103 protein-coding genes, 4 tRNA genes and 1 pseudogene (1 of these 108 running past the window's edge) are annotated in these 115,343 nt (G+C 58.4%); 25 read left to right on the forward strand and 83 right to left on the reverse strand.

Annotated features, from left to right (window positions below; translation table 11 throughout):
- From V5S80_RS05095 to V5S80_RS05215, 25 genes and pseudogenes are all read right to left on the reverse strand, one after another.
- Positions 1–510, reverse strand: a pseudogene (locus tag V5S80_RS05095) (hypothetical protein); the annotation flags it as partial.
- A gap of 73 nt (positions 511–583) precedes the next feature.
- On the reverse strand, positions 584–1,201 hold the full coding sequence (locus V5S80_RS05100) for a hypothetical protein (RefSeq protein ID WP_395169697.1): 618 nt from the start codon (positions 1,199–1,201) through the stop codon (positions 584–586).
- A gap of 69 nt (positions 1,202–1,270) precedes the next feature.
- A complete protein-coding gene (locus V5S80_RS05105) occupies positions 1,271–1,804 on the reverse strand; it encodes a hypothetical protein (protein WP_395169698.1) in 534 nt (177 codons plus the stop codon).
- A 195-nt stretch (positions 1,805–1,999) separates the two neighbouring features.
- Positions 2,000–3,061, reverse strand: coding sequence for an ABC transporter substrate-binding protein (locus tag V5S80_RS05110; RefSeq protein ID WP_395169699.1), 1,062 nt, complete (start codon positions 3,059–3,061; stop codon positions 2,000–2,002).
- An 82-nt stretch (positions 3,062–3,143) separates the two neighbouring features.
- Positions 3,144–4,901 carry an ABC transporter ATP-binding protein gene (locus V5S80_RS05115; protein ID WP_395169700.1) on the reverse strand — a complete coding sequence of 586 codons (1,758 nt, stop codon included), beginning with the start codon at positions 4,899–4,901 and terminating at the stop codon, positions 3,144–3,146.
- A complete protein-coding gene (locus V5S80_RS05120; RefSeq protein ID WP_395169701.1) occupies positions 4,898–6,838 on the reverse strand; it encodes an ABC transporter ATP-binding protein in 1,941 nt (646 codons plus the stop codon). The genes V5S80_RS05115 and V5S80_RS05120 overlap by 4 nt, the downstream gene beginning before the upstream one ends.
- Positions 6,835–7,662, reverse strand: a complete 828-nt coding sequence (locus tag V5S80_RS05125) for a thioesterase II family protein (protein WP_395169702.1) — start codon at positions 7,660–7,662, stop codon at positions 6,835–6,837. The genes V5S80_RS05120 and V5S80_RS05125 overlap by 4 nt, the downstream gene beginning before the upstream one ends.
- Positions 7,659–10,067 (reverse strand): Gfo/Idh/MocA family oxidoreductase, encoded by a 2,409-nt coding sequence (locus tag V5S80_RS05130; protein ID WP_395169703.1) that lies wholly within the window; start codon positions 10,065–10,067, stop codon positions 7,659–7,661. The genes V5S80_RS05125 and V5S80_RS05130 overlap by 4 nt, the downstream gene beginning before the upstream one ends.
- Complete coding sequence (locus V5S80_RS05135) at positions 10,064–23,623, reverse strand: amino acid adenylation domain-containing protein (RefSeq protein WP_395169704.1); 13,560 nt, start codon at positions 23,621–23,623, stop codon at positions 10,064–10,066. Before V5S80_RS05135 ends, V5S80_RS05130 begins: the two co-directional genes overlap by 4 nt.
- Positions 23,624–24,034: 411 nt before the next feature.
- Entirely contained in the window at positions 24,035–25,039 is a 1,005-nt protein-coding gene (locus V5S80_RS05140; protein ID WP_395169705.1) for a hypothetical protein, read from the reverse strand.
- A gap of 7 nt (positions 25,040–25,046) precedes the next feature.
- The gene (locus V5S80_RS05145; protein WP_395169706.1) at positions 25,047–25,646 is read right to left on the reverse strand and encodes a hypothetical protein; all 600 of its coding nucleotides are present in this window, start codon (positions 25,644–25,646) and stop codon (positions 25,047–25,049) included.
- Positions 25,643–26,320, reverse strand: coding sequence for an ATP-binding cassette domain-containing protein (locus V5S80_RS05150; RefSeq protein ID WP_395169707.1), 678 nt, complete (start codon positions 26,318–26,320; stop codon positions 25,643–25,645). The genes V5S80_RS05145 and V5S80_RS05150 overlap by 4 nt, the downstream gene beginning before the upstream one ends.
- 182 nt (positions 26,321–26,502) lie before the next feature.
- Positions 26,503–27,342 (reverse strand): type I methionyl aminopeptidase, encoded by an 840-nt coding sequence (map, locus tag V5S80_RS05155; RefSeq protein ID WP_395169708.1) that lies wholly within the window; start codon positions 27,340–27,342, stop codon positions 26,503–26,505.
- 97 nt (positions 27,343–27,439) lie between these two features.
- Complete coding sequence (locus tag V5S80_RS05160; RefSeq protein WP_395169709.1) at positions 27,440–27,994, reverse strand: adenylate kinase; 555 nt, start codon at positions 27,992–27,994, stop codon at positions 27,440–27,442.
- Position 27,995: 1 nt separating this feature from the next.
- The gene (gene secY / locus V5S80_RS05165) at positions 27,996–29,324 is read right to left on the reverse strand and encodes a preprotein translocase subunit SecY (protein WP_395169710.1); all 1,329 of its coding nucleotides are present in this window, start codon (positions 29,322–29,324) and stop codon (positions 27,996–27,998) included.
- A 176-nt stretch (positions 29,325–29,500) separates the two neighbouring features.
- The gene (gene rplO, locus V5S80_RS05170) at positions 29,501–29,950 is read right to left on the reverse strand and encodes a 50S ribosomal protein L15 (RefSeq protein WP_395169711.1); all 450 of its coding nucleotides are present in this window, start codon (positions 29,948–29,950) and stop codon (positions 29,501–29,503) included.
- 6 nt (positions 29,951–29,956) lie between these two features.
- A complete protein-coding gene (rpmD, locus tag V5S80_RS05175) occupies positions 29,957–30,142 on the reverse strand; it encodes a 50S ribosomal protein L30 (protein WP_395169712.1) in 186 nt (61 codons plus the stop codon).
- Positions 30,143–30,145: 3 nt separating this feature from the next.
- The gene (gene rpsE / locus V5S80_RS05180) at positions 30,146–30,793 is read right to left on the reverse strand and encodes a 30S ribosomal protein S5 (protein ID WP_395169713.1); all 648 of its coding nucleotides are present in this window, start codon (positions 30,791–30,793) and stop codon (positions 30,146–30,148) included.
- A gap of 43 nt (positions 30,794–30,836) precedes the next feature.
- Complete coding sequence (rplR, locus tag V5S80_RS05185; protein ID WP_395169714.1) at positions 30,837–31,232, reverse strand: 50S ribosomal protein L18; 396 nt, start codon at positions 31,230–31,232, stop codon at positions 30,837–30,839.
- Positions 31,232–31,768, reverse strand: a complete 537-nt coding sequence (gene rplF, locus V5S80_RS05190) for a 50S ribosomal protein L6 (protein ID WP_395169715.1) — start codon at positions 31,766–31,768, stop codon at positions 31,232–31,234. Before rplF ends, rplR begins: the two co-directional genes overlap by 1 nt.
- A gap of 17 nt (positions 31,769–31,785) precedes the next feature.
- Complete coding sequence (rpsH, locus tag V5S80_RS05195) at positions 31,786–32,184, reverse strand: 30S ribosomal protein S8 (RefSeq protein ID WP_395169716.1); 399 nt, start codon at positions 32,182–32,184, stop codon at positions 31,786–31,788.
- 431 nt (positions 32,185–32,615) lie between these two features.
- Positions 32,616–33,587 (reverse strand): ABC transporter substrate-binding protein, encoded by a 972-nt coding sequence (locus V5S80_RS05200; protein ID WP_395169717.1) that lies wholly within the window; start codon positions 33,585–33,587, stop codon positions 32,616–32,618.
- Positions 33,588–33,764: 177 nt separating this feature from the next.
- Complete coding sequence (locus tag V5S80_RS05205; protein ID WP_395169718.1) at positions 33,765–35,603, reverse strand: alkaline phosphatase D family protein; 1,839 nt, start codon at positions 35,601–35,603, stop codon at positions 33,765–33,767.
- A 57-nt stretch (positions 35,604–35,660) separates the two neighbouring features.
- A complete protein-coding gene (locus tag V5S80_RS05210) occupies positions 35,661–36,944 on the reverse strand; it encodes a phosphatase PAP2 family protein (protein WP_395169719.1) in 1,284 nt (427 codons plus the stop codon).
- Positions 36,945–37,078: 134 nt separating this feature from the next.
- Positions 37,079–37,336, reverse strand: coding sequence for a hypothetical protein (locus tag V5S80_RS05215; RefSeq protein WP_395169720.1), 258 nt, complete (start codon positions 37,334–37,336; stop codon positions 37,079–37,081).
- Here V5S80_RS05215 and V5S80_RS05220 point away from each other — a divergent pair.
- The gene (locus V5S80_RS05220) at positions 37,335–38,612 is read left to right on the forward strand and encodes a multidrug effflux MFS transporter (RefSeq protein ID WP_395169721.1); all 1,278 of its coding nucleotides are present in this window, start codon (positions 37,335–37,337) and stop codon (positions 38,610–38,612) included. The genes V5S80_RS05215 and V5S80_RS05220 overlap by 2 nt on opposite strands.
- An 80-nt stretch (positions 38,613–38,692) precedes the next feature.
- On the opposite strand, the gene rplE is transcribed toward V5S80_RS05220, so the two are convergent.
- The 4 genes from rplE to V5S80_RS05240 form a co-directional block, all read right to left on the reverse strand.
- On the reverse strand, positions 38,693–39,262 hold the full coding sequence (rplE, locus tag V5S80_RS05225; protein WP_395169722.1) for a 50S ribosomal protein L5: 570 nt from the start codon (positions 39,260–39,262) through the stop codon (positions 38,693–38,695).
- 2 nt (positions 39,263–39,264) lie between these two features.
- Positions 39,265–39,579, reverse strand: a complete 315-nt coding sequence (gene rplX / locus V5S80_RS05230) for a 50S ribosomal protein L24 (RefSeq protein WP_012732417.1) — start codon at positions 39,577–39,579, stop codon at positions 39,265–39,267.
- Positions 39,580–39,948 (reverse strand): 50S ribosomal protein L14, encoded by a 369-nt coding sequence (gene rplN, locus V5S80_RS05235; RefSeq protein WP_395169723.1) that lies wholly within the window; start codon positions 39,946–39,948, stop codon positions 39,580–39,582.
- 191 nt (positions 39,949–40,139) lie between these two features.
- Positions 40,140–42,095: a siderophore-interacting protein gene (locus V5S80_RS05240; protein ID WP_395169724.1), complete on the reverse strand. Its 1,956-nt coding sequence runs from the start codon at positions 42,093–42,095 to the stop codon at positions 40,140–40,142.
- A 217-nt stretch (positions 42,096–42,312) separates the two neighbouring features.
- On the opposite strand from V5S80_RS05240, the gene V5S80_RS05245 reads away from it, so the two are divergent.
- Positions 42,313–42,960, forward strand: coding sequence for an isochorismatase family protein (locus V5S80_RS05245; protein WP_395169725.1), 648 nt, complete (start codon positions 42,313–42,315; stop codon positions 42,958–42,960).
- 121 nt (positions 42,961–43,081) lie between these two features.
- On the opposite strand, the gene V5S80_RS05250 is transcribed toward V5S80_RS05245, so the two are convergent.
- The 10 genes from V5S80_RS05250 to V5S80_RS05295 form a co-directional block, all read right to left on the reverse strand.
- The gene (locus V5S80_RS05250) at positions 43,082–43,855 is read right to left on the reverse strand and encodes a TSUP family transporter (protein WP_395169726.1); all 774 of its coding nucleotides are present in this window, start codon (positions 43,853–43,855) and stop codon (positions 43,082–43,084) included.
- 16 nt (positions 43,856–43,871) lie between these two features.
- On the reverse strand, positions 43,872–44,717 hold the full coding sequence (locus V5S80_RS05255) for a TrmH family RNA methyltransferase (protein WP_395169727.1): 846 nt from the start codon (positions 44,715–44,717) through the stop codon (positions 43,872–43,874).
- A gap of 101 nt (positions 44,718–44,818) precedes the next feature.
- The gene (locus V5S80_RS05260; protein ID WP_395169728.1) at positions 44,819–46,228 is read right to left on the reverse strand and encodes an MFS transporter; all 1,410 of its coding nucleotides are present in this window, start codon (positions 46,226–46,228) and stop codon (positions 44,819–44,821) included.
- Positions 46,221–46,925 (reverse strand): TetR/AcrR family transcriptional regulator, encoded by a 705-nt coding sequence (locus V5S80_RS05265; protein WP_395169729.1) that lies wholly within the window; start codon positions 46,923–46,925, stop codon positions 46,221–46,223. Before V5S80_RS05265 ends, V5S80_RS05260 begins: the two co-directional genes overlap by 8 nt.
- Positions 46,926–47,295: 370 nt before the next feature.
- Positions 47,296–48,489: an MFS transporter gene (locus V5S80_RS05270; RefSeq protein WP_395169730.1), complete on the reverse strand. Its 1,194-nt coding sequence runs from the start codon at positions 48,487–48,489 to the stop codon at positions 47,296–47,298.
- Between the two features lie 61 nt (positions 48,490–48,550).
- Positions 48,551–49,930: a lyase family protein gene (locus V5S80_RS05275; protein ID WP_395169731.1), complete on the reverse strand. Its 1,380-nt coding sequence runs from the start codon at positions 49,928–49,930 to the stop codon at positions 48,551–48,553.
- 19 nt (positions 49,931–49,949) lie between these two features.
- On the reverse strand, positions 49,950–50,558 hold the full coding sequence (locus V5S80_RS05280) for a GNAT family N-acetyltransferase (RefSeq protein WP_395169732.1): 609 nt from the start codon (positions 50,556–50,558) through the stop codon (positions 49,950–49,952).
- Positions 50,559–50,577: 19 nt separating this feature from the next.
- Complete coding sequence (locus V5S80_RS05285; RefSeq protein ID WP_395169733.1) at positions 50,578–52,035, reverse strand: FAD/NAD(P)-binding protein; 1,458 nt, start codon at positions 52,033–52,035, stop codon at positions 50,578–50,580.
- A 212-nt stretch (positions 52,036–52,247) separates the two neighbouring features.
- The gene (locus V5S80_RS05290; RefSeq protein WP_395169734.1) at positions 52,248–52,436 is read right to left on the reverse strand and encodes a helix-turn-helix transcriptional regulator; all 189 of its coding nucleotides are present in this window, start codon (positions 52,434–52,436) and stop codon (positions 52,248–52,250) included.
- Between the two features lie 16 nt (positions 52,437–52,452).
- Positions 52,453–52,911, reverse strand: a complete 459-nt coding sequence (locus V5S80_RS05295) for a hypothetical protein (RefSeq protein ID WP_395169735.1) — start codon at positions 52,909–52,911, stop codon at positions 52,453–52,455.
- Positions 52,912–53,436: 525 nt separating this feature from the next.
- Between V5S80_RS05295 and V5S80_RS05300 the strand changes: the two genes are divergently transcribed.
- The gene (locus V5S80_RS05300; protein WP_395169736.1) at positions 53,437–54,204 is read left to right on the forward strand and encodes an SDR family oxidoreductase; all 768 of its coding nucleotides are present in this window, start codon (positions 53,437–53,439) and stop codon (positions 54,202–54,204) included.
- Positions 54,205–54,277: 73 nt separating this feature from the next.
- Here V5S80_RS05300 and V5S80_RS05305 read toward each other — a convergent pair whose 3' ends face one another.
- Positions 54,278–55,633, reverse strand: a complete 1,356-nt coding sequence (locus V5S80_RS05305) for a SidA/IucD/PvdA family monooxygenase (RefSeq protein WP_395169737.1) — start codon at positions 55,631–55,633, stop codon at positions 54,278–54,280.
- Between the two features lie 93 nt (positions 55,634–55,726).
- On the opposite strand from V5S80_RS05305, the gene V5S80_RS05310 reads away from it, so the two are divergent.
- From V5S80_RS05310 to V5S80_RS05325, 4 genes are all read left to right on the forward strand, one after another.
- On the forward strand, positions 55,727–56,476 hold the full coding sequence (locus tag V5S80_RS05310; RefSeq protein ID WP_395169884.1) for a GNAT family N-acetyltransferase: 750 nt from the start codon (positions 55,727–55,729) through the stop codon (positions 56,474–56,476).
- A gap of 151 nt (positions 56,477–56,627) precedes the next feature.
- Positions 56,628–57,671, forward strand: a complete 1,044-nt coding sequence (locus tag V5S80_RS05315) for an ATP-binding cassette domain-containing protein (RefSeq protein WP_395169738.1) — start codon at positions 56,628–56,630, stop codon at positions 57,669–57,671.
- On the forward strand, positions 57,668–58,459 hold the full coding sequence (locus V5S80_RS05320) for an ABC transporter permease (protein ID WP_395169739.1): 792 nt from the start codon (positions 57,668–57,670) through the stop codon (positions 58,457–58,459). Before V5S80_RS05315 ends, V5S80_RS05320 begins: the two co-directional genes overlap by 4 nt.
- Complete coding sequence (locus V5S80_RS05325) at positions 58,452–59,339, forward strand: ABC transporter permease (protein ID WP_395169740.1); 888 nt, start codon at positions 58,452–58,454, stop codon at positions 59,337–59,339. The genes V5S80_RS05320 and V5S80_RS05325 overlap by 8 nt, the downstream gene beginning before the upstream one ends.
- A 426-nt stretch (positions 59,340–59,765) precedes the next feature.
- Here V5S80_RS05325 and rpsQ read toward each other — a convergent pair whose 3' ends face one another.
- The 13 genes from rpsQ to V5S80_RS05390 form a co-directional block, all read right to left on the reverse strand.
- A complete protein-coding gene (gene rpsQ, locus V5S80_RS05330; protein ID WP_012732435.1) occupies positions 59,766–60,047 on the reverse strand; it encodes a 30S ribosomal protein S17 in 282 nt (93 codons plus the stop codon).
- On the reverse strand, positions 60,047–60,277 hold the full coding sequence (rpmC, locus tag V5S80_RS05335) for a 50S ribosomal protein L29 (RefSeq protein ID WP_395169741.1): 231 nt from the start codon (positions 60,275–60,277) through the stop codon (positions 60,047–60,049). Before rpmC ends, rpsQ begins: the two co-directional genes overlap by 1 nt.
- The gene (rplP, locus tag V5S80_RS05340) at positions 60,277–60,693 is read right to left on the reverse strand and encodes a 50S ribosomal protein L16 (RefSeq protein WP_395169742.1); all 417 of its coding nucleotides are present in this window, start codon (positions 60,691–60,693) and stop codon (positions 60,277–60,279) included. The genes rpmC and rplP overlap by 1 nt, the downstream gene beginning before the upstream one ends.
- A gap of 2 nt (positions 60,694–60,695) precedes the next feature.
- The gene (gene rpsC / locus V5S80_RS05345; protein WP_395169743.1) at positions 60,696–61,451 is read right to left on the reverse strand and encodes a 30S ribosomal protein S3; all 756 of its coding nucleotides are present in this window, start codon (positions 61,449–61,451) and stop codon (positions 60,696–60,698) included.
- The gene (gene rplV / locus V5S80_RS05350) at positions 61,451–61,813 is read right to left on the reverse strand and encodes a 50S ribosomal protein L22 (RefSeq protein ID WP_395169744.1); all 363 of its coding nucleotides are present in this window, start codon (positions 61,811–61,813) and stop codon (positions 61,451–61,453) included. The genes rpsC and rplV overlap by 1 nt, the downstream gene beginning before the upstream one ends.
- 3 nt (positions 61,814–61,816) lie before the next feature.
- Positions 61,817–62,095, reverse strand: a complete 279-nt coding sequence (rpsS, locus tag V5S80_RS05355) for a 30S ribosomal protein S19 (RefSeq protein WP_012732440.1) — start codon at positions 62,093–62,095, stop codon at positions 61,817–61,819.
- 15 nt (positions 62,096–62,110) lie between these two features.
- A complete protein-coding gene (gene rplB, locus V5S80_RS05360) occupies positions 62,111–62,953 on the reverse strand; it encodes a 50S ribosomal protein L2 (RefSeq protein ID WP_395169745.1) in 843 nt (280 codons plus the stop codon).
- A 22-nt stretch (positions 62,954–62,975) separates the two neighbouring features.
- Positions 62,976–63,281, reverse strand: coding sequence for a 50S ribosomal protein L23 (gene rplW, locus V5S80_RS05365; protein ID WP_395169746.1), 306 nt, complete (start codon positions 63,279–63,281; stop codon positions 62,976–62,978).
- A complete protein-coding gene (gene rplD / locus V5S80_RS05370; RefSeq protein ID WP_395169747.1) occupies positions 63,278–63,937 on the reverse strand; it encodes a 50S ribosomal protein L4 in 660 nt (219 codons plus the stop codon). The genes rplW and rplD overlap by 4 nt, the downstream gene beginning before the upstream one ends.
- The gene (gene rplC / locus V5S80_RS05375; protein ID WP_395169748.1) at positions 63,934–64,590 is read right to left on the reverse strand and encodes a 50S ribosomal protein L3; all 657 of its coding nucleotides are present in this window, start codon (positions 64,588–64,590) and stop codon (positions 63,934–63,936) included. The genes rplD and rplC overlap by 4 nt, the downstream gene beginning before the upstream one ends.
- A 26-nt stretch (positions 64,591–64,616) precedes the next feature.
- Positions 64,617–64,922, reverse strand: a complete 306-nt coding sequence (gene rpsJ, locus V5S80_RS05380; RefSeq protein ID WP_046202865.1) for a 30S ribosomal protein S10 — start codon at positions 64,920–64,922, stop codon at positions 64,617–64,619.
- Positions 64,897–65,040 carry a hypothetical protein gene (locus tag V5S80_RS05385; RefSeq protein ID WP_395169749.1) on the reverse strand — a complete coding sequence of 48 codons (144 nt, stop codon included), beginning with the start codon at positions 65,038–65,040 and terminating at the stop codon, positions 64,897–64,899. Before V5S80_RS05385 ends, rpsJ begins: the two co-directional genes overlap by 26 nt.
- A gap of 79 nt (positions 65,041–65,119) precedes the next feature.
- On the reverse strand, positions 65,120–65,299 hold the full coding sequence (locus tag V5S80_RS05390) for a hypothetical protein (protein WP_395169750.1): 180 nt from the start codon (positions 65,297–65,299) through the stop codon (positions 65,120–65,122).
- Between the two features lie 584 nt (positions 65,300–65,883).
- Between V5S80_RS05390 and V5S80_RS05395 the strand changes: the two genes are divergently transcribed.
- The 6 genes from V5S80_RS05395 to V5S80_RS05420 all read left to right on the forward strand — a co-directional run bounded on the left by V5S80_RS05395 (position 65,884) and on the right by V5S80_RS05420 (position 69,720).
- On the forward strand, positions 65,884–66,390 hold the full coding sequence (locus V5S80_RS05395) for an Asp23/Gls24 family envelope stress response protein (protein WP_395169751.1): 507 nt from the start codon (positions 65,884–65,886) through the stop codon (positions 66,388–66,390).
- Between the two features lie 111 nt (positions 66,391–66,501).
- Positions 66,502–66,978, forward strand: a complete 477-nt coding sequence (locus tag V5S80_RS05400; RefSeq protein WP_395169752.1) for a hypothetical protein — start codon at positions 66,502–66,504, stop codon at positions 66,976–66,978.
- Between the two features lie 63 nt (positions 66,979–67,041).
- Positions 67,042–67,230, forward strand: coding sequence for a DUF2273 domain-containing protein (locus tag V5S80_RS05405; protein WP_395169753.1), 189 nt, complete (start codon positions 67,042–67,044; stop codon positions 67,228–67,230).
- Positions 67,231–67,232: 2 nt separating this feature from the next.
- Entirely contained in the window at positions 67,233–68,474 is a 1,242-nt protein-coding gene (locus V5S80_RS05410; protein ID WP_395169754.1) for a hypothetical protein, read from the forward strand.
- Positions 68,474–69,169 carry a hypothetical protein gene (locus V5S80_RS05415; RefSeq protein ID WP_395169755.1) on the forward strand — a complete coding sequence of 232 codons (696 nt, stop codon included), beginning with the start codon at positions 68,474–68,476 and terminating at the stop codon, positions 69,167–69,169. Before V5S80_RS05410 ends, V5S80_RS05415 begins: the two co-directional genes overlap by 1 nt.
- Positions 69,166–69,720 (forward strand): hypothetical protein, encoded by a 555-nt coding sequence (locus V5S80_RS05420; protein WP_395169756.1) that lies wholly within the window; start codon positions 69,166–69,168, stop codon positions 69,718–69,720. Before V5S80_RS05415 ends, V5S80_RS05420 begins: the two co-directional genes overlap by 4 nt.
- 93 nt (positions 69,721–69,813) lie before the next feature.
- Here the strand turns inward: V5S80_RS05420 and V5S80_RS05425 are convergent, their stop codons facing one another.
- From V5S80_RS05425 to V5S80_RS05450, 6 genes are all read right to left on the reverse strand, one after another.
- Positions 69,814–70,899 carry a hypothetical protein gene (locus V5S80_RS05425; protein WP_395169757.1) on the reverse strand — a complete coding sequence of 362 codons (1,086 nt, stop codon included), beginning with the start codon at positions 70,897–70,899 and terminating at the stop codon, positions 69,814–69,816.
- 728 nt (positions 70,900–71,627) lie between these two features.
- Positions 71,628–72,818: an elongation factor Tu gene (tuf, locus tag V5S80_RS05430; RefSeq protein ID WP_395169758.1), complete on the reverse strand. Its 1,191-nt coding sequence runs from the start codon at positions 72,816–72,818 to the stop codon at positions 71,628–71,630.
- A 500-nt stretch (positions 72,819–73,318) separates the two neighbouring features.
- On the reverse strand, positions 73,319–75,445 hold the full coding sequence (gene fusA, locus V5S80_RS05435; RefSeq protein WP_395169759.1) for an elongation factor G: 2,127 nt from the start codon (positions 75,443–75,445) through the stop codon (positions 73,319–73,321).
- A 100-nt stretch (positions 75,446–75,545) separates the two neighbouring features.
- Positions 75,546–76,016, reverse strand: a complete 471-nt coding sequence (gene rpsG, locus V5S80_RS05440; protein ID WP_395169760.1) for a 30S ribosomal protein S7 — start codon at positions 76,014–76,016, stop codon at positions 75,546–75,548.
- A 3-nt stretch (positions 76,017–76,019) separates the two neighbouring features.
- A complete protein-coding gene (rpsL, locus tag V5S80_RS05445; protein WP_012732458.1) occupies positions 76,020–76,391 on the reverse strand; it encodes a 30S ribosomal protein S12 in 372 nt (123 codons plus the stop codon).
- A 370-nt stretch (positions 76,392–76,761) separates the two neighbouring features.
- On the reverse strand, positions 76,762–77,892 hold the full coding sequence (locus tag V5S80_RS05450; RefSeq protein WP_395169761.1) for a ribokinase: 1,131 nt from the start codon (positions 77,890–77,892) through the stop codon (positions 76,762–76,764).
- A gap of 203 nt (positions 77,893–78,095) precedes the next feature.
- Here V5S80_RS05450 and V5S80_RS05455 point away from each other — a divergent pair, with 203 nt between their 5' ends.
- Positions 78,096–79,091 (forward strand): alpha/beta hydrolase family esterase, encoded by a 996-nt coding sequence (locus V5S80_RS05455; RefSeq protein ID WP_395169762.1) that lies wholly within the window; start codon positions 78,096–78,098, stop codon positions 79,089–79,091.
- A gap of 75 nt (positions 79,092–79,166) precedes the next feature.
- On the opposite strand, the gene V5S80_RS05460 is transcribed toward V5S80_RS05455, so the two are convergent.
- From V5S80_RS05460 to rplJ, 5 genes are all read right to left on the reverse strand, one after another.
- The gene (locus V5S80_RS05460; protein WP_395169763.1) at positions 79,167–79,517 is read right to left on the reverse strand and encodes a hypothetical protein; all 351 of its coding nucleotides are present in this window, start codon (positions 79,515–79,517) and stop codon (positions 79,167–79,169) included.
- A gap of 498 nt (positions 79,518–80,015) precedes the next feature.
- Positions 80,016–84,014 (reverse strand): DNA-directed RNA polymerase subunit beta', encoded by a 3,999-nt coding sequence (locus V5S80_RS05465; RefSeq protein ID WP_395169764.1) that lies wholly within the window; start codon positions 84,012–84,014, stop codon positions 80,016–80,018.
- 66 nt (positions 84,015–84,080) lie between these two features.
- Positions 84,081–87,587, reverse strand: a complete 3,507-nt coding sequence (locus V5S80_RS05470) for a DNA-directed RNA polymerase subunit beta (protein ID WP_395169765.1) — start codon at positions 87,585–87,587, stop codon at positions 84,081–84,083.
- 411 nt (positions 87,588–87,998) lie between these two features.
- Positions 87,999–88,385, reverse strand: a complete 387-nt coding sequence (rplL, locus tag V5S80_RS05475; protein WP_395169766.1) for a 50S ribosomal protein L7/L12 — start codon at positions 88,383–88,385, stop codon at positions 87,999–88,001.
- Positions 88,386–88,455: 70 nt separating this feature from the next.
- Positions 88,456–88,968 carry a 50S ribosomal protein L10 gene (gene rplJ, locus V5S80_RS05480; protein WP_395169767.1) on the reverse strand — a complete coding sequence of 171 codons (513 nt, stop codon included), beginning with the start codon at positions 88,966–88,968 and terminating at the stop codon, positions 88,456–88,458.
- 551 nt (positions 88,969–89,519) lie between these two features.
- On the opposite strand from rplJ, the gene V5S80_RS05485 reads away from it, so the two are divergent.
- The gene (locus tag V5S80_RS05485; RefSeq protein WP_395169768.1) at positions 89,520–89,810 is read left to right on the forward strand and encodes a hypothetical protein; all 291 of its coding nucleotides are present in this window, start codon (positions 89,520–89,522) and stop codon (positions 89,808–89,810) included.
- A gap of 94 nt (positions 89,811–89,904) precedes the next feature.
- Entirely contained in the window at positions 89,905–90,726 is an 822-nt protein-coding gene (locus tag V5S80_RS05490) for a FadR/GntR family transcriptional regulator (RefSeq protein WP_395169769.1), read from the forward strand.
- Between the two features lie 14 nt (positions 90,727–90,740).
- Here V5S80_RS05490 and V5S80_RS05495 read toward each other — a convergent pair whose 3' ends face one another.
- Both V5S80_RS05495 and V5S80_RS05500 read right to left on the reverse strand, forming a co-directional pair.
- Complete coding sequence (locus V5S80_RS05495) at positions 90,741–91,466, reverse strand: N-acetylmannosamine-6-phosphate 2-epimerase (RefSeq protein ID WP_395169770.1); 726 nt, start codon at positions 91,464–91,466, stop codon at positions 90,741–90,743.
- A gap of 53 nt (positions 91,467–91,519) precedes the next feature.
- Positions 91,520–92,467, reverse strand: a complete 948-nt coding sequence (locus V5S80_RS05500) for an ROK family protein (protein WP_395169771.1) — start codon at positions 92,465–92,467, stop codon at positions 91,520–91,522.
- 232 nt (positions 92,468–92,699) lie between these two features.
- Here V5S80_RS05500 and V5S80_RS05505 point away from each other — a divergent pair, with 232 nt between their 5' ends.
- Together V5S80_RS05505 and nagB are read left to right on the forward strand one after the other, a co-directional pair.
- Positions 92,700–93,893 (forward strand): N-acetylglucosamine-6-phosphate deacetylase, encoded by a 1,194-nt coding sequence (locus V5S80_RS05505; RefSeq protein ID WP_395169772.1) that lies wholly within the window; start codon positions 92,700–92,702, stop codon positions 93,891–93,893.
- 124 nt (positions 93,894–94,017) lie between these two features.
- On the forward strand, positions 94,018–94,794 hold the full coding sequence (nagB, locus tag V5S80_RS05510) for a glucosamine-6-phosphate deaminase (RefSeq protein WP_395169773.1): 777 nt from the start codon (positions 94,018–94,020) through the stop codon (positions 94,792–94,794).
- A gap of 135 nt (positions 94,795–94,929) precedes the next feature.
- Here the strand turns inward: nagB and V5S80_RS05515 are convergent, their stop codons facing one another.
- The 16 genes from V5S80_RS05515 to V5S80_RS05590 all read right to left on the reverse strand — a co-directional run bounded on the left by V5S80_RS05515 (position 94,930) and on the right by V5S80_RS05590 (position 108,718).
- Positions 94,930–95,847 carry a dihydrodipicolinate synthase family protein gene (locus V5S80_RS05515; protein WP_395169774.1) on the reverse strand — a complete coding sequence of 306 codons (918 nt, stop codon included), beginning with the start codon at positions 95,845–95,847 and terminating at the stop codon, positions 94,930–94,932.
- Positions 95,848–95,904: 57 nt separating this feature from the next.
- The gene (locus tag V5S80_RS05520; protein WP_395169775.1) at positions 95,905–97,437 is read right to left on the reverse strand and encodes a sodium:solute symporter; all 1,533 of its coding nucleotides are present in this window, start codon (positions 97,435–97,437) and stop codon (positions 95,905–95,907) included.
- Positions 97,438–97,712: 275 nt separating this feature from the next.
- Positions 97,713–98,426 (reverse strand): 50S ribosomal protein L1, encoded by a 714-nt coding sequence (gene rplA, locus V5S80_RS05525; protein WP_395169776.1) that lies wholly within the window; start codon positions 98,424–98,426, stop codon positions 97,713–97,715.
- 99 nt (positions 98,427–98,525) lie between these two features.
- Complete coding sequence (rplK, locus tag V5S80_RS05530) at positions 98,526–98,966, reverse strand: 50S ribosomal protein L11 (RefSeq protein ID WP_395169777.1); 441 nt, start codon at positions 98,964–98,966, stop codon at positions 98,526–98,528.
- Between the two features lie 244 nt (positions 98,967–99,210).
- On the reverse strand, positions 99,211–100,257 hold the full coding sequence (nusG, locus tag V5S80_RS05535) for a transcription termination/antitermination protein NusG (RefSeq protein WP_395169778.1): 1,047 nt from the start codon (positions 100,255–100,257) through the stop codon (positions 99,211–99,213).
- Between the two features lie 219 nt (positions 100,258–100,476).
- Entirely contained in the window at positions 100,477–100,800 is a 324-nt protein-coding gene (secE, locus tag V5S80_RS05540; protein ID WP_395169779.1) for a preprotein translocase subunit SecE, read from the reverse strand.
- 74 nt (positions 100,801–100,874) lie between these two features.
- Positions 100,875–100,947 (reverse strand) — tRNA-Trp (locus tag V5S80_RS05545).
- Positions 100,948–101,156: 209 nt separating this feature from the next.
- Positions 101,157–101,230 (reverse strand) — tRNA-Met (locus V5S80_RS05550).
- Between the two features lie 69 nt (positions 101,231–101,299).
- A tRNA-Thr gene (locus tag V5S80_RS05555) sits at positions 101,300–101,372 on the reverse strand.
- A 214-nt stretch (positions 101,373–101,586) separates the two neighbouring features.
- A tRNA-Tyr gene (locus tag V5S80_RS05560) sits at positions 101,587–101,668 on the reverse strand.
- Between the two features lie 95 nt (positions 101,669–101,763).
- On the reverse strand, positions 101,764–102,786 hold the full coding sequence (locus V5S80_RS05565) for a polyprenyl synthetase family protein (protein WP_395169885.1): 1,023 nt from the start codon (positions 102,784–102,786) through the stop codon (positions 101,764–101,766).
- A 220-nt stretch (positions 102,787–103,006) separates the two neighbouring features.
- A complete protein-coding gene (locus V5S80_RS05570; protein WP_395169780.1) occupies positions 103,007–103,693 on the reverse strand; it encodes a demethylmenaquinone methyltransferase in 687 nt (228 codons plus the stop codon).
- Between the two features lie 46 nt (positions 103,694–103,739).
- The gene (locus V5S80_RS05575) at positions 103,740–104,921 is read right to left on the reverse strand and encodes a glycosyltransferase family 4 protein (RefSeq protein WP_395169781.1); all 1,182 of its coding nucleotides are present in this window, start codon (positions 104,919–104,921) and stop codon (positions 103,740–103,742) included.
- A 79-nt stretch (positions 104,922–105,000) separates the two neighbouring features.
- Entirely contained in the window at positions 105,001–105,519 is a 519-nt protein-coding gene (locus tag V5S80_RS05580; RefSeq protein WP_395169782.1) for a DUF3592 domain-containing protein, read from the reverse strand.
- Positions 105,520–105,589: 70 nt separating this feature from the next.
- Positions 105,590–107,578 (reverse strand): thiamine pyrophosphate-binding protein, encoded by a 1,989-nt coding sequence (locus tag V5S80_RS05585; RefSeq protein ID WP_395169783.1) that lies wholly within the window; start codon positions 107,576–107,578, stop codon positions 105,590–105,592.
- Positions 107,579–107,644: 66 nt separating this feature from the next.
- Positions 107,645–108,718: an o-succinylbenzoate synthase gene (locus V5S80_RS05590; protein WP_395169886.1), complete on the reverse strand. Its 1,074-nt coding sequence runs from the start codon at positions 108,716–108,718 to the stop codon at positions 107,645–107,647.
- 97 nt (positions 108,719–108,815) lie between these two features.
- Between V5S80_RS05590 and V5S80_RS05595 the strand changes: the two genes are divergently transcribed.
- From V5S80_RS05595 to menE, 6 genes are all read left to right on the forward strand, one after another.
- Positions 108,816–109,790 carry a 1,4-dihydroxy-2-naphthoyl-CoA synthase gene (locus V5S80_RS05595; protein ID WP_395169784.1) on the forward strand — a complete coding sequence of 325 codons (975 nt, stop codon included), beginning with the start codon at positions 108,816–108,818 and terminating at the stop codon, positions 109,788–109,790.
- Between the two features lie 99 nt (positions 109,791–109,889).
- Positions 109,890–111,089, forward strand: a complete 1,200-nt coding sequence (locus V5S80_RS05600; protein ID WP_395169785.1) for an anion permease — start codon at positions 109,890–109,892, stop codon at positions 111,087–111,089.
- Positions 111,089–111,355, forward strand: a complete 267-nt coding sequence (locus V5S80_RS05605; protein ID WP_395169786.1) for a hypothetical protein — start codon at positions 111,089–111,091, stop codon at positions 111,353–111,355. The genes V5S80_RS05600 and V5S80_RS05605 overlap by 1 nt, the downstream gene beginning before the upstream one ends.
- 12 nt (positions 111,356–111,367) lie before the next feature.
- The gene (locus V5S80_RS05610; protein WP_395169787.1) at positions 111,368–111,790 is read left to right on the forward strand and encodes a DUF3349 domain-containing protein; all 423 of its coding nucleotides are present in this window, start codon (positions 111,368–111,370) and stop codon (positions 111,788–111,790) included.
- Between the two features lie 391 nt (positions 111,791–112,181).
- Positions 112,182–112,487 carry a hypothetical protein gene (locus V5S80_RS05615; RefSeq protein ID WP_395169788.1) on the forward strand — a complete coding sequence of 102 codons (306 nt, stop codon included), beginning with the start codon at positions 112,182–112,184 and terminating at the stop codon, positions 112,485–112,487.
- A 72-nt stretch (positions 112,488–112,559) separates the two neighbouring features.
- The gene (gene menE / locus V5S80_RS05620; RefSeq protein ID WP_395169789.1) at positions 112,560–113,909 is read left to right on the forward strand and encodes an o-succinylbenzoate--CoA ligase; all 1,350 of its coding nucleotides are present in this window, start codon (positions 112,560–112,562) and stop codon (positions 113,907–113,909) included.
- Positions 113,910–113,914: 5 nt separating this feature from the next.
- Here the strand turns inward: menE and V5S80_RS05625 are convergent, their stop codons facing one another.
- The gene (locus tag V5S80_RS05625) at positions 113,915–114,832 is read right to left on the reverse strand and encodes a glycosyltransferase (protein WP_395169790.1); all 918 of its coding nucleotides are present in this window, start codon (positions 114,830–114,832) and stop codon (positions 113,915–113,917) included.
- Positions 114,833–114,926: 94 nt separating this feature from the next.
- Here V5S80_RS05625 and V5S80_RS05630 point away from each other — a divergent pair, with 94 nt between their 5' ends.
- Positions 114,927–115,343, forward strand: the start of a protein-coding gene (locus tag V5S80_RS05630) for a 1,4-dihydroxy-2-naphthoate polyprenyltransferase (protein ID WP_395169791.1). Its footprint extends 513 nt past the window's final position; 417 of the gene's 930 nt are visible here — the first part of the coding sequence; the start codon lies at positions 114,927–114,929; the stop codon falls past the right edge of the window.

Here is a 115,343-nt window from a genome sequence, read left to right on the forward strand (position 1 = left end):
ACACTCCGCCGCCCCCACAGCCGCCTGCCCAGAATTAGCCTCAATACAGGCACGCGCACGACCCAACTCACCAACCATCTCATTGAGGGTGCTCGCAAGGTTATGCCAATAATCAGCAAGCTCATGGATATGCCCATCATCCCCAGCATCAAGTAGGGCAAGCACCGCTTCGGGATCATCACTATCACCATGAGCGGGGGCGATGAAATCAAACGGGTCGAATCCGCCTTCAGGGGCGGTGGGGAACGTAAACGAGGTGGGTGTGTCAAAGGTTTGTTGTCCGCATAGCGCGGCTGCTGAGGCATTGTCTTGGCCGGCGAACGCGCCTCGCATTGCTGTGGTACCTTCAGCCAACCACCGCACTCGTTTCCGAAGGGCTTTAAGGGTGGCCACTGCACTGCCGACCCCACCGTTAATCACCAGAGCATGCTGCCGCCCCAACTCCCGCAACCCAGGCTCCTCAGTAAACTCACCACTAAGTGGTTTTGCACTCGTGAAACTCTGCTGCATTCCCTGATTTACACTGTGCCGCAGTATTTTGATGGCTCGGTCAAGCTCACAGGGGTCGATAGTAATACTCATTTTATTTGCTCACTTTCTTTAGGTTCTCACGTGCTTTTTCACATAACTGAGCTTCAGACATTTTCTCTTCGTCATCCATATATCCAAAACCAATTCGACCTATTGGGGTCTCAATAAATGCTATACATCCCGTTGGTGAATACCCTTTAATAATCTTATCGAATCGGCCAGGGTGATACTGTTTAAATAGTGAACCTCCAACCTTTCTCTTCTCATTTTTATCAGTTCCGATTGATATAGCTTTAGAAAGATCTCTTGCGTGGTCAGATAACCAGCAGTCTTTGAGGGTTGCACTCTCGATATTTTTTGATCCTTCTATCCGATATCCTCTTTTTTCCCAGTAGTGTGGTGGAAGGTCTTTACAAAGATCGGCGTTTTCAAATTTGGGGTCGGAGTAGTCATAGGATCCGTCCGGGTTTTTCTTCGCCCGCACCGGGTACTTAGCAAGCAGCTCAGGCTGCTCCCACAGTGGCAGGCCATCAGGACTCCGCGATGCACCCGCCCCCGTAGCAGACCCAGATGCTGAGGTGCTGTGTGCACTATCACCACCGCCATGGTGACACCCCGCCAACACACCCACCACCACAACAACCGACACAACATGAACAAAACCCCTCATTACAACCCCACATCTCCCCGTCGACACACAATCACACACGCAGACACCTACGAGAAAGAACCTGCCCCACTAGCTCACTTTCTCTAGATTCTCACGCGCCTTGTGACACAGTTGTCCTTCAGATGCTTGTTGGCTCATATCCGTATAAGAAAAGCCAACTCGCCCGATGCTGGATTCCATATAAGCAATGCAGGTAGGAAAACCGAAATTATTCCCTATCTGGTCAAATCGCCCCGGCCGATACTGCTTAAAAAGCCGGCCAACAACATCTTTTCTCTTCTTTTTATCAGTCGCAATGGCAATAGCTGTAGAAAAATTTTCACTACCATCATCCAACCAGCAGTCTTTGAGGCCAGCCAACTTAGAATTCACAGAATTGTCAACCATATATCCTCTTTTTTCCCAGTAGTGTGGTGGAAGGTCTTTACAAAGGTCGGCGTTTTCAAATTTGGGGTCGGAGTAGTCATAAGACCCGTCCGGGTTTTTCTTCGCCCGCACCGGGTACTTAGCAAGCAGCTCAGGCTGCTCCCACAGGGGCAGATCATCAGGACTCTGCGATGCCCTCGCCCCCGTAGCAGACCCAGAGGTCGAAACATCCTTCACACCCTCACCACCGTGGTGACACCCCGCCACTAGGCCCATAACCATGGCTATCGAAAACAACCACGCACTCCCTGCTCTCACTGGAACCCCCTGTTGTGCCTGACGCTTCCCCCACCAGGCGACCCCCACATATACACCCTGGGCCCCCGGTCTCATCCTCCCCAGGCAGCTAACCGCCTGCGGATGTGAACAGGGTTACTTATACAGCTGCTCCACATCGTCGAGCACTCGGTTCGCCCCAAGGGGTCCGAGACCGAGGAACCAGGTGTCGTCAGACACTTTCTCCGCACGCCCCTTCCCCACTGCCGGCACGCGACCCCACAAGGGCCCATCGACAACTTTCCGCAGCTGCGCATTACCCGGGTCACCATAGCCGCTGTAGAGAACGCGATCCCCACTGACCTTATCGATATTCTCATCAGAAAGGTTGACCTTCAGGGCAGGCACATTCTCTTGTGCCGGTCGCGTCACTCCGAGATCCTTAAGGATCACACCAGGGAAGCTTCCATTGGCATACAGACGTATCTCTTTACCCATGAAACGGACAAGGGAAACAGTCTCACCAACGGGAATCCGCCCGCGCAACGCGGCAACACGATCATCATATCGGCCGATAACCTGCTTGTATTCTTTCTCACGCCCCATAGCCTGGGCGAAGAGATGAGCATCATCCTTCCACGCCACACCAGGCCGGGTGGAGAGCACCGTGGGCGCAATCTGCGCAAGCCGATCGTAGAGTTCACCCACGCGCAACGCGCTGCCAATAATAAGGTCCGGCCGCAAGGATGCGATCTTCTCAAGATTGGGTTCTTTCCACGTACCTGCCGTCGTGATAGCGCCCATGCGGTCAGCCAGATACGAAGGAATATCACCGCCGCTGGACGTAACGATGCCAACCGGTGTCACACCATAGGCCAGTGCAACATCGAGTTCCCCACCATCAATGACGACGACGCGTTCCGGCCGGTGACGAACAGTGGTTTCCCCTCGGGCATGGCGGATAGTGCGTGGCCACTGGCCCTCGTTCGCGTCTGTGCCGAACGTGTCGGGGCTCGTTGAGGAGCCACCTGCGTGTGAGGTCGGCGGTGAAGGCTTGTCGGAACCACACGCCACCATCCCCAGGCTCAAGGCGGAGGTGAGGACAAGTGACAATACGACGCGAGGCATACTTCCTGTCCGCCCCGTTGGGTGTGTTATTCCCCGTGGGACGAGTACAGCCGCGCGATGGAAGAAGGACCGTGTCCGGCTCGTGTTCATGCCGGCAAACATAGCACAGTAAGGTTCACCTCATTTTTCATCTCCAGGGCATCCCACCCCACCGGGCCTCCCCTCGAAAGCATCAACGCGCATGATCCCTCCGGTCAGCCGCAAGGTTCCACCGGCCTGCAGCTGACCGGAGAGACCAGAACGCGCGGTAACGATCATCTGTGCGGGCGAGGTCCTCGTGGGTTCCCTGGGCGACAATACGTCCACCATCGAGAAGAAGAATCTGGTCAGCGTTGCGGATGGTTTCTAACTGGTGAGCAACAACCATGACGGTCGCATCGCGTGAGAGATCCGCAAGAGCCTCGGTGACAGCGCGGCGCGTAGTGGGGTCAAGGGCGCTGCTGGGTTCATCACAAAGGACAAGTGGAGCGTGGCGGAGCAGCGCACGAGCAATGGATACACGCTGACGTTCCCCACCAGACAGAAGGCTTCCTCCTTCGCCAACGCGGGTGTCCCAGCCATCGGGAAGACGATCGGCAATCTCTGCAACATGCGCACGTTGGGCAGCAGCGCGGATAGCTTCAGGGGATGCCGAGGGGTCGCCGAGGGCGATATTGGCCCAGAGGGTGTCGTCGAAAAGGTAAACATCCTGGAAGATCATGGAGACATGGCCATACAGGTCGGCGGTGGTGATGGTCCGCAGGTCAACACCACCAATCTCGACAGCTCCGGATTCGACATCCCACAGGCGAGCAATGAGCCGAACAATGGTTGTCTTACCTGAGCCAGACGGGCCAACAAGTGCGGTGTATGAACGGTCGGGGACGGTAAAACTCACCCCATCGAGCACAGTATGCCTCGTGGAACTGTCACCGTAACTGAAGTGAACATCACGAAGGCGAATATCAGCACGTGCGGGGAACGGTGTGGGCACATCGGGTTCAGGCAAGCCGGGTGTGTTGAGGAGCGCTCGGACATCGTCGATTTCTTCTTTCGACTGGTGCAAAGCAGTGGACATGGAAGAGACGATCCGAAGTGGCCCGGCGGCGAGCGTGACCAGGCCGATAAGGGCCACCGCGGTGACCGGGTCACCGTTGCCTCCAGCGACAGCCCATACGGCGAGTGCCGCGACAGCGCCGAGGATGGACTGGATGACGAAGCCTTGGAGAACCATTCCGCCGACAGACAACCAGAGCGCTCGACGGGCTAGAGCCCGCTGCCGGTCAATAGCCTGGTGCAGTGGCGGGTAGGTGGAAGCGATACCCGCGGAGCGCAGGACGTGCTGGGCACGGCCGAATTCAAGGAGGCGTGCATCCGTGTCCGCGCGAACGTCACGGACACGCTCTTCACCGGCAGATTCCCACCGGGACGCGACCCGTGAAGACACATAGATGATCGGACCGGAGACAACAAGTGCCAGGCCGATCCGCCAATCCAGCAGCACTGCGCCCACAGCGATGGTTGCTGGGGCGGTGATGTTGACAGTGAGGGGAACAAGAACGTCCATCGCTGCGGTGGCAACGAAGAGTGTTCCGCGGACAGCAGAGTGGGATGCGCGACCTTGAGATTCATGCCCGAACCAGCTCAAAGGCAGGCGAAGAAGCGTCCTCCCGAGGCCACGGTGCATGGATCGGATGACGCCAAGGGAGCCGGTAAATCCCGCGTTCGTCGCCACAGCCATCATGACCGAGTGAACAACGACGGCCACGGCGAGGACGATGAGCTGCTGGTTCATCGCGTGCCAATCAGCATGGAAGAGTGCAGTGAGAACAGGGACCATGAGCACGACGGCAATGCCCTGTGTGATTCCCGCGGCGATGGCGAGGGCGAGGACGCGGCGCATCCGCCGGGTGTCCTGGCCGTCGGTGAGGGCGAGGAGTGAGCGGATCACCGGGTGGCCTCCTGTTCGCTGGTGTGGGTGGTCGTCTCGGTGGCCTGTCTGGTGCCACGGTGGGCGCGGCCAGTGGCGTGGTCGGTGGTGTGTTCCATGTCGTCCCACATGCGGGCGTAGAGGCCACCGTGGGCCAGGAGTTCGGTGTGGGTTCCTGATTCCACGACGGCGCCTTTGTTCATGACGAGGATGCGGTCAGCGTCGGCGATGGTGGTCAAGCGGTGAGCAATGACGACGACGGTGCGTCCGCGTGTGAGTCGCGTGAGGCCCTCTTGGACTGCGGTTTCAGATTCGGGGTCTGTCGCGGAGGTGGCTTCGTCGAGGATGAGGATGGGTGTGTCGGCGAGGAGTGCGCGGGCAATGCCAATGCGTTGTGCTTCGCCACCGGAGAGGCGGGCGTCGTCGCCGATGACCGAGTCATAGCCGCGGGGCAGGGTGAGGATGCGATCGTGGATATTTGCTGCACGGGCGGCGTCGATGACCTGTTCGTCTGTGGCTTCTGGTGATCCCAGTCGAATATTGTCGATGATGGAGAGGGACAACAAGACGGTGTCTTGGAAGACAGTGCCGACGGTGCGGCGGAGGACGTCGGGGTCGATGTGGCGGACGTCAACCCCGCCGACGGAGACCACTCCAGTGTCGGTGTCGCGGAATCGGGCGATGAGGGCGGCGAGAGTGGTTTTTCCGGAGCCCGAGGGGCCAACGAGTGCGGTGACGCCGCCGGCGGGGATGTCGGCGGTGACGTTGTTCACGGCGGGGGTGGTGGTGCCGTAGGAGAAGGTGACGTCGCGCAGTGCGATGCTGTAGCGCGGGGTGGTTCTGGTCGTTTGTGTGTGTGGTTCTGGGCTGCTGTCGGTGTTCTCTGGGTGGGGGTGGTGTGGTGTGGTGGTGATGGGGAGTTCGGGTTCGTCGAGGATGTCGATGATGCGTGTGGCGGCGTCGATGGCGTGGGTGCGTGCTTGGTTTCCGAGTGCGAGTGTGTGGAGGCTGGCGGGGAGGAGCATGGCGATGATGGTGGTGACGAGGAGGTCGGCGGGGCGGGTCCAGCCGGCGTGGACGAACCATGCTCCGAGGGTGAGTTCGCTGGCGCCGGCGAATGCTGCGGAGAGGAAGACGATGGCGATGGATTGTGCCCGCATTTGTGGCGCTACCATGGCTGCGAAGTTCCGTAGGAAGGTGTCTGAGCGTTCGGTGAATCGGCGGGATTCGTCGTCTCCGTGGTTGAAGATTTTGAGGACGGCGATGCCGTTGACGTAGTCGACGACGGCGTCGGAGACGCCGGCTAGTCCCTCGTGGATGCGGTCCATGACGTCGCGGTTGGAGCCGCTGGCTAACAGGCTGAACGTGATGGCGTAGAGGGCGCCGGGGAGGAGGGTGATGAGTCCGAGTCGCCAGTCGAGGGTGAAGCAGACGATGATGCCCACCAGTGGGGTGAGTGCGCCGGCGACGATGTCGACGACGGTGTGGGCGACGAGTTGGTGGAGGGCGTCGACGTCGTTGTGGATGGCTTGGCGTACTCGCCCGGAGGAGCGGTCGTCGAACCAGCCGAGGGGTAGGCGCGATAGTGTCGCCGCGAGTGTGTGGCGCAGGTGGGCTTGGAGTTCGACGTCGGCAAAGTGGGTGATGAGGAGGGCGAGTGCGCTGAGGAGGGCGTTGAATCCGAGTCCGGTGAGGAACCATAGGAGTGGGGTGGTGACTGTGGTGTCTCCCCGGAGGAGGTGTTCAGCGAGGGAGACGAGGGCCACGTAGGTGATCACAGTGGCTGCCGATCCGAGTATTTGGAGGATGATACCTGCGGTGAGTGAGGGCAGCACTGGCCGGAGGATGCGGAGTGTGGCGCGGGGGTGTGATGAGGCGCCGGGTGTCTTGACAGGTGGGGTGTCCCGGGTGGTGGGGTCGGGGTGGTCTGGTGTGTGTGGTTGGGCATGTTCGGTCACGATCGTGCCTTTCTCTGCGGGGTGCGGGCGGCATCGCGGAGAAGCCCGCCACAGCACAGCTGTGCCAGTTCCGGGCGACGGATGTGGTGCATGTGATCCCCGGGTACGGTGACGGGCCCGATGACGTCCGGGGATAGATGTCGCCATCCTGTAGTGGAAACGGCACTCAGTTCTTTATCACCGTACCCTTTGGCAATAACGATTGTCGACGAAGTCCAGCCTGATACCCGCGGGTGTGGGGAGTAGGTCTCGATGAGGCGGTAGTCTTCACGGATCGCTGGGAGGTACAGTGCGGCCAGCTCGGGGTCAGCGAGGGCGCGGGCGGTTTCTGGGCCGCTCCGGGATACTTCCTCGATAATGTGCTGGTCCGCGGCGAGGTGTACTGTTCCGCCACCTGCATAGTGTGGTGAGGTTTGTCCACTGATGACGAGTAGTACTCCTAGTCCCCCGCCTGTGTGTTGCCATGCGAGGAGGGTTTCGTAGGCAAGTATCGCTCCGAGTGAGTGTCCGGCGAGGATGATGGGTGGGGAATCTGGGTGGTCTGTGGATGGGAATTCGGTGGCGAGTGCTGCGGCAATGTCGTCGGCAAGGTCCTGCATTCGTGCAGGGTGGGGTTCGCCGAGTCTGTGGTCACGGCCGGGGTAAGTGACGCCTAGTACTCGGGCCCGGTCCCCTGCTGTTTGTGCCCACGATGCGTATTGGCGTGGGCTTCCCCCTGCGTGGGGGAAGACGACGATGGTCGGGTGGTGGGTGGTCGTGGTGGGTGCGGTGGTTGTTCCAGGGGTGGGGACAAGGAGGCGGTGGGTGGTCGTCGGGGGTGTCACGATGGTGTTCCCTCCCCTGGCGGGTTCATTCGTACTGGTGGTGTGGACTGGATGTCGACGGGGGCGGGGAGGGCGGAGGAGACCCGCAGCCACCACCGCAGGACGAGTTGGGTGCGTTGATGGTGGCGGGTGGTGGTCGTGGTGGTGTCGGTGCCGGTGGCTTCGGCGATGAGACCAGCGACGGCGCGGTGAATGCCTTCCGGCCATGCGGTCTCGGCAACTGCACCCCAGGTGGATGGGAGGTCAGATGGTGTGATGCTGTGACCCCACGTTTGTGAGACGGCGCCGTCGGGGTCGGTGAGGGCCCCGTCGACGACGTGTGGGCGTTGTGACCAGCGTGGAAGGCTGCCTACACCGTCCCACGTGAGTTCACCGTCAGCGGTCTCGACGACGGCGGAGGCGACCGGTTGTGCGTGGTTGTCAGGGTCACGTGGATCCATGCGGTGATCGACCACGACGTCGACGGGGACGCGACCCCACATTCCAGAGATGAACCACCTGCCTGGTCCGGCACCCGGGAGGATACGGACGTCTCCGAGTGGGACAGCGCCGAGTGCTTCGGCGAGGAGTATGGCTGCTCGGTCGAGGACCTGATGGCTGGTGCGGAGGAGAACGTGGGTGATTGTTGAGCGTCGTGCGAGGGAGTGCACGGCGTTGATGAATGCGCGCCCGGGGCCCAGGTGTTCGTAGAAGCCGGTGACTCGATACGTGGTGCCGTGGGTGCGGGCGAGGGAGGTGAGCGTGGTGACGGTCTCTGGGTCTACCGGTAATTCTTGAAGGACGGGAATCCCGGCGCGGAGGAGGCTGGCGGCGAGGTCGTCGCCTTGTCCGCCGATCATTCCGCTGCGTACTGCGACGATGGCTGCCGCTGTGTTCGTGGGGAATTCGGGGATGTGTGGGAGGTCGGTGGTGTCGGTGGGTGAGGTGGTCGTGAGGTAGCGCACTCCTAGGTCGCGGGCGAGTTGTCGGCCTGTGTGTCCGCCGGTGCCGACGAGTGCGGTGAGTGGTGCTGGTGAGCCGGGTTGTGTGAGTGCGTGTGCGTAGCGGGCTCCGAAGCCTGCGCCGATGACGATGGCGCCCCGGGGTGGGGTGTCGGTGGGGTCGGTGGTGAGGTCATAGGTGATGGTCACGCCGATGGTGTTGTTGTTGCTGGTGGTCCATTGGTGTGCGGCTTTGCTGGTGTATGCCCAGCGGGCCCCTGTGGGTTCGTTGCCGGCGAGGAGTGTGAGTGCGGCGTCAACGGCGAGGTCACCGGTGACGCGGTAGGAGTCTGTGCATCTGTAGTTGGCGGTGATGGTCTCGGTGGAGGTTGGTGGTGTCTGGGGTGTGGTTGGTGGTGTCTGGGGTGTGGTTGGTGGTGTGGGGATGTGGGAGTCAATGCGGACTGCGATGCGGAAGTATCGGTCGGTGTCGGTGGTGGTTTCGTGTTCTGAGGCGGCGGCGACGTCGTCGATTGTTGCTTCCCCGGCGATGACGCGGTGGAGTTCCCGGACTGTGTGAGGGGCGTCCATGACGTTAATGCCGCGCAGTGAGGCGATGTCATGTGCGCGGGCGAGGTCTACATATTCTTCGTCGAGATGCACACTGAGTGAGGCTGTGTCGGGGGTGTTCCATCCTGCTGGTGCGTAGCTGTCGCCGAGTGGGGAGCCCGCGTTTTTGATGATGGTTCCTTCGTGCCATATCGCTCCTGGCCAGCCGCCATCGGCGGAGAGGGAATCCATGTATTCGCGGAGGGTGGCGGCAGTGAGGGGTTGGCGGCCGCCGACGGCGATTTCAGCGGTCGCGCGTGTCGGATCTGTGACGAGGCGTAGTGCTGCGGTGAGCATTGCCCCGGTCAAGCCTGGTTGGACGCCGGCGCCGAGAAGGACAGTTCGCTGGGTGTGGTGTGCGAGGTCGTCGAGTTCGGTGATGAGTCGTTCGGATCCGCCGGGGTCGACGACGTGCATGCCGAGGTGTAGTGCTGCTGTGGCCAGGGGGCCGGTTACGGTGGATGAGGGGCCGACTGCATTGATGAGGACAGTGGATGTCGCTGTGTCCTCTGGGGTGCCGAGTGCGGTGGCGAGTTGCGTGGCTAGGTGGGATGCGGTGTGTGCGGTGTCATTGTCGTTGGTGTCGGGTGTGGTGGTGAGGGTGAGTACTGCTGTGTCGACGATGGGGTCGCCGGTGGTTGCTCCTGGTGTGGGGTCAGGTTTACTGCTAATGAGTGCGGTGGCGGTGTCGTCGAGTCGGGTGGCGTTGCGGCCGAGGAGTATGACCCGGTCGCCGTCACCGAGAACCTGGAGTAGGCGTGCTGCTGCTGCGGAGCCCACTGCCCCGGTTGCGCCGCTGACGAGTACTGTTCGCCGTGGTGGGGTCGTCGCCGCTGTCGTGGCTGCCACTGTCCGTGCTGTGGTTGAGTGTGTCACCGTTTTCCCTTCGGGTCTGTGCCAGTTTTCGACGTGGGGTTATCCGCCGGGTGTGGTGTGTGCGCTGGCGGCGTTGGTGTCCGTGTCATTGGTGAGTGGCCAGGGGACCATGGGGATTGGGAGGCCACCAGGTCTGCTACGGCTGGGGCGTGTGCGGTGTCGAGGCAGGTGAAGTGGTCGCCATCGACATCGATGATGTCAAGGCCGCCGCGGCATGTGTCGGCCCAGAAGGCGGTCATGTCGTCACCGAGGTCGGGAAGGAAGGACAGCGGGTCGCGTTGCCGGAGGAAGGTGACAGGGGCGGTGATTGGCGGTTCGGCCCAGGCTGCGACTGCGGCGAGGCTGTGCAGGTACACCTCACGCAGGGCGTCGAGGGTGTCCCGCGACCATGGTGCTCCGGCGTCGGTGTGGAGGAAGTGGTCGATGCGGTCGGCGGATGTTGGGGGCACGTCGGTGAGTTGTGCACGGAGGTTCTCATCGGCGTAGTGGTGGAGAACTTCGGTTGTGATGTCATCGTGCCCATCGTGACGGGCTGCGCGTAGTGCGCGGCCAAGGGCCTCTTCGTTGAGGTCGATCCCCATGTCTTGGGGGGTGCTTCCCAGGAGGCGGGCGAAGGAGAAGTCCAGGATGGTTTCATCGTGCACGGTGAAAGGGATGCGGTAGGAGCTCAGCACTGTGGCGGAGGTGTCCACTCCGCATGCGGCGAGGCGGTCGGCAATGCCGGCGGCGAGGAGGCCGCCCATGCAGTACCCGACGACGTGGACGCGGTGCGCTCCTGTCTCAAGGATGCTCAGGGTGTAGCGCTCGATGAGGTCGTGGAATAACTCCTCGGGCGGGGTGGTGAGGTAATTGTCACCGGCTGAGCGTTCTATGCCCACGACTGGTCCGACGTTGCGCGCGGCCAGTTCGGGGAGGAGCGCGGTGTAGGGGCCGGTGCCGCCGGAGCCATCGTGCACCATCACGGTGAGATCGTGGATGCCACTGCCCTCCCCTGTGGTGGTTTGGGAGTCGTGTTCGTCGCCTGGTGGTGGTAGGAGTGGGGTGAGGCGTGGGCCGTTGGCTGGTCGTGTGATTGTGCCGGAGGGTGAGGGTGGTGTGGTGTCGACCAGGGTTACGGTCGGCCCGGTGCTCGGGGCGGGGGTTGGTGTGGCCTGTCCCCTACCCGGTGAGTTCTCTGCCTGTGGGGTTTCTTCCGGTGGGGTTGTGAGTCCAAGGGCACGCCGGCAGCCGTCAACGGTGGGATTGGCGACGATGGCGCGTAGCGTTTCATCCCAGCTGGGGAGGTCGTCGCGGTGGGTGGCGCGGCGCATCTGGCCGATGCATCGCGCGAGGAGCAAGCTGTCGCCGCCGAGGTCGTGGAAGTTAGCGTCTTCGTGTACGGGTTGTGTTGGGTCGAGGTCGAGGACGTCACGCCATGCGTCGATAACGGGGTCTGTTGTCGCTGCTGGTGGCACGGTGGGTTGTGATGGTTGTGATGGTTGTGGTGTCGTCGGAGGGGTATCGGTTGTCACGAGGCGTGCCACCGCGGTGCGGTCCCGTTTTCCGTTGGTGGTCAGGGGTAGCGTGTCGACAATCTGTATGCGCCGGGGGTTCATGTGGACGGGGAGGGCGTCGATAGCGTCGGCACGGATACGGTCAAGGTCAAGGCCTCTACCAGCAAGCACCGTGGATGCAGGCTGTGGTTTGCGCACAATGAAGACGTGTTGCGCTCCGAGTTCCAGCACAGTTCCCGGCTCGGGAAGCACAGCGATGGATTCGAGTGGGGAGGCAGAGATGGCGTCCTGCCATTGTGTGAATGTGAGGAACGGTGATCCCGTGGTGACTCGTGCGTCTGTCGTATTGCCCAGTCCTTCTTTGAATTCCATCGATGCCATGAGTGGGGCGTTGGTGGCTGTCGAGTCGATGATGACGAGCAATCCTCCGGGGGCGAGCAGGCGTTCGATCTGGAGGAGGGTGTCGTCAATATTCTGGGCGTTGTGCAATACGTTCGCGCAGAGTACGACGTCGAGCGAACCGGGTTGTATTCCCTGTTCTTCGGGTGGAGTGTTGATGTCGAATAGTGCAGTGCGCACCTGGGGCCATTCGTGTGCGGCGGCGTCGATGAAGTACCGGGAGACGTCGGTGAAGAGATAGTCCACGCCGGTGTCGGGTAGTTCGGCGATGACGTCGGCGGTTGTTCCGCCCACGCCGGCGCCGATTTCCAGGATTCGGCAGGTCCGCCCGGCCGCAGTGAGGGTGCGTGCGTGATGTGTGATCGCGGATGCGCACATTCGGTTGAGGTAGGTGGAGAGGCGGTTCTGCCCGTAGGATGCGCGGGCGATGGCCATGTCCCCTTCGGGGAATAGCAGTGAGAGCGGATCGACGCGGCCGTCCAAGAGCCCTGGCAACTCGGTGAGACAGGAGTGCACGTAGTCCAGTTGGCGTCGGCCGTATCCTGCGCGTTCGTCGAGTCGGTAGATTTCTGACCATTGGTCGTGGTCGGGGGTGCTTGTGGTGTTGTCACCGGTGAGGGTGGTGGTGTCGACGACAGAGACGCGGTCATCGATGAGGCGGATCCTCCCGACACGTTCTAGTTCGTTGATCCATCTGTTCACCAGTGCGCTGTGATGGTAGGCGCCTGTGCCTGCAATGATGTCGTCCCGTGTGGCGGTTGTGGTGGGGTCAGCTTCGGTGATGCGGGCGATTTGGGCGGTCATGGCGTCCAGTGCTGCCTCTGTTACTAGGCTGTGGATCCGGCGGAAGTCGCGGCTTTGCGCGTCGGTGAGGGCTTCGGCCTGGTTTCGCGCCATGATGGCGTCTATTAACGGGGCGATGTCACGCTCGGTGGATGTGAGTGCGCTGGTGGTCGTGGTCTGGTCGTCTGACACGGTGTCACTGGTGGTCTCAGGGACGATGACAGCGACGAGTTCACGCCGCTCCCCTTCCCCTGTGACTGCGGCGAGTGCGTCGGCGACGCCGTCGATGGATCGGAGTCCAGCCTCCACGTCGCCAAGTTCGATGCGGTGGCCCCGTATTTTCACTTGGTTGTCGTCAGCGCGGCCACAGAACTCGATTTCCCCGTCTGGTAGGTATCGGCCAACGTCACCAGTGCGGTAGCACCTCTCCCCTGTGGCCTGGTGTCGGCCAAATGCGGCTGCCGTACGTTCTGGGTCGCCGAGGTATCCGTGGGCGACTCCGTCACCAGCAATGACGATGTCGCCGCGCTGGCCGATGGCGGCTTGGCCGCCGTCACGGTTGAGGACCCATACTGCCTGGTGGCCGAGTGCGCGACCGTACGGTATTGACGTGCGGGATGCGCCGTCAGTGGGGTCGTCGTCCCGGGTGCAGCGGTGGACAATGGACCAGATGGATCCCTCCGTCGCGCCGCCTAGGGCGTCGATGACGACTCCGGGTGCGAGTGTACGCACGCGGGCTGGTTGGTTGGTGGGTACGCGGTCGCCGGAGACGAGGATGACCCGCAGTGGTAGTGGCTCGACTCCGAAGACGCCGTCTTTCTGTGCGTCGTCGAGGTAATCAAGGAGAATGGTGAGTTGTGCTGGTACGGAATTCCATATGGTGACGCCGTGTCGGTGGAGGTCTCGTGACCAGGTCTCTGGGTCTGGAACTGTTCCGCATGATGGCAGGACCGCAGCGCCGCCAGCGCCTAGGACTCCGAAGACGTTGAACACGGCGAGATCAAATGAGGGGCGGGATACTGCCAGTACGCGGTCGGCTGAGGTGAGTTCTAGGCGTCCTTCCATTTCGTCGAGCGTTGTGCATACTTGGCGGTGTGTCACGGCGACGCCTTTCGGGGTGCCTGTTGATCCGGAGGTGAAGATGATATAGGCGAGGTCATCGTCCGCCGGTGGGTGCGCAAGGGCGTGGTCTACGGTGGTGCGCCATGCGGATCGGTTGTCGTGGTCTCGGGTGGGGGTCGTTGTCTCGCCGTCTGATGTCAGGGGGTGGCTGGCCATGCGCAGGGTGGCGGGGTCGACAAGAGGAACATCCTGCGCATATGCCTGTTGTACGGTGTCTATTACTGCCTGCCGTCGGGGCGTGGGCCACTCGGGGTCGAGTGGAACGAAGGCGCGGCCGGTGAGTAACGCGGCGATTTGCGCGGCAATCTGTTCGGGGCTGGGTGGAAGGGCGATGGCGACGGGGGTGTGCCCGGGTGGGAGGTGTGCGGCGATCTCGCTTGCCTGTGCGCAGAGGTCTCCGCGGGATATGGTGCGTTCTCCGTGAATGACTGCTGGGGCGTGTGGGTCATCGAGGGCTGCGCGGAGGAATCGGGTGTGGAGGAGTCGGCCGTCCATGGATCGGGTTCGTGCGACTGGTTCGGGGGTGCGGAGTGCGGGTTCGTCGATGATTCCTTGTGCAAGGTGGTCGAGCATGCGGCTCACGTCGGCGAAGAGTGCGTCCAGTACGGCGGGGTGGAACCCGCCGTCGCGGGAGTCCCAGTCCATGCTGACGCCGTCCCCGTGGGGGGTTAGTTGTACGTCGAGGAGGACTTGTGGGGTTTTGCTGATGGCGGTGCCGGGGACTGGGTGGAGTAGGCGTGGTGGGTCAACAGCATCGACTCCGACGGTGGATGTGAAGACGACGGGGATGCGTCCGCGGTCGTCACCGCCGGTGCGGCGGAGGTCACGTACGACTTTCACGCCTGGGTAGGCGGGGTGGTCGAGGGCGTCGAAGAGTCTGCTCTGGAGTGTTTGTGCGGTCGTGGGGAGGTCTTTGCCAAGTGGGAGGTCGAGCACGATGGTGGATGTGAAGTCACCGACGATTCTCTCCATGTCTGCTGTCGACGGGCCGTTGTCATCGACGGGGGTGCGGTCGACGGTGGTCACTGTGATCAGGGCGGAGTCGGTGGTGTGGCTGTTGTCGGTGTGTGGGGTGTTCGATGGTGTGTGGGGTGTGTAGCCGCCCAGGTCGATGTCTGCGTATCGGCGTGCTGCGGTGGCGAATGCCGCGAGAACGAGTCCGGATGGGGTGACGGTGAGGTGGGTGGCGGTGGTGCACAGGCCGTGCCACGCTGCCGCGTCGAGGCGGTGGCTGCGGCGTGTTGTGCCGCCGAGGCATACGGCATCGGGGTCTGGTGAGAAGGTCAGGGATGGTGGTAGGGAGTCGAGGCGGTCGTGCCACCAGCGGGTGTCTCGTTCGCGGGCGGCGCGGCCGGCGGGGGTCGCGGTATGCCGGGCGCGTGCTTCGAGGCAGTGACGGAATGTGGCCGCTGGGGGGTCGAGTGGCTGTGATGGGTGGCGTAAGCAGTAGTCGAGGTCGCGGATGAGGGAGCGGATTCCGACGTAGTCGGTCACGATGAGGTCGACGGAGAGGTGGAGTACGGGGTCTCCGGCGCCGATGGTGAGTGCGAGTTCGACCATGGGTGCTTTGCCGATGGGGAAATTTCGTTCCCGCAGGTCATTGCGGACGATGGTTCGTGCGGTGTCGGGGTCGGGTGCGGTGATCTCGGTTCCGGTTTCTCCGGCTGCGATGTTGATGACGCGGAGGTGTGTGTCGGCGGTGTGGTCGATTCTTTGGCGTCCTTCGCGGTCAATGAGTGCGCGCAGCATGTCGTGTGCGTTGACGACGCGTTCCCATGCTCGGCGTACTGCGGTGGCTGGGTCGGCTGCTGAGATGGGGTCCATCTGGTCGATGGGGAGGGTGAATTCGCTGTAGCCCTGGCACGCTACTCCCCCGTCCTCGTAGATTGTGGTGCGGCCCATGAGGTATCCGGCTTGGACGTCGGTGAGGTCGAACCAGTCGTCCGAGGTGTGGTCCTCGGTGGGGGGTGTGGCGGGGGTGTGTGGGGGTTGTGGGGTGGTGTTGTGTTCTTGGGTGGGTGCCGGGGTGTGGGGTGGTGTCTCCTTGTGTGCGCTGATGACTGTGTCTCGGAAGTCGCCGAAGGTGGGTGTGGTCAGGAGTGTCCGGAGTGCGGCATCGATGCCTTGTGCGCGGAGGGTGCTGATGCATCGTGTGGCGCTGAGGGAGTCTCCGCCGGCGCGGAAGAAGTTGGTGTCGTCGGTGACGTGGGTGAGGTTGAGTACGTCGGCCCAGACCTCGGCGAGGATGGCCGCGGTGTTCTCTGTAGGGGTGGTGTCCGTGGGTGTGGTCGGCGTGGTGACGGTGGTGGTCAGCTCTGTCACGGTTCGGTCGATGATGCGGTGTGCGAGGTCGGCAGATACCGCGTGGGTGAGGTGGTCGGCGGTGAGGTGTAGGCCGTCGCGGTCGTCGGCGACTTGGAGGTCGAGGACGACTTGGGGTGTGGTGGATGATGCTGCGATTTGTGTGCCGAAGGCGCGTTCGCGCAGTGTCCGTGACGTGGTATCGGTGAGGCCGAGGCCGCAGGTGAAGACGACGGGGAAGAGTCCAGCGGCGGGGTTGCCGGTGGTGTGTACGGCGCGGGCGGCGAGGCGTAGTGCGTCGTGGGCGGGGTCGTCGGCGTTGGCGAGTGCCTCCTGTGCGGAGCGTTGTGCAGCGGTGTGGTCGGTGGCGCGGAGGTGGTGGAGTGCGGCGAGGCTGAGGCTGGTGAAGTCGCCGAGTGCGCGGTCGATGCCGGGGACGGAGAGGTCGCGGTCGAATCGGGTGAGGTTGATGGTGAGGCTGTCGTCGCCGGTGTTGGCGGCGAGTGCTCGGCCGAATGCGGCGAGGATACCGGCGGCGGGGGTGATGTGGCGGGTGGCTAGTTGTGCGCGGATGGTGGTCCATGTGTGGGCGTCGATGGTGGCGCTCACTCGGGCCATGGTGGTGTCTGTGAGGTGTGCGAGTGTCGTGTGGTCGGGGATGAGGGGTGCGGGGGGTAGTTCGGTGAGTACAGCGTCGAGGCGTGTGGTGAGTTCATTGGTGGTGAGCATGTGGTCGTGCCATGGTACGGGTGCTGTGGCGTCGGTGAGCCATGGGCGGTCGGCCAGGTAGGTGGCGAGGAGTGTTGTGTCTGATGGATCGTGGGTGGTGGTGTCTGGGTGCGGTGATGGGTTGGTGTAGTTGTCCTCGATGTCGTTGATGAGGAGCATCATTGATGTGCCGTCGAGGAGGAGGTTGTTCATCGAGATGGCGATGGTGGTGGTGTTCTTTGTGTCGGTGGAGACGCGGACGGCGAGTGGTCCTTCCCGGTGTGGGTCGGGTGTGTGGTTGCGGAGGTCGGCTTCGGCGTCTGTGGTGATGGCCCAGATGCCTGTGGGGTGCCCGGTCGTGGTGTCAGGGCTGAGGATGGTGGCGGTGGGTGTGCCATCGGGGCCGTCGGTAATGATGGTGCGGAGGGCGGGGTGTCGGTGGACGGCTGTGCGGACGGCTGTTTCTAGTCGGTCGATGTCGAGGTGGTGGGCACGGAAGGTGAACAGGCATCGGGCTGGTGCGCCGCCGAGGAGTTGTTCGCTGTCTTGGCCTGCGAGGTAGGCCTGTTGTACTCGGGTTAGTGGGTGTGTGTTGTCGTCTTTGTTTTGTGTGGTTGGTGAGTGTGGTGTCGATGATGCTGGGTGTGGAGATAGTGCGGTGCTGGTTGTGTGAGCAAGGTCGCGGAGTTCTCCGAACGTGGGGTTGTTGAAGATGTCGACGGCGCGGAGGCCTGTTACGCCTGTTTCTCGGAGGTCGGCGAGGACGCGTGTCGCGGTGATGGAGTCTCCGCCCGCTGTGAAGAAGTCGGTGTCATCGGGTAGTCCTGGGGTGTTCCCATCGGTAGTGGCAGCGTTTTCGTCATGGGTGCCATCGCTTGTGTCGTGAGTGTTGTCGTTGAGTCCGGGTAGGTGTCGTCGCCAGCTTGCTGCGAGGATGGCTGTGATGTCGGGGTGGTTGTCGGTGCTGTCGGTGCTGTCGGTGCTGGTGACACTAACCGCTCTGGTGGTCAGTGTGGGGACGGTCGTGGTGTCAGTGGCCGTGTCGATCATGCTGGGGTTGGTTGGGGTGTCTGGTGTGGTTGCGCGCAGGATGATGGTGTGTCCGTCTTCCACGTCGAGGTAGCGGATGCGCAGTCCTTTGTTGGTGAGGAGGGCCGCCCATTCGTCAGAGGAGAGCAACCCGGCATGGTTGCTGGGGTGATTGTTGTGGTGCACGCGGGCGTTGGCAGCGTTGGGTCCGTGATCTCGTTCTAGGGTTGTGATGACGGCGGGGTTGATGAGTGCGGCGGAAATGAGGGTCGCTGCGGTGGGTTGTTCTGCTTCGATGAGGTGTATTTCGGCGCCGGGGGCCATGGGCACGGCATCGAGTTCGGCGCGCAGGCGTGGGTCTCGGTGGAGGGTGCCGCAGGCGATGATGATGTCTGCTGGGGTTGTCAGCGCGGTGGCGTCGGGGATGCAGGTTCGTCCGTCGACGGTGGCGATGTCTGCGATGAGGTCGTCGGGTTCGATGACGGTCCAGCTGTGGGTGGTGGTCGCAGGAGCGGGGTCGTGCGGGGCTCGGTGCTGGTGGGTGGTGGGGATTCCGTAGCCGAGTTCGACGACGGCCACGTCGTCGCCGCGGTCGCTGCGGTGGGTGATGCGGTCGTTGAGGACAGCAAGTGCGTGGGCGACGGTGGGTTCTGCTGCTCCGAGTGCGCGTGGTGCGAGGACGGGGTGGTCGAGGATGCTGAAGCGTCGTGCGCGGCCGCGGACAATGTCGGCGAGGAGTTGAGCGTCGGCTGGGGACCATGTGACGGGTGCGTCGGCGAGGCCGGTTGTCTGTGGTTCGCTGGTGGTGAATTGTCGCCAGGCGTCGACGATGGGTTGGGCCCATGGGAGGATGTCATCGTCGGTGGAGGTGCCGGCCTGGTGTGCTTTGTCGCCGGTGGCGTCGAGGTGGCTCAGGGTGTTTGTGAGGAGGTCGGAGACGGTTCCGGGTGTGCCACGGCGGGGTTGGGTCTTGGTTGCGGGTGCGGATTGTTTGTCGTTGGGGGTGTCGGTGTGTGGGAGGACGGTGCCGCCGAGCTGGGTAATCATGTCGTGGAACATGTGGTTGATTGCGTTGTGGTCCAGGACGCCGGTGGGCATGTCCCAGCGGACTTCGATGGTGTCGGTGTGTGCGGTGGTCACTTGGCAGTCGATGAGTACTCCGGGTGTTCGTGTGAGTGACCATTGGGGTTGTGCTGTGTCGGTGGCTGCGGCGAGGGTGGTGTCGTAGCCGAGGACGGAGGTGAAGACGGCGGGGTATCGTCCGGTGCGGCCTGCGCTGGCAGCTCGGACTCCGCTTGCTGTGTGGTCTGGTGTTTCTGTGTCGGTGCTGGGTGTCGTCGTGGTGGGGGTGGCTTCGGTGAGGATGGTGGCGAGGGCGGTGCTGGTGGCGGTGGGGTCGGGTGTTGCTGGGCAGGTGCACACGCCGAGTCGGGAGAAGGTTCCGAGGATGTCGCGGCCGTCGTTGGTGTGTGGCCGGTGTGTGAGGGGGACGACGATGCCTACGTTGTCGAGGTGTGACTGTTGTGCGAGGACGGAGCCGTATGCGGCGAGGATGACGGCTGAGGTGGTGGCACCGGCCCTGGTTGCGGTGTGTTGGAGTGTGGCCAGGGGGATGTGGGCTCGGATGCTGGTGAAGGCTGCTAGTGGCGCTGTTGGGCCGTCGAGTACTGGCGAGTGGCCTGGTCGTAGGGGAAGGGTGGGAGGTTGGGGTGCCGGTGTGTGGTGGGTCTCAGGGTGGTGCTTCTCCCCTGCTGTGAGGGCGTGGCAGTGGTTGGCGAATGCTGTGGTCGATGGGTCTGCCAGTGATGGGAGGTCGGGTGTTGTCCCGGCCAGTGTGGCGGTGAGAGCGCCGATGATGATGGCGAGGCTGCGGCCGTCGAGGGCGAGGTAGTCGATGAGGACGCCGACGTGGTGTGCGCGTTTGCTGGGAAGGACGAGTTCCAGGGGGACCTGTGGTGTGGCGGTCGAGAGATAGGTGTGAAGGTTGGTGGAGGGGTCGAGGACGGTGACGCGGAGGGCGTCGTGGGGGGTGACGACGCGTTGGGTGTCGTCGCCGTCTCGGATGATGCGGAGTGCTGGCCAGTGGGTGGATAGTTCTGTGGCTGCTTTTCTAGCCTGGTCAGGTGTGTATTCGCCGTGTGGGAGGGTGAGGATTGCTGAGTAGGCGGTTGCTGCGCGGACGGTGCCGCGGATGCCGTCTGTTCCGAGCGCGTAGGCGCGTTGAAGTGGTGTGAGGGGGAAGGGAGCTCCGGTGTCGGTGTCTGTGTCGGTGGTGGTGTGTGGTGGGGTGTGGTTCATGGTGTCTCGTCCGGCGGTGTCGACGGCGGTGGTGAATCGGTGGAAGGTGGGGTTGCTGAATAGGTCGGCGATGGTGACTCGGTAGCCCTGTGCTCGCAGGCGTGAGCACACGGTGGTTGCGCTGATGCTGTCCCCGCCTAATGCGAAGAAGTTTGCTGTGTTGGTGTCGTGGTGGCCGGTGAGGTCGTGGAGTTCTTCGGTGGGGATGTTAAGTGCTTCTGCCCAGGTTGTGGCCACGGCTGTGGTGGTGGCCGCGGATATGTTGTTGGTGGTTGTTGCGGTGGTGTGTGGCTCTTGTGTAGTGGTGTCTTGTGCGGGTGCGGGTTCGGTGGTGTTTTCGGTGGCTATTGGTGTGGTGGTGGCCTGGTTTCCATCCATGAAGCGGGCGGCCCAGGCGCGGTCGATTTTTCCGTTCGCGGTGAGGTGCATGTGGGGGACGATGGTGATGTCGCGGGGGATCATGAATTCGGGCAGTGTGGTGGCGAGGGCGGCGCGGATGTGGTCAGCGGTGATTGCTGGTGTGTGTGCGTCTGTGTGGTGTTCTGCTGCGTTGGTGTTGGGGTGGGGGTCGCTGGCCTGGGTGGGTGTCCCGGCGCTGTTGTTGGCGCTACTTGCTTGGTTGTCGAGTGTGACGAGTGCGCGGAGTGCGGTGTGTCCGGGTGCGGGTATGGCGATGGCGGCGTCGATGCCGTCGATGGAGGTTAGGTGGTGTTCGACGTCGCCGAGTTCAACGCGGTGGCCTCGGATTTTTACTTGGTTGTCTCGTCGGCCGACGAAGAAGAGGAGGCCGTTGGGGTCCCAGTATCCGTGGTCGCCGGTGCGGTACCAGCGGGTGCCGTTGGTGTCGGTGATGAAGCGGTCGGCGGTGAGGTCGTTGTTGCCGAGGTATTCAGTGGCTAGGCTTGCGCCGCCGATCCATAGTTCTCCGACGACGCCGTCGGGGAGGTCCCGGCCGGTGGGGTTGACGACGCGGTAGGCCTGTCCTGGGAGGGGGTGGCCGTAGGGTATGGAGGGCCAGGTGGGGTCGAGGTCGTCGGGGTTGGTGATGGTGTAGTGGTTTGACCAGATTCCTCCTTCGGTGGCGCCCCCCAGGGCGATGACGTGTGCCCCTGATGTGTCTGGTGTGTCGCCTGTGGTGATGGCGCGGATTCGGGCGGGCAGTGTGGGGGGTACCCAGTCTCCGGAGACGAGGACGCGTCGTAGTGGTAGGTGTGGTCCGCCGTCGGCGGCGACGGTGAGCATGTCGGCGAGGGCGGGGGCGCTGTTCCAGATGGTGATGGCGTGGTGGCGGATGTGGTCGCACCAGGCGAAGGCGTCGCGTCGTTCGTCGTCGGTGATGCAGACGATGGTGCCTCCGGCGCTGAGCATTCCGAAGATGTCGTAGACGCTGAGGTCGAAGTCGAGTGAGGAGACGGCGAGGATGCTGTCGTCGGGTCCGATGTTGTGGTGTTCGTTGATGGCGGCGATGGTGTTGGTGGCGGCGCGGTGGGTCATGACGACGCCTTTGGGTGTGCCGGTGGATCCGGAGGTGAAGATGACGTAGGCGCGGTCGTCGGGGTCGACGGGGCGTGGGAGTGTCGCGGTGTTCGGCGGTGTGTCGTTCGGGGTGTGGTTGTCGTAGATGGTGGGGTCGACGTGGGTGATGGTGGCGGCTGGTTGTGCTGTGTCGGTGATGGTGCGGACGCGGCTGTCGGGGGCGTCGATGGTGATGGGTAGGTAGGCTGCGCCCAGGTAGAGGACGGCGAGGGCTGCGGTGATTTGGTCGCGGCCTTTGGGAAGTTGGATGAGGACGAGGTCTCCTGGCGCGACGTCGTCTGCGTAGTGGGTGGCGAGTCGTTGTGCTGCCTGGTGGAGGGTGGCGTAGGTGAGGGTGGTTTCTCGGGCGGGGTCGATGATGGCGGTGGCGTCGGGTTGGGTGGTGACGTGGCGGAGCCATGCGCCGTGGAGGGTGGGTGTGGTGGTGGCGGAGTCGACGGGTGGGGTGTTGTTGATGGTGTTGCGGTGGTGGGTGACGGTGCTAGATAGGCGGACGATGTCGTCGATGGGCTGCTCCCCTATGTGGTTGGTGTTGTCTGTGTCTAGGCCTAGTGTGGCGAGGCGTTCGAGGGCGTCGGCGACGGTGTCGAGGAGTTGTGGTCCGAAGGGTGTGGGGAAGGCTCCGTCGCGGATGTCGAGGGCGACGTAGACGTCGTCTGGGGTGGCGTTGAGGAATTGCATGTCGGCGAGGACTTGTGGGGTGATGGATCCGCTTGCTGTGAGGGGGCCGAAGGTGTCGATTACGTCGGCGGTGAGGACCATGTCTTCCCCACCGCAGGTGAGGACGAAGGGGAGGATCCCGGTGTGTCCTTCGCCTTGGTGGAGGAGGTTGCGTACTTCTTCGGTGGAGTCGAGGCCGATGTGGATGCGGTGGCGGATTTCGGTGGTGGCGTCGGTTGCGGCGTCGCGGAGGGTTTTTCCGGTTGCTGAGGGTGGGCGGACGGCCCATGTTCGTGTGCGGTCGAGGACGTCGTTGGGGGTGTGGCGGGCGTCGAGTCCTGGGATGATGATGGTGAAGTTGTCGTCGTTGCACCAGAGGGCGAGGGCGTGGCGGTAGAGGGCGAGGAGGAGGCCGGGGCGGGTGGCTCCGATGGTGGTGGCGACGGTGCCGATGGCGTCCCAGGCGGTGTGGTCGAGGCGGCGGGTGTGGCGGGTGACGGTTCGTTGGGGTGTGCCGATGAGGGGGATGTCTGGGCCTGCGGGGAGGGGGTCTGGGTGTGGTGGTTGGTTGTCGGTGGGTGTCGACGTTGCTGTTGTGGGTGTTGTTGGTTTGTTGTCATGTTCGCGGGTGGTGATGTCTGGGAAGGTGATCCAGGGGCCGGTGGTGGTGTCCGCGTTTGTGGTGTGGGTGGTTGCGCGGTAGGCGGTGGCGAGTTCGCGGACGATGATTCCTGCGCCGAGGAGGTCGGCGATGGCGAGGGAGAGTCCGATGTGGAGGACGCCGAGGTCGTGGCCGTCGGTGGTGTGCCAGTGGAGGATGTCTACCCACCCGGCTTCGCCGGTTGTGTGGTTGGCGTGGCGGCTGAGGATGTCGCGGCGGTGGTTGGCTAGGTAGGTGGTGAGGTCGTCGTGGGTTCCTGTGCCGGTGGTTTCGGTGATGGTGAGTGGTGGTTGGGCGTGGTGGCCTTGGTCGACGTGGTGGCCGTCGATGATGGTGGAGCGGAGGACGGGGTGGCGGCGGAGTGTGTGGATGGCGGCGCGCATGCGGGTGGGGTCGATGGGTGTGCCGGTGAATTCGAAGAGGGCGAGGCAGTCGACGCCGCCGTAGAGTTGTCCGTCGGCGCGGCCGGAGAGGTAGGCCTGTTGGGTGCGGGTGAGGGGGCGGGTTCCCTGTCCATTGTGGGTTTCACGGGTGTGGCTGGTGGATGTGGTGGGGTGTGACTGCACCGTGTGCCTCCGGGTTGTGGATATGAGTTACCGGGACAACCTATACCACTATTGCTAACGAGAATCATTTCCCACTTGTTCCGACTGGATGCATTGACCAGCATCAATGCATCATGTGAGTCAATGGGGTGGGTGGAAAAACCACCAGTGAACACTGTTATGAATGGGAGTTTTCAGTGCTCTGAACTCATTCTTTCATCTATAGTGCAGCCTTACTTGTGCGGGAGTCAATATATTTTTTAGGGTTGAGGTACCCCCGTTTACCCCTTCATGAGAAATCTATTCTGAGCCAAGGGCCCGTTTCATGATGTCAGCGCCGTGGTCAGGGCAGGCTCACCGCCGGGCTGGGAATACTGCCCGCAGGAAACGGCACGGTGCCCATACCCCGGTGTGGTGGATAACCGAATCTAGTTATTGACCACCACAGTTGTTCAGGCTTTGTAGTTTCTGGGCTGCATCTGGCCCACCGTCATGAAGCAGGCCCATGATCTCATCATTTTCGGAACTGAAGAAATCATGGCAGTGGTTGGCAATCGAGGATTCCAACTGCTGCGTAAAACGATCCGGGTTCAACCCGGGTGGTGCAGTGAAGCCTCGGTTTGTTGCAATATCAACCACCGCATAATAAGGGGATCTTTTAAAATCCAATCCAGCACTGTTATCAACAAGGAGAATGGTGTGAGGTAAAGCAGCCGCGACTGGTGATCGATCATAATAGTCTTTGGCGGTGACAAGGGCGGTATCAAGATACGGTGAGTTTCCTGAGACGGCACAGATTCGGGGCCCAGTTCCTTTGCACACTAGGTCGGATGTGTTCATTCCGGCCGTCCGGTCATTAGGAAAAGGTAAGATTTCGGTGGCCATACCAGCGATGGCACACACGAATGTCACGATCACCACGAGTGGTGTCATCCACATCGCCTTGAATTTCCAGCCCAACCATGCGCCTATCGCGGTAAAAATAGACACGATAATAAACGAGGATAGGATCCCGTACCACAGGCCGGAAACAATTTCTCCTCCAATGACTCCCAGGGAAACTCCGTCGTAGAGTGCACCTGAAATTGCATAAGCAAGCAGGAGGACAGTCGTGCCAAATACCGCTGCGAGAACAGCACCAACCGATGACTTCACACTGAGCAGCAGCGTCCGGCGCCGGGTGGATGCGCTGACAGTGTCCCACGGTGCTAAACCTGCGCGCCAGCGAGCCTGTCCAACCATAACGCCAACCCCAGCACACCAGGGGATTAAAATATGCGGAGCCCGGGTGAGTAGGTCAGCGAGCACAAGGTACGCACTCTCCCCCCACGAGCCCACATCAGATATCGCCAGGGCGATAATGAGCATACTGGTTAATACGCCGAAGAGGACAAGAAATTGAGCCCTGCGGAGGCTCGGAAGAAACGTGCCTTTCATGAGGCTACTACACCTCCACCTTTTTCTTAATCCATGCCGGGGACACAAAAAGTGCACACCCAAGAACGAAAATGACGGTTGATAGTACCCAGCCAAGCCCATCTGGGCCGCTCGGCCATTTCAGGTAGAGCCAGATCGAGCTGAGCGGATAATGGTTGTACTCAGGGCTAAAGGGGAGGAAGAAAAATCCGATCGCCATCGGCGCTGCCCATGTTATCCAGGAGAATAAGAATGAATATGTGATGAGCGAGACACCGATAAAGAATAAGCAGTTACGACAATAGGCGAATACGCCGAATTCGCCGCCGAACCCAGTAAAGAAGGCCAATCCACCGAGCACCGCGAGCACTAGCTGCACAAGAATGAGAACAATTCTTCGTGAGGAGATACTGCGCGTGACAAATAGTTCGTACGCGGTTTCCCGCCCAACCACGATGGAGAATGCTATGCCATAGAGAACAGAGAGAATGTACGCTGAGTCGTCAATTTCCTGGACATTACCTGTCCTCCAGACGACTAAAATTTTAAATGCTATTGCGGCCACAGCGAAGAAAACAACGGACAGATCAAGGCCGGTTGTTTTTACCCATATCCACCAGTGTTTCATGCGTTGTGTTCCATTACTTCAAGGTAGCGTTTCTCTACCTGTGCGACGTCGTTTCCTGATGATCCGCAAAAGTCGGACATTGTCCCGGAATAGACCCAGTGTCCATTGCCAACGATGCTGACTGTTTCGGCGAGGCCTGTGAGGTCTTCAACGATGTGGGTGGAATAGACCACAGTGGTGGTTTCTGCGATGCGTCCTACGAGCTTTTTTAGTGATGCCCGTTGGACAATGTCGAGCCCGGCTGATGGCTCATCGAGGAGGAGGATGTCGGGGGACCCGATAATTGAGCACCCAATGGCAACGCGGCGGCGCATTCCGCCGGAGAGTGCGGATATTTTGGTTTCCGCCATCGACGCGAGGTCACATACGTTCATGACTCGGTGAATCTCATCACCATTATCGATCTTGTGTAGCCATTGAATGTAGGAGAATTGTTCGGATACGGTCAGCCGGGACTTGGGAAGATTATCTTGTGGGAGGAAACCGACGCGACCATCCATGTGCACGTGGCCATGGAGTGGTGGGAGCGCACCGCCGATGGTTTTAAATAGTGTTGATTTTCCAGCACCATTGGGGCCAAGCAAGGCGTGGACTCCACGCCCAAACGTGCCGTTAATGCCAGATATCACCGGCCGGTTTTTATACCCGACAGACAAATCTTTCAGTTCCAGCACACCGATATCCTTACAATTGAGTTCACGTGAATGAGTGGTTATAGCGTAAATGTAACGCTGCAACTCCTGTGAACGATGTAATAAAATTACCCCAATAGGGTGAGACGAATCCTCGGCGGCGCGTGGTGATCCCCTGTCGGGTATAGCCCCTCCCCCTGCGGTCGGGGTTCATGGCTGGGGTGTCAGCGGTGTGTAAGGATTCGTGGTCCGTCGGCTGTGGCGGCGACAGTGTGTTCCCAGTGTGAGGCCCAAGTGCCGTCGGTGGTGATGACGGTCCAGTCGTCGTCAAGGACGGCGGTGTCATAGGTACCGAGGGTGAGCATTGGTTCGATGGCGAGGACGGAGCCTTCCTGGATGATGGGGCCACGGCCGGCGGGCCCTTCGTTCGCCAGGAAGGGGTCTTCGTGCATGTCGTGGCCGATGCCGTGCCCGCCGTATCCGTCGACGATGCCGAGGGACACGGTGTAGCGTTGTTCAGCCTCACGCGTTGCCATCTCAAGTGCGTGGGAGACGTCGGTGAGGTGGGCGCCGGGTACCATCGCTCGGATTCCGGCGGCAAGGACGTCCTGGGTGGCCTTATCCAGGGAACGGAGTGATCCGCCGGCTGGTGAGTCAGGGTCGTCGGGCAGGTCGTCACTCTGGAGTGCACCGTCGGGTCCGATGCCGAAGGACCAGGCGCTATCACCAACCCAGCCGTCTAGTGTGGCGCCGCAGTCGATGGAGATGTAGTCCCCTTCCTCAAGCACATCGTCGGCGGTGGGGATGCCGTGAACAACAACATCGTTGCGGGATGCGCAGATGGAGGCGGGGAACCCTCCATATCCGAGAAAAGTGGGCACGGCGCCGGCGTCCCTAATCACCTGCTCGGCGACAGCGTTGAGGTCTAGCAGGCTCACACCTGGTTTCGCAGCGTTTTTGACGGCGACGAGTGCCTGTCCGACGATGACCCCGGCTGCTTCCATCTGGTCGAGTTCGTGTGGTGTCTTTGCGGGGATTTTTTTGTTGCGGCGTCGAAATGCCATGGTGGTGTCCTTGTACGGTGTGGTGGTCGGAGAGAAATGCAAAGCTCCCCGACGTGTCCTGTGCTCGGCAGTGACATCGTCGGGGAGTCGAGTCGATTTACGAGTTGAGTGCTCTCAACGCTTCCATGGTCCGCGCGTTAATGTCGTCGACGGTACCTTCGGCGACAATGCGGATGATGGAGTCCTTGTAGTAGTCCAGCAGGGGTGATGTTTCGTCGCGGTAGACCTTGAGGCGGGTGCGCACAACATCTTCGGTGTCGTCGGCGCGGCCGCGGGCGAGCATACGCCCGACGACGACGTCTTCGGGTGCGTCGAATTGGATCACCGCGTCGAGTGAGGTTCCTAGCCCGTTGAGGATGGTCGTGAGCTCGTCGCCCTGTTCCACGGTGCGGGGGAATCCGTCAAGGAGAAAACCGTCTGCGGTGTCATCCTGGCTTAAACGGTCCTTGACCATTTTGACGGTGACGGAGGTGGGGACGAGTTTGCCGGCATCGATGTAGCTCTTCGCTTCTTGGCCTAGCTCAGTGTTGTTCCCGATGTTTTCGCGGAAGAGGTCACCGGTGGAGACGTGCGGGACTCCGAGTTTCTCAGAAAGGATCGCTGCCTGTGTGCCTTTGCCGGCACCGGGAGGACCAAGGAGGACGAGGCGCATGTTACTTCAAGAACCCTTCGTAGTTGCTCTGCATCAGTTGTGATTCGATCTGTTGAACGGTGGTCAGGCCGACACTCACAAGGATCAAGATGGCGGTACCACCGAATGGTAGTGACCCGTGGGATCCTCCAGAGGAGGCGATACCCATGTCGATCAGGATGTTCGGCACAACAGCAATGACACCGAGGTAGAGGGAACCGACGAACAGCAGACGGTTCATTACGTACCCAAGATACCGTGCGGTGGGGCGCCCGGGGCGAACTCCGGGAATGAAACCACCGTACTTCTTCATGTTGTCGGCTTGCTCGTATGGGTCGTATTGGATGGATACGTAGAAGAAGCTGAAGAAGATGATCAGCCCAAAGTACAGGATGATGTATTGCCAGCTGGCGGGGTTTTGCAGGTACTGGATGATGTCCCTCTGCCACCAGTTGTTCTTCACGTCGGTCTGCGAGGAGTTCACGATCTGCGTAATGAGCACAGGGACGTAGATCAGTGATGAGGCGAAGATGACGGGGATAACGCCTGCTTGGTTGACCTTCAAGGGGAGGTAGGTGGAGGTTTCACCGTATTGGCGACGACCGACCATGCGCTTGGCGTATTGGACGGGGATGCGACGCTGTCCTTGTTCAATGAAGATCACGCCGACGAGGAGGATGAGAACACCGACGACGACGAGGGTGAAGGCGAGTGCGCCGGAGCCGCGGAAGATGGCTGCACCGTCGGCGGGAAGGCGGGTTGCGATGCCGGCGAAGATGAGCAGTGACATGCCGTTACCGATGCCTTTGTCGGTGATGAGCTCACCGAGCCACATGACAAGGATGGCGCCGGCGGTCATGACAAGGACCATCACGGTGACACCGAAGATTCCCACGCCGGGGGCGAGGACTTTGACGCCTTCGCCCAGGAGTTGTTCTCGATCAGCGAGTGCGACGATGCCCGCCGACTGGAGGAGCGCCAACCCCACGGTCAGGTAACGGGTGTATTCCGTCATTTTGGCTTGGCCGGATTGGCCTTCTTTTTTAAGTTGTTCGAATTTCGGGATAACGACGGTCAACAGCTGTACGATAATCGACGCCGTGATGTACGGCATGATGCCGATGGCGAAGATGGATAGCTGAAGGAGCGCGCCACCCGAGAACAGGTTAATCATCGAGTACACGGAGCTTTGGTCTTGGTTGAGATCGTGTAGACGACTGCTGATGCTCGCGTAGTCGACTCCTGGCGTGGGGATCTGGGATCCAATCCTGTACAAGATGACCATTGCTACGGTGAACAAGATCTTCTTGCGAAGGTCAGGGTCCCGGAAAACCGAGAGGAAAGCGGACACGTATCCTCCTCATGACAATAAGGCATAAATTTTTGGCGCGGGGCGGCGACGTACACACTCTAGCAGTACGGCCGGGTGAAGGTTCATTGGCGCGGGCGATGGGATGCTTGTTCTGTCAAAAATGGGCGGCCCCTCCCACCATATGAGGTGAGGGCCGCCCATTTTCCTTCTGCGTGCTACTTTGTTTCAGTGACGGATCCGCCGGCAGCTTCGATCTTCTGCTGCGCAGAGGCCGAGAACTTGGTTGCAGTGACGTTCACGGAGACTGTGATCTCGCCGTCGCCAAGGACCTTGACGGGCTGCTTGGCGCGAACCAAGCCAGCGGAGACGAGATCAGCGATGGTGACGTCGCCACCTTTGTCGAAGTGCTTTTGGAGGTCCGCAACGTTGATGACCTGGTAGGTGATCTTGTTGGGGTTCTTGAAGCCCTTCAACTTGGGTAGACGCATGTGGATCGGCATTTGGCCACCTTCGAACGCTGCAGAGACCTGCTTGCGTGCCTTGGTGCCCTTAGTACCGCGTCCCGCGGTCTTACCCTTTGATGCCTCACCGCGACCAACGCGGGTTTTTGGCTTGTTAGCGCCCTTCGCTGGGCGCAGGTCATGAAGCTTGATGGGTTCGCTCATCGTTTCCTACTCCCCCGCCACTTCTTCGACCGTGACCAAGTGGCGAACCACGTTGATCATCCCGCGCACCTGGGCGGTGTCGGGTTGGACGACTGAGTGGCGAATGCGCTTGAGGCCGAGGGACCGTAAATTGTCCTTCTGCTTCTTCCTCGTACCGACAGTGCCTTTAACCTGTGTGATTTTCAGTGCCATGGGTTATGCCCCCTGTCCTGCGCGTGCGCGCAGCATACGAGTCGGGGTGACCTCTTCGACAGACTTGCCACGGCGGGCGGCGACCTCTTCGGGGCGCACGAGCTGTTTGAGGGCATCCACGGTTGCATGGACAACGTTGATGGCGTTGTCGGAGCCGAGGGACTTCGACAAAACATCCTGGATTCCCGCACATTCGAGAACCGGGCGGGTTGCGCCACCAGCGATGACACCGGTACCGGGGGCTGCCGGGCGGAGCATGACGATGCCCGCTGCGGCTTCACCCTGGACCGGGTGGGTGATGGTTCCGGCGATCATCGGGACGCGGAAGAAGTTCTTGCGAGCTTCCTCGGCACCCTTCTGGATAGCAGCGGGAACTTCTTTGGCCTTGCCGTAGCCGACGCCGACCATGCCCTGGCCGTCGCCGACGATGACGAGTGCGGTGAAGCTGAAGCGACGGCCACCTTTGACAACCTTGGAGACGCGGTTGATGGTGACGACGCGCTCGATGTACTGGCTGCGCTCGTCCTCACGGCCACGTCCGCGGCGGTTGCTGCGGTCGTTGCGTTCGTTGCGGCCGCGGTCGTTGCGGCCCTTATTGTTGTCGTTCTTGTCGGCGGAGCGTCCGCCGTCACGCCGTTCACGTCCCGACATTACGCGATCCTTCCGTTGTTGAGTGCGGTGCTATGCGTGGTCATTAGAATTTCAGACCACCTTCACGTGCGGCGTCGGCCAGTGCGGCGACGCGACCGTGGTATTTGTAGCCACCGCGGTCAAACTTGACAGTCTCGATGCCCTTTGCCTTGGCGCGCTCTGCGATGAGTTCGCCAACCTTGGCGCCACGTGCTTTCTTGTCGCCGTCGAGGGCGCGAACGTCCGGTTCGATGGACGATGCGGCTGCCAGGGTGTGGCCGACGGTGTCGTCGATGACCTGGACGTGCATGTGGCGTGAAGTGCGGTGCACGACGAGGCGCGGCGTGGTGGAGGTGCCACGGAGGTCCTTGCGGATACGGAAGTGGCGAGCCTTACGAGCCACGCGACGGCGCGTAGCAATGTCTTTACCGATGGGGAGACGCTTATTGTCGTTGCTCATTACTTACCCGTCTTTCCGACCTTGCGGCGGATCTGCTCACCTTCGTAGCGGATACCCTTGCCCTTGTAAGGATCGTCCTTGCGGAGACGACGGATATTCGCGGCGAGCTGCCCCACCTTCTGCTTGTCGATACCACTGATTGAGAACTTGGTCTGTCCGTCCACGGCGAACGTGATGCCTTCCGGAGCCTTGATGAGGATCGGGTGGCTGTAGCCGAGGGAGAATTCCAAGTCACTACCCTTGGCGAGGACACGGTAGCCGACACCGAAGATCTGCATCTTGATGGTGTAGCCGTCTGTCACGCCAACGACCATGTTGTTGATCAGTGAGCGAGACAGCCCGTGCAGGGAGCGGTTCGTGCGGTGATCGTCAGGACGGGTGACGACGATCTGGTTGCCTTCCTGAGCGATGGCGATGGGAGCCGGGATGTCGGTGTCCAAGGTTCCCTTGGGGCCTTTGACCTCGACGTTCTGGCCTTTGATGGTGACGGTGACGTTGGATGGGACCGTCACTGGTGCTTTACCAATACGCGACATGTGTGTTCACTCCTCCCCTACCAGACGTAGGCGAGAACTTCTCCGCCTACGCCCTTCTCGGAAGCCTGACGGTCGGTGAGCAGACCCTGGGACGTGGAAATAATTGCCACGCCCAGGCCGCCGAGGACCTGAGGCAGGTTGGTGGACTTTGCATAGACGCGCAGACCAGGGCTGGACACGCGGCGAACGCCGGATAGCGAGCGCTGGCGTGTGGAGCCGTATTTCAGTTCGATGGTCAGGGTCTTACCGACTTTGGCGTCTTCAACGGTGAAGTCAGCAATGTAGCCTTCTTGCTTCAGGATCTCAGCAATGTGAGCCTTGAGTTTTGATGAAGGCATCGAGACAGTGTCGTGGTACGCATTACTTGCGTTGCGCACGCGCGACAACATGTCGGCGATAGGATCTGTCATGGTCATGGATGTGACCTAGTGCCTTTCTCGCTGCGGTTCCCTTCCACCAGGGCGTTATCCTCGTTTCGGGCAAGCGACTGATGGGCTCACTAGCGCCGACCGTGATGGGTCATAGCGGCAGAAAATCCCCCCGACAATGTCACTGACTTCCTCCGCGTGTGGGGTGTTGTCCCAGTTAGGCGGGGTGGCAGGATTATTGTCGAGGGCTCAATGTGAACCACTCAGGGGCGCCGCACCAGCTCAATAACTAGCCGGCTCGCTGCTTGTCTTCGAGGGACGCTGTCAGGCGGGTGGGCCTACAACAAAGTAGATGTACAAAGACTCAAGCAGTGTAACAACCAGCATGTTTCTTTCAAAATCGCTGGCACTCGTGGTGCTGTGATACCGCTAAGGCCGCTGTGTGGTGGGTCATACCATCGTGCGGTGAGCAGACACGGCTACCGAACGCCGTCGCCTCGCACCACTGTGTCAAACTGGTTGACAGCCCAGGGGATGGTGAGGGGGTTAGGATAACTCATTGCTGTTCCGAGTTCGTGGGGAATCTCCCACATCTTGTTCTCTTTGACGGCCTTAACGTTGTTGAACAGTGGATTTTTCTTCGCTTCTTCGTCACTTCCTGCGTAGTCAATGAGGAACAGGTAGTCGAGTTCGTCGAGTTCCGAGAGGTTTTCGGCAGACAGATACCTGTAGAACTGGCCGTTGTCCCCTGTGTTGAGGTTCTCGGGGATGGTGAAGCCGAGCCCCTCAATAAACTGTCCGCGGCCGTCTTTCCCCGTGTACACAGCGAATTGACCGTGCATGGCGATAACGGGGGCTGCTTTCTTCCCCGTCATCTCGGGGTGTTTCGTGGCGAACTCCTCGAACGCCGCCGTGGTGTCGTCGACAAGTTTGTTGCCGTCGGCTTCTTGTCCAACTGCTTTGGCAATCTCTTGTGTTTGTGCTTGCCACGGGACTTGATAGTCAGCGTATTTATCAGGGTGAACGGTGGTTGGTGCGATGCTGTTGAGCTTTTTCTTGTCGGCGTCGTTCACTCCAGCGTTGACGGCGATAATTTTCGACGGTGTGGCCGCGGCAATTTTCTCGAGGATGTCGGTGCCCATCTCTTGGGATGTCGCGACCATGACGGTGGTGTTTTTTCCAGCGATTTTATCGCGAGCCCAGGGGCCGACACCGTTGTCTTTCTTGTCGTCTGTCCCCATGGGCATCAGAATGAATACTGGGGTCATTCCCAGGGCGAGGAGTGTACAGTAGTCACCCCATCCGAGGGCTGCGATGCGGCCACTGCCACCCGGTTCTTTATGTTTGGTGTCGTCTTTTTTGTTGCCACATGCTGCGGCGACGCTGGTTGTGGTGGCCAGTGCCGCGATGGCGAGCGAGGATGCGAGAAATTGTCGACGACTAGTTGGCACGGTTTCCCTCTCACCATGGGATGGGTTGGTGGTTCCCGAGCCCGATCCTTGCTCTGTCTGGATTATGGATCGGACCCAATTGCGATTGCATCAAGTAGTGTAGCCATACCTTATAGTGGACGTCTACATGTCCCGTTTCACCCACATACCCGCCCGCCACGTGTATGTGGGTTCATGTTATTTCACGGGGTGCGCACCAGCGTTCCCTATGCTTGTCGTGAATGTCTTCACTGTGGTGAAGGCAGTGTTGGGTGACAACACATTGTCGACGTGTAACCATTCGCAGGACACAGTGTCGGTGGAGACACTGACACTCATGTAGCCATGGTGGATGAAGTCGATCCACTTGAACCAGGGGTTGGCCACAGGCAGGAGCTCAGCGGCGGCGGTGGAGATATGACGGGCTGGTTGGTCGAGAAGACGGGACTGAGCGACGGAGTCAAAGAGGCCGTTAGCGGTGATGGATGGGGCCACAAATTCTGCCGCAATGACGTCTTTGTTGGCCCCGGTGCGATATTTCTGGATGTCTCGTGGGATGTCGTTAGCCCAGGAGGAGTGGATATCACCGGTGAGGAACACGACATTCTTCTTGGTGTTGGCAATGAGGTCAATGATTTTTTGGCGCTCTGCCATGTACCCGTCCCACTGGTCGGTGTTGAGCGGGATTCCCTGGTCTGGCAGGCCGATTTGCGTGACAAGCCAGTCGTGTGACCTTTGGTCGAGCCCGTCGGGAAGGGTCATGGGGGCGAACATGACTTCGTTGGCAATAACTTGCCATGTCGTCGGCGAGCTTGAGAGGACGTTGCCGAACCATTCAAATTGTGTCTGCCCCATCATGGTTCGGTCGGCTTTGCCGGCGGCGCGGATGAAGTCCGGGTCCGTCTTGAGGAACATCTTTTTATTGGTGTAGACCAGTTCGTAGTCCCGGTAGGTACGCAGGTCCGGAATGATGATTTCCATCAGGTTTCCGTACTGCAGCTTCCGGTAGAGGTGCGTGCGTTGGTTGTTGGCACTGACTCGGACGGGGAGCCATTCGAAGTACGCCTGGGTAGCAGCGGCCTTAAGACCCTGGTAGTTCTCACCAGGTTGAGCTGAGTTTCCGGCGGCACCGTCACGCCAGCTGTTGTCGGCGAATTCGTGGTCGTCCCAGATACAGATGAAGGGCTTCGCTGCATGGCAGTCGGCGAGGTCGGGGTCGCGGTGGTAGCAGCCTTGGCGGATGCGGAAATCCTGCAGTGTGGTCGTGCGGTTGGGTGGTTGGACGACGCGAACTTTTTCGTTGTAGGCACCGTTGTATCCACCGGTTTCATATTCGTAGGTGTAGTCGCCCAGGTGGAGAACGAACTCGAGGTCCTCACGGTCGGCGATGTCGCGGTAGGAGCGGAAATACCCAGCTTCGTAGTTGCTGCAGGAGACGACGCCGAAGTTGATGGTTCGGTTCCCTCCCCTGCCAAGTGCAGTGCGGGTTCGTCCAACGCGAGAGTAGCGGGGCCCGCCGTCTCGGTGGACGGCGAACCGATAGTAGTACTGGGTGTCGGGTTGGAGGCCTTTGACGTCGACCTTGATGGTGTGGTCGCTGCGCGCCGACGATGTTTGGGTGCCGCTACACACTATCGTGCGGAAATCTGGTGTGGTGGAGACCTCCCAGGTGACGTGAGTGTCGGGGCCTTTTTCTGAGCCCGGGGTAGCGTCGGGCGTGGGGGTGACGCGGGTCCAGATAATGACACTGTCGGGGTGGGGATCTCCGGAGGCGACGGAGTGCTGGAAGAGGTCGGTGTCACCGGCACCAAGGCCGGGCGCGCCCTGAGGTGTGGGGGCGTCGCCAGCGTGGGCGCGGGGGCCGCGGCGAACCAATGCGCTTCCTGCTGCGACCGTTCCTCCGGCGGCGAGTGATGTTCTCAGGAAGTTGCGTCGGGTGTAGGAGCGGCGTCTGGCGGGTTGCTGGGCTGGGGTGGAGCCCGGCGCGGTGGCCTGGGTGTGGGTGTGTGGTTCTGGGTGGTCAGGGGTTGTCGTCATGGGGGTCTTTCCGGGGTTGTGGAGGGGTTGGTGGTCAGGGGTTGTGTCGGTGGTTGGCTAGGTGACGTGGGCGTTTCCGTGGTCGTCGATGGTCACGGTGGCTTTCATGGCGGCGGCGAGGTTGATGCGCTGCCATGATCCACGTGGTGTTGGGTCGTCGAGTGGCATTCCTGCTGGTCCTGCTGTTTGTTGGATGATTTGTGCGCGTTGCTGGTAGGTGAGGTTGGGGAAGGCGTTGGTGAGGAGGTCGGGGGCGGCCTGCGGGACGGTCATGGGTGCGGTGGTGTCGCCGACGGAGGGGAAGTCGTAGTTCATGCGGTAGGTGTAGTTTCCTACGGCGTTGTCGTCGTATTTTTTGTCGGCGGCAACGCAGGTGGCGAGGGTATCGCCGCATCGCCATTCGAGCTCAGAGCGGATTTCTTGGGCTGCTGCCATGAGGTTGTTTCTCATGCGTGGGTCGTTCCAGCGGTCAGCGGCGGCGGCTAGGCCGGTCATGCGTCCACCGATGACGTCGAGGGGGTAATGCACACCGAGGACGATTCGGTGGTAGCCGGCTTCTGATCCGCGCGCGAGGAGTTGGTCGGAGAGTTCTGGAAGCATGGCGGCGAGGAGTGTTGTTGTCCAGGTGGCTTGGTTGGTGTGTCCTGAGGGGAAGGCTTTGGTGTGGCCGTAAAGGTTGGCGCCTGGTATTTCGTATTTGTTGATCTGGTCGGGGTGGTCGTCGTAGGGGCGGGTTTCGTTGAAGGCGAGTTTTTCGGCGATGGTGCTGCTGGCGAGTCCGCCGGCGCGTGCAGTGAGTCCACCGAAAAGCATGACTGTTTTGGGGAGGCGGTTCTCGTGGAGTGCTTGGCGGAATTCGTCGCCGAGTCGTTGTCCGAAGGCGTCGGCGAAGAGGTGGAGGACGCCTTCTGTTTCTGCGCGGGCATCGTTGTGGGCGCGGGTAATGGTGTTGGGGTCGGTCGCGGCGCCGTGGTTGATGCGGGTGAGGATGGCGAGGTTGTCGTTCTGGATGTCGGGGTGGTGGGTCATGAGGTCCGGGTAGGAACCGATGACGTCAGCGTAGATTCCGAAAGGATGGGAGCTGAGGTCGGAGAGGTACCAGGTGTATTCCTGGGGTGGGAAGGCGTGTGGAGTGGGGGCGTCGTCGTGGTGTACGGGCGGGTGGAGGTACGGAATGTTTGCCGTGATGTCTGGTGTGGCTGATGCCTGGGGTATTCCGTGGTGGGTGCCTAGTCCACCGGTTGCGATGGTCGCTGCGAGGGTGAGGGAGGCGATGGTGGTCCGCGTGGTTTGTCGTGGGATCGCGGTGTGTGAGGGGGTGGATGAGGGTGGGTGGGACATCCGGGCATACCTTTCGGGGCGCATGGTCGTCGCTATCGCGCCAGTACTGGTGGGAAGTCAATGGTATGGGCCCATAGTACGTCGTGATGGCGACGTGGTGTCGACGGTGCGGTGTCGTGTTTCTCAACACTGTGTTAATGGTTGGTGAATTGCTTCTTGTGTGCTGGGTTTTCGGCGATGTGTTGTGTGGTGTGGTGGTGGACACGCCGTGGTGTGGGGCGGTTGGTCGCTGTGGTGGGTGGGCTGCGTGGTGACAGTGGTGGGCATGCGTAGTCGGCCTGTGTCGTCGTAATACGATGGGAGGATGGTATGCGGATGGTCGGGGTTTGTCCTGTGTCTGCATCATTGGTTTCGCACGGAAAGGTCACCCTGTAGGTACGTCGAGTGAGCATGACTTCGAACACTCCATCGTCACAGTCCGATTCATCCCGGTCGTCTGCGGAGCCGGCGGGTTCGTCGCCGGCGGGGGCTACTCGCCTTACGGTGGCGATGCTGTCGTCGCTGGCGTTTCTCTCGTCGGCGGGCCCGTTGGGGACGGACATGTATTTGCCCACGTTTATCTCTATTGCGAGGGATTTGTCGACGTCGGCGTCGCTTGTTCAGTTGACGCTGTCGGCGTTCATGGTGGGCTTGGCGGTGGGTCAGTTGGTGGCGGGGCCGGTTTCTGATGGGGTGGGGCGGCGTCGGCCGCTTGTTGTTGGGTCGGTGTTGTTTGTCGTCTTTTCGGTGGGGTGTGCGTTGGCTCCGTCGATTGGTGTGTTGATTGTGTGTCGTCTGCTTCAGGGTGTTGCTGGGGGGTCGACAGTTGTGGTTGCGCGTTCGGTGATTCCGGATGTGGCTCGTGGTTCGGCTGCGGCGGCCGCTTTTTCGACGTTGATGGCGATTCAGGGTTTGGCGCCGGCGATTGCGCCGTTGTTGGGTGGTGTGCTCTCCCCTGTTGTTGGTTGGCGTGGCATTTTTTGGGTGATCGCGTTGTTTAACGTGGTGATGGTGGTGTTGTCGGTGTGTGTTGTGCCGGAGAGTTTGCCGGCTATGCGGCGCACGCCGGGCGCGGTTCGTCACCTTGTGCCGACGATTGGTCGGTGTTTTAGGCGGCGTGAGTTCATTGGGTATTGCGTTGCTTTTGCGGTGGGTTTTGGGGTGTTTTTCTCGTATCTCGCGGCGTCGCCTTTTGTTCTTCAGGATCAGCTGGGTCTGCCGCCGCAGGTGTATTCGTTAACGTTTGCGTGTAATTCGCTGGCGATTGCGGGGATGGCTGCACTTAATGGCAGGTTGGTGTCGCGGTATGCGGTTCGTTCTGTGTTGGTGTGTGGTCTTGTTCTCTTCGTGGTGACGTCGGCGTTGCTGGTGGTGGTGGCGGTGGTGGGGCCGTGGTTGTGGCCGACGTTGGTGTGTTTGTTTGTGATGACGGCGGCGACGGGGCTTCTGTTGGGGAATGCGACTGCGTTGGGTGTCGAGGCGGTGCGTGATATTGGTGCGGGTGCTGGGTCGGGGGCGATGGGGGCGTTGCAGTTTCTTGCTGCGGGTATTGTGTCGCCGCTGGTGGGGTTGGGGTCTAATCCTATGTTGTCGATGAGTGTGTGTATGGTGGTGTGTTCGCTCATCGCTATGTTGGGGTGTCTTGTTCTCACTGGGAAGGGTGTGGTGCGTGAGGGGGCGCGTGCATAAGAAGAAGGAGGAGGAGGGGGCGAGCAATGGTTGGTGTACCAGTGCTCGCCCCCTCGGTGTCGCAGGAAGCTGGAACCGTTTTAGTTGTGGTTGTCCTGCTTTTTGAAGGGGAAGCCGAGCTCGCGGAGCAGGGCGCGTCCTTCTTCGTTGTTCGTTGCCGAGGTGACAATGGTGATGTTCATGCCTCGGGGGCGGTCGATCTTGTCGACGTCCAACTCGTAGAACATGGATTGTTCGGAGAGGCCGAAGGTGTAGTTGCCGTGGCCGTCGAACTGTGTGTCGGATAGGCCGCGGAAGTCGCGGATACGTGGGAGGGCAACCGTCAGGAGGCGGTCGAGGAATTCCCACATGCGGTCGCCACGGAGGGTGACGCGCGCACCGATCGGCATGCCTTCGCGCAGTTTGAAGTTAGCGATAGCTTTCTTTGCGCGGCGGATCTGTGGCTTCTGGCCGGTGATGAGGGTGAGGTCGTCCAGTGCACCGTTGATCAGTTTGGAGTCGCGAGCGGCGTCGCCGACACCCATGTTGACGACGACTTTGGTGATGCCCGGGATCTGCATGACGTTCGCGTATTCGAATTCCTTGTTGAGGGAGTCGCGAATGTCGCTGCGGTACCGAGTCTTCAAACGGGGGGTGTAGTTCTCACTCATGGTTAAATGTCCTTCCCGGTACGTCGGGAGATACGGACCTTCTTGCCGTTCTCGTCGAAACGATAGCCGACGCGAGTCGGGTTACCGTCAGCATCGATGATCATCACGTTGGAGACGTGGATGGGAGCTTCTTGGGTGACAATGCCGCCCGACTCCGCGCCACGCTCTGGTGCTGAATTGGCAACGTGCTTCTTGATGCGGTTGACACCTTCAACCAGGACTTTGTCGCGTTTCGGGTAGGCCTCGATGACTTTGCCCTTTGCGCCCTTGTCCGGGCCGGAGATAACGATAACGGTATCGCCCTTATGGATCTTCATTTAGAGCACCTCCGGGGCGAGCGAGACAATCTTCATGAACTTCTTGTCGCGCAGCTCGCGGGCAACTGGCCCGAAGATACGCGTCCCGCGTGGCTCATTGTCGTTTTTGATGATCACGGCAGCGTTCTCATCGAAACGGATGTAGGAGCCGTCCGGGCGGCGGGTTTCCTTCTTGGCGCGGACGATGACGGCTTTGACGACGTCGCCGGCTTTGACGTTTCCGCCGGGGGTTGCTTCCTTCACGGTGGCGACGATGACGTCACCAATACCAGCGAAGCGGCGTGTGGAACCGCCGAGCACGCGGATGCACAGGATTTCTCGTGCACCGGTGTTGTCGGCGACTCGCAGACGCGATTCCTGCTGAATCACTAGAGTCTCCTAGACCTGGTTGTTGCTTCGTGCGCAGGATTTCCGACCCGTACGCACCTGGTCCTGCCTGCTTCTATGATGGGCTTGTCACCACTGGATCGTTGCGTGGCCCCTGTGGGGCGCGCGAGCACTACCTTGTGGTGGGTGCACCTCGTACAGACAACCTGAACAGTATGACATATGGGGGTCGTTCATCCAACCCTGCGCGCGATGAATCGGATTGGCCCCCATCCGACGGGCTGTCGATTTTCTATGACAAAGCCAGCGTTGCAAAGGGCGGTGTGAACGTCGCGCTCCGTGGGGATGGAGGTGCCAGACACTAACATTCTTTGGAGGTCGGCTTCGTAGTCTGCGTTGTCGCCCGTGCCGTCGTCGAGGAGGATCTGGGTGACGACGACGACCGTGGACACACTGTCCGGTAGAGCGGAGAAGACCGCAGGGGCGTCCCCCGCCGGGTCTGCCCCGTCGGAGGCGACGCTACCGGGTGCACCATTGGTGAGGTGAGCGCGGGACGCTGAATCGTCGACCTCTGGCGTGGGGATGTCTTCGCCCCATGGGTCGTGGATAATGACGACATCCGCATCTGAGATGCTCTCGGCGGTGGATATCCGTGGACGGCGGGTGTCGCTGATTTCTGCGAGGTTGAGCTGCTTACGGTCGGGATGGTCCACGATGGTCACTGTCAACGACGGGTTGGTGCGGGTGAGTTCGTCGGCGAGGACGGCCGCGCCTGGCCCGATCACCATCGCCGTCGAGGTTCCGGAGAGGTCGAGTCCTGTGGCAACGGCGGGGGCTAGCCATCCCATGCGAAGGTTCGCTCCTGCTGCGAGCCCGTGGGCCAGCCCGGGGTTGGTGTTCGTGCAGTGGGCTAGGGTGCGGCCGTCGGCGCCCAATCCGACAGGCTTGCCTGTGCGCAGCCCCTCCCCCAGGTGGATGAATGATAGTGCCTGCATGGCACCGAACCCGGAGAGATATCCACTCGCGGGCGAATGGGGATCAGCAAGTTCCATACCGAGTGGGGTCAGTCCGTAGACAAGTTGTCCCTCTGGGGTGGCGTGGTCGACGGTGGTCTGATTGTTATTATTGTCGCTGCTGGTGCGCTGGCTGCTTCCTGAGCTTTCGTTCCCGATGGTCACGAGATTCATGGCGGCGAGGTACCGCATGAACCGCACTAGTCGGCTGCGTGCGAATCCGGTGATGTCGGCAAGGGGCCCGGGGGTGGTCACTCCGTCATCGATGGCGGTAAAGATACCCGCGTCTGCTGCTGCTCGTACGGCGAAAGCGGGTGCGATATTAGCCATCGTCGCTAAGCGTGTGGTGGCTGCGACCATGCTCGCCCCTGGGTGTGGTGATGGTTGGCCGTCGCGCCAATAGCCGGTGATCTGTGTGTGCTCTGGTTTGACACCTTGTTCTTTGATGAGTGTGCGTATCCGACGTAGCTGGCTGGCTTCGCCCGCGCACCATACGTATGGGGTGCCTTCTGGCCAGGTGAAGGCTGCTAGTGCCTCGTCAAGGGTGTCTCCGTTGGAGCGTACAACCCAGTGGAGTTCGACATTCGGTGAGGGGATGTCGAGCTTTTGGATGCGCTCTGGGGTTGTGACTTCAATAAAGGCGACAGCGTGGAGGGAGGGGTAGCTTTCGAGGCACCGACCAATGGCGGGGAGGGCGGTGTCATCTCCGGCGAGCAGTATCCAGTCAACACCTTCTGGGAGGCCCCCGCAGTTCTTTGGCCCGACCATATAGATGCTGTCGCCGGGGGTGGCGGTCTGCGACCAGGTGTCTGCGAGGCCGGCGCCGTGGCGTACGAAGTCGATGTCTATTTCACCTTTGTCGGGTTTCCATCGGCGGATGGTGTAGGTGCGGAATAGTTCGTTGATGTCGGCGGTCCATTCCAGTCGTCCGTTGCCGAGTGATCGGGGGGCGGGGCGGTCGCCGGTGTCCGGGTGGGGGAAGATGAGGCGGACGTCGTCGTCGAATCCGGTGCTTACTAGTGGTGGGATATGGTCATCGCCCTGATGGTGAGCGTTGAATTGGGTGCTTGTGAAGGTGATGCGACGCATTCCGGGTGTGATGTCGTCGACGTGGGTCACGGTGATCTCCCGGAGGGTCATGGGGAAAATGTCGTGATGTCGGGTGTTGCGTGTCACGGAAGCTCCAATTCAAAAGTGTGACCAGTGCGGGATAGTCGGAAAGTGGCGTGGGTGGTTGTCCCCATCTCGGGGGCGGCGATTCCCCCCGGGCGGAAGTCCATCTACCATTCAGTATGGCAAGCCTAATTTACTACTGTGGAAGCGTGCGAATCTCCCCTAGATAGGTCTCTCTGGTGGAGCTTCACTACCGCTTATCCCGAAGGAGAGTTTAACTGTGGCAATCCCACCGATCGCGCCGTACTCGATTCCGCCTCTAGATGTGAAGCCTGCTGTTGATTGGGAGTTGGATTCGGGTCGCGCTGCGCTGTTGGTTCATGATATGCAGAACTATTTCTTGTCTGCGTATAGCCCCGCCGAGGAACCAGCTTCCGCCGTCGTGGCGCATATTAAGCAGTTGATTGCCCGTGCCGATGAGGCCAATGTGCCGGTTTTTTACACGGCACAACCTCCGGAACAGCAGGAGTATCGACGCGGCCTTCTCCGGGAGTTGTGGGGGCAGGGTATTCAAACGGACGATGAGGCGGGCATCATCGCTGATCTCACACCCATGTCCCATCACCATGTGATTACGAAGTGGCGGTATTCAGCGTTTTCCCGTACGGATCTTCGGGAGTCGTTGGCTTTTGCGAAGCGGGATCAGCTGATCATTACTGGCGTGTATGGGCATATGGGATGTGGTGTGAGCGCGGTGGATGCGTTCATGAATGATATTCAGCCGTTCATTGTTCGCGATGCCATTGCTGATTTCACCCGCGATGATCACGCTGCGACGATCAATTGGGTAGCGCGACGGTGCGGACGGGTAATCGATACTGCTGACGTCGTGAGCGGTTTGGAGGATCACGGACAGCCCTGTAGGTAATCCGTGGTTAGCAGGGTTTGTGCCGTGGTGGTCAGGTTATTGGTGCGCATTGACCCCGCTGTGGTACCGATTCATCGGGCAGTAGTGGTGGGCGTCAATGGGGAGATGAGGGGTTCGTGGGTTAGTGAATGGGGCCCAGTTGGTCGAGCGTCAGTTTTCCTGCCATCACGACAACCACCATCAGGATGATGATGCGCACGAAGCGTGTTCCTCGTCCCACGACCATCCGGGCGCCAATTTGTGCACCAATAATGTTTGTAACAGCGAGTGCGAGTCCCAGAAGCCACAGAACGTCCCCCTGGACAGCGAAGGCGAGGAGTGCGCCTAGGTTGGTGCACACGTTGATGATCTTTGCCCACGCTGCGCTGACCATGAAGTCGGTGCCCAGCACAGAAGTGAAACTGAGGATGAGGAAGAGGCCGGTTCCTGGGCCGAAGGCCCCGTCATAGGTGCTGATAGCTGCGATAAGGGCGAGAAGTCCTGCCCATCGGTGAGGAGCGGGGGCGAGGGTTGTGTGGGGGGACTGTCCAAATGTTGGGCGCAGCAGAATAAAGAAGCCGACGGCCACTAGGAGCACGATAATGACTGGCCGGATGACCTGTTTGTCGATGGTTGATGCAAGTAGCGCGCCTCCTATGGATGCGGTGATGGCAAGGGGGGCGTACCGGAGTGCCGTCAGGGCGGAGGGAGTGTTCCGTGTGAGGGTGATCGCAGAGCTTCCTGTCCCGAAGAGTGCTGCTATTTTGTTGATGCCGAGTGCTTGCGCAGTGGAGAACCCTGGATTGACAATCATGATTAATGGGATGAGGATGAGCCCTCCCCCACCGACGACAGCATCAACCCACCCGGCTGCGAGTGACCCACCAAGAAGCAGGGTAAAAACTGTTGGAGACATGAGGATTCCCTGAGGTTTAGTGGGTTGTTGTGCGCCGATTGCGTTCGTAGAGTGCGATCGCTGCTGAGACTGAGACGTTGTAGGAGTCGATGTGGGGTGACATGGGGATGGAGTAGGTGTGGTCGGCGTTGGCGGTGATCGTGTCGGAGACGCCGTGTCGTTCGCTGCCGAGGATGATGGCCATCCGTCCTGGGATGGTGCTGAGGGTTTCCAGGTTGTCCGTGGCACGTGCGGCGAATGTGCCAACAGTGATTTTTTCTTGACGGACGTACTCGAGGAGTTCCTGTGGTGTGGCGAGGACGAGGGGTAGGGAGAATACCAGTCCTCTGCTGGCGCGGATGAGGCGGCGGTCGTACGCGTTGGCAAGGCCGCTGTCTAGTAGTACGACGGCGGATGCGCCGAATCCCACTGCGCTGCGGGTGATGGCGCCAATATTGCCGACGAGGCGCACGCCGTCCAGGACGATAATGTCGCCGTCTGTCGTGGATAGGTCGCCCAGGCGTGTGATCTGTGGCGCTGGTGCTAGTGCGAAAATGCGGGTGCGTTTTTCTTTACCGAACAGGTTGTCGATGACCGACCGGGATAGGATGTGCACGGGGGCTTCACCTGCGAGGTTGTGGATCTCGGTGATTGTTTCGTCTGGTGTGCCCTCGCTGGCGTACAGGCTTTCTATGTGGATTCCGCTTCGCGTTGCTTGCTGAATGTTGTCGATGTCGTCGATCAGGATCGTGGTGGGGTGCTCGCGATGGTCTCGCAGGATGTTAACGATCCGACGGGGAATGTCGTGATGGGGGTCGTTAATGACCGTGCTCACGTCACGGGGGGCTGTACCGTCAACAGGGTCCTGTGGTGAGTTCATCATAGTAAGAAGTATAAAAGGAGGCGGTGGGAGCCGTGGTGTTCCCGTGGGCCCCTCATTGTGGGGGGTGTTGAGGGGCCGTTCGTCCGCTATGCGCTCCCCTATTAGGCTTTCTGGCGGCGGAATAGGAGTACTGCGACAACGCCGAGGACGAACACTGCTGCAGAGAGGTAAATCGATTCGCCGAATGCTCGAGCGTAGTCGTGGGCCATCGCAGGGGATGGTTGGATGTCGTCCACGCGATTCTGGAGCAGGGCACCCGTGGCCGCGGAGCCGATTACTGCGCCAAGCTGACGGAACGTGTTATAGACACCAGACCCTATGCCTGCGTCCATGGTGGGAACATCACGTAATGCGACTGTTGACGTGGGGGCCCATACGAAGGCGTTTCCGAGGCCGAGAACTACGAAGACGCCGATGAGAATCCACAGTGAGGTTGACACGTCAAGAACTCCGCCCAATAAGAGGGAACCTATTAGCATGGATAGGTAGCCAACTGCTGCAATTGCTGCTGGATGTTTAGTATCGACGAGGTTGCCAACAACGGGGGCCAGGATGGCTGCGGCAACAGCCATTGGCAGGATCAACAGCCCAGCCTCTATGGGGGACCAATGTCTAACTGTTTGGGCGTAGAGCATAAAGGGGACGGCAAACCCTGTAATTCCGAAGCCCATAGTCATGATGGCGACGGAGGCGTAACCAAAGTTGTTATATCGGAATAAACGGAGTGGCAGTAAGGGGTCTTTGCTCGTGTATTCGACGGCGATGAAAATGCCCAACGACATGATTCCGGCGGCGATGATGACAAAGACCAGGGTGTCCCAGTCTCGCACTTCCCCTTCTTGTAACCCGTAGACCAGTAACCCCAAGCTTAGGACCGAAAGTACTGCCCCGGGGATGTCTCGGCCGCCACCTATAGGGGAAATATGTGGGATCCAGGTGTAGGTTAAGAATATTGCGATGATTCCAATTGGGACGTTAACGAAGAATATCCAGTTCCACGATGTCCATTCTAGAATGAGTCCTCCAGCTAGTGGGCCGACTAATGAGCCGACTCCGGCGACTGACCCCCAGACTCCCATTGCTTTTCCCCGGGATTCTGGGGGGAACACTCGCGAAATGATGGTCATTGATTGCGGAAGGATCAAAGCTGACCCCAAGCCTTGCACTGCTCGAGAACCAATCAATTGGTCAGGCGAGGCGGAGAGTCCGCATAATAATGATCCTAAAGTAAATAAGAGTAGGCCAATAATAAATGCTGTTCGTAGGCCAATCCTTCCCCCAATTCTTCCAAATAGAAGTAATGGCGCACAGAATGTGAGAAGGTAAGAACTAACGAACCAGATCACTTCATTATAGGATGCTTTCAGATCCTCTTTCATATCGGGAGTGGCCACTGCAACAATAGTTTGATCTACCATAACTAGGAAAAATCCGACACATAGGGCGGTGAGGACCAACCATGGATTGGTGACTTTTCCTTGTGGGTGCGACGTCGATGGTGTATTAGTCATCTACGGCCTCCAGCTGTTTCTTTAGTTGTGAACAAATAGAGTCGAGGGAAAGGTGATTAACTTTCCACCCTAAACCTGACATCACCTTAATGATCAGTGTGGCGGCGTGTATATCCGTTAACTCATCGCCCCAGGCAGACTTTCCATTATTTGTTGAAAAGATTCCAAACCCAGTAGTCATAGCTCGAACGGTGTTGACGGCGTCAAGGATAGCGATATCACCAACGTAAATTCGTTCCCCACTATCCATATCAACTACAGACATAATGAGTTCAGCAAGTTCCTTTTCCGCAGCGAGACGCCGCTGTCGCGTCTCTTCTGCACAGCTGGCGAGGTTTTCAGCTGACCTACCGATGAGGCTCAGCTGAAATAGGGTGGAATTGTTTCGAATATGCCATATGTATCCCAATGAAAACACTAAAAGTGATGCGGCGTGGTCATCCCATTGAGGAAGAATTTTTTTATACATCGATATCTGCATGTCAATACTACGAATGGCGCACGCGGCGAGTAGATCTTCCCTGGAGGACCAGAGCTTGTACACCGTTGCGCGCGAGTAGTCAGAGTGTTTTGCCACCTCCCCCGGGGACACCTTGTGGAGCCCCTCCGACTTAGCAAGGCCGAGCGCGATCTCGATTAACTCACGTTCTCGACTCTTTATTTCCCGGTTCCGTCGAGCGATAAACCGTTCATCCATACAACTACCTTCCTCTAGGACATTGAATCTTGCCGTTTCTTTCCATGCCACCTGGTCGTTGACGCACGTCAGCTCGCCATTTTTGGATTTCTTATTCAGATCCCCACGTAGTGTGGTGACTCACACCGTTACTATACACATATCTACAAATAAGACAACTGTCTATTTTGAGAGTGAAGGCGGACAGTCTCCACCCCCACCACATCACTCACTGAGCGACAAGAAATGAGATGGCGGGGCGAGCACACCAGAAGACCTCATGGCGAAGGATGGCGAGAATTTCCCACGGAGAATGTGCAAATAGGACCCCGCCCACCTGGCCGCCACCGAAGAGTTGTTTGTGTAAACGGGATGACCCGTACCAGGTTCCCTACAGGCGATGATCCCGATTCTCGGGTGTGGTGTCTGGGGTGGTGGGTGTGGGGTGTGTCCAGTATCGGTGTGCGATGGTGAGGCTGGTTAGTGTGAGGATGGTGATGATGGTGACGGTGGAGGTCCATCCCCAGGTGGTGTAGGCGGGTTGGGGGATGAGGGAGCCGAGTGCGCCGCCGAGGTAGTAGGAGAAGGTGTAGAGGCCGACGGCGGCTGAGGTGTGGTGGTGGGCGTGGGTGGCGACGAAGCTGGTGCCGCAGGATTGGCCGAGGAAGACGGCGACGCAGGAGCATGCCAGGCCGATCACCATGGTGGGGATGGTGGGGATGAGGGAGATTGCCATTCCGATGAGGGTGATGGTGGTGACGAGTCGGAATGTGGTGGCGTGTCCTTGTGAGGAGATCAGGCGGCTGCCTAGTGGGGTGAGGATGGTGGGGAGGAGGAAGACGACGAAGATGGCGCTGACGGTGGTTGCTGGTAGGTGGAAGGGGGCGCCGGCGAGGTAGAGCGATCCGAAGGTGAAGGATGATACTTGTTGGAAGAGGAGGGCGGCGGCGATGAAGCAGGATGCGAGGATGGGGGTGTTGGTCAGGTGGCTGCCGAGTCCACGTAGTGAGGTCATGGTGGATGGGGTGGGGTGGAAGTGTGTTTCTGTGGGGAGGACGTAGGCGACGGTGAGGAAGGTAAGGGCGATGATGGCTGCGTTGGCCCAGAAGGAGAGTCGCCATGATCCGGTGGCGTCGGTGAGGAGGCCGGCGAAGAGGCGGCCGGCGAATCCGCCGAAGGCGGTGCCGGCGACGTAGAGGCTGTTGATGCGTGCGGTGTGGGTGAATTCTTCGGAGATGTAGGCGACGGCGACGGTGAAGATGAAGGGTGTGGCCAGTCCTTGGAGGAATCGGAGGGTGAGGAGGATGGTGAAGTGTGGTGCGGTGCTGCAGGCCAGGGTGGTGAGGGTGAGGATGGCGAGAGCGATGAGCATGACGCGTTTTCTGGCGTATGCGTCGGACAGGGCGCCGGAGAGGGGGGCGCAGAGGGCGACGCCGAGTGTGGTGGCGCTAATTGTCCAGGCGGCGACTCCTGGTGTGTGGCCACTCCATCGGGCAAGATCAGTGAGGATCGGCTGAGTCGAATAAAGATTAAGGAGCGAACACATCCCCAATAAGAAGATCGGTATCTCTGGCTTACGCAGCATACACCACATCCTAGATGATGATGGACGGTACTCTTTTTTTACTACACGGGTACAAGTCAGCTTAGGCAGCCAGTAAATCAGTCACTGTGTCACTAAGTTTTACAGGCCATTTCTGTTCTTTCTCCTTTAGCGTCCTCATGTCGATGTCGTCTCGATCTAACAATGACGTCCCGTGGGCAAGGCAATCTCGAACTTCGGAAGGGTGAGCACCTCCGAGGACGGAGTACTTTTTAATTAATTCACTCGGGTGAACAACTCCGCGAAATTCCTCAACACGTAATGGGAAGTTGGCCGCGTCATTTTTGCCTACCGCCTGGCGATATACTTCATCGAGTTCATTGTTTTCAAGCTCATGGAAGTAGCGCTGGTTCAGCCTACAGTAGTCCACAAGTTTACTGGTAAACGAATGTCCTGTCTTAAACGGAACATGACTATGAAGAAATAGGTAGTTCGCAACTTCTGATGCGGCTGAATATTCCGAGTTAATCATGTGTACCGCGGCAGCCGAGTCGAACTTAAGTTGTGAAATAACATGGGTAAAGCGATCAAGAAGGTCGCAACAAAGGTTGAGGGCCTCCCAGGAATCTTCACGCTTATGATCAGTGAGGCCGCTAGCCGCATTGTGGTGAAGAAAACGAACGGATGCACAGGAGCCCAGCACTCGGCTTGCATCCATACGTATGTGATTAAGCGCAACGGGATTTCGCTTCTGGGGCATCAGTGTGCTGGGTTGGGTGACGTTTTTACCGTCAAGTACATACCAGGGGCGTGGGTGGTGATATTGCCCATGGATGTCCTGATCTATGAGACCGACGGTGAGGGCGATGGCCTCGATAATGCCAACAACCTCCATATCCATACCGATGGGTGACAGCTGTGCTGCGTCAAACGTGTGACGGGACGGGGTCTCAAATCCTAATAGCTCTGACAAGTATCCGCGATCAAGGGGGATACTGGTGCCAGCTATTGCCGCGGATCCGAGCGGGCATGTATTCATTCGAGGGAATATGTCGAAAATACGTCGTGCAATGCGGGCGAAGCCAATTTCATATCCAGAGAAAATATGGCCAACGGTGGAAATCTGTGCCTGTACTCCGTTGGTGAAGCTTGGGACCACATCGTCGAGATGATCCTGAGCGAACTGAAGGATCGCGGCTCGAAGCGAGCTTAAGTGAGCAAGGAGGTCGATGAGGGAGGTCCTGAGGTTCATCCTTTGACAGGTTATTAAGATATCTTGTCGAGATCGACCAATATGAACATTGTTATATAGGTCACCATATTCTTTCAACATGAACCGCTGAAAAAATAGATAGTCGTTAAAAACGATCGACTGTGTTGAGGCTCGACGATCCGCATCCGTCAGCGCCGCGATGATGGAGCGAAAATTGTGGTCGTCTAATAGTGCGTCTTTACGAAGGGAAACAGCCGACGCTGTGTCCATGAGGGTATAGTTACGATATTCATTTTTCTTGGCCATCGTGTGTCACCGATTTCTGCTCAATTTTATACTGGAGATGGTGTTTGACAGCGGGCCATTCATTAACGAGTATGCTGTACAGGCATGTATCTCGCACGAGGCCATTGGGGAGGATTTGATGGTTGCGGATGATGCCGTCAAGGTGAGCACCGATCGATTCTAATGCTCGACGACTTTTATGGTTGAAGGAGTTCGTTGTGAAGAACACGGACAAGGCAGAACATTCACTGAACGCGTAGTCCAATAGTAGAAGTTTGCACTCGCTGTTCACGAATGAATTGTGAACTGATTTACGGTACCATGTATAGCCAATTTGCATCCGTCGGTTTTCTGAATCAATAGACTGAAAACCAGTCATGCCTAATATTTTTCCGCTCATATCACATACGGTGTACATCTGCTTAGGCGTGGGTGATGTTGTGTCGAGATGGCCAATGATAGCTTGTTTCATTGTGTCTGGGGATGGGACTTTTGTGTACCAGTGTTCCCACAACTTCCCATCCTCAACGGCCGAGATTAAGCCTTCCTCGTGTTCGAGGGAAAGCGGCGTAAGAACGACATTGTGGCCTTGTAATTCATGTGCCTCTTTCATGGACTATCCTCCCCCTTTTTTAAACGGCTTCCGCAATGTCAGATATGCGGAAGTTCACAATATTTTCAGCGAGTGTTCGTGCTATCACTTTCGCTTGGCAATCCATGACGTCAAGTGCCGACGTAATGAGGTTTGACCCGCTGGTCACGCTTCCAATTCCGAATATATGTGAGGATGGTCGGTGATCGGACGCTAGCATCGCGCCAGTCATGGGATCCCACAATCCTTCTCCTCGAGAGTTACACTGAAGGAGGCCATGCCCTAGCATTTTAGAGAGAAATGGAACATCCGCGAGGGCTGTGCTAAATCCTCGTGCATCGATCAGACACGTATCATCATTGATGATCTCGGTGCTACCCCTACGTATATCTCCTTTGACGATATTGACGAGGCCGTATTTTTCAAAGTTTTTTAGTTGTTTCCACCGGTTGTAGGGTATTCGGAATCGGAACCGACGCCAGTTGCCGTTGAGGGTTCGGTCGACGATTAATTTTTCCTCCGGGCGCAATCGTGCGTACGCGGCATTGAGCACGTCATTTAGCGTGCAAAACTTGTCATACAGTCGGTTGTAGATTGAGCCGGTATTCGGGTTGTCCCAGTGATCGTCATATCCTTGGCCGTCGAGAATGTCATTGAGGGTTGTTCCCGACGATTGGCATTCAGAGTCCATGAGGTCGAGCATGGCTTGACCATTGAGCTTTCCGCACTCGTCTAAGCCGTGAATGGTCTCACTTGTGAGGTATCGTTTTTTGGCTGGAATTGATGACGCCTCGGCAGTCTGGACCCATGGGAGCTTGCCGCTCGGGGAGATGAGGGTGGTGGGTAGGCCCTGTTGAGCGAATGTGATGCACGCGTCGACACCGGAGAGGCTTGTTCCAGCTATGACGACATTGTGCCGACATGGATGAGACATCTTGTCAAGTAGTCCTGTCAACGGATAGCAAGGAATGGCGTCTGGGAGGGGTGGTTTTGGCCACGTCCCTACTGCGAGGACAGCGATGTCTACTGTTTCCGTGGTTCCGCTTGCCGTTTCTATTGACAGGGCGTTGGGCTGCCATGGTGACATATCTTTAACGTTTTCTTTACGGACGCTGACCTTGACGTAGCGTCGTAGAGCCTCGATAACGTTGTCACATTTGAATTTGGAAAATGCCCCATAGTAGCTACGTGGTATGGGGCTGTCATCGAGCGATGTCGCGAGACGGTTGGTGGAGGTAATCCAGGTTTCAAACGAATTGTCGCCGGATCCAATCGTCTTGAGGCGATTGTAGGTTGTATTGATTGCTGCTGTTGGCAGATCTGCACCAAATGCTAGACCTGCCCCCAAGGTCGATTCGGGATTAAATATCGTAATTTCAACGTCAGACGTATCACGTATCGCGTATTTTGCGAGCGCCGAGTATAGGTGTTCGAGGATGAGTGTGCCGCCTATCCCACACCCTATCAAGGCGATTTTTTTGGGTGACTTCACGTTCACAAACGAAGTATGACTCTCCGCGTGTGCTCTCGCAACTGGAGGCGTGAGAATTTTTACGGCAGGTTCAGTTATTGTCTTTGCCTGGTCTTTTGCCTATCTTTTGCCGTGTATGTCACAGGGTGTTTATCCCCTGGTTGTGGGTCACCGCTGTCGATATTTTGGCAAGGTTACGGTCGGGGCAGTGCATGGGTGCAAGGCGCTGTGACAGATGCTTAAGGGGTGAAGATGTCTTCTATATGGCAGTGAAATTGGGAGGCCAGGTGAAAGGCTAGCGTTAAGGAAGGGTCATAGCGGCCTTTTTCAATACTGATGATGGTCTGCCGCGATACCCCGACGGCGTCGGCGAGGCGTTGTTGCGATAGTCCGTGATCGTCGCGTAGCTGTTTAAGTCTGTTGTCCATTGGGCGCCTGCACCTGTTATTTCTGGCGGAGCTTGTGGATGTTATATGACAGTGCGAACCCGACGGTGAACAGCGCGCCGAGGCTGATAGCAAGAGTCGAGGCTTTTATCGAAAAGTTCCAGAATATGGAGGTGACTCCGAGCGCTCCCACTGAGCACAGGGCAAGATGGAATGCATCTTCGGCAGCCTGGGCGTACCAGTGGTTTTCGATGGATTCTTCGGGTTGCTCCACGGCTCCGTCGAGTGTTCGTCGGTCGACCATGAGTCCCCATGCTGTCACGGTGAGTACTGGCGCAAGGCAGGCTGTGATGATGGCGATAGCGAGAAGTGGGTGGGCACGAAATGTTGGTGTCCATGCGGCGATCGTTCCAAGTGCTGTCGCGGAGCTCACACCGCATAGTAATGAGAGCAGGATAAGTGTTTTCTCGCTGCCGCCGAAGCGTGGTCGTCCAATATGGGAACGAGTGGGTTCCATGGTTCTCACTCCTTGTGGTGGGTTGCCCCTGTCACCATATGTAAAGCTTCTTTTACAGTCAAGCGTGCTTGACGTAGGTGGGCGCAGAAAGGGTCCCACAATGGAGTTGAAACAGCATATCCGGCAGGAGCAAAAACTAACCCCCTCCATCACGGACACATCATGAGAGTAGGCACACCCTCTCATGCCAACGTTTTACAGTTAGGCTACACTGCGTTCACTGCCATTGGGTGTGATGGTCAGTGAAGGTATTTAAGGAGCCACCAGTGAATACGAGTAAACCAGTTCTCCATCCCCGCATTTTTGTCGACGAACTCCATGCCCGAGTCGCATCAGCACTCACTATCCCAGGAGAGAGAGACTGTCCCCCGTCGCTGATCTCACCGAACACGGGCTATCAACATCGAGCGTGGTCGAGATCATCACATGGGCACGACACCAGGGATGGGACGCCGATTCTGCCGACCTTATTGACGCCCCCACACTTGATGCGTGGGCCACTATTTTTCACGAAAGCGATAAGTCATGACTACTACTGACGAGTGCTCCACGACAACCCGCCGTCATTGCGTCGTGACCGGCGCATGCGGTGGCATTGGGACTGCCGTGGTTGCGGCTGCCCATCATGCAGGTTATCGCGTGACCACCGTGGATATCGCGGCCACGGCCGGTACCACTCCCCCGGATTACAGCCTTGACGTCACAGATATCACGTCCACACATGACGTTATTGGTCGCATTGAAGCTGAGCGGGCCCCTATTGACGCCCTCATTCACACGGCTGGCATCTTGCGGGCAGACGCTGCCCTGGATGGTGATACCGATGCCATGCGAGCAAGTTTTGAGGTCAACATGTTTGGTGCCGTGCACGTGTGCTCCGAGGTTGCGCGACGCATGTGTGAGCGTCAACGTGGCGCCATCGTGGTGGTTTCCTCGAATGCTGCGACGACGCCACGTACGGGGATGGGGTCGTACGGTTCGTCGAAGGCGGCGGTGACGGCGTGGGCGCGGAACCTAGGTTTGGAATGCGCGCCTCGAGGGGTGCGGGTGAATGTGGTATCGCCGGGTTCGACCCTCACGCCCATGCTGTGTGGAATGTGGCCGTCGGGGGAGGATAACTCCGCCGAGGTGGTCGCTGGTACGCCTAGCGAGTTTCGGTTGGGAATTCCTCTGCAGCGCCTTGCTCAGCCTGAGGATATTGCGGGGGCGTGTCTTTATCTCGTCTCGGATAGTGCGCGCCATATTGTCATGCATGATCTGCGTGTTGATGGTGGTGCAACGTTAGACAGGTGACGGGCGCGACGATGCCGGACGGCGGTCGATGAGTGTGGACCTGCGTTCTGCGCCCGCAGCCTGTGTTCGTTGCCTACGGGGTGTGGTGCGCAATGTCATAAGCCCCCAGAATTCGGTCGGAGACTTCCCCGAGGCAGCTCAGGTTTGCAAATCCGGGTCCTTGTGACAGGGCGGAGAGTGTGGGGAGGAAGAGCCAGGGCTCGGAGTCTGCGTGGGTGCCCGAGGCGACCGGCGCTGGTGACACACCATCCTGATGGCACGGTGGCGGCGCGACGTGCAGGTGGGTGCCAATGTTCTCTGCAATCTGTTCCACAGTCCCTGTTGTGACAATGTGTTCGGCGTAGCACTGGGAGGTCTGGTTCGGGAAGAGCTCCGTGAACCATAGGGGGTCTGCTCCTCGCGCGTCCACAACAATATCTGCCGTCGCGGCAGCGGTGGGAAGGTCATTGTCCTGGATGTGTAGTATCAGCGCACCATCGTGGGGTGTGATGTCGGTGACCCGGCCACGCTGGTGGTTAATGTTCCCATAGTTCTTCACCGTGTTCTGTACACGCTGGGAGAATACGCCGCGATCGGTGCGGCGTATAAAGTCTCGGCGTTCATCAAGGGTGAGTGTCCGCCATTGCGTGGGGTCGGTGTATAGCCTGTTTTCAAAAATGCTTTCGCCTCGGGAGTACACCGTTGGTGCGGGCGAATATATCGTGATTTCGTCGCATGGCATGTGTGCTAGTTGGTCAACCACACTTGCTGCGGATTCGCCGCTACCGATCACGGCAACTCGTTGTCGAAGGGGGAAGGTGCCGTCTTCCATCTGTTTCCACAGTTCAGAGATGGATAGAACCCCTGGGGCGTCACTGAGCCGTCGGGTACTGGGGCCGGGTCCGGTGATCATCACCCCGTCAGCGTTGAGCATGGTGGTTCCGCCGTCGTTGAGGGCGATCTCACATTCCCATTGTGTGGGTTCCCCGCTGGTACCCTCGCCGCGATTGGTGTGGGTGGCGCGTATCGCAGTGATCCGCCCCGGTACGACTGCCATGTCAATCGTGTGGGCTACCCATTGCAAGTATTGGGCCCATTCTTCATGGGTCGGGCAGGGGTGCCCGCGGTCGATCCATTCTGCGTAGGTGTCCTGCGATATCAGGTAGCGCATCCAGCTCAATTCCGTCAGTGCGGCGTCGATGTGCAGGTTTTCCTGTGGGGATTGTGTGAGCCGTGTCCGGTAGGGGAAACCGACATCCTTGTCTGGTGGAGTTCCGAGGAGGTGGTGGCCGTTCGTCCATCCGCCGTCAGAGACCCAGTGTGCTCCGACCCCCCGTGGGTCGACGGTGGTTATGGTGGGGACCTCGTAGCCCAGTGATTTTAGCGCGTATGCTTTCGCAGCGACTGCCACGGCTTTCGGTCCTGCGCCTAGGGTAACCAGTGTTTTCACTGTGATTATGTTCTCCCTGTTCGAATATGGTGTGTTACGGTTAGCCTACCTTTAAATAATCAACGCGTGAAACACCGGAGCTTTCCCTGCGCCATGCCGAACCTACCGACGCCTGACGACGGCCACCCCCACCCCTCTACCACCAGACCGGCGAGCCCCCCCGGGGCCGCATCGGGGTTATATCCCCTCAGTGACGAGGACATCTACGAGTGCCTCCCCCGGTTGCGTCGAGACACTCCCCCTTCAGGGGTGCTTTCCTCCCCTCCTCAGATCCCACACCTGGGTGGGCGGTTCACACTCCGGGCCGCCAACCCCGCCACGCATGATCCAGAGGTAGTCTCGCGGTGGATGAACTCGCCTCATCTTGTGGACACATGGGAGCAACCATGGCCGCCGGAGCGATGGAAGCGCGATTGGCAAGCGAAGCTTTCCGGCACCTACTCAGTGCCCCTCATTCTTCTTCTTGATGGGTGCGAGTGTGGCTATATGGAGATTTATCGACCCCACCGCGATGAAATTAGTCACGTTTACCACTCGCAACCGCATGACCTTAGTTTTCATATCGCTGTGGGTGACGTCGACAAGACGGGGCGCGGCATTTTTCCGCCCCTGTTCACTGAGCTTCGTAACGCACTTCTCTCTGGGGATCCCATGTGTGATCTCATCGTCATTGAGCCGGACTATCGTAACAAAAAGATCCCTCATATCACGCTGAAGACAGGGTGGGTTGATGCAGGTGAGCGGCAACAGCGCCCTGATCGCCGAGTGCGCCTCTTGGGGTACCCCACAACAGATGACGCCACACGGCGACTCGTTACTATTCCCCACGACCATAGGAGGTAGCCCCCATTCTGGGGCTATTCTGTCTCTGGACTTGTTCTTTGTGCAGTAGAAATGTCGGGTCATTACTCCACATTTATTAATAGTTTTAATTTTTAATAAGGTTGATCTAGCATGAGCTAAATCCATACCACTGCAACAGACAGGTCAACCTATGTCACCATCTGACTCTCCCGATGATTACGCTTTACGCGTCCAGGACCTCCGCTGCCACCGCGGCACCGGAAAAAACAAAAAAGAAGTCCTCCAAGGTGTCACACTATCCATCAAACGCGGTGAGGTCCTCGCCGTTCTCGGCGCTAACGGTGCAGGAAAAACCACCCTCATCAATGCGCTGTCCACTCTCATCCCCATCAGCGGCGGGAACGCATCCATCAATGGACATGACGTCACCTCAGACCCCGCCGGTGTACGGTCCTCTATCTCGCTCACGGGCCAATACGCGGCCGTCGATGACATGCTGACCGGCCACGAAAATCTCGTCTTCTTCGGAACACTTGCTGGCCTATCCAGACGCGCTGCGACAGCCAGAGCCACTGAACTACTCCAACGCTTCAGTCTTGAGCGCGCCGCTCACAGCCGCGTCTCCGATTACTCTGGCGGTATGCGGCGGCGGCTTGACATTGCCTCCTCACTCACCGTCCAACCGCCACTGTTATTCCTCGATGAGCCCACCACCGGCCTTGATCCAGCCAGCCGCAACGAAGTGTGGGAAATGGTTCACGATCTCCAAACTGAAGGTACGTCCATTCTGCTTACGACCCAGTACCTCGACGAGGCCGACCATCTCGCTGACCGTATCGTCGTCCTCGGCGGCGGCCGTGTCCTCGACGAAGGCACCTCTGCAGAACTCAAATCCCGCTATGGTTCGTCTGCTGTCACCATGACGTTCCGTGATCCGTCGCTCGCTAAACGCTTTACCGAGGTCGCCGCCGCCAACGGGTTCACCGCTGTCCACGACGACACCACTATCCGGCTCGATGCACCCGACGGTCATCGATCCCTTGTCCGGGCACTCTCCCTCTGGGATGGTTCTGAAGACGATATCACCGACGCGGCTCTGATCCCCCCAACGCTGGAAGACGTCTACATGGCCGTCGCAGACTCTGGGGACATCGCACGAGCGAATACACCCCCTACTCACCCCACGAACGCGTCCCACGCGGCCAGTCAGACCCCAGGAGCCGCCAACAAATGAGCGCTGAAAACTCTCACCGCCGATCAATGAGCAGTTCGACAGCTATCCTCTCCGTGTGGTCACGCGACTGTAAACGCGTCATCAGGAATAAAGCAGTCCTACCCTCGATTTTTGTTATTCCGGCGATCTTCGTGGCTATTTTCTACGGGGCGTTTTCACGCGCCACGGAAAACTACGGCATCACCTACCCCACGTTCCTTCTCCCCGCGGGTATCCTTCAAGGTCTGATCTTCACCGCGGGCGGCTCTGCACTCGCCGTCGCCCAAGATGCTGAGGATGGCATTCATGCGCGGATCCGGACCATGCCCGCTCCGGACTGGTCTCTTGTCGGTGGGCGACTGCTCGCAGATCTTACCCGAGCTGCGATTTCCATCGTCCCGGTTATTCTGCTCACCACACTACTCGGAGCGCGTTTCCGTGGAGGTGCCGTCGATCTTCTCCTGCTTGTTCTTCTCACGGTCGGTATGGCTCTGGCTATCAGCGCGATGTGCGACGGGCTGTGTCTGCTTGCGCAACACCCGGTGAGCACATCGCTGATGTTCCAAGGTCTGACGATCCCCATCGTGATGTTGTCTACCGCCTTCGTCCCCGCGGATGCCCTTCCTGATGGCGTTCGCCCCGTCATCAGGCACCTGCCCCTCTCGACGATGATTGATACCGCCCGGTTCCTTCTCGACGGCCAGTCTCCAGGCTCGACGGGTATCGAAGCTCTCTGCTGGATCGTCGTCTTTCTAGTCGCGGGAATTGTTGGTTTTCTCGCAGCGATCTCGAGGAAGTCTCATGTCTAAAATCAATGCATCCTCTCCCGTGTCGTCACGGTTAACGTCTGTATCGGCGTCAGCCCCAGCCGCTCTACACCCCGATCAGGTGCCACCCCGGCGTGGTCACGCTGCGTGGGCTCACATGATGCGCCTGTTTCGACGTTTCGTCCGCACACGATCATCCATGTTTGGCACGTTTTTTACCCCTATCTTGATGATTATCTTCCAGTGGGCTCTCTTCGGGGATCTCATCGCGAAGGTTCAAGGGCTCAACAATGTGGATCTTCTCCCCTTGGTCGTCATGATGATCCTTGGCTCGCAATGGCTGTATATCCCTGCGAACAGTGCGGAAATTGTCCGTGAGCGGCAATCCGGTATTGTCGCCCGCACCTCCACCAGCGCGAGTGGTTTTGGTCCTCTTGTTGCTGGTGAATGGATGTTTAGTTGTGGGCGGACCATCCTGGCGAGCTTCCCCTCGTTGATCGTGTCGTTTGCCTTCGGAATGCGGATTCATACGTGGTCGGCGGCGGGATGGCTGGTGGTTGCGATTCTCGCTGGGGCGATTTTTACAGCAACCTTGGTGTTGGCTCTCGGTTTTGGTGTCTCCAGTCCTGACGGCACCATGATCGTGGCGCCTATTTTCATGGTGTCATTGTTCCTGTCGGCTGGGTTCGTTCCTGCTACTGCGTTTGTTTCTGGCCTTCAGTGGTTCGCTCGTAATAATCCAGTGACTCATATCATTGAGGCAGAGATCGCGCTCAATGGTGGGGCTTTGGCTGATAATCTCTCGCTGAATGATGCGTCCGAGGCGATTGCTATGTCGGCTGTGTGGTTTGTTGGTGTGATGGTTGTCTCCAGTGTGCTCGCGGTGTGGACAACAACCCGCCATTGTCGAAATATGACGTAGTGTGGTCTCCTCGAGTCCACGTATGTGGTTCTTTGTGGTTGCGTCTGCCAGTACCTTCTTCATCGTGTCCAGGAGATACGTCAGGCTGGGTGCTGGTCACCTGTTAGAACGTCGGTGTTCTGGTAGGTGTCTGTGTTCTCTGTGGATACGTCACCGTAGAAACTTGTTGGTGGTGGGCTGGCCTGTTGACCGTTTGATCAGGGTGTGTGCCCAGTGTCCGGTGGTGTGTCCATCTGGGGCGATGTCGTTCCTGTGATGTCGCGGAGGCTGGGGTGCCCGGGTTCCAGGTGTGCGTGGTTGTCTGTGTAGTCCGAGGAATCTACTCGCAGCGTTTGGCGTGTTGTTGTGAGGGTACGGCAAAGCCGCGCCGGCATGGTTGCGGGCGCGGCTAGGGTCGTCCTCGCCGGTGATGCCGGGGTGGGAAGGTTACTTGGCCTTCTCCAGGATTTCGACGAGACGGAAGTGCTTGTTCGCCGACAGGGGGCGGCATTCTTCGATGCGGACGCGGTCGCCCACGCCTGCGGTCTCGTTTTCATCGTGCACTTTCACCTTGGAGGTGGTGCGGATGGTTTTGCCGTAAAGGGCGTGCTGGTTGCGGTCTTCGAGTTCGACGACGATGGTCTTCTGCATTTTGTCAGAGACGACGTAGCCGATGCGGACCTTCTGGATGCCCTTTTTCTTCTTATCGTTCACGGTTGCCTCACTCATTACGCCTCATCTCCCGGAGCGCTGGACAGGCCAAGTTCGCGTTCACGGATAACGGTGTGGATGCGGGCGATGTCGCGTTTCACCGTTCCGAGGCGGCGGTTGTTGGCCAATTGGCCGGTTGCGTTCTGGAAGCGAAGGTTGAACAGTTCTTCCTTCGCCTCGTGGAGGCGCGTGGTGAGCTCGTCAGCGGAGAGCTCACGGAGCTCATGGGCCGGGGTTCCGGTAGCCATTAGAACTGATCCTCCTTCTTCACGATGCGCACCTTGCAGGGGAGCTTGGCACCAGCGCGGCGGAGCGCCTCGAGGGCGGTTTCCTCGTTGGGGTAGCTCATTTCGAACAAGATGCGGCCTGGCTTGACGTTGGCAATCCATTTTTCCACGGGGCCTTTACCGGAACCCATACGAACGCCGAGTGGCTTCTGGGTCAGGGGGCGGTCCGGGAAAATGTTGATCCATACTTTGCCACCACGTTTGACGTGGCGGTTGATGGCAATACGGGCTGCCTCGATCTGGCGGTTGGTGATGTAGGCGGGCTCGAGGGCCTGGAGGCCGTAGTCACCGAAGGTCACGCGGTTGCCGCCTTTTGACACACCACGGCGGGTGGGACGGTGCTGGCGGCGGTACTTAACGCGCTTAGGAATAAGCATGTTTAGCCCTCCTGCTTCTGCTCTGCGGCGCGACGGCGACGTCCACCACCACGACGCGGGCGGTCGTTGCGGCCGCCGCCACGGCGGCCTGCACGATCGTCACGAGCGTTGATCAAGCTTTCGCGGCGACCGCCGACAACGTCACCCTTGTAGATCCACACCTTGACGCCGATGCGTCCGAAGGTGGTGTGGGCCTCGAAGGTTCCGTAGTCGATTTCGGCGCGCAGGGTGTGCAGCGGAACGCGTCCCTCGTGGTAGCGCTCGGTGCGGCCCATTTCGGCGCCACCAAGGCGGCCGGAGCATACAACTTTGATGCCTTTGACCTGTGGTTGACGCATGGCGCCTTGGATGGCTTTACGCATGGCGCGGCGGAATGCGACACGGTTGGATAGCTGCTCAGCGATGGATTGTGCAACGAGCTGTGCAGAGGCATCGACGTTCTTGACTTCAAGAATGTTCAGCTGAACCTGTTTGCCGGTGAGCTTTTCGAGCTTCCCGCGGATGCGGTCGGCTTCAGCTCCACGGCGGCCGATGACGATGCCCGGGCGCGCTGTGTGGATGTCGACACGGACGCGGTCACGGGTGCGCTCGATGACTACATCGGCGATGCCGGCGCGCTCGAGTCCTTTGGACAGGAAGTCGCGGATCTTGATGTCTTCAGCGAGGTAATCGGCGTACTGCTTGTCGGCGTACCAGCGTGAGCGCCACTCAGAGGTGATTCCCAGCCGGAGGCCGTAGGGGTGGATTTTCTGTCCCACTACTGAGCACTTCCCTTCTGGCTTTCGACGACCACGGTGATGTGGCTGGTGCGCTTGCGGACATGGAATGCGCGTCCTTGTGCGCGTGGGCGGAAACGCCGCATGGTTGGTCCTTCGTCGGCCCATGCCTGTGCGATGACGAGGCTGTTTCGGTCAAGGCCGAAGTTGTTTTCCGCGTTCGCTGCGGCGGAGGCCACAACTTTGTAGACCGGTTCGGAGGCCGACTGGGGAGCGTACTTGAGGATGTCAAGTGCTTCCGAGACGGATTTCCCCCGGACGAGGTCGATAACGCGGCGGGCTTTCATCGGGGTGACGCGGACGTAGCGGGCTGTGGCGCGTGCTGATGTTACGGTATCAGCCATTGCTTATCGACGTCCCTTCTTATCGTCCTTGACGTGACCCTTGAAGGTCTTGGTGGGTGCGAACTCGCCGAGCTTGTGGCCCACCATGGAATCGTCGATGAACACCGGCACGTGCTTGCGTCCGTCGTGGACGGCGAAGGTGTGGCCGATGAAATCGGGAAGGATGGTGGAACGGCGAGACCAGGTTTTGATGACCTGTTTGGTGCCCTTGTCGTTCTGTGCGTCCACCTTCGAAAGGAGGTGTTCGTCGACGAAGGGGCCTTTCTTAAGGCTACGTGGCATTCTCAACTACCTCCTTTAGCGCTTCTTGTTCTTGTTACTGCGGCGGCGGCGCACGATCAAGCCATCGCTCGGGCGATTGGGCTTGCGGGTGCGTCCTTCTGGCTGACCCCATGGGGAGACCGGGTGGCGTCCACCGGAGGTCTTGCCTTCGCCACCGCCGTGTGGGTGGTCGACGGGGTTCATGACAACACCGCGGACGGTTGGGCGGACGCCCTTCCAGCGCATACGGCCGGCTTTACCCCAGCGGATGTTGATCTGTTCTGCGTTTCCGACTTCGCCGACGGTTGCTCGGCAGCGGGCGTCGACGCGACGAATTTCGGTCGACGGCATACGCAGGATGGCGTATTTGCCTTCCTTACCCAGCAGCTGGATGGAGGAGCCGGCGGAGCGGGCGAGTTTTGCACCGCCGCCGGGTTTGAGTTCCACAGCGTGGATGGTGGTACCGGTCGGGATGTTGCGCAGTGGCAGGTTGTTTCCAACCTTGATGTCAGCGTTGGCGCCGGATTCAACAACGGTGCCCTGCTTCAGGTTGCGAGGCGCGATGATGTAGCGCTTTTCGCCGTCGAAGTAGTGGAGCAGTGCGATGTTGGCCGTGCGGTTGGGGTCGTACTCGATGTGAGCGACCTTGGCTGGCACGCCGTCTTTGTCGTTACGACGGAAGTCGATCAGACGGTACTGGCGTTTGTGTCCACCGCCCTTGTGGCGTGTGGTGATGTGGCCGTGTACGTTGCGGCCACCGGTTTTGTGCAGCGGGCGCAGCAGAGATTTCTCAGGGGTAGAGCGAGTGAGCTCATCGAACCCGGAGACAGAGCTCTGGCGGCGACCCGGCGTAGTCGGCTTGTATTTACGAATAGCCATGACTTAGTCCTAACTGGCTGCCTTAGGAGGCAGCACCGCCGAAGATGTCGATGGGATCACTACCGGGTGCCAGCGTCACCATGGCGCGCTTGGTTGCCTTGCGACGGCCGTAGCCGAAGCGTGTGCGTTTGCGCTTGCCCTCGCGGTTGAGGGTGTTGACGCTGGAAACCTTCACGCCGAAGATTTTTTCGACGGCGATCTTGATTTGTGTCTTGTTGGAGTCCGGGCGGACGAGGAAGGTGTATGTGCCTTGCTCCATCAGGCCGTAGGACTTCTCGGAGACAACCGGTGCGAGGATGATGTCGCGGGGGTTGTTCAGATCGCTCACTTGCTCTCCTCCTTCGTCTCGGCGCCGGTAGCGCGTTCAATGAAGGCGTTGAGGGCCTCGACGGAGAACACGATGTCGTCCGAGTTGAGGACGTCGTAGGTGTTCAGCTGATCGGACGGAAGGATGTGAACGTTCGGGAGGTTACGTGCACTCTTGATGGAGTTGACGTCCTCGCGGCCGAGCACAACCAGGACCGATTTGCGGTCGGTGAGGCGTTCGATGAAAGCGCGGGCGGCTTTCGTCGAGGGGTTCTGGCCGGGGACGAGGTCGTCGACCACGTGGATGCGGTCGTGGCGAACCCGGTCAGAGAGTGCGCCGCGGAGTGCGGCTGCCTTCATTTTCTTGGGGGTGCGCTGATCGTAGTCGCGCGGCTGTGGACCGTGAACGGTGCCACCGCCGGTGAACTGGGGCGCACGGATGGAGCCCTGGCGGGCCCGGCCGGTTCCCTTCTGGCGGTAGGGCTTGCGGCCGCCACCGCGGACTTGGCCGCGGGTTTTGGTGGCGTGGGTGCCCTGGCGTCGGGCTGCCAGCTGTGCGGTGACGACTTGGTGCAGCAGCGGGGTGCTGACCTCGACGTCGAACAGGGAGGCTGGTAGTTCGACGGTGCCGTTGGTTGATCCGTCAGCGGTGTGGACGTTTAGCGTTAGGTTGCTCATGCGTGTGCACCGCCCTTCACTGCGGTTTTAACGGTAACGAGGCCACCACGGATGCCGGGGACTGCGCCTTTGATGAGGAGCAGGTTGGAGTCGGCATCCACTTTGAACAGTTTGAGGTTCTGGGTGGTGACACGGTTGTTACCCATGCGGCCTGCCATGCGGGTTCCCTTGAAGACGCGGCCCGGGGTGGCGCAGGCGCCGATGCCGCCGACGCGGCGGTGGGCTGCCTGGTTACCGTGGGCGGCACCCTGGCCGGCGAAGCCGTGGCGCTTCATGGCGCCGGCGTAGCCGTGGCCGCGGGTGGTGCCGGTGACGTCCACGAATTTGACGTCGCCGAAGAGGTCGACGGTGACGTCTTGTCCGATTTCGTATCCGGAGACGTCATCCATGCGGATTTCAGCAACGTAGCGGCGTGGTGTGACACCAGCTTTGGCGAAGTGGCCGCTTTGTGGTTTGTTGACTTTACGGGGGTCGATATCGCCGTAGGCGATTTGGATGGCGTTGTAGCCGTCCTTTTCTTGGGTGCGAATCTGGGTGACGACGCACGGCCCTGCTTCGACGACGGTGACCGGAACTACGCGGTTGTCTTCGTCGAAGACCTGGGTCATGCCGAGCTTGGTGCCCAGAATGCCCTTGATCTGATTTTCACTCATTGAATATTCTCCGCTGCGGTCCAGGCTCACTGAATGTTCACGTCGACGCTTGCCGGAAGGTCGATGCGCATCAGCGCGTCGACGGTCTTCGGGGTGGGGTCGATGATGTCGATCAGGCGCTTGTGCGTGCGCATTTCGAAGTGCTCACGCGAGTCCTTGTATTTGTGCGGAGAACGAATGACACAGTAGACGTTCTTTTCTGTCGGCAGCGGTACCGGTCCAACTACGGTTGCGCCGGTACGAGTGACCGTCTCCACGATCTTGCGCGCCGAGGCGTCAATAGCCTCGTGGTCGTAGGCCTTGAGCCTAATGCGGATTTTTTGTCCCGCCACGCTTGTCCTCATTCCTAGCATCAATCCAGTCTGGTGCAGCGTGTGCTGTTCCGTTCCGGATCTGCTTGTCTTTACTTACATTGTCCGTCAGCGCTGACGCCTGCTTGGAAGCCGGCACAGTGCCAGTATGTGCATGTGATGACGATCCTCCTCAGAGAGCGGTGCGAGCGCACGGCTACACGTGGCTCTTACCGTCCTTATCCATGCGTGTCGACGTCACGTTGGGTGTCGTCAATGTCAAGAATGAGGACCGGATCAATGCAGGGAAAGAGGATCCATGTTTCACCGTGCGACGGATTGCCGTCGGGTGGTTGTGGTCTTTTTCCTACTGCCGCTGTGTATTTGCCATGCTCCCGGCTCGGTCCTGCGGAGGGCATATCGCCTTCTCACATTGTCAGCACCGCGGTCTTGTCCCGCCGGTTACGCTTCTTCAGATTCTCTACACCAGGTGTGTTGTTGTAGTCATGGGCGTGGGCCCGTACGAATCCGTGCGCACTACGGAGGAGTTTGACCACCGTGGATCATGCTCACTTCACCAGCGATGCCTTACCGTTCATCGTTAGTTTCCGTTCCACCATAGGGAGAAACAGGGTGTGCTATCAGTATTGACGACACCATGCTCAATGAGCTCGTTTCTGCCGTTGATGATGGACTTTCCGGTGTTGCGGGGTGCATCGTGTTAAAGCAACCCGAGTATTTAAACATGTTTGGACGGTATGCGCAAACTCATGTTTCCCCAGGAGTGGAAAACATAATCACTGGTAGCGCTGATCGCTGGCATGGTTGAGAAATGAGGCTCGGTGACCCCTATAAAAACCCTGCATTTTTTGCTGACAAGTCCAACAATTCACGTTTATACTGACAAGTGTGGGGTCATTAAAATAGGTACATTCGTACTTATAATTTTTTGATTCCTACCCCCATCGGGTTTGTATGTACCCTCACCTTTAAGGAGTTTTTCGTGAACGACTCGCCCCAAAAGAAGAACAACGACAACAAGAGCTCCAAGGATCTCGCCACCTCACAATCCTCATCTGTAGCTCACCACGACAACTCGTCTGCCCTTCAGACTGAAAACGGCCAAACCGTCGTCGCCGACACAGTTGTCTCCAAGATCGCTGGCATGGCTGCCCGCGAGGTATCCGGCGTCCACGACCTCGGCGGAGGTACCGCCCGCATGGTTGGTGCGCTGCGTGAGCGCATCCCCGGTGGTCGCGTCAACGTTCAGCAGGGCATCTCGGTGGAGGTCGGCGAACGCCAAGCAGCAGTAGATATCTCCATCGTCGCTGAATACGGCGTCGCTATCCACGAACTTGCCGAGGCTATTCGTAAGAACATCATTGTGTCTGTAGAGGCCATGACCGGCCTCGAGGTCACTGAAGTCAACGTCACCGTCCATGACGTTCACCTCGACATCGACGATGATGACCACGATGATGAATCCTCGGACCAGCCGCGCGTCCAATAGGAGCGTCCCCTCCCCTTCGATGGAGGGACCCGGTGAGCCGTCGGCATCGACGGATCTGGCACACGCAGCTGTACGTCATCGTTGATGTCATCACACAATGGAAAGGATTCTGTGAGCACTTCCCCCTCCTCACACCGAGCCGGCGATCATCCCGCAGGCTTCCCCGAGGACCATTACACCCAGGATCCTGCCTATATTTCTCAACGTCGTACGCTCATCCGCCGCTATCACCCCGATCGTGGTGGGGATGCAGATCTGTTCATCCGTAAGCTCGACGAACTCAACCGTGACTGGGCGCAACGGCACTCCAGTGCTCACGCCCCGGAGAGCGCAGGGGCCCACTGGGATCGAGCACAAGACATCGCCCGTCGACATACCAACGACGGCGGGCACCTCGATCCCGGCGCTGCTGCCGCAGCGGCTGTTATCGTCTCTGCCCCCACCGCAAAACGGGTAGTCACACGGGTACGCCGAGCCGCCACAGCAACATCCCACGCGGTCCGGACTCGTCTGCCCAGAGGCATGCCTGGCGCTGTGCGGTACGCCTCGACTAGCACCCGGCCGGGTCATACTCCAAAGAAGACGTAGGTTACGAGTCCACCCAACCGTCCTCTCCATCTCAGGGAGGACCTTCACCAGGAAGGTGAAATCATGAAATATGCAACCCTCATTGGTGTTGTTGTCGGCTTCATGCTGGCACTCGCCATCATTCTCCAGGGATTTTCCGGCTTCCTCCTCGTGCTCGTATTCTGCGCCGTCGGAGGTCTAGTCGGAGCTCAATATGATGGTCTTATTGACCTACGTTCGTTGCTTCGCAGCGGCGGACGAGGCAGGGGCTAATAATGTCTCAACCCTCCACAGTTATCTCCGAGAAAGCCGTGGGCCGGATTGTTGAGCAAGCACTAGCATCCGTTCCCGGGTGCATCCATCACGCCAGTGGGCTAGACCGAGTCACCGGACGCGAGCTTCCCCGCTGGGAAATCGACCTCGACACTGATAACCGCGCGATGTCCATCGTCGCGCAGATCGCTGTTCAATGGCCATCCCCTGTCACGGAGGTCGCTACCTCCGCCCGACAAGCATTGCACACGTGGGTCGAACGGTACACGGACATTCCGGTTATCAAGGCCGACGTTTCGGTGGCCGCTGTCGTACCGGGTGACACCAGCGACGCTGAACCCACCCGGGTGACCTCCGAGGACCTCGCTGCACGCGAACAGGAACCCACCCTCAACGAGATCACGGCATCACCACTGCACGCCCACTCCGTCACCACGCACAGGACGCTCACCACACTTGTTCACCCGAAGCCATTCGGTGACATCACGTTGACACCTGTGCATGTCAACCGGACGACCACTGAACTCATCCATCCGCAGCACACGCGGATCGAACCGTTCATCGACGTCGTAGCGCACCAGCCACCTGTGAGGCCTGTCCCCCCGGTCCACACGCGGAAAAAATTGGCCCCGATCTCGGTTGAGAGGACAACGGTCCACTCCCCAGTGACACCTCAACCGATTCGCCCTTGTATCTACCCCTCGGCCGACACAACTCCCGTGGTGCACGTCAACACATCGGCAACCCCGCGGACGACGGACCCCATCGTCACACGCTCACGCCCGGTAGAGTCGCCTCTCACGCCGACGCCCATCACTCCGACGATGACGCCGACAGTACAGCGAACGCCGGTGACACACCTTGTGGGAGACATCGGCCCACGCCGTACCGCGCCCATCGTGGTGGAGTCGTTGCCCATGGAAACAGTTCGTGCCTTCCCTTTGAAGCCAACTGCGCCGATTAGAGTCCGCTCGACAACGGTGACGCACCCGGAGCCCTCTGCACAACCCGTCGACCAGCAGAAGGTCCTCGAAGCGTTGAAGGAGGACGAGCGTAGCGTCACGCGTGAGCGCCGGCGCGAACGGCATCCTCGCAAAGTCCGGACAGTGGTGTCCCATGGAACCACGTTCGGTACCACTGGCGCCAGGGGCAGCTCCGGCACGACACCATATTCCCCTTCAGCAGCTACACCGCACACCAGCGAGAGCACAACGTATGACGGTTCGACGAAGGGACAGACGTAATGGCTACCAACCAGCTGAAACCCGACGGTGGACCGACGCCTACTGCCTCACCATCCACTGCGGTCGAGAATGGCTACGATGAGGCCGCATCCGTGACCTCTGAGACGCGCCAGGCCACGAACTCCTCACTGCCGGGAGCATCGCAACAGAAGGAACGTGCGTTCCGACCAGCTCAGGAACCACGCAAATCCCCGAAGGCCCGCGGCTGGATGTTTGTCCTCGGGCTTGTGTTCCTCACTGCTGGGGGCATTGGTATCCGCGACGTCCTTGTGGTCACCGATACGGTGAGTGGACCATCGTGGCTCCACCCCATCATTACATGGCTGAGCCACGCACACTGGGTCCCGATGTTCCTCGCCATCGCCATCGTCGCCCTTATTCTGGGCCTCATTATCCTTATCGCGAGTGTTCGCCCGCGTAGTAAAACTCATATGCTCGTCGACAAGGACGCCTCGGTGTGGATGCGGCCTGTCGACATCGCTCGGGCTTGTAGCGCCCGGGCAAAGGACCAGCGCGGTGTTCTCAACGCCACGACCGTTGCCACCGCAAAATGCGTCACCATCACGGTGACGGGAGATCCCGACGACCCTGGTTTGTCCGACCGTGTCGTGAAGGCATGCCGGCCCGTCGTTCAAACAGTGTCGTCACAGCCGGATCTTAAGGTTCGGCGTGCTCGACCAAGGAGTGATCAATGAGCCACGGAAAGTCACTATTTCTCCGGATCATCATGATCCTCGTCGCAGCCGCGCTCATCCTCGGCGGTGTGTGGGGTATTGGTCTCGCATTGCACCTCAGCTTGGCTGAAAAACTCGGTGAGTACGCGGACACCCACTTCTGGGCTACGCTGACAGATAAAACCTGGTATCCCACCGCGCTCGGTATTGTGTCGACAGTGTTGATCCTGTTGGGCCTGTGGTTGTGGTGGCTCATTATCGATCGGCGCCGTGTGACCAAGGTGGAAACGAAAGAATCTGCTGACAACGGTCGAGTCATCGTCCGCTTGGATGATATTGCATCGGCGGTATCGCAGGATCTCACTCGCTATGAAAACATCGACGACTGCACGTACCGGTCCGAGGTGGATCGTGGCACGAAGGTGCTTACCGTCACTCTCCGGTGCAGCCCCAATGTGGATCTCGACACTGTGCGCTCTACTTGCCGTGAGGCGGCGTCAGATATTGTCGCTGCGCTCCCGAAGGAAGACGTTGAGACCCGTTTTTTGGTTCACCTCAATCGAGCGGGGTGATACTTTACTTGCCGTGGGGACGCGGCGGGGACATCCCAAGCCCGGTTGACCTTTCATGCGAGGTCAACCGGGCTTGGGATGTTCTCCACGTTGTTATCCTTGAGGTGCCGGGGGAAGGACGGCAGCGAGGGGTGCGGGGAGGGTCACCGTTTTGGGCACAGCGTTGACGAGTGGTTGGCCGACAGTCTCAATGATGTGCTCAGGGAGGACGTTGTCGGTTGCTGCTCGAACATCATTGAGGGCAGCTTGCGATGCGGCGCGTGCTGGGTATTCTGTCTGCGCTGCTGGGGAGGGGTCTGCCGCGGGGCTTACGTGATTGTCAGTCGCTGGTGGGGTTGCAGGGTTGTGGGTAAACGCGGTGTGCACGTCATCAGTTAGCTGTTGTGCTGGGCCGTACGTGTTTGCTGAAACTGAGAAAAATGGTCCGAAGGAGGCGGACGCCGTAATGGACTTGCGGTCGTCTGACCACCCCCACTTGGTGCCAATAACGCCCGGTAGGGTTGCGGTCCCATAGTCTTGTTTGAAGCCGTCAGCGGCCACTGGTGATGCTGTTGCGAGGGCGACGAGGACGGGGCCGGATAGGTTTTCACGTTTCTTTGCTTCTAGATATGCCACTGAGTCAGCTGTCGACGTTGTGCTGTATCCCCATCGGGGATCAGCATGTGTGTCGTTGAGGTGGTATTTTTCTGCGCGGTCCTGAATACTCTGTGGATAGGTTTTGTACAACGCGGTTGCGATGTTGTCATCGGAGTACCGAAGCATCTGTGTCGCTTGTGCTTGTTCCTCGGGCGTACCGTGCTCGAAAACATAGTCAGCGATATACATTTTGACCAGTGACAGTGCGGGGCGTGACTCGTGTTCATTTGTTGTACCCGCGTGGAAACCAGTCAATGATTCCTGGAAGGAGATTTGGGTCCGGATGGGCGCGATGATGTTTCCTTGCTGGTCGATATTCGGGGTTGGTGCTGCGTGTGCCACTGCACTTGAGGATGACACTATTGGTGCCACCAACACCGCCGCTACCGCAATAGCACCGGAGAAAACTTTGGTCATTCGTGTCCTGCGCGTCGGGGCATGATGATGCTCACCAGGCCCCGACGACGCCAGTTGAGGAGATGCGCCTGAACAAGTCACGGGGTTGACGTCTGTCGCCGAGTGAAGTCGTACTACACGTGTCATCGTCTCGATCCTTACCAAGAATTCAGAAAATACCTATATTTACTATAGCCTTCTTTGTGACGACACATTTCATGATGAACAACTGCCTACGCCTTGCAACACACCCGTGCGGACGTAACCCAGGGAGAACCGAACCTTGCGGGAAGAAGTAGTTCATTGCCCGTAGCCCACCATGTTCTGGCGAAGCTCGGGAGTTGACTAGCTCGGATAACAGAAAACACGTCGATCAGGGAAAGACTCTTACTGCCGTTCTTTTAGCCGAGCTACTGCTTCGCCACGCCTACGCCCGGATGTTCTTCCCGATATTTGGGGACCTCAGATGACGGCGGAATTCCATCCCTATCACCGGGGTGAAATCCTCACCGAGGAGAACGAGTAGTACCCCAGAAGACAATCAAGGAAGCCAACGCTAGGGCGGCTACCTCGAAAAAGTGGCCTGCAATTCCAACTCCAATAACAGCAACAAGCAACAAAGAACCGACGACGAATAAGCGTTACGATTCCCCTCTCTTTGTCAGGAAAGAAACGCTATGGGGGGTGGAGGATCTGAAAATTCTGTGCGCCCTATTTCTTAGTCGGGCAGATATACCTCAGCACAGATCGTACTGCCACCGTAGCCGACCCTATTATTCTTTCAGGGTTTGAAAGTAAAACCCCGCTGTCCGTGGACAGCGGGGTACTCTTACGACCCGGTCAGGTTCGTTGCAATCCTGGCGGGAAGAAGATTTTTACTTGTTGATCTTGGTCACACGACCAGCGCCAACGGTGCGGCCACCTTCACGGATAGCGAAGCGGAGGCCCTCATCCATAGCAACCGGCTGGATCAAGGTGACGGACATGTCGACATTGTCGCCAGGCATAACCATCTCAACACCGTCAGGAAGCTTCACAACACCGGTAACGTCGGTGGTGCGGAAGTAGAACTGCGGACGGTAGTTGTCGAAGAACGGGGTGTGGCGGCCGCCCTCGTCCTTGGACAGGACGTAGACAGAGCCCTCGAACTCGGTGTGAGGGGTGTATGCGCCAGGCTTCGCGATAATCTGACCACGCTCAACGTCTTCACGCTTGGTGCCACGGAGGAGCAGGCCACAGTTGTCGCCAGCCTCTGCGTAGTCGAGCTGCTTACGGAACATCTCGATACCGGTGACGGTGGTGTTCTGGGACTTCTCCTTGATACCCAGAATTTCAACGTCATCGTTGATGTTGAGGGTACCGCGCTCAACACGACCGGTCACAACGGTGCCGCGACCGGTGATGGTGAAGATGTCCTCAATCGGCATGAGGAACGGCTTTTCGGTCTCACGGATCGGATCCGGGATGGACTCATCGCACGCGTCCATGAGGTCGAGGATGGACTGGGTCCACTTCTCGTCACCCTCAAGAGCCTTCAAAGCAGAGATGTGAACGATAGGTGCTTCTTCATCAAAGTCCTGCTCGGCGAGGAGCTCACGAACTTCCATCTCAACGAGCTCGATGAGATCTTCGTCCTCAACCATGTCACACTTGTTCAGTGCAACGAGGATGTAAGGAACGCCAACCTGGCGAGCAAGAAGAACGTGCTCGCGGGTCTGAGGCATCGGGCCGTCGGTAGCAGCAACCACGAGGATTGCGCCGTCCATCTGAGCTGCACCGGTGATCATGTTCTTGATGTAGTCGGCGTGGCCCGGAGCATCCACGTGAGCGTAGTGACGCTTCGGGGTGGAGTACTCGACGTGAGCGATGTTAATGGTAATGCCGCGCTCTTTCTCCTCCGGCGCCTTGTCGATGGCGTCGAAAGCGAAAGCCTGGTTCTCTTCGGGGTACTTCTCCGCAAGAACCTTGGTGATCGCAGCGGTGGTGGTGGTCTTACCGTGGTCAACGTGACCGATGGTACCGATGTTTACGTGCGGCTTGCTCCGATCGAACTTAGCCTTCGCCACTGTTTGTCCTCCTGGACGTCTCGGTGGCTACGACGTTCGCAGCCACGGGTGGTATTACCTTTCACGGGTACGTCGTCACCATGATGATCAACCCGCGCCCCGCCGATACTAAATCAGTATCCGCGCTGGTCAAAGTTGAAAGTGGATGGCCCTGCGAAAGGTGATTTTTATATTGCCAGTTACAGCATAGTAAAGGGGTAAGGCAACGTATTTCAAGCTGCCATAGCCTCTTCTGTCCATGGTAACGGCCACCAGGCACTATTCACATTCTACGTCGGTGTGACGTGTCAGCATCGTTCACGGGGGGGAGTTCGAATCCGCCCCCACGCGACGGTACATCGATGGGATAGTGCCTGGTTGACCCTTACCATGTGCGCTCGCAGCCTACCCTGCAACTCGGTGGGCTGGGAGGTATGGAAACACGGTATTTACACCCGTGCGGAAGTTGACTACTTGCGCACGGGGCCGCCTACCGTGTGAGTCCACGTGGAGTATCCGGGTTACTTGGTACCCGTACGCTCCGCAATGATGTCCTGCGCGACATTCGTCGGAACCTCAGCGTAGGAGTCGAAAATCATGGTGTAGTTAGCACGACCCTGTGTCTTGGACCGCAGGTCACCAACGTAACCAAACATTGAGGACAACGGGACCGTCGCCTTGACCACCTTGGCGCCAGAGCGGTCATCCATGGAGTCAACCTGGCCACGGCGTGCGTTAACATCGCCAATGACTTCACCCATGTATTCCTCAGGTGTGATGATGTCCACAGCCATCATCGGCTCGAGCAGAACTGGCTTAGCCTTCTGAACAGCTTCCTTGAGTGCCTGTGCACCAGCGATCTTGAACGCCATTTCAGACGAGTCAACTTCGTGGTACTGACCATCGAGCAGGGTGGCCTTGATGTTGACCAGCGGGAAGCCAGCCAGCGTACCGTACTGCATGGCATCCTGAATACCAGCGTCGACGGAAGGAATGTATTCCTTTGGCACACGACCACCGGTGACAGCGTTCTCGAACTTGTAGGTCGGGGACTCGCCCTCTTCCAACTCGTCCAGGTTCGGTGAGTAGGGCTCCAGGGAGATGATGACCTTCGCGAACTGGCCCGAACCACCGGTCTGCTTCTTGTGGGTGTATTCGAACTTCTCGACAGGCTTGCGGATGGTCTCGCGGTACGCAACCTGCGGAGCACCAACATTTGCCTCAACCTTGAATTCGCGCTTCATGCGGTCAACAAGGACGTCGAGGTGAAGCTCGCCCATACCGCCGATAACGGTCTGGCCGGTTTCCTCATCGAGCTTCACAGTGAAGGTCGGGTCCTCTTCAGCGAGACGCTGAATAGCAACACCGAGTTTCTCCTGGTCAGCTTTCGACTTCGGCTCGATAGCGACCTCAATAACCGGATCCGGGAAGTCCATAGACTCCAGGATGATTTGGTTATTGGAATCACAGAGGGTGTCACCCGTGGTGGTGTCCTTCAGGCCGATGAAGGCGTAGATGTTACCGGCGTTGGCAACATCCATTGGGTTTTCCTTGTTGGCATGCATCTGGAAGAGCTTGCCAATGCGTTCCTTGTGCCCCTTGGTGGAGTTCATAACCTGCTGGCCAGGCTCAACGGAACCAGAGTACACGCGGACGAAGGTCAACTTACCAAAGAACGGGTGGGCAGCAATCTTAAAGGCCAGAGCGGAGAACGGCGCATCAGTGGCAGGCGTACGGGTCAGCTCGACGGATTCGTCGCCAACCTTGTGGCCGTGAACCTCTCCCACGTCAAGCGGGGTCGGCAGGTACCAGTTGATGGCGTCAAGCAAAGGCTGGACACCCTTGTTCTTATAGGCGGAACCACAGAAGACCGGGAAGATCTCGGAGTTCACCACCATCTTGCGGATGGCTTCGTGAATCTCGTCAGTGGTGAGTTCTTCGCCGGAGAAGTACTTCTCCATGAGTGCTTCATCAGACTCAGCAACAGCTTCGAGGAGCTTCTCGTGGTATTCCTCGGCCTTGTCTTTCAGTTCAGCCGGGATGTCCTCAATGGTGGGCTCTGCGCCAACGTCGACCTTGCCGCGCCATGTAATGGCATTCATGTTGATCAGGTCAACGACGCCATCGAAGTCATCCTCAGCACCGATGGGCAGCTGCATGACCAGTGGTTTGGCGTTCAGACGGTCGACAATGGTGTCGACGGTGTAGTAGAAGTCTGCTCCCAGCTTATCCATCTTGTTGACGAAGCAAATGCGGGGAACATCGTACTTAGCAGCCTGGCGCCACACCTGCTCGGACTGCGGCTCAACGCCTTCTTTACCGTCGAAGACGGCGACGGCGCCATCAAGCACGCGGAGCGAACGTTCAACCTCAACGGTGAAGTCAACGTGGCCGGGAGTGTCGATGATGTTGATCTGGTTGTCTTTCCAGAAACAGGTGACAGCAGCCGACGTGATGGTGATGCCGCGCTCTTTCTCCTGCTCCATCCAGTCGGTGGTGGAGGCACCATCGTGGGTTTCACCGACCTTGCGGTTGATACCCGTGTAGAAGAGGATTCGTTCGGTGACGGTAGTCTTGCCGGCATCGATGTGGGCCATGATGCCGATGTTGCGGACCTTGTGAAGGTCAGAAAGCACTTTTTGTGCCACTGTGTACCCCAACTCGTAGTTTGGTGGCCCCGATCACCGGAAGACTCCGATGGCGGCGGGCCTGCGTGCAATTCTTAGTCTGGCTACGCCGGAGAGGTGATTACCAGCGGTAGTGCGCGAATGCGCGGTTAGCTTCAGCCATCTTGTGCGTGTCTTCGCGACGCTTGACCGATGCCCCGAGCCCGTTGGAGGCGTCGAGAATTTCTGCGGAGAGACGCTCGGTCATGGTGTTCTCACGACGCTGACGGGTGAACATGACCAACCAACGCAACGCCAGGGTGGTAGCGCGGCCGGGGCGAACCTCAACCGGAACCTGGTAGGTGGCGCCACCGACGCGACGTGAACGCACCTCAAGGGTGGGCTTAACGTTGTCGAGAGCCTTCTTAAGGGTCAGAACCGGGTCGGTTCCGGTCTTCTCGCGGCACGCTTCAAGGGCACCATAGACGATGCGCTCAGCGGTGGATTTCTTGCCGTCAACGAGGACCTTGTTGATCAGCTGCGACACGATGGTGTCCCCGTATACCGGGTCCTTCGGGAGCTGACGTGCGGGTGCTGGACCTTTACGTGGCATGGATTATTTCTCCTTCTTGGCGCCGTAGCGAGAACGTGCCTGCTTACGATCCTTCACTCCCTGCGTATCAAGGGAGCCGCGAATGATGCGGTAGCGGACACCGGGAAGGTCCTTCACACGACCACCACGGACGAGCACCATGGAGTGTTCCTGCAGGTTGTGGCCTTCACCAGGAATATAAGCGGAAACCTCAATACCAGAGGTCAGGCGAACACGAGCAACCTTACGGAGAGCGGAGTTCGGCTTCTTCGGGGTCGTCGTGTAGACACGGGTGCAGACGCCGCGGCGCTGCGGTGAACCCTTGAGGGCCGCGGTCTTCACCTTAGCCTTCTTGTCTTTGCGGCCCTTGCGGACCAGCTGCTGAATAGTAGGCATGTACCGACTTTCTATGTTTTCTTGACGCGGTTGCGATGCATTCCCGGATACCCTTCCCACATTTCAGTGCGATGGGTGTTATAGCTCACCGGGGTTGTCACTCGCTCACTGGCATAGTGCCCGTGCAGGCGGGGTGCTCACGTGGTGCTCACACCTGCCCTTGCAAGCGTATTCCGTAACGCTAAAAAGCTCGTGCCGACACCACACGGGGATGATGTTTCGGCGGAACTTTTTAACGGTGTGACCAGCAATTTTTGAGCGTACGTGAACGAGTCAGCCGCTCTCGCTGGCCTACGGTGGACATTCGTCCCGCCCGCACGTGGCGGACACAGCATCTCAGTTTAAGCGATAACCTGGATTTTTCCCAAACTTATAGCGCCTCATCAGCGTCACTGGAGAGTTCACACACCAGGTGTTCAGCAGAGAAGTACGATCGCTGAGCACCCCGCCTCGTGGCCGCCCGCGAGGCCACAAAAGTTGCCCATCGCGCCGCATCTACAAGGCCACACCCTGCCGCGACCGCCGCAGCCACCGTTCCCATGAAACAATCACCACACCCGGTCGAGTCGACGGTGTCCACAGGCCACCCGGGAATATAGACACCCTGACAATCACGCCCCACCGATGACACACTGAGGCCACACACCTCATCCAACTCGATGACGACGCACCCCGCTGACCCCACCGTCACAATCACACCTCGTAGACCAGCACAACACGCAATACGCCTCGCAATACTCTCAAGACCGTCAGGAGGGCCCTCACCAGGCCTTGTGAGACCATGGCTGTCCTCTCCCCCACTATTGTCATGGTCAGGAAGTAACGCCCCTCCATCCTCGTCGAGCACGCCATACGCCGCTGCCAGCGCACGTAGCTCAAGCTGATTCACAATGACAATATCTGCGCCCTGAAGTACCCCAGGGCCTGCGTCGACAATGGGGGAATAATTCACAATGATCTGCGGTGCCCGGTCCGCATGACGGGCAACATTAATAGCAGCCTCCACGGCAGAAACAGGCGCCTCGAAGCCCAACGCAACAACATCCGAACCCTGCAACGTCCCCGCCGCGGCCTCAATATCCCCCCGTGACACTGTTCGATTCGCACCCGCGGAATACACAATCGTATTCTCCCCTGCACGGTTCACTGTGATCAACGCCGTCCCCGTCGGGGTATCCCGCTCAACCACATGTGAGGTGTCAACCCCCACGGTTGCCAACTCTCCTCGAAGCCGCTCACCGTAGGGGTCACGCCCCACAGCCCCAACCATGGCCACATGCGCCCCCATTTTCGACGCCGCCACAGCCTGATTCGACGACTTCCCACCAGGACTAATTGTCACATCACCACCCACAACAGTTTCCCCTGGCGATGGAAACTCCGCGACGACGGTCGTGACATCAGCGTTAATGGACCCCACCACCGCCACCGTTCCCGGAGTAGACACTATCGACGATGCGATTGATAAAAGAGCGCGTACGTGGTCTGTTTCTCGTCCCATAATTATCGTCTGCGGTTCTAAGCTCGAATGGTCTGGAATGTAGGTCCACCCTACCTAGAATGCGCTTTGTCGTGGAGACTTTCTCTGAGCCGTCGCCTGACATTCCCCCGCCGGGTGCCCGGCGTTCATAATGGAACCACCCGTATCCCCTAAAGAACACCCCACCCCGGTCCGTCGCAGACCTCATGACTAAGAGTGAAACCATGACACATCACCGCTCACACCACCTCGCCGCAGCACTGTGCGCACCACTACTACTCTTTGCCGCAAGCTGCACCCACACACACGACCCCGCCGAGAAACCAACCTCCACGACACCGACCCCCACCTCGACGGCCACTGGCGCCACGCCACACCATGCCACTAGCCACACGATCACATCAAGCGGAAAAAAGCGCACCTACGTACTATCCGTCCCTGCCAACGCACGCACCAACACACGCATACCCGTCATCTTCGCCTTCCACGGGCATGTCTCATCGGCACGCGAAATGGAGAAATATTCCGGACTGGATAAGCTGCCCGCACTCGTGGTTTACCCGCAAGGTGAACCCGGCGACCCCACCTCCCCCGGCGCTTCCTGGGAATCTGCTCCCTACGCCACAACGAACCATGGCGCACAAGATTCCCAACTTGTCAAAGATCTCGTTACCGCACTCGACAATCGCTACCCTATCGACCACTCACGCATCTACGCCACCGGTAAATCCAACGGAGGCGGATTCGCCGCCAAGCTAGGCTGCACCATGCCCACGCTTTTCGCCGCAGTCGCCCCCGTATCCGGCGCATACTACGACGATACCCACAACACACGACCCGCCGGATGCGCTGCCGTCACGGCACGCACACGCGTGTCCATCATGGAAGTCCACGGCACCGCCGACACAACCATGAGATACAACGGAGGTGTTGCCCACGGTGCACCATACATTTCCGGAGGTCGGCTCGTTGCCGAATTCGCCCGACGAAATCACTGTGTCACGCCACCGGCCACCAACCCTCCAACCAAGGACGGCGGACAACAATTCGCGTGGAGTAGCTGCCCCAGCGGCGCTGAAGCTGTTCACTACAAGGTGACAGACGCCGGCCACAACTGGCCTGGATCAGCTGCTCCCGAGGTTGGCGGAAAAGGCCCGTACGTGGATTCATTTCCGACCACCGACCTCATCTGGCAATTCTTCTCCCGCCACCATAAATAACCCGGGGGAAATAACAGTCGAGCAAGCCAGCTCAATTGGCTAGCTAGCCATAGCCCATCGATCACACCATGGCAACTACCTGGGTAGTCGAGGTGGCTTCTCGCCTTCCCTGCGTTTAATGATTGCGTGACGTAGAGGAGTTGCGAGTGTCCACCCGGGACACACAAACAGTACAAGACCTCCCCAATTGTCAAAGATTGCGATAAACAATGCGCCAACCCAAACACTGATCGTGTCGACCCACCGGTTCGCTACGACATGTTCGCCGGTATAGTACCGATCTTCGTTCGTCCAGAAGATAAGCGTGAAGTCAGCCGCCGCAAAGATAAGGAAGACAATCGCTGCTGACCGATAGCCATAGAGGGTAAGCAGAAATGCGAGAACAACAGACAACGCGCCAAAGAAAAAGATGGTGAGATTCCTCACGCTTCCCTAAATTCCTCTCTTAAGAGTCTCAAATATAGGCAGCTATATAATGCTAGGGTAACCTACCCTGAACTTACTCAATATGCCTAGAAAGCGCTGATTGTGGAGGGCTCTATGGTGCCTAAATCACTCAGAACGCAAGTCTTCGCAGTTTTAACCGCTGCTCACTTCAGCGCCAGCGTATTTCTCTCAACTCAGTGCTAGCAGCCTCGAGTTGAATCGAAGATTTAACAACGGATCGTAAACGGTCGTTAGGTTGGTGCTGTCTTTTGGTAGGAACACCCTAACTCGAATCGTCGCTGTGGCCCATACTTCTCAGCAACGGTGCCGCGAAGGTACTTCTTTCGTTGGACCAGTGCTTTCATTAAGTGACATGCCGTCAAGGTACGACAAAAGGCGGGGATATCCCCGCCTTTTACACAAGCACTCAGGTATACACCAAAGCGCCAATCAACATAACGACCGTGGGACGAGTGCCCAGCAACTAACCTCGATCATCTAGTTGATATCGCCGAATCCACCGTCAAAACCGTGGTCGTCGAGTCGGACAGCAGCACCGGTGAACTCGCCGTAGCCGCCGTCTTCACCGTAGAAGCCATCGCCATAGCTAATGTTCATCGAGAACGCTTGAGCGCGAGCTTCTTCCGTCGGTTCCACGGAGATGTTCCGGTAGCGGGAAATACCCGTACCAGCCGGGATAAGCTTACCGATGATGACGTTCTCCTTGAGGCCGATGAGCTTATCGGACCGCTTGTTGATGGCGGCGTCGGTAAGAACACGTGTGGTCTCCTGGAACGACGCTGCCGACAGCCAGGATTCGGTAGCCAAGGACGCCTTGGTGATACCCATGATCTCCTGACGGTACGATGCGAGATCTCCGCCGGTGGCTCGGACAGCATCGTTGGCAGCTTTCGCTTCATTCCGGTCAACCAGAGTTCCGGGGAGGAACTCAGTTGAACCTGACTCGATAACGGTCACGCGGCGAAGCATCTGGCGCACAATGATCTCAATGTGCTTATCGTGGATAGCCACACCTTGATCACGGTACACCTTCTGAACCTGCTCAATGAGGTGCTTCTGGACACCCTTTGCCCCCTCAACGCGGAGAACCTCATGAGGGTCCGGGGCGCCGCGGAGCAACGGCTGGCCGACGACCACATGGTCGCCACTGCGCAGCTGGTGTTCGAAGCCACCTGGTTCCTGTGTGACAGCAAGACCCTGACGTTTCGACAGTTTCTCGTACACGACTTCATCACTGCCGTCATCCGGGGTAATGGTCAGGGTGTAAAAATTACCGTCGTCCTCCAGGTTGATCGTGCCAGGCACAGAGGCGATGGGAGCCTGGTTCTTCGGAACACGAGCCTCGAACAACTCTTGCACACGGGGCAAACCACCGGTGATGTCGCCACCGACACCACCCTGGTGGAACGTACGCATGGTCAGCTGGGTGCCGGGCTCACCAATGGACTGGGCTGCGACGATACCAACGGCTTCGCCGATGTCGACCTTCTGCCCAGTTGCCATGGAGCGGCCGTAACAGGTTGCACACACGCCGGTAGCGGTCTCACACATCATGACAGTGCGAACACGCGCAGTCCGAACCCCGGCAGCCACCATCTTCTTCGCTTCAATTTCACCGATGAGAGCACCGCGCTCATAGATGACGTCACCCTTATCGTTGACAGCATCACGGGCAAGGTAGCGGCCAATCAGGCCGGTCTCAAGGAAGTCTGCGCGGGTGAACTCGCCGGTTTCGTTGCCCTCAGCATCAACCACCGCGTGAGCAACGTCCACGTCGAGGCCTTGTTTCGTGCCACAGTCGTCTTCGCGGACGATAACATCCTGGGCGACATCGACAAGGCGTCGGGTGAGATAACCGGAGTCGGCAGTACGCAGAGCGGTATCGGCCAGACCCTTACGCGAACCGTGGGAGTTGTTGAAGTACTCCAACACTGACAAGCCTTCGCGGAAGGAGGTCTTAATCGGGCGGGTGATGTAGTCACCGCGGGAGTTCGTGACCATGCCCTTCATGCCAGCCAGGGTCCAGATCTGACGCATGTTACCGGCGGCGCCGGACTTCACGATCATTGGAATCGGGTTCTCATCTGGATAGATGTTCTCCACGGATTCACCCACGAAGTCGGTGCATTCCTTCCAGAGGTCAACGAGGGAGCGGTACCGCTCTTCTTCGTTGATCTTGCCTCGGGCGAGCTTCTTCTCGATGGTCGCAGCCTGCTTCTCGTAGCGCTGGAGGATTTCTTCCTTGTTGGGAAGAACCAACACGTCGGCCATAGAGATGGTGACACAGGATCGAGTTGCCCAATGGAAACCGGCATCTTTCATCTTGTCGACGGTCTGCGCAACGGTGATCATGGGGTACCGTGCGGCAAGATCGTTGATGATGACAGCCTGTGCCTTCTTCGCCATCACATCGTTGACGAATGGGTAGTTCCAGGGCAGCAGTTCGTTGAACATGATGCGGCCGAGGGTGGTGCGGGCAGTCCACTGTTGGCCACGCTGCCATCCGTCGGGGAATAGTTCTGCTTCGATGTCCTCTGGCGGGCGGAGGTGGCTGATGCGAACCTCGATGGGCGCCTGGAGGCCAAGCACACCGCGGTCGCGAGCCATGAGGGCCTCAGCGAAGGACGAGTACACACCACGCTTCGGGCCATCGCCATCAGCGTCGTGGAATGCGCCTTCGCCGCCAATCTGGTCTTCGCCCTTCTCCAGGGTAAGGAAGTAGAGGCCGGTCACCATGTCCAGGCGGGGCATGGCCAGTGGCTTACCAGACGCCGGAGAGAGGATGTTGTTGGATGCGAGCATGAGGACGCGGGCTTCTGCCTGCGCTTCTGCCGACAGAGGCAGGTGAACGGCCATCTGGTCGCCGTCGAAGTCGGCGTTGAATGCCTCACAGGCCAGCGGATGTAGCTGGATTGCTTTACCTTCGACGAGAACTGGCTCAAACGCCTGAATACCGAGGCGGTGCAGGGTAGGTGCACGGTTCAACATCACGGGGTGCTCAGCGATGGCTTCTTCGAGGACGTCCCACACTTCGGGGCGCTGACGCTCCACCATGCGCTTGGCGGAACGGATGTTCTGAGCGTAGGACTTCTCGACCAAGCGCTTCATGACGAACGGTTTGAATAGTTCCAACGCCATGAGCTTTGGCAAGCCACACTGGTGCAGTTTCAGCTGCGGACCAACAATGATTACTGAACGGCCGGAATAGTCAACACGCTTACCGAGGAGGTTCTGGCGGAAGCGGCCGGCTTTACCTTTGAGCAGGTCAGATAGCGACTTCAGCGGTCGGTTGCCGGGTCCTGCAACGGGGCGGCCACGGCGACCATTGTCGAAGAGGGCGTCGACGGATTCCTGAAGCATGCGCTTCTCGTTGTTGACGATAATCTCCGGTGCGCCGAGATCGATCATGCGCTTGAGGCGGTTATTGCGGTTGATGACACGACGGTAGAGATCGTTGAGGTCGGAGGTGGCGAAGCGGCCACCGTCCAACTGGACCATCGGACGCAGCTCTGGCGGGATCACGGGGATCGCGTCTAGCACCATCGCTGCCGGGTCATTACCAGAGCGCAAGAACGCGGCGACAACACGGAGGCGTTTGAGCGCACGAACTTGTTTCTGGCCTTTGCCGTCGCGAATAACGTCGCGAAGCAGTTCAGCTTCTTCTTCGAGGTCGAAGTTCTTGATGAGCGTTTGGATCGCTTCGGCACCCATGCCACCGGTGAAGTAGTCCTCGTAGCGGTCGACTAGCTCCGAGTAGATGGCTTCGTCGACAATCATCTGCTTGGGTGCAAGCTTGATGAAGGTGTTCCAGATTTCGTCGAGGCGGTCGATTTCACGCTCGGCACGCTCACGGATGTGGCGCATTTCGCGCTCGGCGGCATTCTGAACTTTACGCTTCGCGTCGGCTTTAGCACCGTTGGCTTCGAGTTCTTTGAGGTCTTCTTCCAGCTTTTGCTGGCGTTCCGCGAGTTCTTCGTCGCGGTCGGCTTCGACCTCTTTCTTCTCCATGAACATGTCAGCTTCGAGGGTTTCTTGGTCCGTATGACGGGCCTCCTCGTCGACCGAAGTGATGATGTTCGCGGCGAAGTAGATGATCTTTTCCAGATCCTTCGGGGCGAGGTCCAGGAGGTAGCCGAGGCGTGACGGAACACCCTTGAAGTACCAAATATGGGTGACTGGGGCGGCGAGCTCGATGTGGCCCATACGTTCACGGCGGACCTTCGACTTGGTCACTTCAACGCCACAGCGTTCACAGATGATGCCCTTGTAGCGGACACGTTTGTATTTACCGCACGCGCATTCCCAGTCGCGGGTGGGCCCGAAGATGCGTTCGCAGAATAGGCCATCCTTTTCTGGTTTTAGGGTGCGGTAGTTGATGGTCTCGGGCTTTTTGACCTCGCCGTGTGACCAGCGACGGATGTCATCGGCCGTGGCGAGACCGATGCGGAGCTCGTCGAAAAGATTGACGTCGAGCACGTAACGTCCTTTCCCCTCGTTCACGAGGGTTGTGCGGATGATTACTGGTTACTAGTTGGGAGGTCCCTACACCGCGTCAGCGTCGAAACGCTCGTCGCGGGAGAGGTTGATACCCAAGGATGCGTTCGCTTGATCAAGGTCGTCATCGTCGGCTCCCAGGTCAACCGGGGTTCCGTCGGCGGAGAGAACCTCAACGTTGAGGCACAAAGACTGGAGCTCTTTGAGCAACACCTTGAACGATTCCGGAATACCCGGATCGGGGATGTTGTCGCCTTTCACGATGGCTTCATAAACCTTGACACGACCGACGACGTCATCCGACTTGATGGTCAGGAGCTCCTGAAGGGTGTAGGCGGCGCCATAGGCTTGCATGGCCCACACCTCCATCTCGCCGAAGCGCTGGCCACCGAACTGCGCCTTACCACCTAGCGGCTGCTGGGTGATCATGGAATATGGGCCGGTGGAGCGGGCGTGAATCTTTTCGTCAACCAGGTGGTGCAGTTTCAGCATGTACATGTAGCCAACGGAGATGGGCTGCTGGAAAGGTTCCCCAGTGCGGCCATCGATGAGGGTAGACTTGCCGAATTCATTGACCATCTGATCACCGTCGCGGTTTGGCCGCGAGGAGCGCATCAGGCCGGAGAGTTCCTCGTTGGTCGCGCCGTCGAACACCGGGGTGGCGACGCGAGAATCCGCAGGAACGTCATAGAGGTCCTCCGGCAAGGTTTCCAGCATGGCTTTGACCGCGGGATCTTGTGACTCTGGGTCGATCTTCCAGCCGGATTTCGCCAGCATACCGAGGTGAACTTCCAGAACCTGGCCGATGTTCATACGGCGCGGAACACCGTGGGTGTTCAGGATGATGTCAACCGGGGTGCCGTCCGGGAGGAACGGCATGTCTTCGGCGGGCAGGATCTTGCCGACGACACCCTTGTTGCCGTGACGGCCAGACAGCTTGTCACCGTCCTGGATCTTGCGTTTCTGGGCGACATAGACACGAACCATTTGGTTGACGCCCGGTGCGAGGTCGTCGTCATCTTCACGGGAGAAGACGCGAACGCCAATGACTTTACCGGTCTCGCCGTGGGGAACCTTCATGGAGGTGTCACGGACTTCGCGTGCCTTTTCCCCGAAGATGGCGCGGAGGAGGCGCTCTTCCGGTGTGAGTTCAGTTTCACCCTTCGGGGTGACCTTGCCGACTAGGATGTCACCGTCACGAACGTCAGCGCCGATACGGACGATGCCGCGGTCGTCAAGATCCGCGAGAACGTCTTCTGAGGCGTTCGGGATGTCGCGGGTGATTTCCTCGGGGCCGAGCTTCGTGTCGCGGGCGTCGATTTCGTGCTCCTCAATGTGAATTGAGGTGAGGACATCTTCCTCGACGATCCGTTGGTTAAGGATGATGGCGTCCTCGTAGTTGTGGCCTTCCCACGGCATGAATGCCACGAGGAGGTTACGCCCGAGGGCCATTTCACCGTTTTCGGTACCGGGACCGTCGGCTAGGGCTTGGCCTTCTTCAACGCGATCACCGGCAACAACCAGAGGCTTTTGGTTGTAGCAGGTGCCCTGGTTAGTGCGTTCGAATTTGCGGAGGAGGAAGGTGTCACGGTGTCCATCATCGCCAAGGGTGGTGATGAAGTCTGCACAGACGGTCTCCACAACACCGGAGCGTCGTGCGATGACGACATCGCCGGCATCGTGGGCGGCACGCAGTTCCATACCTGTTCCCACGAATGGCGCTTCGCTGCGCAGTAGCGGTACCGCTTGACGCTGCATGTTCGCACCCATGAGGGCACGGTTGGCATCGTCGTGTTCGAGGAATGGAATCATGGCGGTCGCCACGGACACCATCTGACGTGGGGAGACATCGATGTAGTCCACCTCAGTTGCCGGGACAACTTCGACGTTGCCGCCCTTCATACGGACCTCAATGGTGTCTTCGATGAAGGTGCCGTCAGCGTCCATCTTCGTGTTCGCCTGGGCAACGATGTGGCGATCTTCCTCGTCAGCGGTGAGGTAGTCGACCACGTCGGTGGCGCGCCCATTCTCGACGCGACGGTACGGGGTTTCAATGAAACCGAATGGGTTCACGCGGGCATAGGAGGCCAGGGAACCGATGAGGCCGATGTTCGGGCCTTCAGGCGTCTCAATGGGGCACATGCGGCCGTAGTGGGACGCGTGAACGTCGCGGACGTCGAGGCCAGCGCGTTCACGGGACAGGCCACCGGGGCCCAGTGCAGAGAGACGACGCTTGTGCGTCAAGCCCGACAGCGAGTTGTTCTGGTCCATGAACTGCGACAACTGTGACGTGCCGAAGAACTCACGGATCGCTGCGGATACTGGGCGCACGTTAATCAGCGACGTGGGTGTGATGGACTCTGCGTCCTGAGTCGTCATGCGCTCGCGCACAACGCGCTCCATGCGGGAGAGGCCAACGCGAACCTGGTTCTGAACCAGCTCACCAACAGTACGGAGACGACGGTTGCCGAAGTGGTCAATGTCATCTGTCGAGATCAGCAACTCGGTGCCGTCCGGTGATTCCATGGTGCGCTCACCGGAGTGCAGGCGTACCAGGTACTCGATGGTGGTGAGAATGTCTTCCTCAGTGAGGGTGTGCAGGCCCGTCGTGGAGCCCTCACCTAGACCGAGTTTGCGGTTCACTTTATAGCGGCCGACCTTCGCGAGGTCGTAGCGCTTGGGGTTAAAGAAGCTGTTATCCAGCAATGCCTGCGCAGAGTCGCGTGTGGGGGATTCTCCCGGACGCTGCTTGCGGTAAATCTCGAGAAGGGCTTCGTCGGTGTTAGCAACACCGTCGTTCTCCAGGGTGGACATCATGATTTCGGAGAAACCGAAACGATCTGTAATGTCCTGCGTCGACAGGCCGAGTGCTTTCAACAGCACTGTGACAGGCTGCCGGCGTTTACGGTCGATGCGTACACCCACGGTGTCACGCTTATCGACGTCAAACTCCAACCATGCGCCACGGGAAGGAATGACCTTCACTGAGTGCAGCGGACGCTCCGTTGACTTATCAATCGACTCGTCGAAGTACACACCCGGCGAACGCACCAGTTGGGACACGATCACACGCTCAGTGCCGTTAATGATGAACGTGCCCTTTTCCGTCATCATGGGGAAATCACCGATGAAGACGGTCTGGCTCTTAATTTCGCCCGAGGTGGCGTTGGTGAACTCCGCCGTCACATACAACGGCGCAGAATAGTTAATGTCCTTATCTTTGGCCTCGTCGATCGTGTTCTTCACATCGTCGAAGCGGGGTTCGGACAGGGTAAGGGACATGTTGCCGGAGTAGTCTTCAATCGGCGACAACTCCTCGAGGATGTCCTCCAGGCCGCTGGTGATACGCGTCCCTTCGTCGGACTCAGCCTGCTTCTTAGCGCGCCATTCGGGTGCGCCAATAAGCCACGCGAACGAGTCGCGCTGCAGATCGAGGAGGCCTGGAACCTCGATCGGCTCTTTAATCTTCGCGAACGAGTAGCGTTTCGTCGCGCCGGGGATTCCGGACGTTAAACTGGTCTGGCGGGAGACTGCCAAGATGGGTCCTTCCAGCACCTCACGCGGGGTGACCGTGCTCGCTATGGTTTGCCTGCGTGAAAAGAGTGAGTGTCTTCTTCCAAAAAGCGGATCATCCGCGGTTGGATATCACTAAAGGACCTTGTCAAGTCCTATTTTCAAGGATTTGGTACAAGGCCTCAAGAGAAATCTTCGCACGGGGATCCAGCGCAACGGACCATTTTATACCACCGTACGCACATTGTCTAACGGTTCTTAGCTACTCATAGGTAGGAACGAATGATCACCCGTCCTCCTGGTTCAGACCTAGCCACCAGCGGCCATGAGTGGATACACAACAAAGGGGGCCTCCCATCGTGGGAGGCCCCCTTTGTTGACGAAACACACTCACTAGCTATCCCTCATACCCGGAGGAAGTGAGGAATTGTGAGCGCAAGCCATGACCCTGAATTACTTGAGGGTGATCTTGGCGCCAGCCTCTTCCAGCTTAGCCTTGGCAGCCTCAGCGTCATCCTTGGAAGCACCTTCGAGGATAGCCTTCGGAGCAGACTCAACGAGGTCCTTAGCTTCCTTCAGCCCCAGCCCGGAGACGATCTCGCGGACAACCTTAATAACGCCGATCTTCTTGGCGCCGGCGTCCTCGAGAACGACGTCAAACTCATCCTTCTCTTCTTCAGCAGCAGCTTCGCCACCAGCAGCGCCTGCAGCAGCAACAGCAACCGGAGCAGCAGCGGTGACATCGAAGGTCTCTTCGAAGAGGTTCTTGAACTCGGTGAGCTCAACGAGGGTCATTTCTTTGAAAGCATCGATGAGCTCTTCGTTGGTGAACTTAGCCATGATGTGGCTTCCTTTCTACGCGTCGTGTAGGAGGTTCCGTACCCGCCTGTCGGCGGTGAACCGACAGTGTTTACTTCTTCTCCTCGAGGGCCGCAGCCAGGCGAGCCATCTCGGATTGGGGTGCGCCCAGCAAGGACGCAACGTTGGCCAGGACGCCATTGAATCCACCGGCAATCTTGGACAGCGTGGTTTCGCGGTTATCCATATCCGCGAGCTGCTGGACCTGCTCAGCCGTGAGGGCTGAGCCATCCATTGTTCCGCCTTTCACCACGAAAGCGTCGTGATCGGCGCTGAACTTCTTCATCGTCTTGGCGACATCAACAGCTTCGCCTTGAACGAATGCAATGGCGGTGGGGCCGTTGAGAAGTTCTTCGTCCAGACCTTCAACGCCAGCTTCGCGAGCGGCGAGCTTGATCATGGTGTTCTTGGCGACGGAGTATTCAACGTCAGCGCCAAGTTCCTTACGCAGTTCCGTCATTTCGGTAACGGACAGACCACGGTATTCGGTAAGAATTGCGGTGCTCGTGTTCTGGAAACGTGCAGTCAATTCCTTGACAGCTGCTGTGTTCTTCGGATTGGCCATGTACTCTCGCCTCCTTCCTTCGGTAAGTTTCACCGCCGGGGAGGCCCAACGAGTAACGCCCCGCACAGGAGGCGGGGCGCGCAAGTCTGTCACCATTCGCTCATGACTTCTGGAAGCCATTATTGGCACTCGCAGCGATGTACTGCATCGTTACGAGCGGATGGGCAATGGTGAGGATTCTTTCGCGTTGTCTCCTGCGTGGGCCGTCGCTCGGTTGAGCGGCGCTTCGCTCAGATCACTCTGAGGACCGACGGTCATTGGTGAAACGTGAACTATCCTAAAGTTCCTCCGTGGAGGTTACACACCGTCATGCACAAATCCAAAATCAGACGAGAAGACGGCACACTCAACCATGCTCACGTTGCTCACACTGCGACACCATGGGTGCGTCAATGAAGAACGACGGGGTGTGTGTCGTCGGCGTCTATAGTGGGACACACCACTAGATGTCCATTATTGTGTCGACGTCGTTGCCTGGAGGCGTCATCCAGCCTGGACGGTACGATGTGTCACGCATCTGTTGAATCACTCGTCTTTGCGAAAGAGTATCCATGATCGTCTCTCCCCCTCCTGCTGATAAAACGAACGGTGACATCATTGAGGAGCACGTTCACAGTGGCTCCAGCACCAGTAAAAGAGCACTTGAGGAGTGGATGTCTGGCGGCGTCTATGTCAAGCCGACCAGGGAGACCTTTGACTATATCGAGTGTCAACTCCCGGATGGCTCCACTGTGCGCGGCGGAGATACTGTTGCTAAGACCTCAAATGGCACGTTTTTCGTGAAATCACAGCCGAAGGATTTCACACAGAATCTTATTGAGCAGATCAGCCGCCACCTTTAAACCATGTGCCGGCAATCTGCTACACAATGACAGGATGGCCCAGTGTGATCCTGCCACTAGCTCGGCATGATTATCCTAATGCGTTCACGACGGCATGACGCATCGTCCGGGCCTGCGTGTGCCCGGTCCTGATCCTGAAGGAGCAGTCAGTTTCACTGTGATTGACAAAGATTTACCCGCATCACGCCCTCTGACCGCGACCAACGGCCAGAGGGCTATGGTTGCTCCGGGGTTGCGTTCGGCTACTGATGTGGCAATGCAGGCAATCGTTGACTACATCCGAGATAATCATCTCAAGGTTGGCGATGCCCTCCCCAGCGAACTGACCATTGTAGAGGCACTCCAGCTGTCGCGCTCGTCAGTGCGTGAAGCTATCCGGACTCTCGTGAGCCTGGATATCCTTGAGGTTCGACGTGGCTTTGGCACGTTCGTCGCCGATATGTCCCTTGAGCCTCTGGTTAATGGGCTCACGTTACGGATCACCCTTGATACTGATCATGCACGAGATCGCCTGATTGACGTGGTTGATACACGACAGGCGTTGGATCTGCAGACGGCTGGCGATGTGATCATGCATCGCGATGATGTTGACCGCGCTTTCTTGGAAGGTCTTATTGACCAGATGAAGGACGCTGTGACGCGCAATGAGCCGTTTATGGAGCCTGATTCTCTGTTCCATGACCATCTCTTGTCGGTGACTGGAAATGGGTTGATCCGCGAGTTGTCGGCGGCGCTATGGCGGGTACATATGGTGGCTATCCCGCAGCTACGTGTGACGACGAGGGATAATTTGGAGCACACAGTCAATGCCCACCAAAAGCTTGTTGACGCTATTGTTGCGGGGGACGAGGAAGCATACCGGCGCGCCGTCGTAGAACACTACGCACCCCTCCGTGAGGCTCTGGGGGAACGGTAGCGCACCGCGGGGTGTTATCGACGAATTTCACTGAGGTAGAAGCCTGTGATCCAGCGTGGGTCTGTAATGGCAGAGCCAATAATGACCGCGTTCGCCCCACGGTGCAGTGCATCTTTCACGGCGTCAGGTGAGTGGTAGCGCCCCTCGGCGATGAGAAGTGGTTCCTCCCCTACTTCGTTGCGAACGGTGGAGATGAAGTCAAGGTCGGGCCCATCGAGGTGCTCGGTAGCTGGAGTGTAACCGGCAAGCGTGGAGGACACGATGTCCGCCCCTGCTGTGTAGGCCTCTATTCCGTTGGCGGCGGTATCACAGTCTGCCATGAACAAGGCGCCGGATGCGTGTGCAGCCTCCACCAGGTCATGTGTGGTTGATCCGTCGGGGCGTTGACGCCCGGTAACATCGGCGCACACGATTGCAGCGCCGGCGTGGGCGACGGCTGTAACAGAGGCGACCGTTGGTGTGATGTAGACCCCGGTGTCACCTTCTTTCGTGAGTCCGAAGATGGGAACGTCGATGGCGTGGGCGATGGAGGTGATGTCGTCGAGTCCGCCGTACCCTCCGCAGCGGATGGCAGGTGTTCCGGCATCGACGCAGGCCTTGGCGATGCGGGTCAATGTCGGGGTATCTCGCAGGGGGTGACCATTTGGGGCTTGAGCGGAGACGATAACCTCGCCAGAGATTATCGAGCGGAGCTCGTTGTGCTGTTCAGTGATGGTTGATGTAGAGAATGAAAACGGCATGATGGGCTCTTTCAGTGAAAGTTGTGGGTGAGGCCACGGTGGGAGGCTTCGACTTATGATTGTGCGTGCTGCATTCGGGCATACATCGCGGCTGCGACGAGAGGCCCCTCGTGGAGAGCGCCTGTGTGGAGGGCACAGGGGCGGATGCGGTAGGGCAGGTGTGTGCGTACTCCGTTGGTAATCCGTTGCGTAATCCCTTCCCCTAGGCTGATGACACCGCCGCCGAGGATAATGGCGTCCAGGTCAAGCGCCATCGCAAGAGATCCCAGCATCTGACCAAAGCCGCGAAGATTGTGGTCGAGAACCTCCGCTGCCAAGGGATCCCCGTGTTGTTCCAGTTGCAGCAGGTCTGTCACGGTGGATGGATGTGATGCGGTGGGGGTCGTTGCTGATGGGTCATCGCTCGCGACCGCTGCACGGTACGTTGCGACGAGTCCCGGCCCCGATGCGACATCTTCACACCGGGCGGCGGTGCCACCGTAGCGTGGGCAAAATAGTTCGGATATTTCGCCTGCAGTGTGGCGGTGGCCACCAACGAGGTCATTGTCGACAACAAAAGCGCCGCCGACGCCTGTTCCGAGGGTGGTGTAGAGCAGGCGCGCCTGAGGATACTTGTCATGCCAGTACAGTGCGTGTTCACCACACGCCCATACTCGGACGTCGTTATGGGCGAATACCGGGGCATCCGTATGGTGATTGATGAGGGCGGCGATGTTCGTGCCTTCCCAGCCTGGCATGGTGAGCCCGGCGCGGGAGACTGTGGATGTGTCAGTGTCGATTACACCGGCTGAGGCGACTCCGATTCTGTCGATGGACAGTCCTGTTTTCGACGCTGCCGTGAGCGCGTTTTTTACTGCGTTTTCCACCTGGTCGGCGGTTGTTGCCCCTGGGGGTTGGCTGGGAACGCGTCCGTGGGTGAGGACGGCCTGTGGGGAGTTGTCGTCGATGAGCCCCCAGGCGATCTTGGTGCCGCCAATGTCTATTGCGAGTGTGATGGCCACAGCGTTGTGCCCCTTCGTGTGCTGTCGCGAGTATTTTTTCAGCCAGTGTGTCAGTGTGTAGTTGTGGGATCGCGTAGAGGGATAGGCCGCGCATGTCGGATGTCATACAACCTATACTAGCAGTCACAATAGTTGTGACGAGCGACGATGTGTACCCACCAGCGGGTGCGGGAGACCCCTGTCGTGCACATCGGCGCACGGTCGCACACCCATGTTAGGAGCATTGAGGGCTATGAGTCATCCTGATTTTACGATTACCGGTCGAGTGATCGACACCGCTGGCATCATTGACTATGCGCGCATCGAGGTGAAAGGGTCATGTATTTCGTCGGTGACGCCGCTGCCCTCAACGCTGCCTGTGGCGTCAGTGCCGATAGTCGTGCCTGGTTTCGTTGATCTTCATAACCATGGTGGGGATGGTGGGGCGTTTCCGACAGGTGATGAGAACAGTTGTCGTCGGGCTGCGTTGTTTCATCGTCGGCATGGTACGTCAACGTTGCTGGCAAGTTTGGTGAGTGCCAATGAGCAGGACATTGTTCACCAGTTGGATGTGCTCACGCCGCTGGCCGATGAGGGCCTCATCGCGGGGGTGCATCTGGAGGGGCCGTTTGTCAATGTTCATCGGTGCGGGGCCCAGAACCCGGACCGAATTATTCCTGCGGATGCTGGAATGTTCGCCCGCGTCGTGTCGCGTCATCCCGGCTTGGTTCGGCAAATCACGTTGGCTCCGGAAAGCCCGGGTGCTCAGGACTGCCTGGCGGTGTGCGCTGACCATAACATCATCGTGTCCATTGGCCACACCGACGCCGATTACGACACCACGATGGCGTTCGTTGAGATGGCTGTGGACCGCACCATCACAGTCACGGCGACACATCTGTTTAATGCGATGCCGCCGTTGCATCACCGGGCGCCTGGGGCGGCAGCCGCGATGATCGCAGCGGCGAAAAAGTTTCCTGGTCGGGTATTCGTTGAGCTCATTGCCGACGGGGTTCACCTTCACGACGGTACCGTGGGCATGGTGACTGACGCAGTACCTGAGTCGGCGTTCTTCATTACTGATGCGATGGAGGCTGCGGGGAAGCCCGACGGATCATATGTGTTGGGAGCGTTGTCAGTGACGGTGGATGGTGGTGTTGCTCGGTTGACGACGCAGGACGGTTCTGCCGGGGCCATCGCCGGGGGGACGTCAACACTGTTCGACCAGTTTGTGCGTGCGGTGCGACGTGGACTCGACCCCGTTGCTGCTGTGCGGTTCACGAGCGCGACGGCTGGACGTGTTCTGCTGGGGGACGGTCCCTCATCATCTGTGATGGGATCGTCGTGTATGTCGGGCCGTATCACTGCCAATGCCCCCGCGGATTTCATCATCATGGGCCCCGACTTTGATCTTCGTGAGGTCTACATCGGCGGGCACAAGGTGTAGACCTCACGGCCTGCTGGGCAAAAAGACACCCTTATTACCAGGGACAACAATGAATCCACGGCACAAAATTGAATCCCTCGAATATATCGAGGACTCACGATAGAAAAGGAACACTGGAACCACCATGGAAATTGTCATCCGCGCCACCGCTGACGATGTCAGCCGTCACGCCGCCGATATCCTCGAGCCCTACGTCACCGACGGCGCCACTCTCGGTCTTGCGACTGGTTCAACTCCGCTGGGAACGTACCAAGAATTGATTCGTCGTCATGACGAATCTGGCCTATCCTTTGCCCAGAACCAAGCGTTCCTCCTCGATGAATACGTTGGTCTCCCCCGTGATCATGAGCAGTCCTACTACCGGACAATCCGGCGTGAATTCACCGAGCACATTGACATTAGTGACGAGTCTGTATTCTCCCCGGACGGCCTCGCAGACAATCTCGACGAAGCCGGCCATGCCTATGACGAACGAATCCGCAATGCCGGCGGCATCGACATTCAGATTCTCGGGGTTGGCACGGACGGGCACATCGGATTCAACGAGCCGGGTAGTTCGCTGAACTCACCCACGCGTCTGAAGACCCTGCACCCGCAAACGGTGAGTGACAATGCGCGTTTCTTCGACAGTGAAGACGATGTCCCACGGCATGTGCTCACACAAGGATTGGGAACAATCCAACAAGCTCGCCACCTCCTCCTCCTTGCAACGGGGAAGAATAAGGCCGCCGCAGTCAAAGCCCTTGCCGAAGGCCCAGTGAGTGCATCATGTCCAGCTAGTGTCCTACAACTCCATCCCCATACCACCGTCATCATCGACGATGCCGCCGCCACCCAACTAGAGCACAAGGAGTACTATGTCTTCGCCGAGCACAACAAACCCGACTGGCAACGGTACTGACCTTCGCTCACGTCGATCTGTCATAGTGTGAGCGTGGTCGTGTGCGTGGAGTCTAGCGGGTCCGCGCACGACGTTCACAGAGGTATCGCGGCCCCGTGAACCTCCGCGCTGAATGCCTCGCCGTTTACGTCTTTGCTATAGCAACCCGACGTTCTTGAGAACGGTCTCAATTGCCCTCACATTGTCGCCCTCGAGTGCGGCGACAGGATTGGGCATCTGGTTACTCTCACACACGCCAAGGAGCTTCATCGCGGTTTTAAACGCGCCAACTCCAGCGCCGAAACCGGTCACTCCACTGGTGACGGTCACGATCCGCATTAACCGTGCCGCCTCGTCTTGCGCCTTACGAACTGCATCCCAATCACCATTCTCATAGGCTCGCCACTGTCGGACGTATACCTCTGGATTCACGTTCGCCAAACCAGGCACGGAGCCGTCAGCTCCCGCGAGGTAGGCGCCGTCAACAACGACTTCGTGTCCGGTGAGCACCTGGAGCGGATGACCTGCGTCGTTATTGTCCTGGACAAGGAAACGGAAACTGACGTCATCGCCCGACGAATCTTTCACACCGGCCAGCACCCCTTCTTGACCGAGGCGAACTAGCAGGTCACCTGGTAGTTTCGTGTGGACGCACACCGGAATATCGTACGCGAATAGAGGGACATCAACAGCGTCGTGAATCAGGCGGAAATGCTGCTCAACCTCTGTCATGCCACCGAGAGCGTAGAATGGTGCTGTCGCAACGATCGCATCCGCACCACGATCCGCAGCCCGGCGCGCGTGCTCAATGACACGCTCAGTTTCGGTATCGATGCATCCAACCAACACGGGTACACGTCCGTTGACCTGTTCAATCGCAGCCTCTACGATCTCGTCGCGGCGTCTGTCCGTCGAAAAAGCAACTTCCCCGGACGACCCTAGGAAGAACAACCCATGGACACCAGCATCGATTAAGCGATCGATGTTGGTGGTGAAGCTGGCGCGGTCGAACTCACGATCATCGGTTAGCGGGGTGACGACAGGCGGGATGACTCCGCGGAATTTCGAGGTCATGTAACAATCTCCTTCAATGCTTATTTTTTGACTACTCATCTATGGTGGGGTCGTGGGTCACGATTGGGGCTCGTGACGCACGGACTTCCGTGCGTAGCTGAGGTTTTTTCCGTGAATCGTCAGCGGCAGAGTGTCATCTCGTGATTGGTGGTCGGTACGGTTCACCACAAGTGAGAGGACATAACCCACGACTAGTGTCACGGTAAATGCGACGATGGAAATCACGAATGGTCCCAGGTCAGTCTTTCCCATGGCATAGCCGGCCAGTACACCGAGCACCACACCGCCGAGGACGCCGAAACGGTTGGCCCGCACGGTAAAGATTCCTAGCGCAAAGACAGCAGCAATTGGGATACCGCATAAGCCAGTCAATGTTAGGAACAAGTCCCACAATTCACCTTTATTAGAGGCAATAAGCCACAGGGCGATGCTCGTGGAGAGGACACCGGTGGTGACAATGACAATCCGGCTAAACAACACTGAGGCTTCACCACGCTGGGGCATCAGCCGGTTACGAATGTCTACTGTGATGCACGCGGAGATCGAGTTTAATGATGATGAAATGGTGGACTGTGCAGCTGCCAAAATACCCCCGATAATGAGGCCGGCAACACCGCCGGGAAGTTCGGTCAGGATGTAGTACGGCACGATCGCGGAGGTTTTCACCCCGTCGGGTAGTCCACCGTTGCCCTGGTAGAAGGTGTAGAGCACTGTGCCCATCCCATAGAAAATCGGGATCGTGATGAGCGCAAGAATTCCATTGACATATAGCGAACGCTGCGTGGCTTGAACAGATGGGGTGGTCTGATAGCGCTGCACTACATCCTGGCTAGCCGTGTACGACTGCACGTTGTTGAGCACGCTGCCCAAGAAAATGATCGGTATGGATACCGACACCGTACTGAGCGAAAAGTTGTCACCAGAATAGAATTTCCCTGCCGATGCGGCTTGTGACACCGTGTGGGATACCGATCCGGGGCTATTGACCAAAGCAACCACAATCACAACGGCTGCACCTGCGAGAAGGATGATTCCCTGAATAACATCAGACCAAATCACCCCCTCGACACCGCCGAGGAAGGTGTAAATAATGCAGGCAACGCCGACGAGTGCCGCGATCAGGTAGGGGTTTATATCACTAACTGCAGTCAGAGCGAGGGTCGGTAAGTAGATGACGATAGCAATCCGCCCTACATGGAATAGGACGAAGAAGACCGAACCGAGAATGCGAAGAGTCACGCCAAAGCGTTCCTCTAGGTACTCGTAGGCTGTCGTGACGTCGAGCTTTCGGAAGAAAGGCACGTAGAAGTGCACCAAGATGGGGACAATTGCGAAGATTGCAATATTTCCGACGGAATACGCCCAGTCAGTTAAATACGCCTTCTCTGGAATCGACATAAATGTGATCGCTGAGAGTGTGGTGGCGTAGATGGAAAAACCTGCAGCCCAGGCAGGTATCCGACCCCCGGCTTTGAAATAGTCATCGCTGCTTGCACTGGCCCGCTTCGAAAAGTACACGCCAACCGCCAGCATGGCGACGGTGTACACCCCGATGGCTAGCCAGTTCAGTGCTCCAAATTGCTGATGCATGGGAGGCCCCGCTCCTAACGTCATATCAACCACCCGCACATGTGACTGACCACCTGCGGATCAGGATCCCACACTACCTACCTGTCTGATGTCCGACAATGATAACGAGGGGTAGACCATACCCCCGTTACCACCATGTGTTCGCTTCCACCACGTGCATACAACACGATAAGGCAGAACCACATGACGTGGTTCTGCCTTATGGTTACGTGCGGTCCTCGAGTCTTCTATGACACCGAGCCCCGCCACTATGCAGTCGCGACTACTCGGCCCTATTACTCCGCAGCACCGGTGTAGTTCTTCACAACGGTGTTGTCCACAGGGACAGCCGGACCGTTGGTGCAGGAGACGGTTACCTTCTTGAGGTACCGACCCTTAGAAGCAGATGGCTTCACACGAAGAAGCTCGTCGATAAGCGCACCGTAATTCTCCGCGAGCTGTTCCGCAGAGAATGACGCCTTACCCAGCACAGCATGCAAGTTAGCCGCCTTATCAACGCGGAAGGAGATCTTACCGCCCTTGATTTCCTTCACAGCCTTGGTGACGTCCGGGGTGACGGTGCCGGTCTTCGGGTTCGGCATCAAACCACGGGGGCCCAATACTCGAGCAACACGGCCGACCTTGGCCATCTGATCTGGCGTTGCAATAGCAGCGTCGAAGTCAGTCCAGCCGCCCTGAATCCGCTCAACAAGCTCAGCGGTGCCGACAAAGTCCGCTCCAGCTTCCTCAGCAGCGGTAGCATTCGGCCCCTCAGCGAACACGACAACGCGAACCTCTTTACCCGTGCCGTTGGGCAGGGAAACGGTGCCACGAACCAACTGGTCAGCCTTACGGGGATCCACACCGAGGCGGATTGCAACATCCACAGTCGGGTCGAAGGAGGTGTACGCGGTCTCCTTAACAGTCTTCATTGCGTCGATAGGAGCATAGATGCGACCAGCGTCGATCTTCTCCACTGCGGCCTTGTAAGCCTTCGAGTTCTTGCTCATAACAATCCAATCCTTACACGTTTGGAATAGTGGTCACGGGCCAGCAAGCGACCCTTCCACTCAATGTGACACGTCCTCCATATGCCGGAGGGAACGTGGTTACGCAGTTGCGCCCTTCACCTCGATGCCCATGGAGCGAGCAGTACCAGCGATGATGCGGGCACCCATATCCAGGTCATTAGCATTGAGGTCTTCCATCTTGGTCTGTGCAATTTCCTTACACTGATCCCACGTAACGGAGCCAACTTTGCTGGTGTTTGGCTCGCCTGAACCCTTCTGAATGTTTGCAGCCTTCATCAGAAGCTTCGCGGCCGGCGGGGTCTTCAGCTTGAACGTGAACGAACGGTCTTCGTACACAGTGATCTCGACTGGAACCACGTTACCGCGCTGATCTTCGGTCGCAGCATTGTAGGCTTTACAGAACTCCATGATGTTGACACCATGAGCGCCCAATGCGGGGCCAACCGGCGGAGCCGGGTTAGCTTGACCAGCCTGAATCTGCAGCTTAATGAAGCCCGAAACCTTCTTCTTCGGAGCCATTTTTCAACCTCTTTCTGTTACCAAACGACCCAGCCGCCACCCCAACCAGGATGGGGATAACAGCCAAGCCGCCCGACCGGATTCCTGGATACCCAGGCCACCGGAAAGATGACAATACACCGCGTGTCAGCCAATCATGCTCCACCGCCATAATCCCACAATGGAGCACCACACTGGCCTAGACACACACGAAGAGCCAGGTTACCGGAGTGCAGCACCCGACCCAAATCGCGTCAGTCCACAACTAGTTGATCTTCTCTACCTGATCAAAGTCCAGCTCCACCGGGGTTTCACGTCCAAAGATAGACACCAAAGCCTTCAACTTGCTGTTCACGGCATCGATCTCAGAAATCGTCGCAGATACCGAAGCAAAGGGGCCAGAGAGAACGGTGACAGCCTCGCCCACTTCAAAATCGACCTTGAGCTTGTCTGCAGCAGGCCGCGGAGGCGCCGCCACACCGGTGCTGGACACGTCCACAACAGCTGGTTCTTCGCCTTCTTTCTCAGCCTTGCGCGTGGCAGTCTCCGGTGGGAGTAAGAACTTCGCAACTTCACGAATCTTCACCGGCGTCGGATGCCCCTCATTACCGACGAAGCTGGTGATACCAGGAGTATCACGAATAACCGACCAGGAGGCATCATCGAGCTCAATGCGCATGAGAACATACCCGGGAAGAAGCTTGTGCTTAACAATCTTCTTCTTACCGTCCTTGACCTCGACTTCCTCTTCAATCGGGACGACAACCTCATGGATTTGTTCATCAACCCCCAAAGTTTGCGCACGAACCTCAAGGTCAGTCTTCACTTTGTTTTCGTACCCGGAGTAGCACTGGACGATATACCACTCGCCCGGAAGCTTCTTCAGCTCACGCATGAATTTCCTCAAGCGCACTTTATACGCCTGCATCGCTGCGGCTTCCGGATCCTGTTCAGAACTAGTAGCAGCCTCGGAGGCATGCTCACTCACCGGCGCAGCATCTGCCTCGGCACCAGCGCCCGTCGTGATTGACGGACGAGCTACCGTCGCATCGCTTTCAGAAGCTGTTTCCGTGGCAACAGCTCCTTCAGCGTCCATCGTGTGAACTTGATCAGCCTCAGTGTCTTGCTGACCTGCAGAATCTGCCACCTGATCAGTATGAGAAGCAGCCGGCTGCCCTGCGCCGCCTGCGGAGAACATGGGCTGCTGGGCTTTCTGTGCAGCTTCTTGAACGTCAGCGGCCGCCTGAGCTGCTAAGTCTGCAGCACTCTGCGGTGTGTCGGGCCCGGTGGATGAATTCGTCGTGTCACTCATGAAGCAGGTTCAATCCTTCAAGTTGTTACGCCAAGCTATTATGTTGCCAGCTATCGTAAGAAAATCCCGCCTCCCCTTGCGGGTTGGCGGGACGATATATACGAAACTATACACCCACTACGCAATCAATCCAACGTCCTCAAGCGCCGTACCACAATCAGTTCGCGAACCACACAGTTCACAGCTGTTCAGCACTCGACACGCAGAGGCACTGGCGACTTAATGCGTGAGAGTCCACTCCACACCTTTGCCAGCGAGGAAATCCACACCTGCAACAATCCCAATCACCACAATGAGGAAGAAGAGGACAACACCGGTGTATATCCCCATCTGACGCCACGTAGGCCAGATGACCTTCTGCATTTCTGCAACAACGCCGCGGAAGTAATCAACAATATTGGTGAAGATATTCCCACGCCCACCAACGGTCTCAGGACCGGATTGCGCAGTACGAGCGCGGGATTTGGAGACAGTAGAGGATCCTGTGATCTGGCGTTTACCGGACGGACGCAACGCTCCAGTAGAGCTTCGTTCCTCGCTCACGCGCACTCTCCTCAACTGAGATGAAAAATGTACACACGCCGACTTTACTCGAAAATCGGCCTAATACGTTTTTGCAGGGGCGACAGGACTTGAACCTGCAACCTGCGGTTTTGGAGACCGCTGCTCTGCCAATTGAGCCACGCCCCTTCACTTCCCACCGCCACCATACATCAGACAGGCCCACAACGGATACCGATGTGAACCCCACTGCGGTACAGATACCGGCCGGGCGACACACCAACCATAGCAGAGAACCCCGCGCCCCATTCAGGCAACCGTGGCCACCCCTGCCGACAGCCGTGCGTAATGGGAGAAAAAGGGCCACCCGTCAGGGCGACCCCTCATCTATTTCCCAGTAGCGATGGAGGGACTCGAACCCTCGACCTCACGATTATGAGTCGTGCGCTCTCACCATCTGAGCTACATCGCCACAGTCGCAACACATAATCCCGGAGGACTTACCGGAGTACCGACAGTCCACCGGGATGTGGTGCAACAGAGCCCCCTGACAGAATCGAACTGTCGACCTTTTCCTTACCATGGAAACGCTCTGCCGACTGAGCTAAGGGGGCAATAACTCGCTAAAAACTTGCGAAGCCTCACACAATGTAACCGACAAGAATGGAACTCACAAATCAGCAGGTCACTCCCCATGCCTCCAGTCAACAACCCCCATCACCACAAACCAGACACACACGCCACCCCCGGCCACGATGACCACCCCCATACGAAAAACCCGTTGCAGCGTGAACCTATCACGCCGCAACGGGGTAATCCGTATTGAAGTGCCAGATGATGGATTCGAACCAACGTAGGCAAAGCCGACGGATTTACAATCCGCTCCCTTTGGCCGCTCGGGCAATCTGGCGTGCATTCAGCAGTTGAACGCGCTGCATACTCTACTACGAAACCAACCCTCCACCACAAATCAGGCCACCACGCAGGTATTTCACACGCCCCTAACTACCCCACACGCGCCATGGTGAAGGCCAACAAGGCTCGTAGCGCATCCGTCGCAGAATTATCAGGAAGACTCTCCAACGCCCTCACAGCCGCATCAGCATGTTCCTGAGCTTTCTCTACCGTCCGAGCGCGAGCATCTGTCGCAGCAATTAACGCCAGTGCTTCCTGAACCTCAGCATCCGTGGCCAATGGCGACTGCAACATCTCCCGAAGACGCTGGTTCTCCTGCCGATCACCATCCATCGCATACAGCATGGGAAGCGTATGCACACCCTCGCGCAGATCCGTGCCCGGCGTCTTCCCAGATTCCCTAGAGTCGGAAAAAATGTCGATCATGTCATCAACAATTTGGAACACCATACCCAAATGCTCCCCAAACGTCGCTAAAGCCTGCTGAATCGGCGCGGGCGTCCCGGCATGCATCGCCCCCAAAAAACCTGCGGACCTGATAAGCACCGCAGTCTTCTCACGAATGACAGTCAAATAATGATCGATCTCATCACCCGAGGTAGCGCCGACAGTTTCACGCATCTGGCCCGTCACCAAATCACCAAAAGCCTCGGAAAAGTGCTTCACCGTAGGAACACCCAGCGAAGCCATCAACCGCGACGCAGTGGACAAAATAAAATCTCCCGCCAAAATAGCGACCGAGTTGTTCCACCGAAAATTCGCACTATCAGAACCGCGACGCTTCTCCGCTTCATCCATCACGTCATCGTGATACAGCGTGGCAAGATGCGTCATCTCGACAACAATCGCCGCCTTAACAACGTCATCACAGCCCGGTTTCTCACCATAACGAGATGCCAACAACGCAAACATGGGGCGAACACGTTTGCCCCCGGCCAATGCCAAATGCTTAATCTTGTCCGTCACAAACGACGCACCTTGATCCAACTCGTGGATAAGCAGCTTCTCGCATTTTTCCATCCCGTCAGCAACGAACGAATTCAGTTCGTCGTCGCCAAGGTCAAGACTGGATTCCACGCTACGGGAATTCAAGCCAGCAAACCCGCCACTCATGGCGTCGACGCTGGAGTCCACAGCACTGCTCTGTCCGCTGGTCATCGCACAATCCTCGTTCATTGGGCATGGATCGACAGTTACAAACACGCACCACACGTGTGCACCCAGCATGGGCACGGCGCATAAGCACGGACATGGAAGACGCTCGCAACCGCCTCAAACAACGTGCCTAGCCTAGCGCACAAAAACACACCCACAGATTTGGGTTCACTCTATTTTACGGTTTGGTGGCACTGTGGAGGGCCACAACCCCACCCGTCACGTTTCGCCACCCCACATCAATCCATCCAGCAGATCGAATAATTCGAGCCAAATCCCCCTGGTCAGGCCATGCTCGAATAGACTCCGCCAAATACACATATGACTCAGGATCCGATGACACAACCTTCGCCACCACCGGCAACAAACGCATCAAATATTCCTTGTAGAGTGTCGAAAACACCGGAATAACGGGGGTGGAAAACTCACACACGGTCATCCTGCCACCCGGCTTCGTCACTCGAGCCATCTCCTCCAAGCCAGCCTTCGTATCCCCGAAATTCCTCAGACCGAAAGAAATCGTCACAGCATCAAAAGTGTTGTCCGCGAACGGTAAATGCAAACCATCACCAGCTACCAACGGCACATCACGATGACGACCGGCCTTCAACATGCCCAGAGAAAAATCACAACCCACCACAAACGCACCCGACTTGGATAATTCCTCCGTGGACACCCCCGTACCGGCAGCAAGATCCAAAACGCGATCCCCCGGCGCTATACCCAGCCTCTTCCGTGTCGCCTTACGCCACAGCGTATCGATACCTCCGGTGAGAACTGTATTGGTCAGATCATATTTCTTACCGACGGCATCAAACATGCGCGCCACATCACGGGGTTTCTTGTCCAACGTCGCTCTAGCCACGAGATCCCAGACTACCCGGAAGGAACGCACTCACGCGCGTAGCATGTCAGGCATACCGTTGCTCGTGCTCAGCCCGCCACCGTTCCAGTAACGTCGGGCGGAATTCCTGCCCCATCGGGGACTCTATAGCCGCCCTATAGTGGCCAATGAGTTCATCACAAAGACACTCCCACGTGCGCTGGGTCACCGACTCGCGCGCGGCAACACATCGATCACGATATCCCTCCGCCGCCAGCAGACGGCTCACTGCTGCAGACAAATCTCGCTCAAACGAACTCACCGCAAGCAATTCACCATCAACCCCATCGTCGATGAGGTCGATCGGACCGCCCGCTCTGGGCGCAATCGCCGGCACACCAGATGCCAACGCCTCCTGCACTGCCTGGCAAAACGTCTCATATTCACCCGGATGAATGAAGAGATCAAGCGAGGCATAGATCTCGGCAAGCTCCTCCCCGTACCTCGCGCCAGTAAAAATCGCACGGGGAAGGAGATCACGAAGGTCCTGACCGTCCGGGCCATCCCCGGTAATCACAAGTTGAATGTCATCGCGATCATGGAGAGCTACGAGACGGTGTACAGATTTCTCCGCCGCTAACCTCCCGACGTATCCCACAATTTTTTGCCCCTGCGGGGCCCACGAGCGACGCAACGCCTCCGACCTTTTCGTCGGGGAAAAAAGTTCATTATCGACACCCCGCGCCCAGTAATGCACGTCCCGAATCTTGTGTAAGCGGAGTTCCTTAATTGTGACCGACGACGGAGCAAGGGTTCGCGAACAGGCATTATGTATAGTTCGTGTCCACTTCCATGCTGCAGAGGCCAACGGTTTCATATGGTAATTATTCGCAAAGCCAGCGACATCCGTCTGATACACCGCGACAGTGGGAATCCCAAGCTGAGACGCACCAAAAGCACCAGCGGCACCCAACACAAATGGGCTAGCCACATGCACAACATCGGGGTTGTACTTACGTAATGCTCGTTTCACGGTTGGCGTGGGAACACCAATGGGAAGTGAATCAATCAGCGGAACTTGCACAGTGGGAACACGGGCAATAGGAAACCCCATATAGTCCGCACATTCGTCTTGAACTTCACGCGCACCCGGTGCGATGACCAGTGCATCGTGCCCGTGGCGGTCGCAATATTCAAGGATCCGAAGAATCGAGTTAGTCACGCCGTTGATGTTGGGAAGAAATGATTCTGCAACAATTGCAATGCGCATTCGACTGCTTTCTCTTCCTTAGTTCCCCGCCAGAGTGCGGCTATTTCTACCGATATGAAACACTGTTTTATTCTTCTGGTCATTGATCTCGGTGACCATTGTATAAATTTTTCTTGCGATCGGCGCGTCGATTGATCACTGCGATTGCACCTGTGGACAAAAGCATTGTCACAATGAAGGTTGACAGTGCAGGTAGAAGGGATAATGTCCATGTTCGTCCCTTGACGCGAACAGTGTCGGGATCACTGCGGGAATATTCCACCCACACTTTCTGCCCATCGTTCAACCCGCCAGGATAGAGGACTCCCTTATCCGGCGAGTGATATTCCCCCGAGCGATCACGGAACGAAATCGCAGTGTGGAGAGGACCAACATGATGAACAGTGGCGATAGCAGTTTCTTTGTCTTTGTTCACGACAATGTCGTTGTATATCGGGCCTACCACCATCGCCGTACACACCAAGCCCATAAGAAGGACGATGAGTGCGACGACCTGTCGCCACCGGCGAGCCACGATATCGATGTGCGACACGACATCATGACGAACCCGGGAGCACCCTCGAGTACCGGTGCCCACCGTTGCCTCTCCCGTGGTCACTGCGAAACCCACTCTGCGATGGTCATGTAGTCACACCCTCCATAGTCACCGTGCACTTCTCGCGTACCTATCACTGTCTACCCCGCTTGTGGATGATAGCGACACGCCCCTCCAACGACTCCGCTGTGCATCGTCGATGTGCGCGATCGCACACCGCTTCAATCACCGTAATCCCTGTATTCACACCCCGGTTGTCAGGTGCCCCCTCGCTACTACCAGACGCATGATCATCATCCCTACTGTAAGACCCGTGTTCGCCATCGACATCGGCATCATTGAGCAAGTGTCCTTCCGCGTGCAAATCCAAAAGGGTGACCAACTCTTCTGCCGTCTCAGCCTTACAATATGTCACACCAAACGCCGAACATATTGATCGAATATCGACCTCATGATGTGTCGCCATCACCCTTTCGAAGTGGTCACGAAGCTCAGGCTTGCCCGGCTCTAACGATTCAAAAATACCTCCACCCTGGTCATTTGCGACCACAATGAGAAGATTCGAGGGCCGCGGTTCAGACGCCGCCACGTTCAGCCCCGTCGCCTCATGAAGGAAGGTCACATCCCCCGCCACCGCCACCGTCCTCGGGGCATGAATGCTGTCGGGATCGGAAGCCTGACGTGACAAAGCCACACCAATCGCCGTCGATAAGAAACCATCAATGCCCGATGCACCGCGATTGGAATAGATGTCGATACCGTCAAACGGTGCACCAACGAAAGACATATCACGTACTGGACTCGACGCTCCCACCACGAGGGCATCGCCAACGTGAACAGAGTCAGCAACTGCTGCGGCCACGGTCAGCCCTGTCATTCGATGTGCGGTATCGGACTGGGTGAGATCATCAAGCAGAATGACGTCACGGAGAGCAGTCGCTGCGGCCTCATCCACCGCCTGGCATTCCACTACCCAAGCCGTATTTTGTGGGGCAACTGTCACACTCGTCGCAACCTGCGCTGCCATGTGAGCAACGTCGGGATAATCATCAGGGTTTTCAGCGATAATAGTGATGGGAATATCTGGTCTAGCCAAGAGTGTGGAGACACTACGGTGCAGTGTTGGCCGGCCAGTGACAATCACATGATCCGGCGCTATGAGAGACAATGCCAACGGATGGATCTGGATATCAGGTGCCGCGGCGGTGGGCTCGGCAATGGTGGGTACACCCTGGAGGGCAGCATGGTGCGGTGCCCCATGTCCCGCAATATGGAGAACCCGAGGTGACGACACCTGCGTATGGTTAACAAACCGCGTCCAGCTTCCACCATCTGGGCGACCCAAACGGTGAGCATCGTGAGCAGCTTTGATGAGCTGCTCATTGTCGTCGGTCACCAGTGGATCCTCAAAAGGAACATCAATATGTACGGGACCACGAAACGCCCGTTCCACACCGACACGGCCCACCTCGCCCATGGCGGAGGGCTCAGCCCCTCCACGCTCCTGTTGGGCACACGCGTCCACTCTTCCAGGCGCACACGCTTGCATATGCATGCGAATGCCGGCCGCGGTAGCTGCAACCACCGCCCGGTTGATAGCCGAACGAATCTCCCGGTGCATCACATGCCACGCATCACTCTTCCGCGTAGCGGTGTCAATCCCCTCTGTCCGCACCGCAATGTCCCGGAATGCCTCTCGCTGGTCCACGGTCTGGCTTGCCCCAGTCCCCCAGAATGACCACGGACGATTCGCCGACAACACCATCACCGGAAGGTGCGCTAGCTGTGCTTCCACCATCGCAGGCATACAATGCGCCACCGCGCTCCCCGAGGTCATCACCACCGGCACCACGTGGTGCCCTCCAGGAATACCCAGACCGCCGCGGCGTGGTCCGCCACTCTCCGACGCCAAACCAAGGGCTAGGAACGCTGCGGATCGTTCATCAGTCCGCATATGAAGAGTAATGTCCCCACGGGACGCCGCCTCCGAGAACGCCAACGCCAACGGTGCGGACCGGGACCCTGGGCACACTACAACGTCCTGCACGCCACAACGAACAAGCTCATCGACAATAATCGCCGCCGTCATACACGAGGCAGGAACTGCACCGGAACTACTCATGAAGAACGATCTTTCCACCTTAATTAGTATGTCGTCGCCACCAGCGGCAGCCGTGGAGCCTACCCCTCAGCCGTGACTCCCACACCCAGCATCACCCATGATCATTGATCCCGACAGGTGCGGCCAGGCTGCCGTCAGTCGCTCTTTCCACCAACGCACTCGCTCCTCCGGGGCACTATACGTCGTTACGAGATCATCGTGGGGAATGCGGGGTTCGACAACCATCATTCCGTCAACAATCGGGCGAGGATCTGCCACGTCGGCAGCCATCAATGCACCCGTTGCTAATCCTGCCGGTTGGCTACCCACGGCCGCCGCCGCACACAAACCTGCATACATTCCCACCGCGGAATCAATAGCGGAGGATACTGTCACGTCGACCCCGTGGTGGCGTGCTTCGTCCGCGACCGCGACGACATTACGCGGACCACCAAGCGGCGCCGCCTTCACCACTGCAACATCAACAGCACCCATGCGGATCGCCTGGTACGGATCCTCGGCTCGACGGATCGACTCATCGGCGGCAATGCGAACATCGAGCCCATCATCAGCTACCCGCTGCCGCAGGTCGACGAGATCCTCCAATGCAGGGCATGGCTGTTCCACGTAGTCCAGTGGCCCACCAGCACGGAAGCGTCGTAGCGCATGATGAGCCTGGTCGACCGTCCACCCACCATTTGCGTCAATACGAATTGCCACCTCAGGGCGTGCACGGCGGACAGCAGCCAGCCGGGCTTCATCGTCGCGAAGAGTATGCCCCTTCTCTGCCACTTTTACTTTGACAGTGGACACACCCGGGTATCGGTCAAGCAGTTCAGACACCTGACCTGGTGGGCACGCGGGAATCGTCCCGTTCACCGACACCCGGTCACACGGGAGTGCAGGCGGGCCCACCCACCCCATCTCCAACGCCGACGCCAACCACATCGCAGACTCAGCTGGCCCATATTCCAGGAACGCCCCCCATTCTGACCAGCCCTTCGGTCCATCAATCAGCATGACCTCCCGCTGCATGATCCCACGGAAACGAGTAGTCATGGGCAGGCGGACAATATGGGACCGCTCCCACACGTCGTCCAATGACGGCACAACAAGCTGAGACACGCTCGGTGAGCCTCCCTTGTTGGCGGGTACGTCCATGTCAACCATGCCCTCTACCCTAACGGTCACGAGGTATCACAACGTGGTGCCGTGTGTGGAGGGCTGCATGGTGGGTCATACCAGTATCCTCATCGATATGTCTGATGAGCACTTCTCCACGTCCACGACCAGCCACCCCTTCACCCCTGACTTGTGGGCACCCATTCCCGGCTTCGATAACCTGACAGATATCACGTACCACCGCCACGTCGGTACAGAACGTGCCGATGGCATTGTCCGCATTGCTTTTGACCGCCCAGAGGTACGTAATGCGTTCCGCCCCCACACGGTCGATGAGTTATACCAGGCGCTCGACCATGCCCGTCGCACTCCGGATGTCGGGACGATCCTGCTCACTGGCAATGGTCCGTCACCAAAAGATGGCGGTTGGGCATTCTGTTCCGGAGGGGACCAGCGTATCCGTGGCCGCTCAGGTTACCAATACGCCACAGAGCATACGTCCGACGTTGACCACGCGGATGCGTCGAGCGTTGATGCGGCGCGCGTCGCCGCGGAAGGAGGTCGGCTCCATATTCTCGAGGTTCAGCGCCTTATTCGCACCATGCCTAAGGTTGTCATCGCGGTGGTCAACGGGTGGGCGGCCGGCGGCGGGCATTCGCTTCACGTTGTGTGCGATCTCACCGTGGCGTCGCGTGAACACGGCCTGTTTAAACAGACCGATGCCGACGTCGGATCATTTGACGCTGGTTACGGCTCCGCGTATCTCGCCCAACAGGTTGGGCAGAAATTCGCGCGGGAAATTTTCTTTCTCGGCAAAACATATGATGCAGAAACTATGCATCGCATGGGTGCGGTCAACGAGGTTGTCGACCATGCTGAGCTAGAAAATGTCGCCATTGAGTGGGCGCGAGCGATAAACTCAAAGTCTCCGACGGCTCAACGCATGCTGAAATTTGCGTTCAACCTCGCCGATGATGGTTTGATGGGCCAACAGGTTTTTGCTGGGGAGGCCACACGCCTGGCATATATGACGGACGAAGCTGTCGAAGGGCGAAACGCGTTTTTGGAGAAGCGAGCGCCACACTGGGACGATTTTCCTTACTATTACTGAGACCCAACCCCCCCGATATTCACCCCCGCAAAGTTAACGGAATCTTAACGTCATCGCGGAAGTTTGGCTGCTCGATAGTTCGGGGAGGATACTTTCGCTGTGACTGAACTTATCATCCTCGTCATAGTGATCGCCACCGCGCTCGCGTTCGATTTCACCAACGGTTTCCATGACACCGCGAACGCGATGGCAACCTCCATTGCTACCGGCGCGTTAACACCAAAAGTTGCAGTCACACTGTCAGCAATCCTCAACCTGATTGGCGCATTCCTGTCGGTCGAAGTAGCCAAGACCGTCGGCAAAGGGATCGTCAATCTCGACCAATTCAACCTGCACAGTGACGCTGACGCCCACAAGCTTCTTCTTGTTGTGTTTGCTGGGCTCATTGGGGGGATCGTCTGGAACCTGCTGACCTGGCTCCTTGGCATCCCGTCCAGTTCCTCCCACGCCCTCTTTGGCGGTCTCATTGGCGCCGCCTTCGTGTCCCTGGGTATTGGGGGCGTAGCCTGGGCAAACATCTTCGGAAAAATCATCATTCCCGCACTCGCAGCCCCATTTGTGGCCGGGCTTGTATCAGCATGCGGCACGTGGTTGGTGTACCGCATCACCGCCAACGTTGACGAGGGCAACAAAAACAATCACTTCCGTATCGGACAAATCGCCACAGCCTCGCTTGTATCGTTAGCTCACGGCACTGGCGATGCCCAGAAAACGATGGGCGTCATCTTCCTGGCCCTCGTCGCCTATGGGGAGATCGGCCCCGACACCCACATGCCACTGTGGATCATCGCAGCGTGTGCAGGAGCGATCGCCCTGGGCACTTACACAGGTGGCTGGCGAGTTATCCGCACCTTAGGTAAAGGTCTCGTCGAAATCGACTCTCCCCAGGGCATGGCCGCCGAAGCATCATCGGCCGCGATCATCCTGACTTCCTCCCATGCCGGCATGGCCTTGTCGACGACACACGTCGCAACCGGTTCCATCCTTGGAACAGGGCTCGGTCTTCGTGGGGCTGAGGTTCGGTGGGGTGTGGCTGGCCGCATGGCAACTGCCTGGATTATCACCCTTCCCTGTGCCGCTATTGTTGGCGCGCTGACGTGGCTGGTTGCCCACCTCGTGGGCGTCGCAACCACTGACTTCATTGGTGTTCTGGCGGCGTTCGCTATTCTGCTCACCCTCGCTGGTTTCATCTACCTGCAGTCCCGTAAACACCAGGTGTCCTCTGACAATGTCAACGCCGACTGGGATGAGAACTCTAACTCAGTTATCCCCGCTGATCAGCGAAAGGTTACCCGCTAATGTCGACGATCAATTCACTGCTTACTGTTCTCATTGTCGCCTTAGTTCTCGGCGCGGGACTGCCCACTCTGTTCTCACTTGGAGTGCGCCTCGATGCAGCGGGATCAACACACGGGAAACAATCTAAGGGAATCAATCACATCCTGGCCTGGGTGATCTATCTTCTCTGCCTCGTCGTTATCCTCGCCGGTGTTTTGTGGATCACCAATGCGACCATCGCGCATTACACCGGCATCAACATCTACGGCACGTCCGGCGGACACTAAAGGACCCCAGAGATGAGCACTGATTCCCACCCCACCTCACCTTCAGAGTCCACCACGAACGATGCTGACACTGCGTGCGGCACATTTTCAGAAGCTACTCAGCGAGCGATCGATGAACGACGCGAGCTCGAGCATAAGAATTGGTTGGTCCGTTTTGTCGATTGGCTGCGTGTCGGATATCCAGCGGGAGTTCCTGATGGGGATGCTGGGGCCATCATGTATGTCCTCAAGCAGGAGCTGAAGGACGCGGACATCGACCGGATCGCTGCTGTTATTGTCACGAAGCAAGAATCGCACCACGATCGAGACAAAACTATCACTGAGAGGGATGTTCAGCACTACATTGCGAAGACGATGGCTCAAAAGCCCACGGAGGATGACCTTGCCCGTGTTAGGGCAAAGCTCCGTGAGGGTGGCTTCACCGTCGCTCCCTAGGCGCACGCGTCACACGCGCGCGTCGCCTTTTACAACGGGGTGTCAGTGGTCCTTGTGACACACCCGTGTTTATTGGCTTGACCGATTCCTCAGCACGGAGTTAGATATCTCACCATTCTGACGGATCAGGGTGACTCTCCAGGGTGTTCGTCTTGGTCAATGTCCGGAAAGATTTTTGTTAGCAAATTTGAGGGGTGGGTCAATGCTTGACTCCACCAACAATCTCACCTAGAGTGCTTTTATCTACTTTGTAACGCCAGATTCGCTCCACCGATATCTACAGACAGTGCACATCACACGATGACACCCGTCGATAGTTATCACACACAGAGCCGTTGTCAGACGTTACAGTTTGCGACTCGCATACGACCCCATAAAGGAGGGTAAGAAAATGGCAAGCAACATCATGCGTTTCATCAACTGGCTTCGCATCAGCGACCAACAATTCACCCCCGTGGCTGTCGTTGGCCGTGCGCATCCTGTGCATCATGGTCGTTCAGCAGTTGCACTTGCTGAACCCACCACCACAACGAAAACCGATGACGTGGTCAACTTACTGGTCACCGAGGGACACATTCCATCAACAGCTGCCGACGCAGCACAAGCTTTCTACACTGTCCACCAGCGGAAAGCGACACGCGACGAAATTCACACCATCTTCGTCACCCTCGACAGCCTCGGTTTCATCGCCGACTAACACGAGCACCACCAGCCACCAGGTCAGCCCGGTGGCTGGTTTTTCTTTGTACTCTTACTACACTGCCCCATCGTGAACACCCGGCCACTCGCACCACTCCCCATCCCCCCACACACCCACATCGCCACCATATATCCACAATTAGACAAAGCGCTACGCGGCGAGGCATCACTCCTTCCCATTCCCACCACCGATCCAGCCCGCGCATCCATGCTCTGCGAGGTCATGAGAGCCGGCGATCCCATCGCCACGGACATCGCCGTCATACTCTCCACGTCCGGTTCCACCGGTATTCCGAAAGGCGCACAACTCACCGCCACAGCCCTCACAGCATCTGCGTCGGCCACCACAGCAGCCCTCGGTGGCCCTGGCCAATGGCTCTTAGCACTGCCACCCGACCACGTCGCAGGACTCCAGGTTCTCCTGCGATCACTCGCAGCGGGATACGAACCAGTACTCATGGATACGAGGCACACGTTCACCCCTCACACGTTCGTCGACGCGATCAACCACATGACGGGCCACCGACGTTACTGTTCGTTGGTTCCAACACAGATCAGCCGACTCCTCCACGCCGTTGAGCACGGTAAACAACCCATCAGTACCACGGCACTTGTCGACACTGTGGCCAGCCTCGACGCCATCCTCGTAGGGGGGGCACCACTGAGCACCACCATGCTGAACTCCTGCAAGGAATTAGGATGGCGACTCATCACCACCTATGGTTCATCCGAAACCGCCGGCGGTATCGTCTACAACGGAACACCACTACCCGGCACCACCATACGAATCCAACCACTCAACGCAACCCACGATGGCTCTGAAGGACGAATACTCCTCGGCGGACCAACGCTAGCCAGCGGATACCGGAACGCTGATATACTCTTTAACTCCGACGATCACAACAACCCATCCCACCACAGCAATACAGACCCCTCCCGCACAAACACCACCAACCCTTTTGTCGGAGGATGGTTCATCACCGACGACATCGGACGACTACGCGCAAACAAGCTAGAAATCCTCGGTCGGTACGACCAAGCGATCAACACCGGCGGACTGAAAGTACTCCCTGAGATCGTGGAAACCGCAGCACGACGTGCTGGCTATACTGACTGCGCCGTCCTCGGCATTCCCTCACAAGAATGGGGTGAAAGTGTGTGTCTAGTCATCGAAGACACCCCGCACGCCACCACATTTCATTCTCAACGACCGCGCATCCTCAACAGCGAAGCCACACAACGTATCCGAGCACGCCTCGACCTACCCGCTCACGCTCTACCAACCACCATCGCACTGATCACCACAATCCCACTACGAGGACCTGGAAAAACCGACCGCCACACATTGCGACAACTCCTCGCCACAGCACAACCCCCCAAACCCCACCCCACTCACACCACCGGCGAACGCAACACCTGACAGCACTACAGCGACAGCCCACTCGCCCGCGACAACGCCGCGACATCCTCATCCGTGTACACGCGGCTCGCCTGAAGGTCATTGCCGCCCATCCACACATTACGAACAACCAGCGCAGCGCTAAGCTGCGTCGTGGGAACCACTGCGAAATTACGCTGCTGCCCAAAAACCTGACGCACCTTAGTCCCCGACCTCACGGCACACGCATGCAGCCAAATATCATCTGCCTTCGGCGCAAGGTCTCGAAAACAATCTCCCTGATCCACAACAAAGGCCATAAACGGAACCGGATAAAGCACCCCTGACACACCGGTCGCCATGTTCGCAATCGACGCCCGACACGACTTCACCGCAGTCCAGCGAGCATACGGGGCCAACCCACCGTTCTTCACACACACCCGGTGCGCCCGGTAGGCAACCACGTCACCCGGACTCAACTCCGCGCACTCCAACAGCCGCTCGAGCCACCATTCCGGATAAATGATGTCATCATCAGCCGTAGCCACACGCGACGGAAAAAACCCCTCATCAGCGAGATTCGACACCGTCGACTCGCGTACCTCCGCCACACGCTCACGGAACAAGGGCCAATACTTCGTATGAGGGCCAAAGGCACCATCAGAACAACGGATCTGCAGGCCACGATCGACCAGCCGTCGAAGACGATCCGGCAGAGGCCGCTCATAATCCTCACGATCAAGCCACAACACAATCGGCGCAGACACTGTCCCCCGAGCAAGCGACTCAATGGTGTACCACACCTTAGTGAGCCGAGGCCCATGAGTTGTCAACGAAATAGTCACGGGGCCATATGACGGGATGGGCTTACCATCGAACTCATTGTGGACTCGCAGCGGAATCAGCCGGGCGAGCGTCAGAAAAAAACTGACCACTTGACCTAAAAAATAACCGATCTGCTGCACACAGCGTCCTTCCCTCACCCGGCCATCGCGTATTCCCAACACCCCAGCCTACCCGGGGCTATTTTTCACACCGCCGATACGTCACAATAGAATAATGGCCGACACCCCTCACTACCCAGCCACAGACCACCACGCGCCACCGGCACGCACAGTCACCGCCCACGACTGGCTTGAGGCAGCCCGCCCCCACACCTGGGCCAATGGCATCGCCCCCGTCATCGCCGGCACTGGAGCCGCTGCATTCGCCGGACACGCAGCGATGATCAACGCCGTCCTCGCAGGCATTGTTGGGTGGTTTCTCGTCATCGGCGTCAACTATGCAAACGACTATTCCGATGGAATCCGCGGCACCGACGACGACCGCTCTGGTCCTTTCCGCCTTACTGCCTCCGGGCTCATCCAACCACACGGAGTAAAACACGCAGCATTCGTCGCCTTCGGCGTCGCTGGGCTGGCTGGCCTAGCGTTATGCGCGGTCAGCGGGCATTGGTGGCTCATCATCGTCGGCATC

The sequence above is a fragment of the Corynebacterium sp. PCR 32 genome, assembly GCF_037464985.1.
In the GTDB taxonomy this organism is placed as follows: Bacteria; Actinomycetota; Actinomycetes; order Mycobacteriales; family Mycobacteriaceae; genus Corynebacterium; species Corynebacterium kroppenstedtii_D.

Coding starts and splice junctions, on each gene's coding strand:
- V5S80_RS05100 (WP_395169697.1), bottom strand. CDS start 1,201: ATGAGGGGTTTTGTTCATGTTGTGTCGGTTGTTGTGGTGGTGGGTGTG.
- V5S80_RS05415 (WP_395169755.1), top strand. CDS start 68,474: ATGGCTACCAACCAGCTGAAACCCGACGGTGGACCGACGCCTACTGCC.
- V5S80_RS05140 (WP_395169705.1), bottom strand. CDS start 25,039: ATGAAAGGCACGTTTCTTCCGAGCCTCCGCAGGGCTCAATTTCTTGTC.
- rplO (WP_395169711.1), bottom strand. CDS start 29,950: ATGAGCGAACCCATCAAGCTTCATGACCTGCGCCCAGCGAAGGGCGCT.
- V5S80_RS05310 (WP_395169884.1), top strand. CDS start 55,727: ATGCCGAACCTACCGACGCCTGACGACGGCCACCCCCACCCCTCTACC.
- V5S80_RS05270 (WP_395169730.1), bottom strand. CDS start 48,489: ATGCTGCGTAAGCCAGAGATACCGATCTTCTTATTGGGGATGTGTTCG.
- V5S80_RS05295 (WP_395169735.1), bottom strand. CDS start 52,911: ATGGAACCCACTCGTTCCCATATTGGACGACCACGCTTCGGCGGCAGC.
- V5S80_RS05215 (WP_395169720.1), bottom strand. CDS start 37,336: ATGCTCACTCGACGTACCTACAGGGTGACCTTTCCGTGCGAAACCAAT.
- rplE (WP_395169722.1), bottom strand. CDS start 39,262: ATGAGTGAGAACTACACCCCCCGTTTGAAGACTCGGTACCGCAGCGAC.
- V5S80_RS05325 (WP_395169740.1), top strand. CDS start 58,452: ATGTCTAAAATCAATGCATCCTCTCCCGTGTCGTCACGGTTAACGTCT.
- rpsL (WP_012732458.1), bottom strand. CDS start 76,391: ATGCCTACTATTCAGCAGCTGGTCCGCAAGGGCCGCAAAGACAAGAAG.
- rpmC (WP_395169741.1), bottom strand. CDS start 60,277: ATGGCTACCGGAACCCCGGCCCATGAGCTCCGTGAGCTCTCCGCTGAC.
- V5S80_RS05615 (WP_395169788.1), top strand. CDS start 112,182: ATGGCAAGCAACATCATGCGTTTCATCAACTGGCTTCGCATCAGCGAC.
- V5S80_RS05610 (WP_395169787.1), top strand. CDS start 111,368: ATGAGCACTGATTCCCACCCCACCTCACCTTCAGAGTCCACCACGAAC.
- rpsG (WP_395169760.1), bottom strand. CDS start 76,016: ATGCCACGTAAAGGTCCAGCACCCGCACGTCAGCTCCCGAAGGACCCG.
- V5S80_RS05585 (WP_395169783.1), bottom strand. CDS start 107,578: ATGAGTAGTTCCGGTGCAGTTCCTGCCTCGTGTATGACGGCGGCGATT.
- V5S80_RS05280 (WP_395169732.1), bottom strand. CDS start 50,558: ATGAAAGAGGCACATGAATTACAAGGCCACAATGTCGTTCTTACGCCG.
- rplD (WP_395169747.1), bottom strand. CDS start 63,937: ATGAGCAACCTAACGCTAAACGTCCACACCGCTGACGGATCAACCAAC.
- V5S80_RS05495 (WP_395169770.1), bottom strand. CDS start 91,466: ATGCCGTTTTCATTCTCTACATCAACCATCACTGAACAGCACAACGAG.
- V5S80_RS05205 (WP_395169718.1), bottom strand. CDS start 35,603: ATGACGACAACCCCTGACCACCCAGAACCACACACCCACACCCAGGCC.
- V5S80_RS05565 (WP_395169885.1), bottom strand. CDS start 102,786: ATGAGTGGCGGGTTTGCTGGCTTGAATTCCCGTAGCGTGGAATCCAGT.
- map (WP_395169708.1), bottom strand. CDS start 27,342: ATGGCATTTCGACGCCGCAACAAAAAAATCCCCGCAAAGACACCACAC.
- V5S80_RS05255 (WP_395169727.1), bottom strand. CDS start 44,717: ATGATGAACTCACCACAGGACCCTGTTGACGGTACAGCCCCCCGTGAC.
- V5S80_RS05250 (WP_395169726.1), bottom strand. CDS start 43,855: ATGTCTCCAACAGTTTTTACCCTGCTTCTTGGTGGGTCACTCGCAGCC.
- rplK (WP_395169777.1), bottom strand. CDS start 98,966: ATGGCTCCGAAGAAGAAGGTTTCGGGCTTCATTAAGCTGCAGATTCAG.
- V5S80_RS05260 (WP_395169728.1), bottom strand. CDS start 46,228: ATGACTAATACACCATCGACGTCGCACCCACAAGGAAAAGTCACCAAT.
- V5S80_RS05505 (WP_395169772.1), top strand. CDS start 92,700: ATGAGTCATCCTGATTTTACGATTACCGGTCGAGTGATCGACACCGCT.
- V5S80_RS05425 (WP_395169757.1), bottom strand. CDS start 70,899: ATGACACGTGTAGTACGACTTCACTCGGCGACAGACGTCAACCCCGTG.
- rplR (WP_395169714.1), bottom strand. CDS start 31,232: ATGAGCAACGACAATAAGCGTCTCCCCATCGGTAAAGACATTGCTACG.
- V5S80_RS05300 (WP_395169736.1), top strand. CDS start 53,437: ATGACTACTACTGACGAGTGCTCCACGACAACCCGCCGTCATTGCGTC.
- V5S80_RS05290 (WP_395169734.1), bottom strand. CDS start 52,436: ATGGACAACAGACTTAAACAGCTACGCGACGATCACGGACTATCGCAA.
- V5S80_RS05520 (WP_395169775.1), bottom strand. CDS start 97,437: ATGCATCAGCAATTTGGAGCACTGAACTGGCTAGCCATCGGGGTGTAC.
- V5S80_RS05485 (WP_395169768.1), top strand. CDS start 89,520: ATGATCGTCTCTCCCCCTCCTGCTGATAAAACGAACGGTGACATCATT.
- rplJ (WP_395169767.1), bottom strand. CDS start 88,968: ATGGCCAATCCGAAGAACACAGCAGCTGTCAAGGAATTGACTGCACGT.
- rpsQ (WP_012732435.1), bottom strand. CDS start 60,047: ATGAGTGAGGCAACCGTGAACGATAAGAAGAAAAAGGGCATCCAGAAG.
- rplB (WP_395169745.1), bottom strand. CDS start 62,953: ATGGCTATTCGTAAATACAAGCCGACTACGCCGGGTCGCCGCCAGAGC.
- V5S80_RS05590 (WP_395169886.1), bottom strand. CDS start 108,718: ATGGACGTACCCGCCAACAAGGGAGGCTCACCGAGCGTGTCTCAGCTT.
- V5S80_RS05450 (WP_395169761.1), bottom strand. CDS start 77,892: ATGGGACGAGAAACAGACCACGTACGCGCTCTTTTATCAATCGCATCG.
- V5S80_RS05320 (WP_395169739.1), top strand. CDS start 57,668: ATGAGCGCTGAAAACTCTCACCGCCGATCAATGAGCAGTTCGACAGCT.
- rplF (WP_395169715.1), bottom strand. CDS start 31,768: ATGTCGCGTATTGGTAAAGCACCAGTGACGGTCCCATCCAACGTCACC.
- V5S80_RS05160 (WP_395169709.1), bottom strand. CDS start 27,994: ATGCGCCTCGTCCTCCTTGGTCCTCCCGGTGCCGGCAAAGGCACACAG.
- rplA (WP_395169776.1), bottom strand. CDS start 98,426: ATGAGCAAGAACTCGAAGGCTTACAAGGCCGCAGTGGAGAAGATCGAC.
- V5S80_RS05390 (WP_395169750.1), bottom strand. CDS start 65,299: ATGCCCTCCGCAGGACCGAGCCGGGAGCATGGCAAATACACAGCGGCA.
- rpsE (WP_395169713.1), bottom strand. CDS start 30,793: ATGTCGGGACGTGAACGGCGTGACGGCGGACGCTCCGCCGACAAGAAC.
- rpsS (WP_012732440.1), bottom strand. CDS start 62,095: ATGCCACGTAGCCTTAAGAAAGGCCCCTTCGTCGACGAACACCTCCTT.
- V5S80_RS05595 (WP_395169784.1), top strand. CDS start 108,816: ATGTCTGATGAGCACTTCTCCACGTCCACGACCAGCCACCCCTTCACC.
- rpsH (WP_395169716.1), bottom strand. CDS start 32,184: ATGACCATGACAGATCCTATCGCCGACATGTTGTCGCGCGTGCGCAAC.
- V5S80_RS05220 (WP_395169721.1), top strand. CDS start 37,335: ATGACTTCGAACACTCCATCGTCACAGTCCGATTCATCCCGGTCGTCT.
- V5S80_RS05575 (WP_395169781.1), bottom strand. CDS start 104,921: ATGCGCATTGCAATTGTTGCAGAATCATTTCTTCCCAACATCAACGGC.
- V5S80_RS05210 (WP_395169719.1), bottom strand. CDS start 36,944: ATGTCCCACCCACCCTCATCCACCCCCTCACACACCGCGATCCCACGA.
- rplP (WP_395169742.1), bottom strand. CDS start 60,693: ATGCTTATTCCTAAGCGCGTTAAGTACCGCCGCCAGCACCGTCCCACC.
- V5S80_RS05265 (WP_395169729.1), bottom strand. CDS start 46,925: ATGGATGAACGGTTTATCGCTCGACGGAACCGGGAAATAAAGAGTCGA.
- rplC (WP_395169748.1), bottom strand. CDS start 64,590: ATGAGTGAAAATCAGATCAAGGGCATTCTGGGCACCAAGCTCGGCATG.
- V5S80_RS05410 (WP_395169754.1), top strand. CDS start 67,233: ATGTCTCAACCCTCCACAGTTATCTCCGAGAAAGCCGTGGGCCGGATT.
- V5S80_RS05605 (WP_395169786.1), top strand. CDS start 111,089: ATGTCGACGATCAATTCACTGCTTACTGTTCTCATTGTCGCCTTAGTT.
- V5S80_RS05315 (WP_395169738.1), top strand. CDS start 56,628: ATGTCACCATCTGACTCTCCCGATGATTACGCTTTACGCGTCCAGGAC.
- V5S80_RS05490 (WP_395169769.1), top strand. CDS start 89,905: ATGACGCATCGTCCGGGCCTGCGTGTGCCCGGTCCTGATCCTGAAGGA.
- rplL (WP_395169766.1), bottom strand. CDS start 88,385: ATGGCTAAGTTCACCAACGAAGAGCTCATCGATGCTTTCAAAGAAATG.
- rplX (WP_012732417.1), bottom strand. CDS start 39,579: ATGAAGATCCATAAGGGCGATACCGTTATCGTTATCTCCGGCCCGGAC.
- V5S80_RS05455 (WP_395169762.1), top strand. CDS start 78,096: ATGACACATCACCGCTCACACCACCTCGCCGCAGCACTGTGCGCACCA.
- V5S80_RS05275 (WP_395169731.1), bottom strand. CDS start 49,930: ATGGACACAGCGTCGGCTGTTTCCCTTCGTAAAGACGCACTATTAGAC.
- nagB (WP_395169773.1), top strand. CDS start 94,018: ATGGAAATTGTCATCCGCGCCACCGCTGACGATGTCAGCCGTCACGCC.
- V5S80_RS05145 (WP_395169706.1), bottom strand. CDS start 25,646: ATGAAACACTGGTGGATATGGGTAAAAACAACCGGCCTTGATCTGTCC.
- rplV (WP_395169744.1), bottom strand. CDS start 61,813: ATGGCTGATACCGTAACATCAGCACGCGCCACAGCCCGCTACGTCCGC.
- V5S80_RS05515 (WP_395169774.1), bottom strand. CDS start 95,847: ATGACCTCGAAATTCCGCGGAGTCATCCCGCCTGTCGTCACCCCGCTA.
- V5S80_RS05405 (WP_395169753.1), top strand. CDS start 67,042: ATGAAATATGCAACCCTCATTGGTGTTGTTGTCGGCTTCATGCTGGCA.
- V5S80_RS05420 (WP_395169756.1), top strand. CDS start 69,166: ATGAGCCACGGAAAGTCACTATTTCTCCGGATCATCATGATCCTCGTC.
- rpmD (WP_395169712.1), bottom strand. CDS start 30,142: ATGGCACTGAAAATCACACAGGTTAAAGGCACTGTCGGTACGAGGAAG.
- nusG (WP_395169778.1), bottom strand. CDS start 100,257: ATGAGTGACACGACGAATTCATCCACCGGGCCCGACACACCGCAGAGT.
- V5S80_RS05110 (WP_395169699.1), bottom strand. CDS start 3,061: ATGAACACGAGCCGGACACGGTCCTTCTTCCATCGCGCGGCTGTACTC.